98 protein-coding genes and 1 riboswitch (1 of these 99 only partly in view) are annotated in these 113,301 nt (G+C 74.0%); of the genes, 49 read left to right on the top strand and 49 right to left on the bottom strand.

The genetic code is table 11. The features are described from left to right. Positions 1 to 184: 184 nt before the first annotated feature. From gcvP to gcvT, 3 genes are read right to left on the bottom strand one after another with little or no spacing between them, the layout of a single operon-like run. Positions 185 to 3,178, bottom strand: coding sequence for an aminomethyl-transferring glycine dehydrogenase (gene gcvP, locus ABD234_RS06695; protein ID WP_344354680.1), 2,994 nt, complete (start codon positions 3,176 to 3,178; stop codon positions 185 to 187). 10 nt (positions 3,179 to 3,188) lie between these two features. Next, a complete protein-coding gene (gcvH, locus tag ABD234_RS06690; protein WP_038374131.1) occupies positions 3,189 to 3,560 on the bottom strand; it encodes a glycine cleavage system protein GcvH in 372 nt (123 codons plus the stop codon). 33 nt (positions 3,561 to 3,593) lie between these two features. After that, on the bottom strand, positions 3,594 to 4,721 hold the full coding sequence (gcvT, locus tag ABD234_RS06685) for a glycine cleavage system aminomethyltransferase GcvT (protein WP_038374133.1): 1,128 nt from the start codon (positions 4,719 to 4,721) through the stop codon (positions 3,594 to 3,596). Positions 4,722 to 4,867: 146 nt separating this feature from the next. Between gcvT and ABD234_RS06680 the strand changes: the two genes are divergently transcribed. After that, positions 4,868 to 5,437, top strand: coding sequence for a GNAT family N-acetyltransferase (locus tag ABD234_RS06680; RefSeq protein WP_084148646.1), 570 nt, complete (start codon positions 4,868 to 4,870; stop codon positions 5,435 to 5,437). A 17-nt stretch (positions 5,438 to 5,454) separates the two neighbouring features. Here ABD234_RS06680 and ABD234_RS06675 read toward each other — a convergent pair whose 3' ends face one another. Beyond that, a complete protein-coding gene (locus ABD234_RS06675; RefSeq protein ID WP_084148647.1) occupies positions 5,455 to 6,756 on the bottom strand; it encodes an arginine deiminase in 1,302 nt (433 codons plus the stop codon). A gap of 210 nt (positions 6,757 to 6,966) precedes the next feature. Here ABD234_RS06675 and ABD234_RS06670 point away from each other — a divergent pair, with 210 nt between their 5' ends. Together ABD234_RS06670 and ABD234_RS06665 are read left to right on the top strand one after the other, a co-directional pair. Further along, on the top strand, positions 6,967 to 7,806 hold the full coding sequence (locus ABD234_RS06670) for an aldo/keto reductase (protein WP_038374134.1): 840 nt from the start codon (positions 6,967 to 6,969) through the stop codon (positions 7,804 to 7,806). Continuing rightward, positions 7,803 to 8,594, top strand: a complete 792-nt coding sequence (locus tag ABD234_RS06665) for an SIR2 family NAD-dependent protein deacylase (RefSeq protein WP_232226474.1) — start codon at positions 7,803 to 7,805, stop codon at positions 8,592 to 8,594. Before ABD234_RS06670 ends, ABD234_RS06665 begins: the two co-directional genes overlap by 4 nt. On the opposite strand, the gene epsC is transcribed toward ABD234_RS06665, so the two are convergent. The 4 genes from epsC to ABD234_RS06645 all read right to left on the bottom strand — a co-directional run bounded on the left by epsC (position 8,585) and on the right by ABD234_RS06645 (position 12,564). Further along, the gene (epsC, locus tag ABD234_RS06660; protein WP_051487107.1) at positions 8,585 to 9,169 is read right to left on the bottom strand and encodes a serine O-acetyltransferase EpsC; all 585 of its coding nucleotides are present in this window, start codon (positions 9,167 to 9,169) and stop codon (positions 8,585 to 8,587) included. The genes ABD234_RS06665 and epsC overlap by 10 nt on opposite strands. Positions 9,170 to 9,180: 11 nt before the next feature. Next, positions 9,181 to 10,110, bottom strand: coding sequence for a cysteine synthase A (gene cysK, locus ABD234_RS06655; RefSeq protein ID WP_038374137.1), 930 nt, complete (start codon positions 10,108 to 10,110; stop codon positions 9,181 to 9,183). A gap of 336 nt (positions 10,111 to 10,446) precedes the next feature. Continuing rightward, entirely contained in the window at positions 10,447 to 11,532 is a 1,086-nt protein-coding gene (gene trpS / locus ABD234_RS06650) for a tryptophan--tRNA ligase (RefSeq protein WP_038374138.1), read from the bottom strand. A gap of 9 nt (positions 11,533 to 11,541) precedes the next feature. After that, complete coding sequence (locus ABD234_RS06645) at positions 11,542 to 12,564, bottom strand: LacI family DNA-binding transcriptional regulator (protein ID WP_051487108.1); 1,023 nt, start codon at positions 12,562 to 12,564, stop codon at positions 11,542 to 11,544. Positions 12,565 to 12,721: 157 nt separating this feature from the next. Here ABD234_RS06645 and ABD234_RS06640 point away from each other — a divergent pair, with 157 nt between their 5' ends. The 7 genes from ABD234_RS06640 (at position 12,722) to ABD234_RS06610 (ending at position 23,397) form a co-directional block, all read left to right on the top strand. Further along, a complete protein-coding gene (locus tag ABD234_RS06640) occupies positions 12,722 to 14,014 on the top strand; it encodes a sugar ABC transporter substrate-binding protein (protein WP_038374141.1) in 1,293 nt (430 codons plus the stop codon). Positions 14,015 to 14,201: 187 nt separating this feature from the next. Beyond that, positions 14,202 to 15,779: an ABC transporter permease subunit gene (locus ABD234_RS06635; RefSeq protein WP_038374142.1), complete on the top strand. Its 1,578-nt coding sequence runs from the start codon at positions 14,202 to 14,204 to the stop codon at positions 15,777 to 15,779. A 20-nt stretch (positions 15,780 to 15,799) separates the two neighbouring features. Continuing rightward, the gene (locus tag ABD234_RS06630) at positions 15,800 to 16,696 is read left to right on the top strand and encodes a sugar ABC transporter permease (protein WP_038374143.1); all 897 of its coding nucleotides are present in this window, start codon (positions 15,800 to 15,802) and stop codon (positions 16,694 to 16,696) included. Continuing rightward, positions 16,693 to 18,720 (top strand): glycoside hydrolase family 13 protein, encoded by a 2,028-nt coding sequence (locus ABD234_RS06625; RefSeq protein ID WP_038374145.1) that lies wholly within the window; start codon positions 16,693 to 16,695, stop codon positions 18,718 to 18,720. Before ABD234_RS06630 ends, ABD234_RS06625 begins: the two co-directional genes overlap by 4 nt. A 155-nt stretch (positions 18,721 to 18,875) precedes the next feature. Next, positions 18,876 to 20,561: a glycoside hydrolase family 13 protein gene (locus ABD234_RS06620; protein WP_038374146.1), complete on the top strand. Its 1,686-nt coding sequence runs from the start codon at positions 18,876 to 18,878 to the stop codon at positions 20,559 to 20,561. Between the two features lie 84 nt (positions 20,562 to 20,645). Further along, positions 20,646 to 21,920: a carboxylate--amine ligase gene (locus ABD234_RS06615; RefSeq protein WP_038374147.1), complete on the top strand. Its 1,275-nt coding sequence runs from the start codon at positions 20,646 to 20,648 to the stop codon at positions 21,918 to 21,920. Between the two features lie 523 nt (positions 21,921 to 22,443). Beyond that, positions 22,444 to 23,397 (top strand): hypothetical protein, encoded by a 954-nt coding sequence (locus tag ABD234_RS06610; RefSeq protein WP_344354669.1) that lies wholly within the window; start codon positions 22,444 to 22,446, stop codon positions 23,395 to 23,397. A gap of 198 nt (positions 23,398 to 23,595) precedes the next feature. On the opposite strand, the gene ABD234_RS06605 is transcribed toward ABD234_RS06610, so the two are convergent. Both ABD234_RS06605 and ABD234_RS06600 read right to left on the bottom strand, forming a co-directional pair. Beyond that, positions 23,596 to 24,405, bottom strand: a complete 810-nt coding sequence (locus ABD234_RS06605) for an aspartate/glutamate racemase family protein (RefSeq protein ID WP_344354668.1) — start codon at positions 24,403 to 24,405, stop codon at positions 23,596 to 23,598. After that, on the bottom strand, positions 24,402 to 25,670 hold the full coding sequence (locus ABD234_RS06600; RefSeq protein ID WP_344354666.1) for a carboxylate--amine ligase: 1,269 nt from the start codon (positions 25,668 to 25,670) through the stop codon (positions 24,402 to 24,404). The genes ABD234_RS06605 and ABD234_RS06600 overlap by 4 nt, the downstream gene beginning before the upstream one ends. 60 nt (positions 25,671 to 25,730) lie before the next feature. Between ABD234_RS06600 and ABD234_RS06595 the strand changes: the two genes are divergently transcribed. The 4 genes from ABD234_RS06595 to ABD234_RS06580 all read left to right on the top strand — a co-directional run bounded on the left by ABD234_RS06595 (position 25,731) and on the right by ABD234_RS06580 (position 29,592). Continuing rightward, the gene (locus ABD234_RS06595) at positions 25,731 to 26,228 is read left to right on the top strand and encodes a YbhB/YbcL family Raf kinase inhibitor-like protein (protein ID WP_051487111.1); all 498 of its coding nucleotides are present in this window, start codon (positions 25,731 to 25,733) and stop codon (positions 26,226 to 26,228) included. A gap of 231 nt (positions 26,229 to 26,459) precedes the next feature. Continuing rightward, complete coding sequence (locus ABD234_RS06590; RefSeq protein WP_344354664.1) at positions 26,460 to 27,725, top strand: glycosyltransferase family 4 protein; 1,266 nt, start codon at positions 26,460 to 26,462, stop codon at positions 27,723 to 27,725. Continuing rightward, positions 27,722 to 28,492 (top strand): TVP38/TMEM64 family protein, encoded by a 771-nt coding sequence (locus ABD234_RS06585; RefSeq protein ID WP_344354662.1) that lies wholly within the window; start codon positions 27,722 to 27,724, stop codon positions 28,490 to 28,492. The genes ABD234_RS06590 and ABD234_RS06585 overlap by 4 nt, the downstream gene beginning before the upstream one ends. Then, complete coding sequence (locus ABD234_RS06580) at positions 28,486 to 29,592, top strand: glycosyltransferase family 4 protein (protein WP_344354660.1); 1,107 nt, start codon at positions 28,486 to 28,488, stop codon at positions 29,590 to 29,592. Before ABD234_RS06585 ends, ABD234_RS06580 begins: the two co-directional genes overlap by 7 nt. A 28-nt stretch (positions 29,593 to 29,620) precedes the next feature. On the opposite strand, the gene ABD234_RS06575 is transcribed toward ABD234_RS06580, so the two are convergent. From ABD234_RS06575 to dnaK, 4 genes are all read right to left on the bottom strand, one after another. Continuing rightward, on the bottom strand, positions 29,621 to 30,055 hold the full coding sequence (locus ABD234_RS06575) for a heat shock protein transcriptional repressor HspR (RefSeq protein WP_344354658.1): 435 nt from the start codon (positions 30,053 to 30,055) through the stop codon (positions 29,621 to 29,623). Between the two features lie 64 nt (positions 30,056 to 30,119). Then, the gene (locus tag ABD234_RS06570) at positions 30,120 to 31,133 is read right to left on the bottom strand and encodes a DnaJ C-terminal domain-containing protein (RefSeq protein WP_344354656.1); all 1,014 of its coding nucleotides are present in this window, start codon (positions 31,131 to 31,133) and stop codon (positions 30,120 to 30,122) included. Positions 31,134 to 31,217: 84 nt separating this feature from the next. Next, positions 31,218 to 31,856 (bottom strand): nucleotide exchange factor GrpE, encoded by a 639-nt coding sequence (locus ABD234_RS06565; RefSeq protein WP_038374155.1) that lies wholly within the window; start codon positions 31,854 to 31,856, stop codon positions 31,218 to 31,220. Further along, positions 31,856 to 33,715, bottom strand: a complete 1,860-nt coding sequence (dnaK, locus tag ABD234_RS06560) for a molecular chaperone DnaK (RefSeq protein ID WP_038374156.1) — start codon at positions 33,713 to 33,715, stop codon at positions 31,856 to 31,858. The genes ABD234_RS06565 and dnaK overlap by 1 nt, the downstream gene beginning before the upstream one ends. Before the next feature lie 214 nt (positions 33,716 to 33,929). Here dnaK and ilvD point away from each other — a divergent pair, with 214 nt between their 5' ends. Together ilvD and ABD234_RS06550 are read left to right on the top strand one after the other, a co-directional pair. Continuing rightward, on the top strand, positions 33,930 to 35,654 hold the full coding sequence (ilvD, locus tag ABD234_RS06555) for a dihydroxy-acid dehydratase (protein ID WP_038374157.1): 1,725 nt from the start codon (positions 33,930 to 33,932) through the stop codon (positions 35,652 to 35,654). Between the two features lie 100 nt (positions 35,655 to 35,754). Then, positions 35,755 to 36,525, top strand: a complete 771-nt coding sequence (locus ABD234_RS06550) for a phosphotransferase (protein ID WP_038374158.1) — start codon at positions 35,755 to 35,757, stop codon at positions 36,523 to 36,525. A 37-nt stretch (positions 36,526 to 36,562) separates the two neighbouring features. Here ABD234_RS06550 and fmdA read toward each other — a convergent pair whose 3' ends face one another. The 3 genes from fmdA to ABD234_RS06535 form a co-directional block, all read right to left on the bottom strand. Further along, entirely contained in the window at positions 36,563 to 37,819 is a 1,257-nt protein-coding gene (gene fmdA / locus ABD234_RS06545) for a formamidase (RefSeq protein WP_038374159.1), read from the bottom strand. 66 nt (positions 37,820 to 37,885) lie between these two features. Next, complete coding sequence (locus ABD234_RS06540) at positions 37,886 to 38,173, bottom strand: FmdB family zinc ribbon protein (protein WP_038374160.1); 288 nt, start codon at positions 38,171 to 38,173, stop codon at positions 37,886 to 37,888. A 91-nt stretch (positions 38,174 to 38,264) separates the two neighbouring features. Continuing rightward, a complete protein-coding gene (locus ABD234_RS06535) occupies positions 38,265 to 39,125 on the bottom strand; it encodes an alpha/beta hydrolase (protein WP_038374162.1) in 861 nt (286 codons plus the stop codon). Between the two features lie 170 nt (positions 39,126 to 39,295). Here ABD234_RS06535 and helR point away from each other — a divergent pair, with 170 nt between their 5' ends. Next, on the top strand, positions 39,296 to 41,491 hold the full coding sequence (helR, locus tag ABD234_RS06530; protein ID WP_038374163.1) for an RNA polymerase recycling motor ATPase HelR: 2,196 nt from the start codon (positions 39,296 to 39,298) through the stop codon (positions 41,489 to 41,491). Here the strand turns inward: helR and ABD234_RS06525 are convergent. Then, positions 41,478 to 42,443, bottom strand: coding sequence for a helix-turn-helix transcriptional regulator (locus ABD234_RS06525; RefSeq protein WP_038374165.1), 966 nt, complete (start codon positions 42,441 to 42,443; stop codon positions 41,478 to 41,480). The genes helR and ABD234_RS06525 overlap by 14 nt on opposite strands. Before the next feature lie 100 nt (positions 42,444 to 42,543). Between ABD234_RS06525 and ABD234_RS06520 the strand changes: the two genes are divergently transcribed. Next, positions 42,544 to 42,924 (top strand): VOC family protein, encoded by a 381-nt coding sequence (locus ABD234_RS06520; protein ID WP_038374166.1) that lies wholly within the window; start codon positions 42,544 to 42,546, stop codon positions 42,922 to 42,924. Between the two features lie 118 nt (positions 42,925 to 43,042). Here ABD234_RS06520 and ABD234_RS06515 read toward each other — a convergent pair whose 3' ends face one another. Continuing rightward, the gene (locus ABD234_RS06515; protein WP_038374168.1) at positions 43,043 to 43,885 is read right to left on the bottom strand and encodes a MerR family transcriptional regulator; all 843 of its coding nucleotides are present in this window, start codon (positions 43,883 to 43,885) and stop codon (positions 43,043 to 43,045) included. Between the two features lie 33 nt (positions 43,886 to 43,918). Beyond that, complete coding sequence (locus ABD234_RS06510; RefSeq protein WP_038374169.1) at positions 43,919 to 44,533, bottom strand: TetR/AcrR family transcriptional regulator; 615 nt, start codon at positions 44,531 to 44,533, stop codon at positions 43,919 to 43,921. Positions 44,534 to 44,570: 37 nt separating this feature from the next. On the opposite strand from ABD234_RS06510, the gene ABD234_RS06505 reads away from it, so the two are divergent. Then, entirely contained in the window at positions 44,571 to 45,821 is a 1,251-nt protein-coding gene (locus ABD234_RS06505; protein WP_038374170.1) for an FAD-dependent oxidoreductase, read from the top strand. Between the two features lie 4 nt (positions 45,822 to 45,825). After that, on the top strand, positions 45,826 to 46,392 hold the full coding sequence (locus ABD234_RS06500) for a P-loop nucleotide/nucleoside kinase family protein (protein ID WP_051487115.1): 567 nt from the start codon (positions 45,826 to 45,828) through the stop codon (positions 46,390 to 46,392). Between the two features lie 37 nt (positions 46,393 to 46,429). On the opposite strand, the gene ABD234_RS06495 is transcribed toward ABD234_RS06500, so the two are convergent. Beyond that, on the bottom strand, positions 46,430 to 48,487 hold the full coding sequence (locus ABD234_RS06495; RefSeq protein WP_344354646.1) for an HNH endonuclease: 2,058 nt from the start codon (positions 48,485 to 48,487) through the stop codon (positions 46,430 to 46,432). A 416-nt stretch (positions 48,488 to 48,903) separates the two neighbouring features. On the opposite strand from ABD234_RS06495, the gene ABD234_RS06490 reads away from it, so the two are divergent. Continuing rightward, entirely contained in the window at positions 48,904 to 49,299 is a 396-nt protein-coding gene (locus tag ABD234_RS06490; protein ID WP_344354644.1) for a hypothetical protein, read from the top strand. Here the strand turns inward: ABD234_RS06490 and ABD234_RS06485 are convergent. After that, a complete protein-coding gene (locus tag ABD234_RS06485) occupies positions 49,232 to 49,759 on the bottom strand; it encodes a DUF2087 domain-containing protein (protein WP_051486905.1) in 528 nt (175 codons plus the stop codon). The two genes, ABD234_RS06490 and ABD234_RS06485, sit on opposite strands and share 68 nt — an antisense overlap. Positions 49,760 to 49,971: 212 nt before the next feature. Between ABD234_RS06485 and ABD234_RS06480 the strand changes: the two genes are divergently transcribed. Next, entirely contained in the window at positions 49,972 to 50,988 is a 1,017-nt protein-coding gene (locus ABD234_RS06480) for an FAD-dependent monooxygenase (RefSeq protein ID WP_038373012.1), read from the top strand. A 45-nt stretch (positions 50,989 to 51,033) separates the two neighbouring features. Here the strand turns inward: ABD234_RS06480 and ABD234_RS06475 are convergent, their stop codons facing one another. Both ABD234_RS06475 and ABD234_RS06470 read right to left on the bottom strand, forming a co-directional pair. Continuing rightward, a complete protein-coding gene (locus ABD234_RS06475; protein WP_038373014.1) occupies positions 51,034 to 51,456 on the bottom strand; it encodes a VOC family protein in 423 nt (140 codons plus the stop codon). Positions 51,457 to 51,472: 16 nt separating this feature from the next. Continuing rightward, positions 51,473 to 52,072, bottom strand: a complete 600-nt coding sequence (locus ABD234_RS06470) for a class I SAM-dependent methyltransferase (protein WP_038373015.1) — start codon at positions 52,070 to 52,072, stop codon at positions 51,473 to 51,475. Positions 52,073 to 52,198: 126 nt separating this feature from the next. On the opposite strand from ABD234_RS06470, the gene ABD234_RS06465 reads away from it, so the two are divergent. Continuing rightward, positions 52,199 to 53,404: a glycosyltransferase gene (locus ABD234_RS06465; protein WP_038373016.1), complete on the top strand. Its 1,206-nt coding sequence runs from the start codon at positions 52,199 to 52,201 to the stop codon at positions 53,402 to 53,404. Continuing rightward, entirely contained in the window at positions 53,401 to 54,225 is an 825-nt protein-coding gene (locus ABD234_RS06460) for a PIG-L family deacetylase (protein WP_038373017.1), read from the top strand. The genes ABD234_RS06465 and ABD234_RS06460 overlap by 4 nt, the downstream gene beginning before the upstream one ends. Here the strand turns inward: ABD234_RS06460 and ABD234_RS06455 are convergent. Together ABD234_RS06455 and ABD234_RS06450 are read right to left on the bottom strand one after the other, a co-directional pair. Further along, on the bottom strand, positions 54,179 to 54,925 hold the full coding sequence (locus ABD234_RS06455; RefSeq protein ID WP_232226383.1) for an endonuclease/exonuclease/phosphatase family protein: 747 nt from the start codon (positions 54,923 to 54,925) through the stop codon (positions 54,179 to 54,181). The two genes, ABD234_RS06460 and ABD234_RS06455, sit on opposite strands and share 47 nt — an antisense overlap. Further along, the gene (locus ABD234_RS06450) at positions 54,922 to 55,983 is read right to left on the bottom strand and encodes an ADP-ribosylglycohydrolase family protein (RefSeq protein WP_051486907.1); all 1,062 of its coding nucleotides are present in this window, start codon (positions 55,981 to 55,983) and stop codon (positions 54,922 to 54,924) included. The genes ABD234_RS06455 and ABD234_RS06450 overlap by 4 nt, the downstream gene beginning before the upstream one ends. 107 nt (positions 55,984 to 56,090) lie before the next feature. Here ABD234_RS06450 and ABD234_RS06445 point away from each other — a divergent pair, with 107 nt between their 5' ends. From ABD234_RS06445 to ABD234_RS06420, 6 genes are all read left to right on the top strand, one after another. Then, positions 56,091 to 56,909, top strand: a complete 819-nt coding sequence (locus ABD234_RS06445; protein ID WP_344354640.1) for a hypothetical protein — start codon at positions 56,091 to 56,093, stop codon at positions 56,907 to 56,909. 4 nt (positions 56,910 to 56,913) lie between these two features. Continuing rightward, a complete protein-coding gene (locus tag ABD234_RS06440; RefSeq protein WP_038373019.1) occupies positions 56,914 to 58,881 on the top strand; it encodes a M13 family metallopeptidase in 1,968 nt (655 codons plus the stop codon). Next, complete coding sequence (locus tag ABD234_RS06435; protein WP_038373021.1) at positions 58,878 to 59,456, top strand: hypothetical protein; 579 nt, start codon at positions 58,878 to 58,880, stop codon at positions 59,454 to 59,456. The genes ABD234_RS06440 and ABD234_RS06435 overlap by 4 nt, the downstream gene beginning before the upstream one ends. Positions 59,457 to 59,475: 19 nt before the next feature. Next, a riboswitch (TPP riboswitch) is annotated at positions 59,476 to 59,579 on the top strand. Positions 59,580 to 59,623: 44 nt separating this feature from the next. Next, a complete protein-coding gene (locus ABD234_RS06430) occupies positions 59,624 to 60,229 on the top strand; it encodes an ECF transporter S component (RefSeq protein WP_038373022.1) in 606 nt (201 codons plus the stop codon). Next, positions 60,226 to 62,295 carry an ATP-binding cassette domain-containing protein gene (locus ABD234_RS06425; RefSeq protein WP_232226389.1) on the top strand — a complete coding sequence of 690 codons (2,070 nt, stop codon included), beginning with the start codon at positions 60,226 to 60,228 and terminating at the stop codon, positions 62,293 to 62,295. The genes ABD234_RS06430 and ABD234_RS06425 overlap by 4 nt, the downstream gene beginning before the upstream one ends. Positions 62,296 to 62,320: 25 nt before the next feature. Beyond that, on the top strand, positions 62,321 to 62,761 hold the full coding sequence (locus tag ABD234_RS06420) for an ankyrin repeat domain-containing protein (protein ID WP_038373024.1): 441 nt from the start codon (positions 62,321 to 62,323) through the stop codon (positions 62,759 to 62,761). 12 nt (positions 62,762 to 62,773) lie between these two features. Here the strand turns inward: ABD234_RS06420 and ABD234_RS06415 are convergent, their stop codons facing one another. After that, positions 62,774 to 63,295, bottom strand: a complete 522-nt coding sequence (locus ABD234_RS06415; protein WP_051486908.1) for a GNAT family N-acetyltransferase — start codon at positions 63,293 to 63,295, stop codon at positions 62,774 to 62,776. 80 nt (positions 63,296 to 63,375) lie between these two features. Between ABD234_RS06415 and ABD234_RS06410 the strand changes: the two genes are divergently transcribed. Both ABD234_RS06410 and codB read left to right on the top strand, forming a co-directional pair. Then, positions 63,376 to 63,861: a nucleoside deaminase gene (locus tag ABD234_RS06410; RefSeq protein ID WP_038373026.1), complete on the top strand. Its 486-nt coding sequence runs from the start codon at positions 63,376 to 63,378 to the stop codon at positions 63,859 to 63,861. Next, on the top strand, positions 63,858 to 65,162 hold the full coding sequence (gene codB / locus ABD234_RS06405; RefSeq protein ID WP_038373027.1) for a cytosine permease: 1,305 nt from the start codon (positions 63,858 to 63,860) through the stop codon (positions 65,160 to 65,162). The genes ABD234_RS06410 and codB overlap by 4 nt, the downstream gene beginning before the upstream one ends. A 30-nt stretch (positions 65,163 to 65,192) precedes the next feature. On the opposite strand, the gene ABD234_RS06400 is transcribed toward codB, so the two are convergent. Genes ABD234_RS06400 through ABD234_RS06385 form a run of 4 tightly spaced genes read right to left on the bottom strand, consistent with a single transcriptional unit; the run spans position 65,193 to position 68,381 of the window. Further along, complete coding sequence (locus tag ABD234_RS06400) at positions 65,193 to 66,206, bottom strand: alpha/beta fold hydrolase (RefSeq protein WP_038373028.1); 1,014 nt, start codon at positions 66,204 to 66,206, stop codon at positions 65,193 to 65,195. After that, positions 66,203 to 67,246 carry an Fpg/Nei family DNA glycosylase gene (locus tag ABD234_RS06395; protein WP_051486909.1) on the bottom strand — a complete coding sequence of 348 codons (1,044 nt, stop codon included), beginning with the start codon at positions 67,244 to 67,246 and terminating at the stop codon, positions 66,203 to 66,205. Before ABD234_RS06395 ends, ABD234_RS06400 begins: the two co-directional genes overlap by 4 nt. Then, the gene (locus ABD234_RS06390; protein ID WP_038373029.1) at positions 67,246 to 67,719 is read right to left on the bottom strand and encodes a ribose-5-phosphate isomerase; all 474 of its coding nucleotides are present in this window, start codon (positions 67,717 to 67,719) and stop codon (positions 67,246 to 67,248) included. Before ABD234_RS06390 ends, ABD234_RS06395 begins: the two co-directional genes overlap by 1 nt. A gap of 44 nt (positions 67,720 to 67,763) precedes the next feature. Further along, a complete protein-coding gene (locus tag ABD234_RS06385) occupies positions 67,764 to 68,381 on the bottom strand; it encodes a mycothiol-dependent nitroreductase Rv2466c family protein (protein WP_038373030.1) in 618 nt (205 codons plus the stop codon). Between the two features lie 122 nt (positions 68,382 to 68,503). Between ABD234_RS06385 and ABD234_RS06380 the strand changes: the two genes are divergently transcribed. Together ABD234_RS06380 and ABD234_RS06375 are read left to right on the top strand one after the other, a co-directional pair. Beyond that, a complete protein-coding gene (locus ABD234_RS06380) occupies positions 68,504 to 70,300 on the top strand; it encodes an ABC transporter transmembrane domain-containing protein (RefSeq protein WP_232226391.1) in 1,797 nt (598 codons plus the stop codon). Then, positions 70,297 to 72,150, top strand: a complete 1,854-nt coding sequence (locus tag ABD234_RS06375; RefSeq protein ID WP_084148519.1) for an ABC transporter ATP-binding protein — start codon at positions 70,297 to 70,299, stop codon at positions 72,148 to 72,150. The genes ABD234_RS06380 and ABD234_RS06375 overlap by 4 nt, the downstream gene beginning before the upstream one ends. 4 nt (positions 72,151 to 72,154) lie before the next feature. On the opposite strand, the gene ABD234_RS06370 is transcribed toward ABD234_RS06375, so the two are convergent. Beyond that, positions 72,155 to 73,387 carry a hypothetical protein gene (locus ABD234_RS06370; RefSeq protein WP_084148520.1) on the bottom strand — a complete coding sequence of 411 codons (1,233 nt, stop codon included), beginning with the start codon at positions 73,385 to 73,387 and terminating at the stop codon, positions 72,155 to 72,157. Between the two features lie 25 nt (positions 73,388 to 73,412). Here ABD234_RS06370 and ABD234_RS06365 point away from each other — a divergent pair, with 25 nt between their 5' ends. The 6 genes from ABD234_RS06365 to ABD234_RS06340 all read left to right on the top strand — a co-directional run bounded on the left by ABD234_RS06365 (position 73,413) and on the right by ABD234_RS06340 (position 80,675). Continuing rightward, on the top strand, positions 73,413 to 74,747 hold the full coding sequence (locus ABD234_RS06365) for a serine/threonine protein kinase (RefSeq protein ID WP_051486910.1): 1,335 nt from the start codon (positions 73,413 to 73,415) through the stop codon (positions 74,745 to 74,747). Between the two features lie 146 nt (positions 74,748 to 74,893). After that, positions 74,894 to 75,547, top strand: coding sequence for a ribonuclease FAU-1 family protein (locus ABD234_RS06360; RefSeq protein ID WP_038373033.1), 654 nt, complete (start codon positions 74,894 to 74,896; stop codon positions 75,545 to 75,547). 30 nt (positions 75,548 to 75,577) lie between these two features. After that, positions 75,578 to 78,127, top strand: a complete 2,550-nt coding sequence (gene pepN, locus ABD234_RS06355; protein ID WP_038373035.1) for an aminopeptidase N — start codon at positions 75,578 to 75,580, stop codon at positions 78,125 to 78,127. Between the two features lie 123 nt (positions 78,128 to 78,250). Further along, on the top strand, positions 78,251 to 79,198 hold the full coding sequence (locus ABD234_RS06350; protein WP_038373036.1) for a mechanosensitive ion channel family protein: 948 nt from the start codon (positions 78,251 to 78,253) through the stop codon (positions 79,196 to 79,198). Further along, positions 79,195 to 79,659 (top strand): globin, encoded by a 465-nt coding sequence (locus ABD234_RS06345; RefSeq protein ID WP_051486911.1) that lies wholly within the window; start codon positions 79,195 to 79,197, stop codon positions 79,657 to 79,659. Before ABD234_RS06350 ends, ABD234_RS06345 begins: the two co-directional genes overlap by 4 nt. Before the next feature lie 23 nt (positions 79,660 to 79,682). Next, positions 79,683 to 80,675 carry an aldo/keto reductase gene (locus ABD234_RS06340; RefSeq protein ID WP_038373037.1) on the top strand — a complete coding sequence of 331 codons (993 nt, stop codon included), beginning with the start codon at positions 79,683 to 79,685 and terminating at the stop codon, positions 80,673 to 80,675. Positions 80,676 to 80,691: 16 nt separating this feature from the next. Here ABD234_RS06340 and ABD234_RS06335 read toward each other — a convergent pair whose 3' ends face one another. Next, entirely contained in the window at positions 80,692 to 81,174 is a 483-nt protein-coding gene (locus tag ABD234_RS06335) for an acyl-CoA thioesterase (protein WP_038373038.1), read from the bottom strand. A 60-nt stretch (positions 81,175 to 81,234) separates the two neighbouring features. Here ABD234_RS06335 and ABD234_RS06330 point away from each other — a divergent pair, with 60 nt between their 5' ends. Further along, on the top strand, positions 81,235 to 82,173 hold the full coding sequence (locus ABD234_RS06330) for an acyl-CoA thioesterase (RefSeq protein WP_038373039.1): 939 nt from the start codon (positions 81,235 to 81,237) through the stop codon (positions 82,171 to 82,173). Between the two features lie 22 nt (positions 82,174 to 82,195). On the opposite strand, the gene ABD234_RS06325 is transcribed toward ABD234_RS06330, so the two are convergent. After that, complete coding sequence (locus ABD234_RS06325; RefSeq protein WP_038373040.1) at positions 82,196 to 83,503, bottom strand: ABC transporter substrate-binding protein; 1,308 nt, start codon at positions 83,501 to 83,503, stop codon at positions 82,196 to 82,198. A 64-nt stretch (positions 83,504 to 83,567) separates the two neighbouring features. After that, positions 83,568 to 86,135: an alpha-glucan family phosphorylase gene (glgP, locus tag ABD234_RS06320; RefSeq protein WP_038373041.1), complete on the bottom strand. Its 2,568-nt coding sequence runs from the start codon at positions 86,133 to 86,135 to the stop codon at positions 83,568 to 83,570. Between the two features lie 79 nt (positions 86,136 to 86,214). On the opposite strand from glgP, the gene ABD234_RS06315 reads away from it, so the two are divergent. After that, positions 86,215 to 87,882, top strand: coding sequence for an RNA polymerase sigma factor (locus tag ABD234_RS06315; protein WP_038373042.1), 1,668 nt, complete (start codon positions 86,215 to 86,217; stop codon positions 87,880 to 87,882). 75 nt (positions 87,883 to 87,957) lie between these two features. On the opposite strand, the gene ABD234_RS06310 is transcribed toward ABD234_RS06315, so the two are convergent. The 6 genes from ABD234_RS06310 to ABD234_RS06285 form a co-directional block, all read right to left on the bottom strand. Then, positions 87,958 to 89,292, bottom strand: a complete 1,335-nt coding sequence (locus tag ABD234_RS06310; protein ID WP_038373043.1) for an ABC transporter substrate-binding protein — start codon at positions 89,290 to 89,292, stop codon at positions 87,958 to 87,960. 97 nt (positions 89,293 to 89,389) lie between these two features. Further along, a complete protein-coding gene (locus ABD234_RS06305) occupies positions 89,390 to 90,232 on the bottom strand; it encodes a carbohydrate ABC transporter permease (RefSeq protein ID WP_038373045.1) in 843 nt (280 codons plus the stop codon). 11 nt (positions 90,233 to 90,243) lie between these two features. Further along, positions 90,244 to 91,101, bottom strand: coding sequence for a carbohydrate ABC transporter permease (locus ABD234_RS06300; RefSeq protein WP_038373046.1), 858 nt, complete (start codon positions 91,099 to 91,101; stop codon positions 90,244 to 90,246). A 4-nt stretch (positions 91,102 to 91,105) separates the two neighbouring features. Beyond that, positions 91,106 to 92,788, bottom strand: a complete 1,683-nt coding sequence (ettA, locus tag ABD234_RS06295) for an energy-dependent translational throttle protein EttA (RefSeq protein WP_038373048.1) — start codon at positions 92,786 to 92,788, stop codon at positions 91,106 to 91,108. Between the two features lie 95 nt (positions 92,789 to 92,883). After that, entirely contained in the window at positions 92,884 to 93,570 is a 687-nt protein-coding gene (locus ABD234_RS06290) for an HAD family hydrolase (RefSeq protein ID WP_038373049.1), read from the bottom strand. Next, the gene (locus ABD234_RS06285) at positions 93,567 to 94,724 is read right to left on the bottom strand and encodes a YlbL family protein (RefSeq protein WP_232226392.1); all 1,158 of its coding nucleotides are present in this window, start codon (positions 94,722 to 94,724) and stop codon (positions 93,567 to 93,569) included. Before ABD234_RS06285 ends, ABD234_RS06290 begins: the two co-directional genes overlap by 4 nt. Before the next feature lie 126 nt (positions 94,725 to 94,850). Here ABD234_RS06285 and ABD234_RS06280 point away from each other — a divergent pair, with 126 nt between their 5' ends. Both ABD234_RS06280 and ABD234_RS06275 read left to right on the top strand, forming a co-directional pair. Then, on the top strand, positions 94,851 to 96,464 hold the full coding sequence (locus tag ABD234_RS06280) for a zinc-dependent metalloprotease (protein ID WP_038373050.1): 1,614 nt from the start codon (positions 94,851 to 94,853) through the stop codon (positions 96,462 to 96,464). Next, positions 96,451 to 97,038 carry an NUDIX hydrolase gene (locus tag ABD234_RS06275; protein WP_232226393.1) on the top strand — a complete coding sequence of 196 codons (588 nt, stop codon included), beginning with the start codon at positions 96,451 to 96,453 and terminating at the stop codon, positions 97,036 to 97,038. Before ABD234_RS06280 ends, ABD234_RS06275 begins: the two co-directional genes overlap by 14 nt. 12 nt (positions 97,039 to 97,050) lie before the next feature. Here the strand turns inward: ABD234_RS06275 and ABD234_RS06270 are convergent, their stop codons facing one another. Next, a complete protein-coding gene (locus ABD234_RS06270) occupies positions 97,051 to 97,707 on the bottom strand; it encodes a M48 family metallopeptidase (RefSeq protein WP_198025428.1) in 657 nt (218 codons plus the stop codon). 520 nt (positions 97,708 to 98,227) lie between these two features. Between ABD234_RS06270 and ABD234_RS06265 the strand changes: the two genes are divergently transcribed. Then, positions 98,228 to 98,386 (top strand): DUF5679 domain-containing protein, encoded by a 159-nt coding sequence (locus ABD234_RS06265; protein WP_198025429.1) that lies wholly within the window; start codon positions 98,228 to 98,230, stop codon positions 98,384 to 98,386. Between the two features lie 167 nt (positions 98,387 to 98,553). On the opposite strand, the gene ABD234_RS06260 is transcribed toward ABD234_RS06265, so the two are convergent. From ABD234_RS06260 to nudC, 4 genes are all read right to left on the bottom strand, one after another. Further along, entirely contained in the window at positions 98,554 to 98,835 is a 282-nt protein-coding gene (locus tag ABD234_RS06260; protein ID WP_038373051.1) for a WhiB family transcriptional regulator, read from the bottom strand. Positions 98,836 to 98,920: 85 nt separating this feature from the next. Beyond that, positions 98,921 to 99,109, bottom strand: a complete 189-nt coding sequence (locus ABD234_RS06255) for a hypothetical protein (RefSeq protein ID WP_156954143.1) — start codon at positions 99,107 to 99,109, stop codon at positions 98,921 to 98,923. Positions 99,110 to 99,145: 36 nt separating this feature from the next. Next, complete coding sequence (locus ABD234_RS06250) at positions 99,146 to 101,254, bottom strand: ATP-dependent DNA helicase UvrD2 (protein ID WP_038373052.1); 2,109 nt, start codon at positions 101,252 to 101,254, stop codon at positions 99,146 to 99,148. A 142-nt stretch (positions 101,255 to 101,396) separates the two neighbouring features. Next, complete coding sequence (gene nudC, locus ABD234_RS06245; RefSeq protein WP_038373053.1) at positions 101,397 to 102,323, bottom strand: NAD(+) diphosphatase; 927 nt, start codon at positions 102,321 to 102,323, stop codon at positions 101,397 to 101,399. A gap of 49 nt (positions 102,324 to 102,372) precedes the next feature. Between nudC and ABD234_RS06240 the strand changes: the two genes are divergently transcribed. Next, positions 102,373 to 103,320: a phosphotransferase gene (locus tag ABD234_RS06240; protein WP_038373054.1), complete on the top strand. Its 948-nt coding sequence runs from the start codon at positions 102,373 to 102,375 to the stop codon at positions 103,318 to 103,320. Here the strand turns inward: ABD234_RS06240 and ABD234_RS06235 are convergent. Then, positions 103,299 to 106,586 (bottom strand): ATP-dependent helicase, encoded by a 3,288-nt coding sequence (locus ABD234_RS06235; RefSeq protein ID WP_344354620.1) that lies wholly within the window; start codon positions 106,584 to 106,586, stop codon positions 103,299 to 103,301. The genes ABD234_RS06240 and ABD234_RS06235 overlap by 22 nt on opposite strands. Then, a complete protein-coding gene (locus ABD234_RS06230) occupies positions 106,583 to 109,843 on the bottom strand; it encodes a PD-(D/E)XK nuclease family protein (protein WP_344354618.1) in 3,261 nt (1,086 codons plus the stop codon). The genes ABD234_RS06235 and ABD234_RS06230 overlap by 4 nt, the downstream gene beginning before the upstream one ends. Before the next feature lie 59 nt (positions 109,844 to 109,902). On the opposite strand from ABD234_RS06230, the gene ABD234_RS06225 reads away from it, so the two are divergent. The 3 genes from ABD234_RS06225 to ABD234_RS06215 all read left to right on the top strand — a co-directional run bounded on the left by ABD234_RS06225 (position 109,903) and on the right by ABD234_RS06215 (position 112,811). Continuing rightward, a complete protein-coding gene (locus ABD234_RS06225) occupies positions 109,903 to 110,535 on the top strand; it encodes a TetR/AcrR family transcriptional regulator (RefSeq protein WP_038373058.1) in 633 nt (210 codons plus the stop codon). Between the two features lie 157 nt (positions 110,536 to 110,692). Beyond that, complete coding sequence (locus ABD234_RS06220; RefSeq protein WP_038373059.1) at positions 110,693 to 110,914, top strand: DUF3107 domain-containing protein; 222 nt, start codon at positions 110,693 to 110,695, stop codon at positions 110,912 to 110,914. A 130-nt stretch (positions 110,915 to 111,044) separates the two neighbouring features. Further along, on the top strand, positions 111,045 to 112,811 hold the full coding sequence (locus tag ABD234_RS06215; protein WP_038373060.1) for a DEAD/DEAH box helicase: 1,767 nt from the start codon (positions 111,045 to 111,047) through the stop codon (positions 112,809 to 112,811). A gap of 160 nt (positions 112,812 to 112,971) precedes the next feature. On the opposite strand, the gene ABD234_RS06210 is transcribed toward ABD234_RS06215, so the two are convergent. After that, positions 112,972 to 113,301: the 3' portion of a MarC family protein gene (locus ABD234_RS06210; RefSeq protein ID WP_084148522.1), read on the bottom strand. 300 nt of this gene lie beyond the right edge of the window; only the last 330 of its 630 coding nucleotides appear in the window; the start codon falls outside the window, past its right edge; its stop codon occupies positions 112,972 to 112,974.

Genomic DNA, 113,301 nt, shown 5'->3' with positions numbered 1-113,301 from the left:
GCGGGGCCCGGGGTGCGGACTCCGGGCGTCATCCCCGTTCATCGACCCGTCCGGCCCTCGTCCGGTCCTCGCCGGGCCTCCGGCCGCCGCCGGCCGCCGCCCTGCCGGCTCCCGGATCCCGTCACCGGGAGCCGGGAGCCGGCAGGGCGGAGCCGCGGTGCGCCTTGGGCCGCGGGGCCGCCGGTCAGCCCTGGTCGTAGGCGTCCGGGGGCGGGCAGGTGCACACGAGGTTGCGGTCGCCGTAGGCCTGGTCGATGCGTCGCACGGGCGGCCAGTACTTCGCCTGGATCCGCATCTGCTCGGTCATGTGGTACGTGCCGAGGTCCAGGGACCGCGCGGCGTGGACGCCGGGATAGACGGCGACCTCCCGCGAGTACGGATGGTCCCAGGTGCCGGAGACGACGGCCTCGGCCGTGTGCGGGGCGCCGACCAGGGGGTTGTCGTCCTTCGGCCAGGTGCCCGCGACGACCTCCTCGGCCTCCTGGGCGATCATCAGCATCGCGGAGACGAACCGCTCGAGCTCGGCGAGGTCCTCCGACTCCGTGGGCTCGACCATGAGCGTCCCCGCGACGGGGAAGGACATGGTCGGGGCGTGGAAGCCGTAGTCGATCAGCCGCTTGGCGACGTCGTCGACGGTGATCCCGGTGCGGGCGGTGAAGGGACGCAGATCGAGGATGCACTCGTGGGCGACGAAGCCGCTGCGCCCGCGGTAGAGGGTCTCGAAGGTCCCCTCGAGCCGCTTCGCGATGTAGTTCGCCGCGAGGACCGCGGAGGCCGTCGCGTGGCGCAGGCCCTGCGCGCCCATCAGGCGGATGTACGCCCAGGGGATCGGCAGGATCGACGGGGAGCCGTAGGGCGCCTGCGAGACGGTCGCCCCGCCGTGGACCACCGGGGCGTGGGCCAGCACCGCGTGCTCGGCCCGCTGGGCCAGCGGGTGCCCCGGCAGGAACGGCGCCAGGTGCGCCTTGGCCGCCACCGGGCCCACGCCCGGGCCGCCGCCGCCGTGCGGGATGCAGAAGGTCTTGTGCAGGTTCAGGTGGGAGACGTCGCCGCCGAACTCGCCGGGCCGCGCGACCTCGAGCAGGGCGTTGAGGTTCGCCCCGTCGACGTAGACCTGCCCGCCCGCGTCGTGCACCAGCTGGCACACGGTGCGGATCTCCTCCTCGTACACGCCGTGCGTGGACGGGTAGGTGATCATGATCGCCGCGAGGTCCTCGGCGTGGTCCTTGATCTTCTGCTTGAGGTCGTCGAGGTCGACGTTGCCCTCCGCATCGGAAGCCACCACGACCACCCGCATGCCCGCCAGCACGGCCGAGGCCGCGTTGGTGCCGTGGGCGCTGCTGGGCACCAGGCACACGGTCCGGTCGGCCTCGCCGCGGGAGCGGTGGTAGGCGGTGATCGCGAGCAGCCCCGCGAGCTCGCCCTGGCTGCCGGCGTTGGGCTGCAGGGAGACGGTGTCGTAGCCGGTGACCGCGGCGAGCCAGCGCTCGAGCTGGTCGATGAGCTCGAGATACCCCTCGACGTCCTCCTCCGGGGCGAAGGGGTGCGGGCCGGAGAACTCCGGCCAGGTGACGGCGCTCATCTCGACGGCGGCGTTGAGCTTCATGGTGCACGAGCCCAGCGGGATCATGCCGCGGTCCAGGGCGTAGTCCTTGTCGGCGAGGCGGCGCAGGTAGCGCATCATCGCCGTCTCGCTGTGGAAGGAGGTGAAGACCGGGTCCTGGAGGAAGGTGCTGGTGCGGCGCAGGGCCTGCGGCCACGCCCCGCCGACCTCGCCGCCCGCGGGCGACTCGTCGGCGGTGTCGGGCACGTCCACGCGCTCGCGCGGGGAGTGCTGCTCGAACAGGGCCGCGATCGCGTCGAGCGCCGCGGCGTCGACCGTCTCGTCCAGGCTCACCCGCACGTGGTCCTCGTCCAGGACGCGCAGCAGGTACCCCGCCTCGTGGAAGGTCTCCTCGAGGGCGCGGGCCGCGCCGGGGACGGAGACCACCAAGGTGTCGAAGAAAGCCTCGTGCGCGAGCGCGAACCCCTCGGCGCGCAGGTGCGCGGCGAGGTCCGCGGTGCGGGCGGCGACCTGCCGGGCGATCGCGGTGACGCCCTCCGGGCCGTGGTACACCGCGTACATCGAGGCCATCACCGCCAGCAGCACCTGCGCGGTGCAGATGTTGCTGGTGGCCTTCTCGCGGCGGATGTGCTGCTCGCGGGTCTGCAGGGCCAGCCGGTACGCGGGCGCCCCGGCGGCATCGCGGGAGACGCCCACCAGGCGGCCCGGGAGCTGGCGTTCGAGGCCGCTGTGCACGCTCATGAACCCGGCGTGGGGGCCGCCGAAGCCCAGCGGCACGCCGAAGCGCTGCGAGGAGCCGACGGCCACGTCCGCGCCCAGCTCCCCGGGGGAGGTCAGCAGCGTCAGGGCCAGCAGGTCGGTGGCCGCGATCGCGAGGCCGCCGGCGCCGTGCACCTTCTCGAACAGCGCGCGCGGATCCCAGATCCGGCCGGAGGCGGAGGGGTACTGGACCAGGGCGCCGAAGGCGCCGTCGGCCAGCGCCGCATCGGCCGTCTCCGGGTCCGAGAGGTCCGCGACGACGAGCTCGATGCCCACCGCCTCGGCGCGGCCGCGCACCACGGCGAGGGTCGCGGTGAAGACGTCCTGGTCCACGAGGAAGCGGGCGGACTTCGCGCGGGTCTTCCGGCGCGCCAGGAGCATGGCCTCCGCGGCGGAGGTCGCCTCGTCGAGCATGGACGAGTTGGCGATCGGCAGGCCGGTGAGGTCGGCGACCATCGTCTGGAAGTTCAGCAGCGCCTCGAGGCGGCCCTGGGAGATCTCCGGCTGGTACGGGGTGTAGGCGGTGTACCAGGCGGGGTTCTCCAGCACGTTGCGCTGGATGACCGGCGGGGTGTGGGTGCCGTAGTACCCCTCCCCCAGCAGCGGGGTGCGCACCGTGTTGCGGGCGGCGAGCTCCCGCAGCTCGGCGAGGACCTCCGCCTCGCTCGCCCCCTCGCCGAGGGCGTCGTCGGTGCGCCGGTCCAGGAGGATCGTCCCGGGGACCGCGGCCTCGAGCAGGGCGTCGAGGGAGTCCAGCCCGAGGACGTCGAGCATGCGCCGCTGGGCGGCGTCGTCGGTGCCGACGTGCCGGGAGACGAAGGGGCCGAGGTCGGTGTTCTGGGATGCGGTGGTCATCGGGCCCGGGTCACTCGCCGACGAGCTCGGTGTACTGCTCGCGGGTCAGGAGATCCTCGGGGAGCTCCTCGAAGCTCGCACGGATCAGCCAGCCGTCCTCGAAGGGGGAGGCGTTCACGAGCTCGGGGGCGTCGACGACCGCCTGGTTGACCTCGGTGACGGTGCCGGTGATCGGGGAGAACAGGTCCGAGACGGACTTGGTGGACTCGATCTCGCCCATCTCGGTGCCGGCGGTGATGGTGTCGCCCTCCTCGGGCAGGTCGACGTAGACGACGTCGCCGAGCTGGCCGGCGGCGAAGTCGGTGACGCCGATGACGGCGACGCCGTCGCTCTCGACGCGCACCCACTCGTGGTCCTTGCTGAAACGGAGTTCGGTGGTCATGGGGAGTCCTTCCTCAGGGGCGGGATGCGGGCTTCAGTCTCGCGTGTAGAACGGCAGGGGCACGACGCGGGCGGGAAGGTCCTTGCCGCGCACGTCGATGACCAGATCGGTGCCGGGTTCGGCATGATCGGGGTCGATGAAGGCCATCGCGACGGGATGGCCGAGGGTCGGGGAGAGCGCGCCGGAGGTGACCTCGCCGATCACGGCGCCGGCGGCGTCCTTCACGGCGGAGCCGGCGCGGCCGGCGCGACGGCCCTCCGCGGCCAGGCCCACCAGCACCCGGGCGCCCTCGAGGTCCGCGGCCTCGATCGCCGCGCGGCCCACGAAGTCCCCCTTGGCGGCCAGCGCCACCACCCGGCCGAGGCCCGCCTGCGCGGGGAGGATGTCGCGTCCCAGCTCGTGGCCGTACAGCGGCATGCCCGCCTCCAGGCGCAGGGTGTCGCGGGAGGCGAGGCCGCAGGGGACGAGGTCCTCTCCCCCGGCGGCGGTCAGCAGCTCCCACAGGTCCACGGCCTGCGCGGCGGGGACGTACAGCTCGAAGCCGTCCTCCCCGGTGTATCCGGTGCGGGCCAGCAGCAGCTCCGCCCCCTGGTAGGTGCCCTGCAGGACCCGGTAGTAGCGCAGGGCGGCCACATCCTGCGCGGAGATCCCGGCGACGGCGGCATCGGCCAGGGCGGTCACGACGATGCCCTCGCTCGCGGGGCCCTGCACGGCGATCAGCGCGATCTCGGCGGACTCGTCGCGCACCTGCACGTCGTGGTCGCGGGAGCGCTCGGTCAGCTCGCGCGCGACCTCGGGGGCGTTGCCGGCGTTGGCGACCACCAGGTAGGAATCCTCCGCGAGGCGGTAGACGATGACGTCGTCGACGACGCCGCCGTCCTCGGTGAGCATGAGGGAGTACTTCGCCCGCCCCACGGACAGCCCCGACAGCTTCCCGGCGAGGGCGTGGTCCAGGGCCTGCCCCGCCTCGGGGCCCTGCAGGCGGATCTCGCCCATGTGGCTGAGGTCGAAGATGCCGGCGCTGCGGCGCACGGCGTGGTGCTCGGCCAGGTCGGAGGTGTATCGGACGGGCATCTGCCACCCCGCGAAGTCCGTGAACGCGGCTCCGAGCCCCTCGTGGATCGCGGACAGCGCGGTGGCGTTCAGGGGCTGGTCGGGCATCGTCTCTCCTGGGTCGTGCGAGCGGCGGGGCACGGGCCCGGACGGGCACGGCGCGGTCGCCGCGGGCTGCCGCGAGGGAGCATCGGCGCACCCTCGCGGACACTGTACCGCCCGCCGCGCCGCCCCCGATCCCGTACAGTGAAGGGGTGAATCGGGAAGGTACGACGCAGTGGCCGATCAGGATCCGGGGGGACCGTGTTCTGATCCGCGAGCCTGCGGATCCGGACCGCGAGGCGATGATCCGCCTGCTCACCGATCCGGTGACCCGGGAGTATCTCGGCGGCGCGATCGACTACGCCTCCCGGCAGGCGCTCGAGCTCTCGCCGCTGGGCCTGTCCTGGGGCCGATGGGTCGTCTGCCGCGGCGACGACGACGCGATGCTCGGCTCGATCTCGCTGGACTACGACCGCGGAGAGCTGGAGCTGTCCTACGCCCTGCTGCCCGAGCACACGGGCCAGGGGTTCGCGGCCGAGGCCTGCCATGCCCTGCTGAGCTGGGCGCAGGGCGAGCTCGAGGACGATCTCGTCATCGCCGTCACCCAGACCCGCAACAAGCGCAGCCTGAACCTGCTGCGCAAGCTCGGCTTCACGGTGCGCCGGGGCCTGGAGGAGTTCGGCACCCAGCAGCTGCTGCTGGAGCGCTCGCTGCGCGACCCCCTGCCCTCCCGGGAGGACGTCGCCCTGGCCATGCGCAGCGCCCCGCCGCGCCGGCTCTGACCGGGCGGGCGGGATCCTCAGGCCGCGTCCTCCCCGCGCCGCACCGGGCAGGACATGCACCGCGGCCCGCCGCGCCCCCGGCCCAGCTCGCCGCCGGAGATCTCGAGCACCTCGACGCCCTGGCCGCGCAGGTAGTCGTTGGTCGCGGTCACCCGCTCGTAGGCGACCACGCGACCGGGGGCGAGGGCCAGCACGTTGCAGCCGTCGTCCCACTGCTCGCGGGCGGAGGCGTAGCTGTCCAGCGGCGGGGTGAGCACCCTCAGCGAGGGCACGCCGAGGCCCCGGGCCAGGACCTCGTCCATCTCCGCCGGCCGATGCGCCCGGGTGACCAGCCGTCCGCGCCGGCGCGAGATCTCGTAGGTCTCGAGGCCCCCGAGCGGGCCGTAGCGGAGCATCGACTCGTGGTCGACCATCGTCATCACCGTGTCCAGGTGCATCATCGAGCGTCGGTGGGGCAGCGCCAGGGCGATCACGCGCTCGGCCGCCCCCTGCGCCAGCAGCGCTCCGGCCAGCCGCTCCACGCCCGCGTCGCTGGTCCGCTCGGACAGCCCCACCGCCACCGTCCCCCCGCCGAGGACGAGCACGTCCCCGCCCTCGACCGTGGCCTGCGGCGAGGGCGCCCCGCCCAGGGGGATCACCGGCTGCGGGCCCGCGCCGCCGAACCGCGGGTGGTGACGGTAGATCATCTCCATGTGCAGCGACTCGCGCCGGCGGGCGGTGCGCCGCATCCCGGGCACCACCGCATGCGGGCCGATCCACATCGAGGCGTCGCGCGTGAACAGGTGGTTGGGCAGCGGGTCCAGCAGCAGCGCGTCGCCGGCGGTGCGCCGCACCCGGATGGAGCGGGGCCGCACGCCGAGCGCCTCGAGCTCGGACCGGGTCACGCCCGCCATCAGCACGCGGACCAGCTCCGCCGAGGGCAGGGCGCCGAGGGCGTCGGCGAGGTCCTGGGCGGCGATGTCGCCGAGCGCGGCCGGGTCCAGGGTCCTCCCGAGCAGCTCGGCGCGCACCGGAGGATCCTCCAGCAGGTCCTCGAGCAGCTCGTGGACCAGCAGCACCTCGGCGCCCTCGCCGCGCAGCAGCGCCGCGAAGGCGTCGTGCTCGGCCCGGGCGCGCTCCAGCCACAGCAGCTCGTCGAACAGGAAGCGGTCGCGGTTGTCGGGCGTCAGGCGCTCGAGCTCGGGACCGGGCCGATGCAGGATCACCCGGCGCAGCGGCGAGACCTCGTCGGGGATCCCGGGAGCGGCATCGGCCCCGGCGGCATCGGCCCCGGCGGCGTCCCGGGCGGCGGTGTCGGCGGCGGCATCGGTCGTGGGCATCGGGGTCCTCCTCGCAGCGGCACGTGCCCGCGAGCATAGGCCCCTCCGCGGCAGGATCGGCCGACCCCGCCGTGAACGGGCCGGCCTGCCGTGAACGGTCGGCCCGCCGTGAACGGCCAGCCCGCCGTGAACAAGCCGGCCCGCCATGATCGGACCGGCCCGCCGTGATAGGACAGGGGTGCCCGAGCTCGCCGACCGCAGGAGGTCCGCATGTCGCCCCTGTCCATCCCCACCACGACCCTGCCCGACGGGACCCCCATCCCGCTGATCGGCTTCGGCACCGGCGGGCTGCGCGGCGTCGAGGGCGCCGAGGCGATCACCGCCGCGCTGCGCAGCGGATACCGCCTCCTGGACACGGCCGCGCAGTACGGCAACGAGGCCTGCGTCGGCGAGGCGCTGCGGCGCAGCGGCGTGGACCGCGAGGAGGTCCTGGTGACGACCAAGGTCGCCGGCGGCGACCAGGGGCGCGAGGCGGCCCGCGCCGGGGTCCGCGAATCCCTGCGGCGGCTGGGCGTGGAGCGGGCGGACATCGTCCTCATCCACTGGCCCAACCCCTCGCGCGGCCTGGCCCTGGACACCTGGCGCACCCTGCTGGACCTGCGCGAGGAGGGCCTGATCGGCCACGCGGGCGTCTCGAACTTCCGCCCCGAGCAGCTGCAGGAGCTCTACGACGCGACCGGGCAGTGGCCCGCGATCAACCAGATCCAGCTCTCCCCCGCCCTGCCCCGTCAGGAGGCCGTCGCCTTCCACGCCGAGCACGGCATCGTCACGGAGGCCTGGGGGCCGCTGGGCGGCCGCGAGGGCCTGCCCGAGCAGTTCGCCCTGCAGCGCGTCGCCGCCAAGCACGGCGCGAGCACCGCCCAGATCTCGCTGCGCTGGGCGATCGACCGGGGCATCGTCGTGATCCCGAAGTCCTCGACCCCCGAGCGCCAGCGCTCCAACGCCGAGCTCGACGGCATCGCCCTGGACGATGCGGACCGCGCCCTGCTGACCTCCGTGGATCTGGGCGAGGACGCGGCCTGGGACTCGCGCGTCCACGAGGAGTGGTGAGCTTCCGGCCCGGTCCGCAGCATCGCCGGATCGTGGTGCTGTCGGGGGCGGGGCTCAGCGCCCGCACGGGCCTGGGCACCTTCCGGGGGCCGGACGGCCTGTGGTCCCTGGACCCGCAGCTCGAGGAGGCGATGCACGCCTCCGCCCTGCCCGGATCGATCCCGGCGCTGTGGCGGGTCTGGGGGGACATGGCGCGGGTCGCCGCCGCCCACGGCCCCACCCCCGGGCATTTCGCGATCGCCCGGATGGGCGCGCAGGTGATCACCCAGAACGTGGACGGTCTGCATCAGGCGGCCGGCAGCGAGGACGTCGCGGAGCTGCACGGCAGCGCCCGGCGCGCCGTCTGCCTGGACCCGCGGTGCCCCTGGTCCGCTCCCCTGGTGCCCGGCGAGGGGGACCGAGCCGAGGACCACGGCGCCCCCTCGGCCTGCCCGGTGTGCGGGGCGCCGACCCGGCCGGACGTCGTCCTCTTCGACGAGCAGCTGCCCGCGGCCGCGATCGATCGGGCCCTCGCGCTGACGCGCGCGGCGGATCTGTTCGTCGTGGTCGGCTCCAGCGGGGTGGTGATGCCGGCCGCGCAGCTGGCGCCGCGGGCCCGGGCGGCCGGGGCGACGACCGTCCTGGTGGACATCGATCCTCCGCGCGAGGCCTCCCGCGGCGGCAGCTTCGACCATGTCCTGCGCGGGGACGCGCACGAGGTCCTGCCGGACTGGGAACGGGCCCGCCGCGATGTCGCGGCGAACCCGTTCCTGGATCCCTTCGGCGGGGGCCGCCCGGCTCAGATGTAGATCGCCGGGTCCACGTTGTCCTCGGGGTGCGCGGCGTGGCCGCGGATCCGTGCGGGGACGCCGACGGCGGTGGCCTGCGCGGGGACGTCCCCGACGACGACCGCGTTCGCGCCGATCTGGGCGCGCTCCCCGATGAGGACCGGGCCCAGCACCCTCGCCCCGGCGCCGATGGTGACGCCGTCGCCGACGGTCGGGTGCCGCTTGACGCGCTGCATCGACCGTCCGCCCAGGGTGACCCCGTGGTAGAGCATGACGTCGTCGCCGATCTCCGCCGTCTCCCCGATCACGACGCCCATGCCGTGGTCGATGAAGAAGCGCCGGCCGATCCGGGCGGCAGGATGGATCTCCACGCCGGTGATCGAGCGGACCCCCTGCGCGAGCACGAGCGCGGGCAGGCGCGCCGCGGGCCGCTGCCACAGGGCGTGCGCGGCCCGGTGCGCCCAGATCGCGTGGAGCCCCGGGGAGGTCAGCACGACCTGGAGGTCGCCGGTGGCCGCGGGGTCCCGACGGCGCGCCGCCGCGATGTCCTCGCGGACGGTCGCGGCGGCGTCGAGAGCACGGGCGAGGATGCTCATCCGGTCAGCGCTCAGTCGAGGTACTCGGCGTAGAGCGGGGTGGAGAGGTAGCGCTCGCCGAAGGAGGGGACGACCACGACGATGGTCTTGCCGGCGAACTCGGGGCGCGAGCCGACGCGCACGGCCGCCTCGATCGCCGCGCCGGAGGAGATGCCCACCAGCAGGCCCTCGGTGCGGGCGACCTCGCGGGCGCGCTCCATGGCGGTCTCCGCGTTGATGTCGAAGACCTCGTCGTAGATCTCGCGGTCCAGGATCGAGGGCACGAAGTTCGCGCCGATGCCCTGGATCTTGTGCGGGCCGGGGGCGCCGCCGTTGAGGATCGCGGACTCCTCGGGCTCGACCGCGAAGACCTTCACGTCAGCGTTCTTCTCCCGCAGGTAGGCGCCCGCGCCGGAGATGGTGCCGCCGGTGCCGATGCCGGCGACCAGGGCGTCGACGTGGCCCTCGGTGTCCTCCCAGATCTCCGGGCCGGTGGTGGCGTAGTGGATCTCGCGGTTGGCCTGGTTGTCGAACTGCTTGACCTGGACGGCGCCGGTCTCCGCGGCGATCTCCGCGGCCTTCTCGACGGCGCCCTTCATGCCCTTGGGCGCCTCGGTGAGCACGAGCTCCGCCCCGAAGGCGCGCAGCAGGGCGCGGCGCTCCTTGGACATGGACTCCGGCATGGTGAGGATGACCTTGTAGCCGCGGGAGGTGCCGATCATGGCCAGGGCGATGCCCGTGTTGCCGCTGGTCGCCTCGACGATGGTGCCGCCGGGCTGGAGCTCGCCGGAGGCCTCCGCGGCGTCGATCATGGCCACGCCGATGCGGTCCTTGACCGAGTTGGCGGGGTTGTAGAACTCGAGCTTGGCCAGGATCGTGGCCTGGACGTCGTCGCCCAGCTTGTTGAGCTTGACCAGGGGGGTGCGGCCCACCAGCTCGGAGACGTTGTTGTAGACGGGCATCGAAGCTCCTCGATCGGGGGTATCGGTCGGCACGCGACCGGGCCGGGCCCGTGACCCGTCGCGGCGCAGCCCGCAGGTGGCCGGCCCCGGGGCCGCACACCTCAGACCGCATAGCGCGCCTTTGCTCCAGTATAAGCCGACCTTCTCGTGGGTGGGCCGCGTCTCCGCCGTCCGCCGACGTCGGAGTTCATCCGCGGTCATACGGGGGCGTCGTTCCCGGCGACCCCGCGGCCGCGGACGACGCGTGCCGACCGACGCTCCGCTTGCGCAGCAGCGATGCGTCGGCCGGCACGGGTCCGGCGGCGTGGGCCGCGGCCGCCGGGCCGCGGCGGCTGGTCAGTAGATCATGCCCATGACCTCGCGCACCCGCGCGAGGGTCTGCTCGGCGACCTCGTTGGCGCGGGCGTTGCCCGCCCGGAGGATCTCGAACAGGGCGCCCGGGTCCTTCTCGAGCTCGGCGCGCCGGGCGCGGATCGGGGCGAGGTGCTCGTTGAGGACCTCCGCGGTCATGACCTTGAGGGTCCCGGCGCCCTTGTCGCCGATCTCCTCGGCGATGTCCTCGGGGCTGCGGCCGGTGCACTGCGAGGCGATCGTCAGCAGGTTCGCGACCTCCGGACGGCCCTCCGGGTCGTAGGTGATCTGCCGGTCGGCGTCCGTCTTCGCCTTCTTGATCTTCTTGGCGGTCTCGTCCTCGCTCATGCGGAGCATGACCGTGTTGCCCAGGGACTTGCTCATCTTGGCGGCGCCGTCCAGGCCCAGGATCGTCGGCGCCTCGGAGAGCAGGGCGTCGGGCTCGGCGAAGATCTGCTCGCCGCCCGCGTAGCGCTCGTTGAAGCGGCGCGCGATCACGCGGGTCTGCTCGATGTGGGGCAGCTGGTCCTTGCCCACCGGCACCAGGTTGCCGTGGCAGAAGAGGATGTCCGCCGCCTGGTGGACGGGGTAGGTGAGCAGGAGGCCGCCCATGGCGGACTTGCCGGCCGCGGCGAGCTCCGCCTTCACGGTGGGGTTGCGCTCGAGCTCGGGCTGGGTGACCAGCGAGAGGAACGGCAGCATGAGCTGGTTCAGGGCCGGCACCGCGGAGTGGGTGAAGATGGTCGCCCGCTCGGGGTCGATGCCCACGGCGAGGTAGTCCGTCAGCAGCTCGCGCACCGAGCCGCGGATGTCCCCGAGGACCTCGCGGTCCGTGATGACCTGGTAGTCGGCCACGAGCACCCAGCTCTCGACGCCGGCCTCCTGCAGCCGCACCCGGTTGCGCAGGCTGCCGAAGTAGTGGCCGATGTGCAGCGCGCCCGTGGGGCGGTCCCCCGTGAGCATGCGCAGGCCGGCGGGGTCGTCCTGGATCTTCGCCCAGATCGCGTCGCTGCGCTGGAGCGCGGTGTCGTAGCTGCTGGTGGGGATGGCGGTATCGGCGGTGTCGGTCACCGGTCCATGCTAGGCGATGCCCCCGCGATCGCGTCCCGGCGCCGCGCCCGTCGAGCCGCGGACGATCAGCTGCGGGCGGATGGCGAGCTCGGTGCGGGTCGGGCGGCGGCTGCCCTCCCCCGCGGCGAGGACGGTGCGCACGGCCGAGCGGGCCATCAGCGAGACGCTCTGGCGCACGGTGGTCAGCGGCGGAGTGGTCAGCCCCGCCCAGGAGACGTCGTCGTAGCCGATCACCGAGACGTCCTCGGGCACGCGCACGTCGATCGAGCGCAGCCCCTCGAGGGCGCCGGCGGCCATCACGTCGCTCCCGCAGACGATCGCGGTGACGCCGCCGGCGGCGAGCTCGCGCGCCGCCTCGTAGCCCCCGGCGTAGGAGAAGTCGGTGTAGGCGATCGGCGGGGCGTCCACGCCCGCGGCGCCGCGGGCGGCCTCGAAGGCCTGCACCTTCGTGCGCACGGGCCAGGTGTGCTCGTCGCCCACGGCCAGCCCGATCTCGCGGTGTCCCAGCTCCTCGAGGTGGGTCAGCGACAGCGCGATCGCGTGGGCGTCGTCGGAGGAGATGAAGGCGGCGTCGAGGTCGTGGCGCTCCCCGTTGACCATCACCAGCGGCACCCCCGCCTCGGCCACCTCGCGGTAGTGGTCCACCGGGCTGTCCTGCTGGGCATGGTGCCCGGAGACGATGATCATGCCGGTGGCCCCGGCGCGCAGGAAGCGCTGCAGGTACTCGCGCTCGCGCTCCACGGTGCGGGCCCGGACCCCGACCAGCGAGGAGACCCCGCGCTCGAACAGCTCGGCCTCCAGGCGCTCGATCCAGGCCGCGAAGATCGGGTTCTCCACATCGGGCACCAGCAGGCCGATGGTCCGGGGCAGGTCCTCCTGCTCGAGCGCGACGGGCCGGCCCAGCCGTCGGGCGGCCTCCAGGACGGCACGACGGGTCTCCTCGTTGACACCGGGACGCTCGTTCAGGACGCGCGAGACCGTGGCCTCGCTCACCCCGGACTCGCGGGCGATGTCGATCAGTCGTGCTTTCACCTGGTCCACCTCTCGGCGACGCCATCGCCGCCATGTCACAGTACCGTTGCAAGAACTTTCTCATTCTTGCACGCCGGGCCGCAAGCACTTACAGTCGTCCTTGCAGGGCGAGCACAGCGGCTCCCCGCATCACACGCACGAATCGAAGGAGATCACGGTGCTCATCCGTCGCAAGTCTTTCCTGGCCCTCGGCGCCCTCGGCGCCACCTCCGCGATGCTGTCCGCCTGCGGCGGCGGCACGAGCGAGGATCCCGCCGCCGGCGGGTCCTCCGATGCCGGCGGCGCCTCCGATGCGGGCGGCGCCGAGGGCGCCCCCCAGCGCGCCGACGCCCAGCTCGTCATCTGGGCCGATGAGAAGAAGGCCGAGTCCCTCCAGGCGCCCGCCGCGGCCTGGGGCGAGGCCCAGGGGATCACGGTCGCCGTGCAGTCCGTGGCCAACGACCTCCAGACCAACTTCGTCACCGCCAACCAGGCCGGCAACGGCCCCGACGTCCTCGTCGGCGCGCACGACTGGATCGGCAACCTGGTCCAGAACGCCTCCATCACCCCGGTGCAGCTGCCCGCGGACGCTGCCGACAAGATCGCCCCCATCGGCCTCAGCGCCGTGCAGCTGGACGGCCAGACCTACGGCGTCCCCTACGCCGTCGAGACGCTCGTGCTGTTCGCGAACAACGCCCTCACCGACGCCCCCTCCCCCGCGTCGATCGAGGAGCTCGTCAGCGCCGGGCAGGCCGGCGGGGCCGAGAACGTGCTCTCCCTGCCCGTGGGCGAGGAGGGCGACGCCTACCACATGGAGCCGCTGTACACCTCCGGGGGCGGCTACCTGTTCGGCACGGACGCCGAGGGCGGCCTCGACCCGAGCGACCTGGGCGTGGGCAAGGAGGGCTCGATCGCCGCGGGCGGCAAGATCGGGGAGCTCGGCGCGCAGGGCGTGCTGAAGACCTCCATCACCGGCGACAACGCGATCTCCCTGTTCACCGACGGCAAGGCCGCCTACCTCGTCTCCGGCCCCTGGGCGCTCGCGGACATCAAGGCCGCCGGCATCGACTTCACCATGAGCGCGGTGCCCGGCTTCGAGGGCATGCAGCCGGCCAAGCCCTTCGCCGGCGTGAACGCCTTCTACGTCGCCGCGGCGGCCAAGAACCCCGCCTACGCCCAGCAGTTCCTCTCCGACGTCGCCTCCGCGCCCGATGTGGCCCGCGAGATGTTCGCCGTCAACGAGCTCCCGCCGGTCTCCCTCGAGCTGCAGACCGAGCTCGCCGCCGGCAGCCCGGAGCTGATCCAGATCGCCGAGCTCGCCGAGGGCGCCGACCCGATGCCCTCCATCCCCGAGATGGCCGCGATCTGGAAGCCGCTGGGCCAGGCCCAGGCGAACATCGTCGGCGGCGCCGACCCGGCCGAGGTCATGACCAGCGCCGGCGAGCAGATCGCCGGCGAGATCGGGGCCTGAGCGCCCACCGCCCCGCAGGGACGGACCGGGCGGGACTCCGCATCCCGCCCGGTCCCCATCCCGCCTGCGCTCCCGGGGCGGGTCCGTCCCTCCCGCGCTCCGCCCGATCCCGCCGCCGCTGCCGCCCCGGCCGGCCTGCGGCCCTCCCGCCGTGCAGCCCCGCTGCCCCCGCGAAAGGCACCCCGCCATGACCTCGACGACCGCGCCCGCGCAGCGGGCACGCAGGACGTCCGCCACCACCCTGATCGCCCGGGCGCTGTTCCTGGGCGCCGTCCTCGCCGTGACGATCTGGATCGCGCCCGTGCTCGTGGGGCTGCAGTCCTGGCTGTGGCTGGCGGTCGTGCTGGCCGCGGCGGCCGCGATCTTCGTGCTCTACTCCACCCGGCGCTTCATCCCCGGCAAGTACATCTTCCCCGGCACGTTCTTCCTGGTCGTCTTCCTCATCGCGCCGATCATCCTCACCGTCGGCTACTCCTTCACGAACTTCGGCGACGGCAGCCGGGGCACCAAGGAGCAGGCGATCGCGGCGATCACCGGCAACTCCGTGCAGCAGACCCCGGACTCCCCCCGCTACAACCTCACCATCACCACCGAGGGCACCGCCGAGGAGGGTCCGTACGTCTTCTACCTGGTGGATCCCGCCAGCGGGGAGATCCGCCGCGGCGGCCCGGAGCTCCCCCTCGAGCAGGTCCCGGCCTCGGACGTCACGGTCCGCGACGGCTTCGTCACCGCGGCCGACGACTCCGCGATCCTCACCCCCGACGAGATCAACACGAACTACGCCGCGCTGCAGGAGGTCGCCGTCGAGGTCGACGAGACCACCGCGATCCGCCTGCTGGGCATCGACCAGGCCTTCGAGGGCACCAAGGTGCTCCAGTACGACGAGGCCGCCGATGCCATCACCAACACGCAGACGGGCGCCGTCTACACCCCGCAGAAGATCGGGGACACCGAGTACTTCGTGAGCGAGGACGGCGAGCGCATGCCGCAGTCCTGGCTGCAGGGCGTGGGCCTGTCCAACTACGAGCGCCTGTTCACCGACGGCAAGCTCGCCGGGCAGTTCGCGGACGCCTTCGTGTGGACCCTCGTGTTCGCCGCCGGCAGCGTGCTGCTGACCTTCCTGGTCGGCTTCGCCCTGGCCCTCGTGCTCAACGACGAGCGCCTGCGCGGCCGCCGCCTGTACCGCTCCGTGCTGCTGATGCCGTACGCGGTGCCCGGGTTCATCGCGCTGCTGGTGTGGTCGAACTTCTACAACCGCGACTTCGGGCTGATCAACCAGACCCTCGGCCTCTCGCTGAACTGGTTCGGGGATCCCACCCTCGCCAAGGCCGCCGTGCTGCTGACGAACCTGTGGATGGGCTTCCCGTACATGTTCATCGTGTGCACCGGCGCCCTGCAGTCGGTGCCGAAGGAGCTCACCGAGGCCGCGCGGATCGACGGCGCGAGCCGCCTGCAGACCACCTCCCGGGTGATCGCACCGCTGCTGCTGGTGGCCGTCTCGCCGCTGCTGGTCGCCTCCTTCGCCTTCAACTTCAACAACTTCAACGCCATCGAGCTGCTCACCGGCGGCGGCCCCTTCGCCGCCAACGAGTACACGCGCGGCGCGACCGACATCCTCATCTCGATGGTCTACCGCATCGCCTTCGGCGGCTCCGGAGCGGACTTCGGCTTCGCCTCGGCGGTCTCGGTGGCCCTGTTCATCCTCACCGGCGTCCTCGCCGCGATCCAGTTCCGATTCGCGAACGTCCTCGAGGACGTCAACTGAAGGCCCGGAAGGACTCCGCCATGTCTGTGCAGACTGCTCGCACCGCCCCCGAGGCCCGTCGCCTCCCGTTCAGCCGCTGGATGGGCGAGATCGGCTGGCGCCACGTCGTCGGCATCCTCGCCGTCGCCTTCGCGGTCTTCCCGATCCTCTTCGTCGTCTCGGCCTCGCTGAACCCGCTGGGCACCGTGTCCTCCTCCGGGCTGGTGCCGCGCGAGGTGAGCCTCACGCACTACGAGACCCTGCTCTCCGGAGCCCGCGGCCCCTTCGTGCGCTGGTACCTCAACACGGTCATCGTGTGCGTCGTGGTCTCCTCCGTGCAGGTGTTCCTCTCCGTGCTGGCCTCCTACGCGTTCAGCCGCATGCGCTTCCGCGGCCGCCGCGGCGGCATGCTGGCCCTGCTGCTGATCATGATGTTCCCGGCGATCCTGTCGATGATCGCGATCTACACGATGATCTCGGACCTCGGCCAGGCGATCCCCGTGCTGGGCCTGGACTCCCTGCCGGGCTACATCCTCGTCATGCTGGGCGGCTCCCTGGGGCAGGTCTGGCTGATCAAGGGATTCTTCGACACCGTGCCCAAGGAGCTGGACGAGGCGGCCACCATCGACGGCGCGAGCCACTGGCAGGTCTTCCGCCGGATCCTGCTGCCGGCCCTGGTGCCGATCCTCGCCACCACGCTGCTGCTGAGCCTGGTCGGGGTCATGAGCGACTTCCTGCTCGGATCGATCTTCCTCACCAGCGACGAGAACAAGACGCTCGCGGTGGGCCTGTACGGCATGCTCGCCGGGGACCGCTCCAACAACCTGGGCCTGTTCGCGGCCGGGTCGGTGCTGATCATGATCCCGGTGATCGTGCTGTACCAGTTCCTGCAGCGCTACATCGTCGGCGGCTCCACCGCGGGAGCGGTGAAGGGATGAGCGAGCTCGCCCTGCCGCCCCTGCCCCGGCGGCCCCATCACGACAGCGGGCCGCTGTGCGTGCCCGTGGCCGCGCACGCCCTCGGCGAGGAGGCGGTGCTGCGGGTCTGGGTCCCGGACTCCTACCCGGTGACCGCGGTCGCGCTGCGCGCGGTCGTGGACGGGGAGATCCGCACCCGCGAGGCCCGGCCCCTGCCCGCCGCCGATGCGCCATCGGCCGATGCCGCGCCGGAAGAGCCGACGCCCGCCGAGGCGGGGGCCGGCACCTGGTGGCAGGTGCGCCTGCGCGCCGAGAACCCGGTGGTCCCCTACCGCTTCTGCCTCATCGGCCCCGGCGGCGGGGACGTCCCCGCCTACGCGTGGCTGACCGCCGCCGGGCTGATCCCCTGGGACGTGGCCGATGCGACGGACTTCCGCCTGGTGGTGCACCCGCCCGCTCCGGCGTGGGTCGCCGATGCGGTCGTCTACCAGGTCTTCCCCGATCGCTTCGCCCGCTCGGCGAGCGCCCCCGTCGACGCGGAGGGCCGCCCCGCCCCGCAGGACCTGCCCGCCTGGGCGGTGCCGATGCGCTGGGACGAGGAGCCCGCCGTGCGCGGCGACATCACCGGGCGGCAGCTGTACGGCGGCGACCTGGACGGCGTCATCGAGCGCCTGGACCACATCGCCTCCCTCGGGGCGGACACCGTCTACCTCACCCCCGTGTTCCCCGCCGGCAGCGTGCACCGCTACGACGCCGCGACCTTCGACCGGGTGGACCCGCTGCTGGGCGGGGACGAGGCCCTGGTGCGGCTGTCGCAGGCGCTGCATGCGCGCGGCATGCGGCTGATGCTGGACCTCACCACCAACCACACCGGCGACACCCACGAGTGGTTCCGCGCCGCCCAGGCCGATGCGGACTCCGTCGAGGCCGGCTTCTACCTGTTCACCGAGCACCCCCACGCCTACCGCAGCTGGCTGGACGCGGTGCCGAGCCTGCCCAAGCTCGACCACCGCTCCCCCGCGCTGCGGGCCCGCATGCTCGAGGGGCCCGACAGCGTGGTGGGCCGCTGGCTCGCCCCGCCGGTCTGGGCCGACGGCTGGCGCATCGACGTGGCCAACATGACCGGCCGCCACGACGACGTCGACCTCGCCCATGAGGTGGCCCGCACCCTGCGCGGGACCATGCCCGAGGGGACCTGGCTGCTGGCCGAGCACGGCCACGACGCCACCGGGGACCTGGCCGGGGACGGCTGGCACGGCACCATGAACTACACCGGCTTCACGCGGCCGCTGTGGGCGTGGCTGGCCGAGCCCGGCTCGACCCTGAACTGGCTGGGCCTGCCCACCACCGTCCCGCGCCTGCCCGGCCCGGCGATCGCCCGCACCCTGGTGGACTACAACGCGCACATGCCGTGGCCGTCCCGGCTGCATTCGCAGAACCAGCTCTCCAGCCACGACACGCCCCGCACCCGCACCGTCGTCGGCACCCGGGAGCGGCAGATCGTCGCCGTGGCGGCCCTCGCGGCCCTGCCGGGCGTGCCGACGCTCTTCGCGGGCGACGAGATCGGCGCCGAGGGCAGCACCGGCGAGCATTCCCGCACGCCCATGCCCTGGGCGGCGATCGCGGCCGTCGACGACGCCGCGCCCGCCGACGGCTCCGCGCCCGCCGACGGCTCCGCGCCCGGCGACGGCCCGGCATCGGAGGGCTCCGCGCCCGTGGACGCCGAGGTGCTGCGGGCGACCCGGGCCCTGCTGGGCCTGCGCCGGCGCGAGCCCGCCCTGCGGCGGGGCGGCATCGGCCTCCTGCACGTCGAGGAGGACCTGCTGGTCCTCGCGCGCACCCATCCCGAGGGCGATGTGATCGTCGTCCTCGCCCGTGCCTCCCGGCCCGGGCCGGTGGAGCTCGATCTGCGAGGCTGGACCGGGATCATCGGCCTCGAGGAGATCCACGCCGAGGGGAACGTCGGGGGGAGCGCGGACGGTGCGCTCCTCACGATCCGGGCCGCCGGCCCCGGCGCGGCCTTCTGGCGCGCCCGACGATCCTGACCGTCCCGCATCCCCGGCGCGACCGCCGCTCCCGACCGCCCCGCCGTCCCCGTCGGTCCCGCCCCACCTGACGCGCCCGCCGCGTCCGAGCCCCCGGGCTCCCCGTCCTTCGCCCGCCGGGCGAGCAGCACCCCATCGGAAGGAAGCATCCCCGCATGTCCCCGCAGCACGACCAGTGGTGGCGCGACGCCGTCGTCTACCAGGTGTACCCCCGCTCCTTCGCGGACTCGAACGGTGACGGGATGGGCGACCTGCCCGGCGTCACCGCGGGGCTGCCCTACCTCGCGCAGCTCGGCGTGGACGCGATCTGGCTCTCGCCCTTCTACACCTCGCCACAGCACGACGCCGGCTACGACGTCGCCGACTACACCGACGTCGACCCCCGCTTCGGCACCCTCGCCGACGCCGACGAGCTCATCGCCCGCGCCCACGAGGTGGGGATCAAGGTGATCGCAGACATCGTCCCGAACCACTCCTCGAGCGAGCACGTCCTGTTCCAGCGGGCCCTGGCCGCCGGGCCCGGCTCCCCCGAGCGGGACATGTACATGTTCCGCGACGGCCGGGGCGAGCACGGCGAGCTGCCCCCGAACAACTGGACCTCGATCTTCCACGGCCCCGCCTGGACGCGGATCACCGAGGCCGACGGCAGCCCCGGCCAGTGGTACCTGCACATCTTCGACAGCACCCAGCCCGACTGGAACTGGGACAACCCCGCCGTCCACGAGCTGTTCGCGGACGTGCTGCGGTTCTGGCTGGACCGCGGCGTGGACGGCTTCCGCGTGGACGTCGCCCACGGCATGGTCAAGCCCGACGGCCTGCCCGACGCGACGGTCACCGCCGAGGGTCTGCTCGACATCCCCGAGGGAGAGGTCCCCGTCTACTTCGACAACGACGGCGTCCTGGAGATCTACCGCGAGTGGCGGCCGATCCTGGACTCCTACGAGGGCGACCGCATGATGGTGCTCGAGGCCTGGATCCCCGAGAAGCGCCTGCCGCTGTACATCGGCCCCGAGGAGGCGCACCAGTCCTTCAACTTCGGGTTCCTCCAGGCCCGCTGGGGCGTCGAGACGATGCGCGCCGCCATCGAGAAGCCGCTGGACCTGGCCGATGCGGTGGGCGCGCCCACCACCTGGGTCCTCTCCAACCACGACGTGATCCGCCACGCCAGCCGCTACGGGTTCGCCCCCGACCACCGCTTCGGCTCCGGCCTGGCCCGGGACGAGGTGCCCGATGCCGAGCTCGGGCTGCGCCGCGCCCGCGCCGCGTCGCTGCTCATGCTGTCCCTGCCCGGTTCCGCCTACCTGTACCAGGGCGAGGAGCTGGGCCTGCCCGAGGTCCGCGACATCCCCGACGCCCTGCGCGAGGACCCCGCCCACAAGCGCGGCGGCGTGCCCGGCCGCGACGGCTGCCGGGTGCCGCTGCCCTGGACGGCCGAGGCCCCGGCCTACGGCTTCTCCTCCACCGGGAAGTCCTGGCTCCCCCAGCCCGCCGAGTTCGGACAGCTCGCGGCCGATGTCCAGGACGGCGATCCCGCCTCGACCCTGGAGATGTACCGGGCCGCCCTGCGCCTGCGCAAGGAGCTGCGACTGGGCCTGCCCGGAGAGGGCCTGACCTTCGCCGCGGACGTCCCCGAGGGCGTGCTGGCGATCGACCACGCCGGCATCCGCGTGGTCGTGAACACCACCGGCGCCGACATCCCGGTGGCCGATGTCGCCGGCCGCGGCGCCGGGGACGGCGCGGGCGCGGCGGCGGACGGGGACGCCGAGGTGCTCATCGCCTCGGTCCCCTCCGCCCCGGGAGTCGTGCCCGCCGACGCCGCCGTCTGGCTGCGCCGGGCCTGAGCCCCTGTGTCCTGCACCCCAGACGTCCCACCGGCCCGGGACGTCTGGGAGGCAGGACGCCGAGCAGTCGATAGGATCCCAGCCATGCCCGAGACCGCCCCCGCCGCCGCGCCCGCCCCCGACTTCGACCTCGTCCTGGTCGGCTCGGGACTGGGGATCTACGCCTTCGCCCGCGCCTTCCACGAGCAGTACGGGACCGTGGCGACCATCGTGACGAAGGTGGGCCTGGAGCCCATGCGCCGTTCGGTGGCCTGCGACCTCGTCGAGCTCGGCTCCTCCGCCGGGGACGCGGACATGGTCGGTGCGCTGGTGGACCTCGCCGTCTCCCGCGGCGGCGTGCGCCCGCAGCTGCTGCTGTGCAACGCCGATTCCGTCGTGCAGCTGCTCAGCGACCACCGCGAGGCCCTCGAGCCCCACTACGAGATCCCGATCCTCGACGCGGAGACGCTGGACCGCGTCTCGGACAAGGCGGAGTTCGCTCTGCTGTGCGAGGCGCACGGCGTGCACGCCCCGCACACCGAGATCGTCGACATGCGCGGCATCGAGGACGCCGAGGCCGCCGAGGCCTGGCAGCCGCCGACCTTCGACATCCCCTTCCCCCTGGTCATGAAGGCGGCGAAGACGGCCGACATGGCCTCGGTGCGCTTCGCCGCGAAGAAGAAGGTGTGGTTCGTCCAGAGCCCCGAGGAGCTCGACGAGCTGCTGCGCACCATCGCGCGCGCCGGCTACCGCGGCCGCCTGGTCGTCCAGGAGCTGATCCCCGGGGACGACACCGCCATGTGCTCCATCACCGCCTACGTCGACCAGCAGGGGCGGGTGACCCTGCTGACCTCGGCGAGGGTGCTGCTCGAGGAGCACACCCCCGACGCCCTGGGCCGCCCCGCCGCCATGATCACGACCGAGCTGCCGGAGGCCCTCGAGCAGGCCCGCCGCATGCTCGAGGCGACCGGCTGGCGCGGCTTCGCGAACTTCGACGTCAAGGAGGACCCGCGCGACGGGGTCCTGAAGTTCTTCGAGGTCAACCCGCGGATCGGCCGGAACCTGCACTACAACACCGCCGCCGGGGCGAACGTCTCCCGGGTGGTCGTCGCCGACCGCATCGAGCACCGCGAGATCGAGCCGCTCACCCGCTACGACGAGATCCTGTACTCGCTGGTGCCCCTGCCGCTGCTGCTGCGCTACGTCACCGACCCGGCCCAGCGCCGCTGGGTGCGCACCGTCGCCCGCCGCGGCACCGCGAACCCGTGGGCCTACCCCGCCGAGGGCGCCTGGGCCAAGCGCTACGCCTGGATGGTGGCGCTGAACCACGTGAAGAAGTTCCTGCGCTACTACCCCCGCCCCACCTCCACCGGCTTCTGACGCGCCCCTCCCCTCCGCGCACCCCGCCGGGCCCCGGCGCGCCCGCACGCCCCGCCCGACGGGCCTCGGCGCCCGCACGCCCCGCCCCGCGAGCCCTCCCCGCGAGCCCCTCCAGCCCGCGAGAAGTCATTTTCTGTCGCTTGAAGCCCTGTTCAAGCGACAGAAAACGACTTCTCGCCGCTCCCACCTGTCGGCCACCGCACCGCCTGTCGCCCACCGCACCGCGTGTCGGCCGCCACACCGAATCCCGCCGGAATCCTCGTGCGCTCACCGGCAGCGTCGGCCTTCCGTCGCCGTCCTCGAGGCACGCTCCGCGCGCCGTCACCCGCGCCGTCCTCGCGACACGACGGCGGCCCCTGCGCGGTGCGCCGTCCCCACGGCACGACGGCGGTCCCTGCACGCGCGCCGTCCTCGCGGGCATGTCGACCGAGCACTCTGGGGAGGAGTACCACGTCGGCACTGCGACCAAGGGGATGTGGAGGACGACGCGGATGGTTCGCGCTGCGCTGGCACGGTGGCGCCCATGCCTCATCCGCTTCTCCCTCTGCCCGCTCCGATCGCCGATCGGGTCTTCTCCCTCGCCGAGGCGCGCGACCTGGGCGTGCAGCCCGAGCGTCTGCGACGCCGCGACGTCCGGCGCATCGGCCCAGGGCTCTATGCTCCGGCGGGTGCGGTGCCGAGCGAGCTCGCGATCGCGGCCGCCCTGCAGCACGATCGGCCCGATGCTGTCGTCTCCCGGCTCAGCGCCGCGCGCATCTGGGAGCTTCCGCTGCCGCGATCCGTCCTGCAGAAGCAGGACGCGCCGGTGGATCTGACGCTTCCTCCCGGATCGCGAAGGCTGCGGCGCGCCGGAACCCGGGCGCGCTTCGCTCGCCTGCCTCCGACGAGCATCACGACGGTCGGGCCGGTACGGATCACGACGCGCGTCCAGACGTGGCGTGATCTGGCCGGCGCCGATGCGCACCTCTCCGACCTCGCCCTGACGCAGATCGGAGACCACCTCGTGCGGTCGCCGCGGCCGTGGGCCGAGAACGGGAGGACGGACCCGTGGGCCACTCTCGAGGGTCTGGCGCACCTCGTCGCATCGAGCCGGGGTCGGCCCGGAGCGGTCCGGGCGGCACGTGTCCTGGACCAGGTGCGCGTGGGCGCCGATTCCCCGCGGGAGACCGAGCTGCGCCTGAGGCTCCTCGCCGCCGGCATCCCCGAACCGCTGCTCAACGTCCCGGTGATCGGTCCGCACGGGAGGCCGATGCACGAGCCGGACCTCCAATGGCCGCAGTGGCAGGTCGCGGCGGAGTACGAGGGAGCGGACCATCGCACCGCGGCGCAGGTGCGCCGCGACATCGACCGTGCCGAACGCCTCCGGCGCATCGGATGGACCGAGATCCGCCTCATGAACGACCACATGCACGACCGCGGACGCGAGGCCGTGGACCGCGTCCGGCGCGCGCTGGCCGAGCGGGGATGGCAGCCGTGACCGCGCGAGGTCCGCACCCGTGGCGACCTCGGCATGGTCGCCACGCCTCGTGAGACGCCAGAGGTCGATCTGCGTCGCATGAGCCCCTGTTCACGCGACACAGATCGACATCTCGCGGTGCGGCGGACGGCGCCGAGGTGCGGGCCGAGCCTGCGGCGGACGGCGCCGAGGCAGAGGCCGGGTCGGGCGCGGGCGGGGTCAGGCGGGGCGGAAGGCGGGGCTGACCTGCTTGCCGGCGGCGAGGATGGTCGCGGTGGCCAGCTCGGTGAGGGAGTCGGTCAGGCGCGGGTCGCCGCGCAGGCCCTGCTGGTCGTAGACGACGCTGAGCTCGGTGCAGCCCAGCACCACGGTGCCGGCGCCGCCGTCGATCGCCTCGGCGACGCAGCCCTCGAACATCTCCATGTCCACCGGACGCCCGGCCTTGACCTGGTCGTAGATGATCGCGTTGACGCGGTCCTGGAGGTCGCGCGAGGGGATCCAGGCGCGCGCCCCGGCCTGCTCGAGCGCCTGCTGGTACACCTCGGCGCGCACGTTGCCCTCGGTGGCGAACACGGCCACCGGGGCCGCGGCGCCGCCCCCGGCGGAGGCGCCGGCTCCGGCGGAGGCGGGGGCGCCGACGCGGCGGGCGGCGACCTCGGCGGTGAGCTCCACGATGCTGAGGAACGGCGCGGTGGTGGCGTCCTCGGCCTGGCGCACGAAGTGATGGGCGGTGTTGCAGGGCATCACCAGCAGCGTGGCCCCGGCCCGCTCGAGCATGCGGGCGTCGCGGGCGATGACGATGCCGGGGTCCGGGGCCGCGGGGTCCAGGATCCGCGCGGTGCGATCCGGGGTGGTCGAGTGCTGGGAGACGAGCAGATCCAGGTGGTCCTGATCGCTGGCGGCATCGGTGGCCCGGACGAGGATGTCGAGGAACACGCTCGTCGCCGCCGGGCCCAGCCCGCCGAGCACGCCGACGACCTGCGCGGACCAGTCCTCCGGCGCGATCCGCCCGCCCGGGCCCGCGCTCACCGGAAGTCCTCGGGACGGTAGTAGCGGTGGAACTTGCGCACGTAGTTGAGCATGGCCGCGGCGATGGTCGCCCAACGGCGCGGGTCCTTCTCCACGCCCGGGTACAGCAGGGGGTTGCGCACGCGGCGGGCGGCGACGACGCGGCGCAGCTGCTCCTTGGCATCGGGCAGGGTCGTGTAGCGGCGCACCAGGGCGACGGGGACCACGGTGTACAGCGCCTCCTGCTGCTCCTGGAGGATCTCGCCGGCCGCTCCGAGGCCCTCGCCGAGGTGCTCGCGCACGTACCAGGTCACCGGGTTGTGCCCGCCGGCGGTGACGTAGTAGTTCGAGCGGCCCAGACGCGGGTTCAGCTCGAAGAACTTGGTGCGCCCGTCGCGGTGGTCGTACTTGAGGTCGAAGTTGGCGTAGCCGGTCCAGCCCAGCTCGCGGACCAGCCGCTGGGCCTGGTCGACGACGTCCGGGTCCACGGCGGTGATGATCGCGGCCGGGTTGCCGATGGCTCCCGGGCTGTGCTCCTCCAGCAGGGTGCGCCCGTAGGAGGCGAAGCGCACCCGCGAGTCGGCGTCGCAGTAGCAGGTGAGGATCCGCATGGCCTGGTCGTCGCCGGGGACGCGGTCCTGGACGATGATCGACTCGCGGTACCCGGCCTCGCGGATGCGGCGCAGCAGGTCCAGCAGCTCGGCGCGGGAGGCGACGGTGTGGACCTTCGACTTGCCGGCGAAGTCCGCCTTCTTCCACTCCGAGACCTCGGCCGGCTTGGCGATGACCGGATAGGTGAAGGGGACCTCGAGGTCGGGGTCGACCTCCTGGGCGAGGTCGACGACGCGGGTGGCGGGGTGGTCCACGCCCAGGCGCTCGCACAGGGCCGTGAAGTTCTGCTTCTCGGTGCCGGCGCGGAAGGCGTCCATCCCGACGTACGGCGCGGTCCAGCCCTCGGGCAGGGCGCCCATCGTGTCGCGCACGGCGATGATCGCCTTGACGGTCGCATCGGCCGAGCCGAGCAGCATCACCGGCGCGCCGGAGTGTGCGGCGGCCACCTGCGCGAGGACGGGGGCGAGCTGCGCGGGGTCGAAGGGATCCGGGCAGGAGACGTTCTCGATGATCGCGGAGCGGTCCACGTGCCAGCCGCGCAGCCGGCTGATGACGATCGAGCGCACGCCGTAGGCCTCGTGGAACGCCCGCGCCAGGGAGTAGGCGCCGATGTCGCCGCCCACGATCACGGGCTGGACGGGCGGTGCGGCGGGCACGGGTGCGGCATTCGACATGACGTGCAGTCTAGGTGCGGCACCCTCGACAGAGGATGCGACTCTCCCTACCCTTGCTCCATGACCACCGATGACGTGACGACCGACACCCGGTTCCTCCTCTCCTCGACCGCGACGCCCTCGGGCTCGGTCGTGGCGCCGCAGCAGCTGGTGACGGAGCTGGGCGGGGAGGACCTCTCTCCGGATCTCTCCTGGACCGGGGCCCCGGAGGGCACCGCGTCCTTCGCCGTGACGTGCTACGACCCCGACGCCCCGACGGGGTCGGGGTTCTGGCACTGGATCGCCTGGGACATCCCGGGCGATGCCACCTCCCTCCCGCTCGGCCTGGCCCGCGACGATGCGAGCCTCCAGCAGGCGGTCAACGACTTCGGCCGACGGGGCTACGACGGCCCGCAGCCCCCGGCGGGCCCGCCGCACCGGTACATCTTCACCGTCCATGCGCTGCCGGTGGCCCAGCTCGGCGTGGACGCCGATCAGCCGCATGTCCAGGCGCGCTTCGCGATCTTCACCCAGCAGCTGTCCTCCGCATCCTTCACCGCGACCTATCAGGCTCAGTAGCCCTCTACCAGGTGACGCCCCGGGGCACCAGGGGGAAACACTCACCAACGCTCCGGGCGCATCCCCTGTCAGGGGGTTCCGCTGCCGCCATAGTGTCGTTCCATGCACGCACGAACCTGTGGTCACCGCACCGACGGAGCCCCGGGGCAGGGCCGGAGATCATCCCTCGGGAGGACCCGGTCCCTCCCTGGGGAGGATCCTTCGGCGCCCGAGCGATGGGAGCCTGGCACCATGTCCGAGACGCACCGTCCCTCCTCCCCGACCCTCAAGGTCCTCCTGACGACCGACTGGTGGGAGCCGGTCGTCAACGGCGTGGTCGCCTCGGTGACCACGCTGCGCCGCGAGCTCGAGTCCCTGGGCTGCGAGGTCCGCGTCCTGACGCTCGCCCCCGGCCTGCGCTCGCGGCGACGTGACGGCGTGTACGAGCTCGGTTCCGTCTCCGCGGCGCTGGTCTACGACCAGGCCCGCATCGGGATGCTCTCCAACCGCGGGGTGCTGCGGGAGATCCTCGACTGGGGACCGGACGTCGTCCATTCGCAGTGCGAGTTCTCCACCCATGTGTGGGCGCGGCGGATCGCCCGCGACCTCGACGTCCCCCTGGTGCACACGTACCACACGATCTACGAGGACTACACCCACTACTACTCCCCCAGCCGCACGATGGGCCGCAAGGCCGTGGCGACCTTCTCGCGCAAGCTGCTGCACTCGACCGACGCGGTGATCGCGCCGACGGCGAAGGTGGCCCGCCTGCTGGAGGGCTACCGGGTCGAGCGGCCCGTGCACGTCGTCCCCACGGGGCTGGACCTGGAGCGCTTCCGCCCGGCGCGCACGGCGGCGGAGCGGGCCGATGCCGCCTCCCTGCGCGAGAGCCTGGGCATCGCGCCCCAGGACACGGTGCTGCTGTCGGTGTGCCGCCTGGCCAAGGAGAAGAACCTCGACGAGGTGCTCGACCACGTCGCCGCGGTCGACCGCCCCGACGCCGTGCTGGTGCTGGTGGGCGACGGCCCCTACCGCGCCGAGCTCGAGGAGCGCGCCGCCCGGCTGGGCGTGTCCGATCGGGTCCGCTTCGTCGGTGTCGTCGACCCCGAGGAGGTGGCCCGCTGGTACCGGATCGGCGACGTGTTCGTCAGCGCGTCGCTCTCCGAGACCCAGGGGCTGACCTTCATCGAGGCCCTCGCCTGCGGCCTGCCGCTGCTGTGCCGCCGCGACGAGTCCCTGGAGGCCGTCGTCCTCGAGGGCGAGACCGGGTACTGCTACGAGGACTCCGCCGGCTTCGAGCGCGGGCTGTCCGCGATCGCCGACTCCTCCGCGCAGCGCGAGCGGATGGCCGCCGCGGCGCTGGAGCACGCCCGCACCACCTGCGGGGCGGAGGCCTTCGCCCGCTCCGTCCTGGACGTCTACAGCGGGGTCGTCGCCCGCCGGGCCGATGCCCGGTACATGGGCGCCGCCCTCACCGCGGCGTGCCTGATGGGCGAGGACCTGGGGGTCAGCGCATGAGCACGGTCGCGCCGATGGCCGCAGACGCCCGCCGCACCCTGGCCGAGGGCCTGGAGACGGTGGATCGCCGGGTCAGCACGCTGCGCGCCGCGCAGCGCTCCACGCAGACGCCGGCCCCGTCGGAGGCATCGGCCCCGTCGGGGGCATCGACCGCATCGGCCCCGGCGCACAGCGCCTCGGCCCGCCGCGACCCGCTGCGCATCATCGCCCGCCTCGCGCCGCTGGCCGGGCTGGCGGTGTGCGCCGCCCTGATGGCGTGGGGCATGCAGTCGGGGGTGCTGCGCTCGCTGGAGCACCTGCAGAGCTTCATCGACTCCCTGGGTCTGTGGGGGCCGCTGGTGTTCTTCGGCGCCGCCCTCGCCGCGACGGTGTTCCCCATCGTCCCCGGCGGGCTGCTGGTGATCGCGGCGCCGCTGCTGTTCGGCCCCGTCGAGGGGATCCTGTACAGCTACCTCGCGATCTGCGCCGGGTCCATGCTGAATTTCGCGATAGGCCGGCAGGTGGGCCTGGGGCTCATCGAGCGGATGTTCTCCCCCCGCACGGTCGAGAAGTACCTGGGGTGGACGCGCAGCGGCCACTTCTCGCGCGCCTTCGCCGTGGCGATCGTGCTGCCCGTCGCCCCCGATGACCTGCTGTGCTACCTCGCCGGCACCACCCGGATGCGCTGGCGCACCTACGCCCTGATCATCTTCGCCGGCAAGCCCTGGACGCTGCTGGCCTACGGCCTCGGCGTCTCCGCCCTGCTCACGAGGTTCTGGCCGTGGTGACCGCGACCCGCCCCGGCGGCCCCCGACGCAGCCCGGCCGCCGGCACCGGACGCGTGAGCATCCACGCGTTCTCCAAGGCCGATTCCGTGCAGGGCCAGGGCGTCGGCTCCGCCTACCTCGAGCAGGTCGCGCTGATCACGGCGGAGCTCGGCGACGAGTTCGACGTCGTCGACCGTGCCCGTCGCGCCGGGCACGTGAACCACTTCCACTCCATCAACCCGGAGTTCCTGGCGCGGGTGCCGATGATCCGGCGTCGCGGACGCACCGTCGGGCACGTGCACTTCATCCCCGAGACCGTCCACGACTCGATCACGCTGCCCCGCCCGGCGCGGGCCGTCTTCGACGCGTACATGCTGCGGTTCTACCGCTCGATGGACCAGCTGGTGACGGTGAACCCCTGGTTCATCCGCAAGCTCGCCGAGGACTACGGCTTCGACGCCGAGCGCATCGCGTTCATCCCCAACTTCGTCTCCGAGCAGGACTTCCGCCCGCTGACCGATCCCGAGGGCGCCGCGCAGGTCGCGGCGCTGCGGGAGGAGCTGGGGCTGGACCCGTCACGCCCGGTGGTGCTGTGCGCCGGGCAGCTGCAGGTGCGCAAGGGCTTCTTCGACTTCCTCGACGTGGCCCGGGCGATGCCCGATGTGCAGTTCCTGTGGGCCGGCGGGTTCTCCTTCGGCCGGATCACGGCCGGGCACTCCCGCATCCGGGAGGCCGCCGAGGACCTGCCGGCGAACGTGCGCCTGCTCGGGATGGTCCCGCGGGAGCGGATGAACCTGCACGTCAACCTCGCCGACTGCTTCTTCCTGCCGTCCTTCGAGGAGCTGTTCCCGATGACGATCCTCGAGGCGATGGCGGCGCACACCCCGGTGGTGGTGCGCGAGCTCGTCTACTACGAGGGGGTCCTCGCCGACTACGCGCGGCGCGTGGAGGCGGAGTCCGGGCAGATCGCGCCGTTCGTGGAGGCGCTCGAGGGCGTCCTGGCGCCGGGGCCGGTGCGCGAGCAGGCCCGGGATGCGGCCCGGCGCGGGGCCGCCGCCTACGACCGGGCGAGCGTCGCCCGGCAGTGGCGGGAGTTCTACCGCGGGGTCGCCGCCGGCTGACCCCGCCGCGCGGGGCGAGCCGCGACGGTCAGCGGCGGTCGCCCCACAGGACCAGCGCCCCGCCGGGGCTGGGGCGTCGCGGACGCTGCCCCCGGCGCAGCGCGCTGACCTGCCCGCTGCTGTCGGCGGCGAAGACCCGGCCGTCCGTGCCGGCCAGCTTCTCGACCGCGGCATGGACGGCGGAGAGCTGGTCGCTGAGGTCGCGCACCTGGTCCTGCAGCTCGAGGATCCGCTTGATCCCGGCGAGGTTGATGCCCTCCTCCTGGGAGAGGCGCTGCACCTCGCGCAGGCGCACCACGTCGCGGGGGCTGTAGCGCCGGCCGCGGCCGGCGGCGCGCCGCGGGGAGACCAGCCCCATCCGGTCGTACTGGCGCAGGGTCTGCGGGTGCATGCCCGACAGCTCCGCGGCCACGGAGATCACGAACACGGGGGCGTTCTCGTCCAGCCGATGCGATGCGGCCACTGCTCTCCACCTCCTGGTCCAGCGTGGCGTCCGGCCCGGCCGCGGGCGCGGCCGGGCCGCCGGCTCAGCGCGCCGCGGCCTCCGTGAGGCCTCGACGCGGATCCTCGTCGGCGAGCGCGGCGCGCAGGTCCTCGACCGCTGCGCGGGCCTTGCCCTCGACGTGGCTCGGGACCGCGACCTCGAGCGTGACCAGCAGGTCGCCGGTTCCCTTGGAGGTCTTCAGCCCCTTGCCCTTGGCGCGCAGGGTCCGCCCCGAAGGGGTCCCCGCGGGCACCTTCATGCGCACGCTCCCGCCGTCGAACAGCGGGACCTCGAGGGTGGTGCCGAGCACCGCCTCGTCGAAGGAGACGGGCACGGTGATGCGCAGGTCGGCGCCGTCGGCCGACCACACCGGGTGCGGGGCGACCTCCAGGGTGAGCAGCAGGTCCCCGGCGGGTCCGCCGTGGATGCTGGGCTGTCCCTTGCCGCGCAGACGGATCTTCTGCCCGTCGTGCACCCCTGCGGGGATGCGCGCGGTCACGTTTCGACCGCCCACAGTGACCGTGAGCTCGGTGCCCTCGGCGGCCTGGCGGAAGCTGAGCTTCGCCCTCGCGCTGAGATCGGCCCCGGCCGGCGGGGTGCGCTGCGCGGTCGACGGGCCGGCGCCGGCGAAGCCGCCGCCCCCGCCGAACATCGACAGGATGTCCTCCATGGAGGGGTTGGCGCCCCCCGGGCCTCCGGGCCCGGCCGGGCCGCCGAAGCGGACGTTCCCGCCGCCCGGCGCGCCGCCGAACATGGCCGAGAAGACGTCCTCGAAGCCGCCGGCCCCGCCGCCGGGACCGGAGGCGAAGCGGGCGCCGCCGGAGCCCATGGCACGGATCGCGTCGTACTGCTGGCGCTGCTCCGCGTCGTTGAGCACGGAGTACGCCTCACCGACCGCCTTGAAGCGGTCCTCCGCGGCGGGGTCGCCGGGGTGGCGGTCCGGGTGCAGCTCCTTGGCCTTCTTCCGGTACGCCTTCTTGATCTCCGCCGCGGTCGCGTCCTTCGAGACGCCGAGGACCGCGTAGAAGTCCTTGTCGAGCCAGTCCTGTCCGGACATGCGCGCCTCCTTCCAGGAGCGTGGGACGTGGATGCTGGGGGTGGCGGGGCCGCCGGAGCGATGCTCCGACGGCCCCGCCGGGTGTCACTGCGGGCCGTAGGTGGCCACGCGGGCCGGCCTCAGCACGCGGCCGTTCATCCGGTAGCCGGCCTGCATGACCATCTTGACGGTGTTGACCTCGACCTCGTCGGAGTCCTCGTGCATGAGGGCCTCGTGGATGGTCGGGTCGAACTCGTCCCCCACGGCGCCGAAGCGCTCGAGCCCGTGGGCACCCAGCGCGCTCTCGAGCTTCTGGCTGATCGCGTGGAACGGGGTCCCCTCGACGATGTCGCCGTGCTGGCGGCCCAGGTCGATGTCGTCGAGCACGCCGATCAGCGAAGAGATCACCCGGCCGATGGCCGCCTCCTTGCCCGCCTCCGCGCTCGCCTCGATCCGACGGCGGGAGTTGACGTACTCGGCCTGATCGCGCTTGAGCGTCTCGGAGAGGTCGGCGACCTGCTTCTCGAGCTCGGCGACGCGGGAGTCGTCGGCTCCCGACGCGGCCTGCTCGAACAGCTCCGCGGCCTCGGCGTCGATCGGGTCGACGTCCTCGGCGGCGGGATCCGCCGGAGGACGGACGCTGCCGTCCTCCGGGTTCACCTTGCGCTTGTCCGTGAAGGAGAACCGCGGCTCGCCCTGCTCCGAGCCTTCGGCCGGGTCCGGGGTGCTGTGGTCCTCGCTCATCACTTCTTCTCCTCGTCCTCGTCCACGATCTCGGCGTCGACCACGTCATCGTCCTCGGAGGAGGACGCCCCGGACTCGGCGCCGGCCTCGCCCTCGGGCGCGGCCTGCTGCTGCGCGTAGATCGCGGTGCCGACGGCCTGCAGGGCCTCGTTCAGCGCATCGCGCGCGGACTCGAGGTCGGCGGTCGCCGCGTCCTCCTTGGCCAGGGCCTCCTTGGCGGAGGAGATGGCGTCCTCGGCCTTGGTGCGGTCGCCGTCGGCGACCTTGTCCGCGTTGTCCTTGAGCAGGGTCTCGCCCTGGTAGACGAGCTGCTCGAGGGTGTTGCGGGCGTCGGCGTTCTTGCGGCGCTCCTCGTCCTCGGCGGCGTGGGCCTCGGCGTCCTTGACCATGCGGTCGATCTCCTCATCGGACAGCGCGGAGCCGCCGGTGATCTGGATGGACTGCTCGTTGCCGGTGCCGCGATCCTTCGCGGTCACGTGGACGATGCCGTTGGAGTCGATGTCGAAGGTGACCTCGATCTGCGGGATGCCGCGCGGCGCGGGGGCGATGCCGGTGAGCTCGAAGGTGCCCAGCAGCTTGTTGTCGCGGGTGAACTGACGCTCGCCCTGGAACACCTGGATGGCCACCGAGGGCTGGTTGTCGTCCGCGGTGGAGAACACCTCGGAGGTCTTGGTCGGGATGGCCGCGTTGCGCTCGATGAGCTTGGTCATCACGCCGCCCTTGGTCTCGATGCCGAGGCTCAGCGGGGTGACGTCCATGAGCAGCACGTCCTTGCGGTCGCCCTTGATGACGGCGGCCTGCAGGGCGGCGCCCACGGCGACGACCTCATCGGGGTTGACGCCCTTGTTGGGCTCCTTGCCGGTGAGCTCCTTGACGACCTGCGACACGGCCGGCATACGGGTCGAGCCGCCGACGAGGACCACGTGGTCGATGTCGGAGAGCTTGACGCCCGCGTCCTTGATGACCTGGTGGAAGGGCGCCTTGGTGCGCTCGAGGAGGTCCTTGGTCATGTCCTCGAATTGCGCACGGGTGAGCTTCTCGTCCAGGTGCAGGGGGCCGTTCTCCGTCATGGAGAGGTACTGCAGGGAGATGTTGGTGCTGGACGCCGAGGACAGCTCCTTCTTCGCCTGCTCGGCGGCCTCCTTGAGGCGCTGCAGGGCGATGCGGTCCTTGCCGAGGTCGACGCCGTCCTTGGTCTTGACCTGGGAGATCAGCCAGTCGACGATCTTCTGGTCCCAGTCGTCGCCGCCGAGGCGGTTGTCGCCCGCGGTCGCCTGGACCTGGATGGTCGAGCCGTCCTCGTCCTTGCTCACCTCGAGCAGGGACACGTCGAAGGTGCCGCCGCCGAGGTCGAAGACCAGGATCTGCTCGTCGTCCTTGCCCTTCTCGAGGCCGTAGGCGAGGGCCGCGGCGGTGGGCTCGTTGATGATGCGCAGGACGTTCAGGCCGGCGATCTGCCCGGCGTCCTTGGTGGCCTGGCGCTCGGAGTCGGAGAAGTACGCCGGCACGGTGATGACCGCGTCGGTGACCGTCTCGCCCAGGTAGGACTCGGCGTCGCGCTTGAGCTTGCCCAGGATGCGGGCGGAGATCTCCTGCGGGGTGTAGCTCTTGTCATCGATCTGGGTGGTCCAGTCGGTGCCCATGTGGCGCTTGACCGAGGAGATGGTGCGGTCGACGTTGGTGACCGCCTGGCGCTTGGCGACCTCGCCCACGAGGACCTCGCCCTGCTTGGAGAAGGCCACGACGGAGGGGGTGGTGCGCAGGCCCTCGGCGTTGGCGATGACGGTGGGCTCGCCGCCCTCGAGGACCGCGACGACCGAGTTGGTGGTTCCGAGGTCGATTCCGACGACACGGGACATGGGTGCCTGCCTTTCTGCGGCGCGAGCCGCACTGTGCGCGCGCCCCGACGGGGGCGCAGCTTGAGCTGTACGGACTCAAGTACAGGACCGTGGCGCGGACCTGTCAAACGGGCTGTCACCGAACTTGAGTACATCTGACTCAACTACGCGGTCGGCCCCCGCATTCCCGGGCGGAGAGGGTGTGTCGGGCGTCACTGCGGACTACCCTCGGAGGATGAGCCTCGACGACGACGCCACCGCCTCTGCCCGCCCGGATCTCAAGCCCCGCAGCCGGCAGGTGACCGACGGGCTGTCCGCCACCGGCTCCCGCGGGATGCTGCGCGCGGTGGGGATGGGCGACGCCGACTGGGAGAAGCCGCAGATCGGCATCGCCAGCTCGTGGAACGAGATCACCCCGTGCAACCTGTCCCTGGACCGCCTGGCGCGCGCCGCGAAGGAGGGCGTGCACGCCGGCGGCGGGTACCCGCTGCAGTTCGGGACGATCTCGGTCTCCGACGGGATCTCGATGGGTCACGAGGGCATGCACTACTCGCTGGTCTCCCGGGACGTCATCGCCGACTCGGTGGAGACGGTGATGCAGGCCGAGCGGCTGGACGGGTCCGTGCTGCTGGCGGGATGCGACAAGTCGCTGCCGGGCATGCTGATGGCCGCGGCCCGCCTGGACCTGGCGAGCGTGTTCGTCTACGCCGGGACGATCATGCCGGGGCGCGTGACGCTCTCGGACGGCACCGTCAAGGACGTCACCCTGATCGATGGCTTCGAGGCGGTGGGCGCCTGCGCCCGCGGGCTGATGAGCCGGGAGGACGTCGGCCGCATCGAGCGCTCGATCTGCCCGGGAGAAGGGGCCTGCGGCGGCTACTACACGGCCAACACGATGGCGAGCGTCGCCGAGGCGATGGGCATGTCTATCCCGGGCTCGGCCACGCCGCCGTCGGCCGATCGCCGGCGCGACGCGCATGCCCGCCAGGCCGGCGAGGCGGTGGTGGGGATGCTGCGCCAGGGGATCACCGCCCGGCAGATCATGACCCGCCCCGCCTTCGAGAACGCGATCGCCGTGGTGCAGGCCTTCGGCGGCTCCACCAACGCCGTGCTGCACCTGCTGGCCATCGCGCACGAGGCGGAGGTCGACCTGTCCCTCGAGGACTTCGCCCGCATCGGCGCGAAGGTGCCGCATCTGGCCGATCTCAAGCCCTACGGACGCTTCGTCATGAACGACGTCGACCACGTGGGCGGGATCCAGGTGGTCATGAAGATCCTGCTGGACGAGGGCCTGCTGGACGGGGACTGCCTGACCGTCACCGGCCGCACCGTCGGCGAGAACCTCGAGGCGCTGAAGCCGCTGCCGGCCGATGGCACGGTGCTGCGCCCGGCCTCCGCGCCGATCGCCCCGACCGGCGGGATCACCATCCTGCACGGGAGCCTCGCCCCGGAGGGGGCGGTGGTGAAGTCCGCCGGCTTCGAGGCGGACGTGTTCGAGGGGACGGCGCGGGTCTTCGACCGCGAGCAGCAGGCGCTGGACGCCCTGGCCGATGGCACCATCGACCACGGCGACGTGGTGGTGATCCGCTACGAGGGGCCCAAGGGCGGTCCGGGCATGCGCGAGATGCTCGCCATCACCGGCGCCATCAAGGGCGCGGGCCTGGGCAAGGACGTCCTGCTCATGACCGACGGGCGGTTCTCGGGCGGCACCTCCGGGCTGTGCGTGGGGCACATCGCCCCGGAGGCCGTGGACGGCGGCCCGATCGCCCTGGTGGAGGACGGGGACCGCATCCGCCTGGACGTGGGCGCCGGCGGCCTGGACCTGCTGGTCGATCCGGCCGAGCTCGAGCGGCGCCGCGCCGCCTGGACCCCGCCCGCGCCGGTCGCGCGGCGCGGCGTGCTGGGCAAGTACGTGCGCCTGGTGCAGTCCGCCTCGCGCGGCGCGATCCTCGACGGCTGAGCCGGGGCGCCCACGCGGGCGCGGGCCGGGGTGCGGGTGCGGGTGCGGACGCAGGGAAAATGCGGTGCCGAGCCCGGCACTGCGGGGCTACGGTAACCCGATGCGCGATGAGCTGGAGCCGAGACCCGATGACGAGCAGGCGCTCGGCGGAGGCAATGCCACCGCCGGCGTGGTGCGGGTCGGTGACACGGTGCGCAAGCCCTGGACCCCGTCGGCCGCGGGGGTCCTCGACTTCATGGCGCACGTGCGGGCGCAGGGCGTGGACCTGCCCGAGCCCCGCGGCCGCGACGCGCAGGGACGGATGGTCACCGAGTTCGTCCCCGGCCCGATCGCCCTGGACGGCCCGCCGCTGACCCGCGGGGAGCTGGGACGCGCGGGGGCGATGATCCGCGCGATCCACGATGCGAGCGAGAGCTTCCGGCCCGCCGCTCCCCTGCCCGCGGGGATCCTTCCGGTCGAGGGCGCCGATCTCATCTGCCACAACGACCTCACCCCCTGGAACCTGGTGGTCGGCGAGCGCTGGGTCTTCATCGACTGGGACGGCGCGGGGCCGAGCACGCGGCTGTGGGATCTGGCGTACTCGGCGCAGGCCTTCACCCTGAACGACGCGACCGCGGATCCCGCCGCCGCGGCGGCGGATCTCGCGGCCCTCGTGGACGGCTACGGGGCCGATGCGGCGCTGCGGGACGCCCTGCCCGCGGCGATGGCCCGGCGCACCCGCGCGATGCTCGACCTGCTGGAGTCCTCGCACCGGGCGGGACGCGAGCCCTGGGGGTCGATGTTCGTCTCCGGGCACGGCGAGCACTGGCGGCGCGCCGCCGAGCACGTGGCGCGCCACCAGGAGCTGTGGGCCCGGGCGCTCACGCCCTGACGCCGCAGGGAGCGGGACCCGCCCGGGCCGGGACCGGTCAGCCGACGCTCGCGCGCGGCGCCCCGATCCCCGGGTCGATCCTCGGCACCTCGCCGGAGCCCGGCCGGATGTCGATGTCGAAGATGTCCAGCGGCAAGTACACCGTGGCGCAGGCGTTGGGGATGTCGACCACGCCGGAGAGCCGGCCCTCGATCGGCGCGGCGCCCAGCAGCAGGTAGGCCTGCTCCTTCGACCAGCCGAAGGTGGACAGGTAGTCGATCGCGTGCAGGCAGGCCCGCTGGTAGGCGAGATGGGAGTCGAGGTAGCGCTGCTCGCCGTCGAGCGTCACCGAGGTGCCCGAGAAGGACAGCCACCGGCTGTGCTGCGGCGCGGTGTTGCCCGGCATGAAGATCGCGTTCTCGGTGACGCCGTACTTCTCCATCCCGCCCTCGATGACGTCGACGTGCAGATCGATGAACCCGCCCATCTCGATGCCGCCGCAGAAGGTGATCTCGCCGTCGCCCTGGGAGAAGTGCAGGTCGCCGAGGGACAGGTTCGCCCCGTCCACGAAGACCGGGTAGAACACGCGGGTGCCCTTGGTGAGGTTCTTGATGTCCTGGTTGCCGCCGTTCTCGCGCGGCGGGGCGGTGCGGGCGGCCTCTCCCGCGACCCGGTCCCGATCGGCCTCGGGGACGCCGCCGAGGATCGCCCCGTCGGGCTCGGGCGGCAGCGCCAGCGGCGGCACCCGCTCGGGATCGGTCGCGATGAGGGCGCCCTCGCGCTGGTTCCACCGCGCGAGCAGCTCCGGCGACGGGGCGGTGCCCATCAGGCCGGGATGGATGATGCCGGTGAACTCGACGCCGGGGACGTGGCGGGAGGTGGCCCGGTCGCCGCGGAAGTCCCAGATCGCCTTGTACGCGTCGGGGAACTGGTCGGTGAGGAAGCTGCCGCCGTTGCGCTTGGCGAAGATGCCCGTGTAGCCCCAGCCCTGCCCGGCCAGCGGCCCGGAGTCCTCCTGCGGGATGGGGCCGACGTCGACGATGTCGACGATCAGCAGGTCCCCCGGCTTCGCGCCCTCGATGCGGAACGGCCCGGACAGGGCATGGACCGTGTTCAGCGGCGCGGCGGCGATGTCCTCGGCGGAGTCGTCGTTGTGGATCGCGCCGTCGAACCATTCCCGGCAGTCGACACGGAAGGTGTCGCCGGGCCGGACGCTCACGGCCGGCGGGATGTCGGGGTGCCAGCGGTTGTGGCCGAGGTGCTCCTGCTCGGTGAAGGGCTTGGCGGAATCCAGCGGGAAGACGTTCGTCGGCATGGCAGTCCTGCTTCCTCTCATCCACGGCGGGCCCGCGGCTCGGACCCGCTCGTTCCGGGCCGCGCCTCAGGGGCGGGGCAGTCTCGCGTGGCGCGGGTCGCGGGTGATGCGGGCCGGGCGGCGGTCCCCCGCCCCGGGCACGCGGTCCACGACCGCCGGGGCATGCGCGCTGTCCTCCGCGGCGGAGATGGCGCGGGCCTGCGCCGTGGCCAGGCGGCTCAGCCCGGGGGCGCTGATCAGCCGCCTCGAGGTGCCGCCGCAGTCGGGGCAGGGGGCCGTGCGCTCCTCGGCCGCGATCGGCAGCACGCGCTCGTGCAGGTGGTCGCTCTCGCAGCGGAACTCGTAGACGGGCACCCGGGCCTCCTTGTGAAACGCGTTACAACTGCGGCCAGCATAGGTCCGGGCACCGGTGCGCGTCCTGCGAACGGGCGACGCGGACGGCAGGTCACGGTCCGGTCACGACGCCCAGCGCCCAGCGCAGCGCATCGGGCAGCACGACGCCCGCGTGATTCGGGCTGTGCCCTCCGTCGCCGAGCACCAGTCGCAGGTCGTAGCCCGCCTCGGCGAGCGCGGCACCGGTGCGGAGGTTCTCCGCGAGCCAGTTCCCCTGCGGCCGGTCGTGGCCGAGGTCCCGATGCCCGATCTGCAGCAGGTACCGCACCGGCCTCGGCGGCACGGCGGGGATCAGGGCGGGATACGGGTTCCCGCCCGGCATCTGCGCGAAGCTGGACAAGAAGCAGATCGCCGCGCCGAACAGGTCCGGACGATGCCAGGCGACGGTGAAGGCGGCATTGCCGCCGCTGCTGCCGCCGCAGACGACGCGGCGCGTCGGATCCTCGCAGATCCGGTGCCTCGCCCGGACCTCGGGCAGCACCTCCTGCTCGAGGAAGCGGGCCAGGGCGTCGTCCTCGCGGTCGTACTCGACGTTGCGCTGGCGCGGCGCCTCCGGGCCCGGTTCCGCGTCGCGAGTCCCCGGATCCACGAAGACGCCGATGGTCGGGGGGATCACCCCGTCGTGGGTGAGGTTGTCCAGCACGATCCCGCCGCGCACTTCGCCCTCCGGGTCGAGATACCAGGTGCCGTCGAGGAAGACGACCAGTGCCGCGTCCTCGCCCGCGCGCACGCCGTCCGGGACATGGATCACGACCTGGCGGCGGGTGCCCGGGAAGATCCGGCTGCCGGTGAGCTCGAGGGTCTCGGCGGCCCCCGCGGGGACCTCGGGGCGGCGATGCGAGTCCGGGCCGTGCGCGTACTCGACGCCGTCGAGATCCGCGGGGAGGGGACGGTACGGGACGCGGGGGCTCATGCCTGCACGCTATGCCCGGGCGCCGCCCCGGGCCAGAGGATTCCCCGGTGCCGTGCTCCGGACCCTGGTCCGGCCCGTGCTGTCCGGCCCGGGCTCCCCTGCCGTGATCAGGATATCCCCTGGTGGGGGGCTTGCGGCAAGGGCCCCCGGATCGACCAGAATCCCGTCCCATGCCTGCGCCCTCCCGCTCCGCCCTGTCCTCCGCCGCCCTGCCCCCCGCCGCCTCAGCCCGCAGCGCCGATGCCGCTCAGTTCGCCCGGATCGACCGGGCTCTCGCCCGGACCCTCGCCGATCTCGAGGACCGCACCGCCCGCGCTCTGCGCTCCCCCGCCCGCGACGGCCAGGAGCGCCTGGAGCGGGACGCCGAGGTGCACCGCCTGGAGTCCCGGCGACGCCTGCTGTCTCGCGCGTCCCGGGACGTGTGCCTGGGGCGCATCGTCCCCGCCGACGGCTCCGCGCCGCGGTACATCGGCCGCATCGGCCTGTCCGACGAGGACGGGCGCCCCCTGCTGGTGGACTGGCGCTCCCCTGCCGCGGAGCCCTTCTTCGCCGCCACCCGTGCCCGCCCCCTGGGGCTCGCGGCGCGGCGCCGCTACCGCTGGCGCGACGGGGAGCTGCTCGCCTCGTGGGACGAGTCCTTCCTCGAGGACGGGTCCCCGGGCGGCGCCGACCCCGGGGACGAGGAGGCCGCGGTGCTCGACGAGGACTCCGCCTTCCTCGCCTCGCTCGCCGAGGCGCGCACCCCGCGCATGCGCGACGTGCTCGCGACCATCGCGGCGGATCAGGACGCGATCATCCGCGCCGATGCGAGGCATCCGCTGGTGGTCGACGGCGGCCCGGGGACGGGCAAGACGGTGGTGGCCCTGCACCGGGCCGCCTACCTCTCCTACGCCGATGTGCGGCTGCGCGAGCGCGGCGGAGGGATCCTGGTGCTCGGTCCGCACCGGCCCTATCTCGACTACATCGCGGACGTCCTGCCGGGACTGGGCGAGGACGAGGTGCGCGCCGCCGTCCTCCGGGACCTGGTGCCCGAGTCCGCCGTCGCCGTGCCGGAGCCCGATCCCGAGGTCGCCGCGCTGAAGGCCGATGCCCGCATGGTCGCCGCGATCGAGCCTGCCGTCGCCCTGTACGAGGAGCCGCCGCAGGAGGAGGTGCGCCTCGAGATCGGCGGCACGGAGGTCGTGGTGGACGCCGCGGACTGGGCCGATGCCTTCGCGGCCGTCGAGCCGGGCACCCCGCACAACGCCGCCCGGCCGCAGATCCTGGAGGAGCTCGCCGAGGTCGTCGGCGCCCGGCTCGAGGACGCGGCCTCCTACGATGCGGACGGCCGGGCGATCGACCTGCTCGGGAGCACGCAGGTCCTCGCCGCCCTGCGACGCAGCGCGGAGCTGACCCGTGCGCTCCATCGGGCCTGGCCGCTGCTGGAGGCGACGGACCTCGTCGGCGACCTCTGGGAGGTCCCCGCCTACCTGCGCCGCTGCGCGCCCTGGCTCACCGCCGCGCAGCGCGCCTCGCTGCGGCGGCCGGAGCCGACGGCCTGGACGGACGCGGACCTGCCGCTGCTGGATGCCGCCCGCCACCGTCTGGGGGATGCCCGCATCGAGCGGGGCCGCGCCCGCCGCGAGGCCGCCCGGGCCACCGCGCGGGAGCAGATGGCCCCCGTCATCGACGACCTGGTGGCCGCGGACGGCACGGAGATGCGCCAGATGTCCATGCTGCGCGGCGAGGACATGGCCGAGGCGCTGCTCGGCGAAGGGCCTGCGGTCCGGGAGGCGGATCTCTCCGGGCCGTACGCCCATGTGATCGTCGACGAGGCGCAGGAGCTCACCGACGCCCAGTGGGCGATGGTGCTGCGCCGCTGCCCCTCCCGGAGCCTGACCATCGTCGGCGATCGGGCGCAGGCCGGCGGCGGCTTCGCGGGGACGTGGGCGGAGCGTCTGGACCGCGTCGGCATCGGCCGGGTGCGGCAAGAGGTGCTGCGCGTGAACTATCGGACGCCGCATGAGGTGATGGACGTGGCCGCCCCCGTGATCCGCGCCGCCGTCCCCGATGCGAACGTCCCGCTGTCGATCCGGGAGGCGGGCGTCCCGGTGCGCCACGGCACCCCGGACGAGCTCGCGGGGATCCTGGCGGAGTGGACGGGCGCGCATCCCGCGGGGACGGCCTGCGTGATCGGCGCCGACCTGCCGGCGGGCACGGACCCGCGGGTGCGGGCGCTCTCCCCGCTGCAGGCCAAGGGCCTCGAGTTCGACCTGGTGGTCCTGGTGGAGCCGGAGGCCCTCGGCGAGGGCCGGGCGGGGGCATCGGCCCGCTATGTGGCCATGACCCGCAGCACCCGGGAGCTGGTGATCCTCAGCCGGGGGTGAGCGGTCGCGGGGCGTGGCGGGCGGCGAGATCCTCGGCCGCCTCGCGGATCAGGGCCCGGGCCCGCGGGGGCCCGAGCACCTCGATGTGCTCGGCGAACTGCAGGAGCTGGCGGACGCCGCGCACATCGGCGAATCGGACGGTCATGGCGCACCAGCCGTCCTCCTCCTCGCCGATCGCGGCGATGCGGGATCCGAGGACCCGCCGGGCGAAGTCCCGCCAGGTGCTGCGCAGACGGGTGGTGACCAGGACCTCCGGGGCATCGGTCGTGCGCAGCTGCTGCCAGGTGCTGGCCAGGGTCGCGCCGGGGCGGTGGCGCACGGCCTCCGCGAGCGGCCGGTGCCCGCTCAGCCGCTCGAGGGCGAACAGGCGCGGCTCCCCGCGCGTCGGGCCGGGGGCATCGGCCACCAGGTACCAGCGTCCGGCCTTGGAGACCAGGCCGTAGGGGTCCACGACGAGGCGGGCCGGTCGCTCCTGGCCGCTGCGTCGGTAGTCGATCTCCCATCGGGTGCGGGCGCGCAGGTCGAGCACGAGATCGGCGGGCTCGACCCCCTCCTGCGGCGGCGCGAGCCAGGGGCTGTTCTCGATGATCACCAGCTCGGACAGGGAGGCCGGCTGGTGCACGGCGCGGGTGGCGAGCTTGCGGGCGGCCGTCTCGTGCACCTCGCCCAGGCCCAGCCGTTCGCGCTGCGCGGCGTCGAGGCCGGCGAGCTCGAGCGCCTCGATCTCGCGCGGCTCGAGACGGGAGAGGTCCAGGCGGGAGCCGGGCAGCAGGACGATCCCGCCGCCGTGCCCGCGCTCGGTGTACACCGGCACGCCCATGGCGGAGAGGGCCTCCACGTCGCGCAGCACGGTGCGGCGGGAGACCTCCAGACGCTCGGCGAACTCGGCCGCGGTCATGCGGCCGCGGGTCTGCAGCAGAAGGATCATCGAGAGCAGCCGGGAGGATCGCACGGAAGAAGTCTCGAGGGACATGACATGCCCTGTCACCTTCGGTGCGAAGAGTGGACCGCGCACGGCCGTCCGGCCGCGCGCCCCCGACCGAGGAGTCACCATGACCGCCCCGAACCTGTTCCTGCTCTACGTCTCCGATGCCGAGGCCTCCACCGCGTTCTACGCGGAGCTGTTCGCGATCGAACCGGTCTTCGTCACCCCGCGCTACGTGGCCTTCGAGGTGGCGCCGGGGGTGCTGTTCTCCCTGTGGTCAGGGCTGGACGGCCGGGACGCCGCGGCGAGCACCGACCCGGCCACGCCGCGCACCTCCGAGGTCGGGCTCATGCTCGAGGGCGGGCCGGAGCGGATCGACGAGGTCTTCGCGCAGTGGCGCGGCATGGGCGCGCGCGTGGTCGAGGCGCCGCACGACGCGGTCTTCGGGCGGACCTTCGTCATCGCCGATCCCGACGGGAACCTGGTGCGCGTCTGCCCGCGGGACTGATCCGGCCCCGTGCCCGGGCGCGATGCGTCCGGGCACGGGAGCGGCCCCTGCCCGGGGTCGGGCAGGGGCCGCAGCTGTGCCGGATGCGGATGCTCCGCGCCGTCCGCCGGGGGCGGGATCACTCCCAGGTCGCCGTGTCGGGGTCGACGCCGTGGCGGCGCGCGTTCTCCTCGACCGCGGAGCGCAGCCAGAGCGCCAGTCCCGGTGCGGAGGCGTCGTAGTGCGCGGTGAAGCGCGGATCGTCCGTGTACATCCGGGCCAGGATCACCTGGCGGCCATGGTCGCAGTCGTAGCTGCGGCCGATCCAGGCGCGGTGGCGCTCCACGAGCTCCGCGGCCTCTGCGGAGCCGGGATCGACGCCGCGGCCGAGAGCATCGGCCATATCTGCCTCGAGCGCGCGCATCTCCTCGGTGAAGCGCTCCCAGTCCTGGGCGGTGTATGCGGCGGTGCGCTGCGCGGACTGCGCGAAGGCATCGGTGCCGCCCCAGCGCTCGCGCGCCTCCTCCTGCCAGGCGGGATCCCAGTCGGTGCCGAAGATGCGCGCCTGCTCCTGGACGCTCAGCGTGATGGTGGGGTCGTTCTCGGTCATGGTGGTCCTCTCGATCATCTGGTCGACGGCCTGGGCCGTCCGGGTGAGCCGGCGGATCCTCTCGGCGAGGAGCTCCCGCTGGCGGATGAGGTGCTCGCGGGGGTCGACATCCGGGTCGTCGAGGATCCGGCCGATCTCCGCGAGCGGCAGACCGAGCTCGCGGTAGACGAGCACCCGGTGGATCCGGGCGACGTCCGCCGCGCTGTACAGGCGGTAGTCCGACCAGGTGCGGCCGCTCGCGACCACCAGGCCGATCTGCTCCCAGTGGTGGAGGGTCCGCACGCTCACCCCGACCAGCGCTGCCACGCGGCCGACGGTCAGCGTGCTCTCCTCCGGGCTCCGGCTCGTCGCCGTCCTGTTCGTCTCGGTCATGGCTCCACCCCACTGCCTCACGTCGCGTCAGGGTCAAGCATCCCGCGGCCGAGGCCGCGGCCGGGAGCCCTCGAGGGCGATCCGCAAGGACGGGGCGCAGGCCCGCACCACCTCGTCGCCGCTCAGGCGGGCGATCGGCTCGATGCGCAGCACGTAGCGGGTCAGCAGCAGCCCCGACATGATCGCCGCGGCGGCCGCGGCGCGGGCGGCGGCGTCCCGGCCGCCGATGACCTCCTCCAGCCGGGCGACCAGCCGGCGGCCGATGTACTCCTGCACCAGCCGGTGGCCGGGACCCTCGTCGATCCCCTCGCGCAGCAGGGCGCGGAAGCCTGCGGCGACCTCGGGACGGTCCCAGAGGCTCACCGCGGCGGTGAGCAGCGCGGTCGCGAGATCGGCCGGACGCCGGGCGAGGACGCGGTCGATGACCTCGCCGGGTGTGATGAGCACGTCCATCACCGCGCGCAGGAGCCCTTCCTTGGATCCGAACCAGTAATTCACCATCGCATGGTCGACCCCGGCCTCCTGGGCGATGGAGCGCACCGTCGCCCGGTCGTAGCCGCGCTCCATGAACTGCCGGGTGCCTGCGGCGATCAGCCGATCACGCACCTGGGAGGGTCCGGGCGGACGGCCCGCTCGAGAATTCACCATGGTGGCATTGTGGCCCCGGTCGGCGGAGCATGGCGGCATGGACGCCATCGACCCCGCTGACACCCACGACCGCGAGCTCGAGCTCGAGACCCAGGCCCTCGTCGCCGGCGGCGGGCCCGCCGGACTGGTCACGGGCCTGCTGCTGGCCCGCCAGGGCGTGGACGTCATCGTCCTGGAGAAGCACGCGGACTTCCTGCGCGACTTCCGCGGGGACACGATCCATCCCTCGACCCTGGCACTGCTGGAGGAGATCGGGCTGCTCGAGGAGTTCCTCGCCCTCCCCCACGACCGGATGACCCGGGTGTCCGCCGGCATCGGCGGGCGCGTCTACCCGCTGGCGGACATGCGCCGCCTGCCGGTGCGCTGCCGCTTCGTGGCGCTCGCACCGCAGTGGGATTTCCTCGAGATGCTCGCGCGGGCCGCGGGCGAGCTGCCGAGCTTCCGTCTGCTGCGCTCGAGCGAGCTCACCGATCTGATCGTCGAGGACGACACCGTCGTCGGCGCCCGGGTCCGGAGCCCGCAGGGCGAGCGGCGGATCCGCGCGCGAGCGGTGATCGGCGCCGATGGCCGCAGCTCGCGGGTTCGGGAGGCCGCCGGCCTGCGGTCGGTGGTCACGGGCGCGCCGATGGACGTGCTGTGGCTGCGCCTGCCCCGCCGACCCGACGAGAGCCTTCCGCTGTTCTCCGCCGGGGCCGGGGCGCTGATCTGCCTGGACCGCGGCGAGTACTGGCAGGTGGCGCTGGTGGTGCCGAAGGGCGCGGTCGCGCAGCTGCGCGGGCGGCGGCGCCCGATGGAGGAGGTCCGCGCGCGCATCGCGGCGACCCGTCCGGAGCTCGCGGACCGGGCGCAGGACCTGGAATGGGCCGATGTGCACGAGCTGCGGGTCCGCGTCGACCACCTTCCGGTGTGGCATCGGCCGGGCCTGCTGTGCATCGGCGATGCCGCGCATGCGATGAGCCCCGCGGGCGGGGTGGGGATCAACCTGGCGGTGCAGGACGCGGTGGCGACCGCGCGGATGCTCGGCCCGGTGCTCGCCGAGCGGCCCGCGACCGCGGCCGAGCTCGACGCGGTGCGGCGCCGTCGGCTGCCCGCGGCGCGCATCACCCAGCGCATCCAGGCCGTCGGCTTCAGGCGGCTGCTGAGGCCGACGCTGGAGGGCCGGCTCCAGGAGGCGCCCCTGCCGGTGCGGGTGATCTCGAGGCTGCCCGTGCTGCAGCACCTGCTGGGACGCGTGATCGGTCTGGGGGTGCGGCCGGAGCGGTTCCTGCGACGCACCGTGCGAAGCTGACGCCATGACCTCTGCGCGCTCACGCCCCGCCCCCGGGGACGCGCCCCGCACCGAGCCGGCCGCGGACCGTCCTGACCCGGTCGCGGCCGGTCCGGCGGCGCCGGTGCTGACGCTGTTCTGCGGACCGCCCGGGGCGGGCAAGACGACCCTGGCCCGCCGTCTCGAGGCCGAGGGGGCCGGGCTGCGGATCTGCACCGACGACTGGCAGGACGAGATCGGGATCCCGCCGACCGATGCCGAGGCGCACGAACGGCTGCAGGCCCGGCTGTACCGGCTGGCGATGCAGCTGCTCGAGCGCGGCGTGGACGTGATCCTCGAGGACGGTCTGTGGATGCGTGCGGAGCGCACCCGGGTGTTCGCCGATGCCCGCTCCCGCGGCGCCCGCGTGCGGTGGCACGTGTTCGACGTCGCGCCGGAGGAGCTGGAGCGCCGCCTCGCATCCCGCGCCGCCCGGGGCGAGCCGGGCACGGTCCCGGTCTCCCCGGCCGAGCTGGCCCGGATCCTGACGCTCTTCGAACCTCCTCGCGCCAAGGAGCTGGCAGCGGTCGACGAGGTCACCCTGCACCGGTGACGCGCTCGCGGCCACGCCGCAGCGGCCTGCGAAGTCCTCAGATCGCGCCGCCGCGGCGCTGCCCGGCGGTGCTGCGTCGCGCATCGCGCCGGGGCCGGCCGCGCCCGCCGCGCCCGCCGCGACCGCGATCGGCGGTGCCCGGCGTCGCGGCCCCGCGGCGTCGGGCGCCGTCCGCGCGGTCCTTGGCACGGGCGGCCAGGCGCTCCTCCCGGCGCACGGACCGGCGACCGGCCCGGTTCAGGTCCGGGGGCCGCTGCGAGGGCGGGGTCGGCGAGGATCCGACGACGCCGTAGGGGCTGACCCACGTCACGAGGGTCCCGCCGGGCCGGTGCGGATCCGCGACCAGGCGGACGTCCCACTGCGCGGCGTCCTTGTCGTAGTTGCTGCCCGCGCACAGGCCCTGCCCGTTGGACAGGGACGTCTTCCCGCCCTGCGCGTGGGGATGGATGTGGTCCGCGTGCCGGGAGGCGGCATTGCAGTTCGGGCTGCGGCAGATCCCATCCCGGCTCAGGACCATCCTCCGCAGGTTCACCGGGAACGCGCGCGAGACCGAATCCATCGCGACCAGCTCGCCGCTCGCGGGATGGGTGTACAGGCGCCGATAGAACATGCGGAGGCGGTGCGCCTCGGCCCGGGCGTCCTCGTCCCCGTCCGCGAGGTCCCCCAGGGGCTGCCCCATCAGCACCGGCGTGAGCGCCCGCCCAGGGACCAGCCCGTATCCGGACAGCGACGCATGCTCCGTCCCGTCGTCGAGCTGCAGGAGGGCTCGATCGGTGATGGTGATCAGCAGCTCGATCCGCGGCCCCTTCGGCGTCGCGGCCGGCCGGTCCATGCGCGGCCGCCCTGAGGACGATGCGGCCCCCAGCAGATCAGGACCTCGCGCGGATCCCACCGGGCCGGGCGGATATGCCGGACGTCCCGGTGGTCGTGCGTCGGCTTCCCCGCCGAGATCGGAGCCTCCGCCGACATCGGCTCCCCCGCCGGAATCGGCTGCCTCAGCAGGATCGGAGTCCTCGCCGGTCTCTGCCTCGCCCTCGGCCGGGGCCGGAGGGTTCTCTGCGGGGCGGATCATCTCGCCGGTCCGCAGGTCGTACATCGGCTTCAGGTCCTCCTCGAAGAGCATGGTCCTCGCCGCGTACGGGGTCGGGTCGACCTCGACCGGGGGCTCTCGGGTCAGCGCGTCGCTGTAGTAGTTGGTGGCCTCGACGAGCATGTCCGGGCGCAGGGCGCCGAGCGGCACCCGGCTGCCTGCCGCGCGCGCGGACTCGGCCGCCGCCTGGACGACCGCCTCGATCTGTGCCGCGCCGAACGCCGGCAGCATCGCGACCAGCCGCGCCATCCCGTGCCGCTGCGGCGTGATCTTCAGGTACCGCCGCTTCGCGGCCCGCACCTCGCGGTCCCGCGAACGGGCCGGGTCCGTCCGCTTCTCCACGAGGTCGGCCACGACCTCGCGGACGGCCTTCTCCCCCAGCCCGTCGAGCCGAGCCACGTTCCGGGAGATCTCCGCGTCCACCGCCTCGCAGACCTCGCGCGGTTCATCACGCAGCTCCTGCGTGATCGCGAGGACCGTCGCCTCCGGCACCCGCGCGACGGCCTTCGCGGCGCGGAGCGAGGGCATCGACCGGGCGAGCCTCCGGGCACTGGACAGCGCGGCGGAGGCGATATGGCTGCTGCACCGCCGTGCTCCCGCGATGTTCGAGGTCACGCCGTCGTCGAGCCGCCGCCCCGCCTTGCCGGCGGCGGCGTTGACCGCACGGATCCGGGCCGCCGCCTCGAGCATCCAGGAGTCCTCGACCGATCCCAGGCGCGTGCGGGCCTGCGCGAGCATGGCCACCACCGCCAGCGCCTCGTCGGGCGTCCCGGCGGGAGCCTCGATCGCTGGATGCACGGTCGAGCGGGAGACCTCGGCGGAGGCCGCCGCCGCCTCGATGATCGACACCACCGCCCCCATCGCAGGGGTGCCCTCCAGCGGCGCGAGCGCCCTGCGGACCGCGTCGAGGGCGTCCTCCAGGCCCTGCGGAGCGTCAGCCCCCGCAGGCCCGCAGGAGACGGTCAGCCCGTCCCCGTCGATGTGCCCCCGTGCACCCTGTCCCATGCCGACTATTTTACGCCTCAGCTCGACCGAGAGGAAGCCTCCAGAGCGATTCTCGAGAAATTGTGGAAAAGACTGCGATGGGGAGGAGCAGCGGTGCTCGACATGGGGATACCGGGCAGTTGTGGGCGGCGCACCTCGTCTGTCGGCCCGCTGTGATAGGCGCTGACGACCAGTTCACGCCGCCTTCCTGCCTCGCGCGCCGCGCCCGCCTTTCCCGAGGACGCGCAGGTTCGGGAAACCGGGAGATGGACTCGCAAAACGTGCCTCCACCCCCCCATTTCCTGAATTCGCAGCACGCACGGACGAAGCGGACGGATTCCCGTGTCCGGCGATCCGACGCATTCTTCCTCCCTGCCTCGCCCTCCGGCTGTCGGTCCCCCTGTCTAGCCTCCCGAGCACAGACCGAAGGAGGGCACATGCATCACCGCACGCGCAGCACTCCCGCCCGCACGACCCTGCCCGCGTCCCCGCCGATCACGTCCCGCGCCTCGAGCCCGGGCCTGCTCGAGCGCGAGGAGATCCGCCGGGCGCTCCTGCGCTCCCGCCCTGAGCTGTCCGGGCGCATCTCGACCGGACCGAGCGGCTCGCTGACGATCCCGCGCCCCGGAGGTGCCTGCGTCGAGATCGGCCGCATGCGCCGGGCCGGGCGCGTGCGCTGGGTGGTGGTCGCCTCCGACGGGGACAGGCCCAGCGTCCTCGAGGCCGAGTCCGCCGCGCATGCGGCGGGCCTCGCGATCGCCGCGCTCAGCGCTCCGCGGGAGCGCCCGGCCCCTCCGGAGAGCCGGGCGCGACCGATGCGCCGGAGGCGATGAACCGGGGCAGCCACAGGCGCTCCCACTGCGTGATCTCCTGGACCATGTTCCCCTCGCGCCGCGGGACCCGGGCCGCGACCCGGTAGGCGGCGCCGTCGGCCTCCCGCTCCAGGTATCCGAGGTCGACCAGCTCGCGCCGCAGGAAGGCCACGTCCTCATGCACGGCCTCGAGCACCTCGCCGACCTGCGTCTCGTCGTAGACCTCGCCGGGGGCGAAGCGCGCGAGGATCTCGAGCATCACGGCGGTGCGGGCACGCCGACGTGCGGGCATGCCCAGCAGGCGGCCGTCGCGCAGGAACGGTCGGATCAGTCGGGCGTGCTCAGCGCGGGCGGCCGCCTCGCGGTCCGCGGGCCGCACCGCCTGCTCGGCGAGGAGCGCGGCGCGGGCGCTGGTGTAGTTCTCGCCGGTGCGGGCCATGCGGGCGCGCACGTGCTTCTTCAGGTCGCTGTCGCGGGTCATGTCGTTCCACCTCGGGCCACGAGCATCCCCAGCATGCGACGGCGGCCCGGCGCGGTCGGATCAGGACAACCTGCGATGCCGGGACCCGAGGATCCGCTCCCCTTCGCGCGGCCGTCAGGGCTGGGGCCTGCGGTGCGCTGGGCGGTGGGTCGCCGCCAGGGGCGAGACTCCCATGGCGGACGCAGGCCGGTCAAGCTCGATACGCTCCGGCCATGCCTCTCACGATCCGTGTCCTCGGGGCGGGCGTCGCCGGCCTCGCCGCGGCGGGCCTCCTCGCCCGCGACGGGGCGCATGTCACCCTCATCGACCGGGAGCCCCGCCGGACGGCGCTGGGCACCTCGCTCGGCCTGTTCGGTCCCGCCCAGCGCGCGCTCGCGCGGCTCGGGGTGCTCGAGGAGGTGCGGGCCGCATCGGCCGCTCCGCGCGAGGGCCATCTGCGCGCTCGCGACGGGACGGTGCTGGCCCGGGTCCCGGCCGGCGGTGCGCTGCTCGTGCCGCGGACGGACCTCACCCGGATCCTGCGCGCCGCACTGCCCGGCTCGGTGCGCCAGGAGACGCGCGAGGTCCGCGATGTGCGGCCCGAGCTCGCGGCCGCGGACCTTCTGGTGGGGGCCGACGGCGTCCATTCGCTGGTGCGGCGGTCGGGCTGGCCCGGCTCTGCGGCCCGCCGGCACGGCCAGACGGTGCTGCGCGGCACCACGGATGCCCCGCCGCCGGACATCTCGGAGACCTGGGGCGGGCCGTGGCTGTTCGGGATCACCCCGCTGGCCAGCGGCGGGACGAACTGGTTCGCCTCCGTGCCGGAGCATCGGTCGGCATCGGTCGCAGAATCCCTCGACCACCTGCGCGGCGTGGTCGGCGGGGCCCATGCGGCGATCGATGCCGTGCTCGAGGCGGCCTCGCCGGAGCGCACGGTGGTGCACGGCATCCTCACCAGCCCCGTGCTGCTGCCGATCCGCGACCACTCCGTGCTGATCGGGGACGCCGGCCACGCCATGGCGCCGAACCTCGGCCACGGCGCGAACACGGCGCTGGAGGACGCCGCCGCCCTCGCCGCCGCAGTCGCGCGGGCGGGGAGCGTCCGCGGGGCCCTGCGCATCTACGCGGCACGGCGCACGGTGCCCGATGCCGCGTGGCAGCTCGGATCGACCGCGATGATGCGCCTGGCCACGCTCGAGCGGGGTGCCCGCCTGCGCGACGGCCTGCTCAGGGCGCTGGCGCCGCGCTGAGGCCGGGCCCCGCTCTGCAAGGGCCCGCTCTGCCGGGGCCCGCGCTCAGAGGTCCCGCGAGGAGAGCACGCAGAACTCGTTGCCCTCCGGGTCCCGCAGCACGGTCCAGCTGACCTCATCCTCGGCGTCGTCCTGCCCGACGTCCGCGAGGGTCGCCCCGCGCTCGAGCAGCCGCCGGATCTGCGCGTCGCGGTCGTCCTCGAGGTGCGGGGCGAGGTCGATGTGCAGGCGGTTCTTGACCTGCTTCTCCTCGCGGACGGGGACGAACACCATGCCCGGGCCGATGCGGTGCCAGGAGGCGGCGGGGATCGGCTTCCCGGTGTACTCCTCCGGCAGGTCGCGGGGGATGATCACGGCCTCGTCGGGGGTGTCGAACAGCACCTGCCAGTCCAGGACATCGGCCCACCAGCGGGCCTGGGCGGAGACGTCATGGGCGTCGACGACGACGGAGTACCAGCGCAGCCTCATGCGCCGGAGCCTACGCTCAGGCGCGCTTGCGGGCCAGGGTGGTGATCACGTGCCAGTGCTTCTTGCCGTCGAAGAACCGCCCGTCCTCGTCGCGGACCTCCCGCTCGAGGATCTGGAACCGCGAGAACATCGAGCTGATCTGGGCGGTGGAGAGCGTGGCGACATCGGGCCGCTCGGCCCAGGTGTCCTGCTCGCCGAACAGGTCCACGGCCATGATCCCGCCGGGGCGCAGCGCGTCGACCAGGCGGGGCCAGGCCCGCTCGAGGCCCTCCGGGCCCAGCATCGGCAGCGCGTCCGAGGAGTAGATGACGTCCGCCCGGGGGAAGGAGTCCTCGAGGGAGGCGTCGGCGTGGTGGAAGACGACTTCGCCGCTCATGCGGCGGTTCTCGATCAGCCGGTGGGAGAGGGTCTCGTCGATGTCGTAGGCGTGGACGGTCCAGCCGCGGCGGGCGAACTCGAGGGAGTCCGCGCCGGCGCCGGCGCCGATGTCGAGCGCGACCTTCCCCGACCCCTCGCCGCCGGCGGCGAGGATGGCACGGGTGACGATCCGGCGGGCAGGGCGACCCGCGGCGGAGGCGTTGTACGCGGCCCAGTCGATCGTCGCTAGCGAGTTCATGGTCAGAAGGCTAGTCAAGATCGTCCCATATTCAACGGTCAGGGGGTCTGCGGGGCCGGATTTTCGTCACCAGCGAACGGCAGGGTGACCAGCGCCGCATCCGCGGCGCGACCTAGGATGTCCTCCATGTCCCCGTCGCTCCGCATCGCCGTCGTGTCACTGCACACCTCCCCCCTGGAATCCCCGGGCGGCGCGGATGCGGGCGGCATGAACGTCGTCGTCCTCGAGCAGTCCCTCGCCCTGGCCCGTGCCGGGCACCAGGTGGAGATGTTCACGCGCCGGTCCGACGCCCAGGCCCCGGCGACCGTGGAGGTCGCCCCGGGGGTGCGCCTGCACCATCTGGCCGGGGGCCCGCCCGCTCCGCTGGCGAAGAGCCTCATGGAGCAGGCCATCGCGCCGTTCGCGGAGGATCTGCGCGCGCATCTGCAGGCGCTGCCGGCGGGCGACCGGCCCGACGTGATCCACTCCCACCACTGGTTCAGCGGCGTGGCCGCCCTCCCCGTGGCCCGCGACCTCGGCGTGCCGCACGTGCAGTCCTTCCACTCCGTGGCGGCCCCGCAGGAGGCGACCGGGCTCGACGCGGGCGAGCCCGCGGAGTCCTCGGGGCGGATCCCCGGGGAGCGGCAGGTCGCCCAGGAGTCCGATCTGGTGGTCGCGGTCTCCGCTGCGGAGGCCCGCACCATCGCCGAGCGCTACGGCGTCCCGCGCGAGGAGGTGCGCATCGTGCGGCCCGGGGTGGACGTCGAGCGGTTCCGTCCGGCCGATGAGCCCGCGGACCGCCTGGCGCGGCCCACGCTGCTGTTCGCGGCGCGCCTGCAGCCGCTGAAGGCGCCGGAGCTGGCCCTCGACGTGCTGGCCCGGCTGGCGCCCCAGATCGACGCCCGCCTGGTGCTGACCGGCGGCGTCTCCGAGGACTTCCAGGACTACCGGCGCGAGCTGGAGGAGCACGCCGCGCAGCTCGGCGTCGCCGACCGGGTCGAGCTGGCGGGGTCCCAGGACCGCGCCGGGCTCGCGGCGCGCATGCAGCAGGCCAGCGTGCTGCTGCTGACCAGCTGGTCGGAGACCTTCGGCCTGGTGGCCCTCGAAGCGCAGGCCAGCGGCACGCCCGTGGTGGCCTGGCGCTGCGCCGGCGGCGTCCAGGAGGCGATCGGCGCCGGCGGCCTGGTGCTGGGCAGCCGCGACCCCGACGTATGGGCCGAGGCCGTCGCCTCCCTGCTCTCGGACCCCCAGCGCTACGCCCGCGCCTGCACGCAGTCGCGGGACTTCGCCCTGGAGCGCACCTGGACCGCGAGCGCGCAGGCGCTGGCGGAGATCTACGGAGGACTGCGATGACCCCGCTCCCCCACGACGGCCGGGATCCCTGGGACCTGCTCGCGGGCGCCCGCACGGTGCTGGCCGTGCACGCGCATCCCGATGACGAGTCCCTCGCCACCGGCGCCCTGCTGGCCGAGCTCTCCGCCCGCGGCGTCCGGGTGGTGCTGGTGACCGCCACCCGCGGCGAGGAGGGCGAGATCGTCCCGGGCTCCGTGCCGGCGCACGGCTCGCGCGCCCTCGAGGAGATCCGCGCCGGGGAGATCGACGCCGCGGCCCGCACCCTCGGCGTCGCCGAGCGCCACATGCTCGGCGAGCCCCCGGCCCTCGCGCCCGATGCCGCTGCGCGCAGCTACCGCGACTCGGGCATGACCTGGGTGCGCGAGGGGCTCGCCGGCCCCTCGCCCGATGCCGGGCCGGACAGCTTCTCCCTGCGGCCGATGGACGAGGCGACGGCGGATCTCGCGGCGCTGATCGAGGCCGTCCGCCCCGAGGCGGTGATCGGCTACGACGACGCGGGCACCTACGGCCACCCGGACCATGTGCGGGCCCATCACGTGAGCGCGGCGGCGAGCGCCCGCGCCGGGGTGCCGATGCTGGAGGTCGCGAGCACGCAGGATGCCGAGGGGTTCTCCTGGCGGGAGCAGCCGGCCTCCCTCGAGGCCGTGGCCGCGGCGCTGGCGTGCTACCGCACCCAGCTGACCGTCCTCGGGACCCGGCCCGCGGTCGCCGGCGCCGCCGGGGCCGATGCGGTCCCCGCCGTGCTGGTGCGGCACGTGGGCGGGCAGGACGAGGTCATCGCGATGCGGACGGGGCTGCGGCTCTCCGGCCCGGCACGGTGACCTGGGCGAGCACCGGCAGGTGATCGGTGGCCCCGGCGAGCCGCTCGCGGCTGACCGAGGGCGTGCTCCGGACCACCCGGACGGAGGCGTGCAGCTCCTCGCTGGTGAGGACCGCGTCGATGCGGGCGCTGGGACGCCGGGCGGGGAAGGTCGGCTCGCCGGCCGCGGCCCCCGGGTCGTGCAGCACCGTGGCCAGCTCGCTCCAGGCCGCCGCCTCCGGGCGCTCGTTGAGGTCCCCGGCCACGATCACGGCGGCGCCCGAGCCGGCGATCAGGCCCATCAGGCGATGCACGTGGACGAGGCGGTGCGCCTCGTCGAGCGCGAGGTGGACATCGGCGACCACGAGGTCGCCGCCGCCGGGCACGGACAGCCGCACCGCGGCGATCCCGCGCGGGAAGACGGAGTTGGCATCGGTGATCCGCTGCGGCACGGGGACGATGCCGCGGCGCAGCAGCTGGCCGGCGGCCTCCGGCGAGGCGAGGATCGCCAGCCCGCGGGCCAGTCGCCCTCCGAGCAGCACGCGCAGGCCCATCCGCCGGGCGAGCCAGCGCAGGCGCGCCGTGGGCAGCAGCACCTGCGGGGACTCCTGCAGCAGCAGGAGGTCCGGGGCGAGGTCGCGCACCGCATCCGCCAGCGCCGCCGGGTCGTCGCGCAGCCCGCGCACGTTCCAGGTCATCACCCGCAGGTCCCAGGCGGTCACAGGAGCCTCCGCTCGAGTCCGGCCCCGCGCGGGGCGATGGCCGCCTCGGCGAGCTCCACGAGGTCGTCGACCTCGTAGACGGGCCACCCGAACAGCGCCCGGCGCCACTCCGGCGGGACGGCCCGGTGCCCCAGGGCCCCGCCGATCAGCGCCCCGGCGATGCAGGCGATGGTGTCGGTGTCGTACCCGGCGCGCACCGCCGCCTCCAGCACGGCCACCAGGTGGTCGCGCTGGGCGAAACGGCCCTCCGGGATCGGCCCGGCGTGGTGGATGGCCGACCAGGCCGCCTGGAAGGCGTGCACCACCCAGCCGTTGCGGCCGAAGACGGCGGGCTCGGCGGCCTCCGCCGCCTCGATGCGCTCCTCCCACAGGGGGGCGCGCTCCGGCGCGAGCTGGCCCAGCCCGGTGCGGACGTCGACCTCGCCCGTGAGGACGGCGCGGCGCACCGCGAATCCCCACAGCAGGCAGGCGTCCACGACGTCGGGGTGGACATGGGTGAGCAGGCACACGGCCTCGATGGCCGCCCGGACCTCGGCGTCGGAGCCGTGCAGGTGCGGCAGCACCGAGACGTGGATGCGCATCAGGGCGCCGTTGCCGGCGATCTGGGGCAGGTCCTCGTGGGCGTGCAGCGCCGCGGTGCGGAAGTCCGCGGCGGCGGGAACGGTCCGCCCCTCGGTGATCGCGATCTCGCTGGCCCGGCGGATCACGGTGGAGGTCAGCGCGCCGATGTCCGGGGTGCTCATGGACCAGGAGAACCAGCCGCGGGCCACGCGGTCCAGGGTCTCCTCGTCCAGGAAGCCGGTGCTCCCGCCCACGGCGGACAGCGCCTCGAGCAGGACGACGGCCATGGAGGTGTCGTCCGTCCACTCGCCGGGCTCCCAGCCGAGGATCCCGCCGCCGGTCATCTCCACGTCGTCGGACGCGGGGATGGGGGCCTGGAACTCGTAGGGGGCGCCCAGGGCGTCCCCGGCCGCGGCCGCGACGACGACGCCGAGCGCGCGCTCTCGCTGCTGCGCGTCGAGCGCGGGGCGTGGGGGCACCGCATCGTCCGTTCTCACGTGCCCATCGTTCCATATCCCGCCCGAAGCACTACTGGATGGTAGCCAACCTGTCGTGCAGGACACGCCCGCACGCCGGTACGCTGAAGCGACACCGAAGGAGCTCCATGTCGACCCCCATCCCCGACTCGCCCGCGCCCGCCCCCGAGACCTCGGGAGGCTGCGGCTGCGGCGACCCGCATGACCATGCCGGCCACGACCACCCGCCCACCGGGGCGGACGTGGTCCGTGCCCTGGTCCCGGCGCTCTCGATCGTCTCCCTGGCGATCCCGGCGCTGGGCGTGATCATGATCCTGTCGATCCTCGCCTACGCGCCCTCGACGCCCTGGCCGATCCTCGTCGGCCTCTCGCTCGGCGCCCTGCAGCTGCTCTCCCTCGTGGCGACCAGCCTGTACGTGGCGCGCACCCGGGTGCAGCTCGCCGTGAACCCCGGCCTGCTCGCGGTGCGCAGCGTCGTGGACGAGCTGCTGCGCCTGGCGGCCGTGTGGTCCGCGACGCTGCTGTGGCCGGCCGATGTGCGCGGTCCGCTCGCGGTGTGGGTCGGCGCGGGCACCGCGCTGGTCTGGGTCGTCCTGGCGACCGCGCAGTCCCTGCGCACCCGCTCCCGGATCGCCAAGCCCTCGCAGTGGTCGACGGAGGCCGTGGCGACCCTGCTGAACGAGGGGGTCGGCGTGCGGCGCAGCATGGTGCTGCGCGTGCTCGACGTCGCCGGCACCATCACCTTCCAGCTCGGCGCCACCATCCTGGTGATGCTCTCCCCCGCCATGGTCGTGGCGACCGTGGTGCTGTCGATCGCCACCGGGCTGTCGACCCTCGTCCTCCAGCGCCGCTCGCCCTCGCAGCGGGCCCGCTCGCCCTGGGCCCTCGCCCCGGTGGGCATCGGCCTGCTCGTGCTCGTCCTCGCCGTCCTCGCCCTAGGAGCCTGACCCGATGGAATCTTCCGCACCCCTGCCCTCCGGCCTCGATCTGCGCTGGAGGGACGAGGCGATCCGCCCGCAGGACGACCTGTTCGGGCACGTCAACGGCCGCTGGCTGCGCGAGCACGTGATGCCCGCGGACCGCTCGAGCGACGGCGAGTTCCGCCGGCTGCGCGACCTCTCCGAGGAGCGCGTGCGGGAGATCGTCGAGGAGGCCCCCGCGGACAGCCGCATCGGCGCGCTCTACCGGGCGTTCATGGACGAGGACGCGATCGAGGCCAAGGGCTCCGCGCCCCTCGAGCCGCTGCTGCAGGAGATCACGGCGACCGCGGATCGGGGCGAGCTGACCGAGCTGATGGCCTCCCCCGGGTCCGGCACCTCGCTGCTGCTGGCCTACGTGTGGACCGACGACCGCGACTCCACCCGCTACCAGGTGAAGATCCACCAGGGCGGGCTGGGCCTGCCCGACGAGTCCTACTACCGCGAGGACGCCTACGCCGAGATCCGCACGGCCTACGTCGAGCATCTCTCCCGCCTCGCCGCCCTGGCCGACCTGCCCGGCCGTGCGGGCCTCGTGATCGGCGACGCGGCCGCGCAGGCGCGCGCCGTCATGGACTTCGAGACCCGCCTGGCCGGCGCGCACGTGGACGTGGTCCGGGTGCGCGACCGCGAGAAGTCGGACAACCCGATGGACGCCGCGGCCCGCGCCGAGACCGCCCCGCGGCTGGACTGGGCGGCGTTCGTGCGCGGCACGGGCGCCCCCGAGGCGGCCTTCGACGTCGTCTCCGTCGGCCAGCCCGAGTTCCTCGCCGAGGCCGATGCCGTGTTCGCCGAGACCGACCTCGCCGTCCTGCGGACCTGGCTCGCCCTGCACACCATCGCCTCCTACGCCCCCTACCTCTCCTCCGCCTTCGTCGAGGAGGACTTCGACTTCAACGGCCGGGTCCTCTCCGGGGCCGAGGAGCTGCGCGAGCGCTGGAAGCGCGGCGTGGCCCTGGTCGAGAGCATCGCCGGCTTCGACGTGGGCCGGGAGTACGTGGCCCGCCACTTCCCGCCCGCCCACAAGGAGCGGATGGACGAGCTGGTCGCCGCGCTGCTGGAGGCCTACCGCGCCTCCATCGAGCAGCTGGACTGGATGACCCCGGAGACCCGCGGCCGCGCCCTGGAGAAGCTCTCCCGCTTCACCCCGAAGGTCGGCTACCCCGAGCAGTGGCGCAGCTACGACGGCCTGGAGATCGACCCGCAGGACCTGGTCGCCTCCGTGCGGGCCAGCCGCCGCTTCGACGCGGACTACGAGTACGCCAAGGTCGGCGGGCCGATCGACGAGCACGAGTGGCACATGACCCCGCAGACGGTCAACGCCTACTACAACCCCGGCCGCAACGAGATCGTCTTCCCCGCCGCGATCCTGCAGCCGCCCTTCTTCGACGCCGAGGCGGACCCGGCCGTGAACTTCGGCGGGATCGGCGCGGTGATCGGCCACGAGATCGGGCACGGCTTCGACGACCAGGGCTCGAAGTACGACGGCGACGGCAACCTGCGCTCCTGGTGGACCGCGCAGGACCGCGCCGCCTTCGAGGAGCGCACCTCGCGGCTGATCGACCAGTTCTCGGCGCTGTCCCCCCGGGACCTCGAGGAGAGCCACCGCGTCAACGGCGCGCTGACCATCGGCGAGAACATCGGCGACCTCGGCGGCCTGTCCATCGCGGTCAAGGCGTACCTGCAGGTCGCCGGCTCCGACGCGCCGGAGATCGACGGCTTCACCGGCCTCCAGCGGGTGTTCCTGTCCTGGGCCACCGTGTGGCGCGGCAAGAACCGCGAGCAGGAGGCGATCCGTCGCCTGGCCACGGACCCGCACGCCCCCGCGGAGTTCCGCTGCAACACGGCCGCCAGCCACGTCGACGCCTTCCACGAGGCGTTCTCGGTGACCGCGGGCGACGCCCTCTACCTCGAGCCCGCGGACCGCGTGAGGATCTGGTGAGCCGGCCGGATCCGCCCTTCTACGTCGGGGCGACCCGGCCCGGGGCGGTGGGCTGGACGCGCATCGGCATGACCGCGGCGATGGCGCTGGTGCTGCTGGTGCTGGGCCTGACCGTGCGCTCCGCCGTCCCGCCGCTGCTGGTGGTGCTCCTGGCGGCCGTCGCCCTCGGCATGGCCCTGTGGTCCTGGATGCGGCTGTGGACGCGGTTCATCGTCGACGAGCACGGGGTGACCGTCTCCTACGGCGGGTTCTGGCCGCAGCGCCCCTGGGACGTCGCCGCCTTCCGCACCGTGCAGCTGCGGGAGATCCCCGGGGAGACGCTCGGCGTGAGCGTCGGCCCCCTGGGGCGGCCCCGCGGCCGCATCATGACCGGGGCCGCGCACGAGCGGCGCCCCGTCGCCGGCCGCCCCGTCCACCCGCCGGAGGCACCGCAGGAGACCTACCGCATGCAGGTCACCCGCGCCGGCACCATGGTCGAGATCATCGGCCGCGACGGCACGCACTTCCTGCTCTCCCCCACCGATCCCGAGGCCACGGCGCTCGCGGTGGACCAGGCGATCCGGGCACGGCGCTGAGACGGTAGGATCGGTCCGTCATCCACGACAGGGGAGCACCGCACGGTGCTGAGAGTGCGCACGGCGCAGACCCTCGAACCTGATCCGGCTCGCACCGGCGGAGGGAGTCGGGACTTCTCGGCGGCATCACTGCCGCATCCCCTTTCCATCTCGGGAAGGAGATCATGATGACGACCACGACGGGCACCGCCCGCACCCGCTACCGCACCATCGACCTGGTGGTGGTCGCCGGGATCGGCGCCGCCTTCGGCGTCGCGTTCCTGGGCTACGGGGCGCTGTACAGCCTCATCGGCCCTCTCACCGCCGCCTTCAAGCCCGCCGAGGGCCTGCTGGCGGGCATCTGGTTCCTGCCCGCGGTCATCGCCGGCCTCGTCGTGCGCAAGCCCGGCGCCGCGATCGGCGCGGAGCTGATCGCCGCGACGCTCGAGATGATGCTCGGCGGGCAGTGGGGCTGGGGCACGGTGGTCTCGGGGCTGCTGCAGGGCGGCGGCGTCGAGCTCGCCTTCGCCCTGACCGCCTACCGCCGCTCCACGGTGCCCGTCGCCGTGCTCGGCGGCGTGCTCGCCGCGTCCCTGGAGTGGGTGTGGGAGCGCTTCGCCTACTACCCGGAGATGAGCTGGGGCTTCGCGATCATCATGCTCGGCTTCTTCCTCGTCTCGGGGGCGCTGCTGTGCGGAGCGCTCGGCTGGGCGGCGACCCGGGCCCTCGCGGCCACGGGGGCGCTGGATCCCTTCCCGGCCGGTCGCGAGCTGGCGGGCGCCGACCGGGCGTGAGCACCGCGACCGCCGCCGCCGTGCTCGGGGTCGAGGACCTCGGCTGGCGGCCCGCCTCCCGCCGGGAGCCCACCCTCTCGGGCGTGACGCTGCACGTCCCGGCCGGACAGCGGGTGCTGCTGGCCGGGGCCAGCGGCGCCGGGAAGTCGACGCTGCTGCGGGCGCTGGCCGGGCTGCTGGATCCGGAGGCCGGAGAGATCACCGGCGCCCTGAGCACCCCCGACCGTCCCGGCGAGCGGGGCCTGCTGCTCCAGCAGAGCGTGCACGCCCTGGTCGCGGCGACGGTCGCCCGCGATGCGGCCTTCGGACCGGAGAACGCCGCGCGCTCCCGGGCGCAGATCGCCGACACCGTCCGCGGCGCCCTGTCCGCGGCGGCGGTCGACGTCGACGGGGAGGCCTCCCCCTTCGACCTCAGCGGCGGCCAGCAGCAGCGGGTCGCCCTGGCCGGCTCCCTCGCCCTCGCCCCGGACGCCCTGCTCCTGGACGAGCCCCTGAGCATGCTCGACCCGTCGGCGGCCGATGCCGTCCACGCGGCGATCCTCGAGGCCGCCGAAGGGCGCACCCTGGTGGTCGCCGACCACCGCACCGCCCGCTGGCTGCCGCACGTGGACCGGGTGATCCTGCTCGGGCCCGGCGGGAGGATCCTCGCCGACGGCCCGCCCGGCACGGTGGCGCTGCCCGCCGCCGAGCTCCCGCCGCCCCCGCGCCCCGCGCCCGGGGCGGAGGTCGCCGCCCTCGAGGCCGTCGCGATCCGCCGCCGCGGAGGCCGCGAGATCCTGCACCGCGACCTCGACCTGGCGCTGCGCGCCGGGGAGCTCGCCGCGCTCACCGGCCCGAGCGGCAGCGGGAAGACGACGCTGCTGCGGGTCCTGCTGGGGCTGGAGGCGCCCGCCGCGGGGAGGATCCGCCGGCCCGAGCGGGAGCGGACGGCCTTCGTCCCGCAGGAGCCCGAGCACTCCTTCGTCGCCCGGACGGTGCGCGAGGAGGTCACCGCCTCGCCCTGGGCGCAGGACGAGGCCGCGGCGGAGGAGCTGCTGGAGCGCGCCGGGCTCACCCACCTGGCCGCCGCGAACCCCTTCACGCTCTCGGGCGGGGAGCAGCGGCGCCTCGCGATCGTCGCCGCCCTCGCCCAGCGCCCGCGGCTGCTGGTGCTGGACGAGCCGACCGTCGGCCTCGACGACGCCCGGCTGGCCGACGTGGTCGCCCTGCTGGACCGCGCCCGCGAGGACGGCTGCGCGATCATCGCGGCGACCCACGACGAGCGCCTCGCCTCCCGCGCGGACCGCACCCTCGCGCTGCCGGCGCGCCCCGCACCGGACCGGCCCGTCTCCCGGGAGATCACCCCGGTGCCGCACCCCCGCCGCACGGCGGCGCGCGCCTGCAACCCCCTCACGCTGTGCGCCGTCGGCCTGCTCGCGGCCATCGGCTCCTTCGGCGTGTCGACATGGCAGATCGGCGTGCTGGGCCTGCTCCCCGTGCTGCTCCTGGCCCCGCTGGCCGTTCCCGGCTGGCGATCGGCGGTGCTGCGCCTGGCGCCGGTCCTGCTCTCCGCGGCGACCCTGGCATGGACCACCGCCCTGCTCTCCCCGCTCGCCCCGCTGTCCGCCTCGGCCTGGCTGCTGGGCGCGAAGGAGGCCTCCCGGATCACCCTGTTCGTCGCGCCGGGCGTGCTCGCCCTCGCCTCCGTGGACGTGACCGCCCTGGGCGATGCCCTGCGCACCCGGCTGCGCCTGCCCGGCCGGCCGCTCGCCGCCGGGGTCGCCGCCCTGGTCCGGATCGGGCACCTGCGCGGGCAGTGGGAGCGGATCCTCGCCGCGCGGACGCTGCGCGGGCTGGGCTCGGCCCGCTCGCCCCGCGTGCTGGCCTCGGCGACCCTCGCCCTGCTGGTGGACACGCTGCGCGGGGCGGAGCAGCAGGCCCTGGCCATGGACGCCCGCGGATTCGCCGAGGCGGACGCGCGCACCGTCGCGCTGCCCAGCCCGCTGGGGCGGGCCGACGTGATCGGCGCGCTGGTGGGCATCGCGCTGCTGCTGTGGCCCTGGGCGCTGCGGCTGATGATCGGCTGAGGGCCCCGGCGCCTACCCTGGTGCCATGACGCCGACGGACGAGACCCCCGCCCCCGCCCCCGCCCCCGCTGCCCCGGATGATGACGCCGCCGCGCTGGCCGCGAGCATGATGGACGCCGCCCGCCAGGGCCGCGCCGACGTCCTGCGGCCGCTGCTCGCCCAGGGAGCACCGGTCGACATGCAGGACGCCTCCGGCAGCACCATGCTCATGCTGGCCGCGTACCACGGGCACGCCGCGCTGGTCACCGTGCTGCTCGAGCACGGCGCGGATCCCGAGCTGATGAACGACCGCGGGCAGTCCCCGCTGGCGGGCGCAGCGTTCAAGGGCTACGAGGACGTCGTGCGGGCCCTGCTGGCCGGCGGCGCCGATCCCGACGCCGGCGCGCCGAGCGCCCGGGAGACGGCCGCCTACTTCCGGCGCGCAGAGATCACGGCCCTCCTCGACGGGGACGGCGACGGCGCCTGATCCGCGCCCGGCTCAGTGCCGGTACTCCATCGGCACGTGCTCGATGCCGGCCTCGAGGAACATCTCGCCGACGGTCACGTAACCCATGCCGCGGTACCAGTCCTCGAGGTAGGCCTGCGCGTCGATCCGCACCACCTGATCGGGGGCGAGCTCGCGGGTGAGGTCCAGGGCCGCGCGCATGATCCGGCCGCCGAACCCGTCCCGGCGGTTCTGCGCCCGCACCGCGAGCCGGCCGATCCGCATCGACCCGTCCGGCTCGGTGAGCACGCGGATGTGCGCGGCGGGCTCCCCCGCGAGCCCGGCGGCCTCCGCCTCCGGGCCGGGCACCTCGATCCACAGCAGCGTCGTCCCGGCCTCGAGGTCCCGGCCGTCCAGGTCGGGGTCCGTGGCCCCCTGCTCGATCGAGAACACGTCCTGGCGCAGCTTCGCCAGCAGGTAGAGGGTGCGGGGGTCCACCTCGCGCACCGGAGCGCGGTGCAGCGTCGCCCCGGAGGGGATCGGCGAGGAGGGGGTCAGCGCGGAGAGGTCGTCCATGGTCTCCACGCTACGCCGTAGTATGCCTCTGGCCTGCGCGTCCCCTGTGCGAGCCGTGCCACCACGAAGGAGCGTGAACCATGACCTGGACCCCCACCGCCGAGGAGGACCGGCACTTCCTGTCCCTCGCCATCGAGCAGGCCAGGACCAGCTGGGACGAGGGCGGGGTGCCCATCGGCGCCGTGCTCGTGCACGAGGGCGAGGTCCTCGCCGCCGGACACAACCAGCGGGTCCAGAAGAACTCGGCGATCCTCCACGGAGAGACCGACGCCATCGAGAAGGCCGGTCGGCTCCCCGCGAGCGTCTACCGTCACAGCGTGCTGTACACCACCCTCTCGCCGTGCATCATGTGCACCGGCACGGCGCTGCTGTACGAGATCCCCCGCATTGTCGTCGGCGAGAACCGCACCTTCGAGATGTCCGAGGCGCTGCTGCGCGAGCGCGGCGTCACCGTCGACGTCCTCGACGACCCGGAGTGCGTGGCCCTCATGGAGCGCATGATCGCCGAGCGGCCGGAGATCTGGAGCGAGGACATCGGCGTGGAGACCTCGGAGCTGGGCCGATGACGAGCGCCCCCTCCGAGACCGCGCCGCAGGAGTCCGTCGAGCCGGTGGACCCCGACTACCCCGTCACCCCGGTCCCCCGCTCGGCGCGCCGCAGCGCGCTGTCCATCAGCGTCGTCCTGATCGGCTTCACCGTCTTCGCGCCGACGCTCATGGCCGGCGCGAGCGTCGGCGCCGCCTTCGGCTTCTCCGAGTTCCTCGCCGTGCTCGCCGTCGGCTCTCTGGTGCTGGGCGCCTACGTCGCCGCGATCGGCTTCCTCGGCGCCCGCACCGGCCTGACCACCGTGGTCATGTCCCGGTACACCTTCGGCACGGCCGGGTCCAAGGTCGTCTCCCTGCTGCTGGGCGGGACGCAGGTGGGCTGGTACGGGGTGGCCGTCGGGTCCATCGGCCAGATGACGGCCCTCGCCTTCGGCTGGGAGGGCGGCTGGCGGCCGGCGCTGGTGATGATCGCCGTCTCCGCGCTGATGATGCTCACCGCCCTGTACGGCTATGAGGGCATGTACTGGGTCTCGCTGATCTCGACCCCGCTGATCCTGATCCTCGCCTTCTGGATCACCGGCCGCGCGCTGGTGGAGGTCGGCGGGATCGGCGGGCTGTTCTCCCTGGCCCCCACCGCCTCGATGAGCTGGGCGGTGGCCGTGACGACGGTGGTGGGCACCTTCGCCTCGGCCGGGACCCAGGCCGCCAACTGGACGCGCTTCGCACGCCGCGGCCGCGACGCCGTGCTCGCCTGCGCGATGGGCTTCGTGATCGGCAACGGCCTCATGGTGTTCTTCGGCGCGGTCGCCGCGCTCGCCTTCGGCGAGGGCGACTTCACGACCCTGCTGCTGGGCATGGGCATGATCGGCTGGGGCCTGTTCTTCCTGTTCGGCAACCTGTGGAAGTCCAATGCCGATGCCGCCTACGCCTTCGGCGTCGCCGGCGCCGAGATCGCCAGCTCCCCGCGCAAGGGACCGTTCATCATCGGCGGCGTCGCGATCGCGACGGTGCTGGCGCTGACCGGGGTGCAGGAGCACATCGTGGGCTACCTCAGCTGGATCGGGATCCTCATCCCGCCGCTGGGCGGGGTGCTGATCGGCGACTGGATCGCCCGCTGGCGCGGCGGGCAGCCACCGCTGTCCTCCCTCACCGAGACGGTGCGCTGGCAGGCGCTGGTCCCGTACCTGCTGGGCGCCGTGGCGGCCTGGGCCTCGAACGCCCTGGCCCTCGGCATCGCCCCGCTGAACGGCATCGTCATCGCGCTGGGGCTGGCCTGGCTGCTCAGCTCCCGCACCCGCGCGAAGGACGCCGCGGCGGCATAGCCCGGAGGCGGCCGCGGGCGCGGCCGGGGCTCAGCCGCGCGGATCGGGCGTGGCGGTGAGGCGATCCATCGCCTCCCGCCACGCCCGCACCATCTGCGGCCCGCCGTGGCCCTCGTCCTCGACGACGACGAGCTCGCTCGCCGGCCAGGCGCGGTGCAGCTCCCAGGCGGTGAGCACCGGCCCGGAGACGTCCCGGCGCCCGTGGATCAGCACCGCGGGGATGCGGCCGATGCGGTCCATGCCGCCCAGCAGCCCGCTGCCGGGCGCCGCGCCCCACGGCACGGCCCAGTCCCCGACGAAGCCGTCATGGGCCCAGTAGTGGGTGACCAGCCGCGCGAAGGCGCGCTGCTGGTCGGTGACCTGCTGCGGCAGCGGGGCGATCTCGAGAACGCCGCCGCCGATGCGCACGTGCTCGTCCTCCCAGGCGCACCAGTGCGCGGCCGCGGCCTCGGCCAGCTCCGCGTCCTCGGAGGCGAGCAGCCGCCGGTACGCCTCGACGATCCGCACCCGGTCCGGGCCGTGGTCGCGGCGGTCGAAGTCCCCGTGCTGCTCGGCGAAGGCCGCGAAGCGGTCCCAGGCCTCGGGGAACACCGCCCCGATCCCCTCGGTGATCCAGTCGACCTCGCGCCGCGAGGTGGCGGTGACCGCCATCAGCACGATCCCGCGCACCCGCGCGGGGTGCGCCTGGGCGTAGGCGAGGGCGAGGGTCGATCCCCAGGAGACGCCCTGCACGATCCAGGAGCCGATCCCGAGATGCTCGCGCAGCAGCTCGAGGTCGGCGACCAGCCGCGGCGTGCTCTGGGCGGAGAGATCCACGCAGCCCGCGGCGCCCGCGGAGGGCGTCGAGGCCCCCGCGCCGCGCTGGGACAGGCCCACCAGATGCGTGCGATCGGCGGGGACCTTGTCGCGGTAGCCGGGGCTCAGCCGCCCGCCGGGGCCGCCGTGGAGGTACAGCGCCGGGACGCCGTCGGCGCTGCCGCTGGTCTCCCAGAAGATCTCGTGCCCGTCGCCGACGGGCAGCATGCCGCTGCGCAGGGTGCTCATCCGTCGCTCTCCTCGGAGGTCGCTGCTGCCGGCTCCCGGTGCTCCCCGCTCTCCGCCCAGGCGGCGGCGGGATGCTCCAGCGTCCAGCGGGCGCGGCGGGAGCGGACGCTCTGGCACCGCGGGCACCAGAAGACGGTGCGCGCGGCCATGTCGCCGCTGCGGATCGCGGTGCCGCACAGCCGGCACGGCAGCGTCTGGCGGTGGTAGACGTAGAAGGACTCCTCCCGCGGGACCGCCGCGGGATCGCCGTCGCCGTTCTGGAGCGTCCCGCGGGAGCGCTCGAGGATCCGGGCCTCGAGGCGGCGGTGCTCCGGCTGGGTGGTGACGATCCGCCCGGTGCGCGCCCCGTACCGCATCAGGGGGACGAGGTCCTCCCAGATCCCCCGGACCATGCCGGCGGTGAGGTCGCGCCCGGGGACGGCGGGGTCCAGACGAGCCCGGAACAGGATCTCCGCGCGGTAGATGTTGCCCACCCCGGCGATGACGTCCTGGTTCATCAGCAGCACGCCGATCGCGGTGCGGGAGGCCCGCACGCGCTCCACGAAGCGCTCGGGGTCCGCGTCGGCGCGCAGCGGGTCCGGCCCCAGCCGGTCCAGCACGCGGCGGCGCCCGGCGCCGTCGAGGACCTCGCAGGCGGTGGGGCCGGTGAGGTCGGCCAGGCCCTGCGATCCCTGGATCCGCAGCCGGGTCGTGGGGCGCGGCACGAGCCGGCGCCAGTCGCCCTCCGGACCCTGCACCCGCGGCGCCCCGATGGCATGGGCGGGGGCGAAGCCCTCCTCCCCCGCGAAGGTCCACGAGCCGTACAGCCCCAGATGCACCCGCACGTAGCGGGTGACCGGGTCGCCGGGGGCGACGGAGGCGTCCGGGGTGAAGGCGATCAGCAGCTGCTTGCCCACGGCCTCCGCATCGGCCAGCACCCAGCCGTCCAGCTCCGCCGCGTCGGAGAAGCGGCCCTGGGGGCTGGAGGTGCGCACGGCCTGGGAACCGAAGCCGGCCCGCAGCGCCGCTGCGAGCCGGTGGACGGTATGCCCCTCGGGCATCAGTCGGCGGCAGGGGCGTCGTAGCCGCCCGTCTCCTCGTAGCGGGCCACGAGGTCGATGCGCCGCTGGTGGCGCTCCTGCCCGCTGAAGGGCTCGGCGAGGAAGATGTCGATGAGCTGCTCGAGCTCCTCCTCGGTGTGCTGGCGGGCCCCCACGGAGATGACGTTGGCGTCGTTGTGCTCGCGGGCCAGCTGGGCGGTCTCCTCGTTCCACACGAGCGCCGCACGGACGCCGCGCACCTTGTTGGCGGCGATCTGCTCGCCGTTGCCGGAGCCGCCGATCACCACGCCGAGCGATCCGGGCTGGGCGACGACGGCCTCGCCGACGTCCGTGCAGAACGGCGGGTAGTCGTCCAGGGCGTCGTAGGTGTGGGCGCCGTGGTCCATGACCTCGTGGCCCTTGGCCGTGAGGTTGGCGACGAGGCGGTTCTTGAGCTCGAATCCGGCGTGGTCGGTGCCGATGTGGACGCGCATGGATCTCTTTCTTCGGGGGACGGGAGCAGACGGGGCAGGACGGATCAGGACAGGTCGACGCCGCCGGTGCGGGAGCGCTTGACCTCGTAGAAGCCGGGGACGCTCGCGAGGGCCTGCATGCCGTCCAGCAGACGGCCGGCGTCCTCGCCGCGCGGGGCCGGGGAGATCACCGGGCCGAAGTAGGCGGTGCCCTCGCCGAAGGAGATCACGGGCGTGCCCACGTCCGTGCCGACCATGTCGACCGCGCGCTGGTGCGAGGCGCGCAGCGCCGTGTCCAGCGCGTCGCCGGGGACGTTCTCGTAGGCGTCGATGAGCTCGGCGGGCAGCTCGGCGACCTCGAGGGCGTGGACGGCCGCGGCCCGGCGGTCGTCCTTGTTCCCGCCCACGTGGTAGTGCTCGCCCCAGGCGGTGTACCAGCGGGAGAAGGCCTCCGGGCCCTGCTGCTGCGTGATCGCGATCGCCACCCGGGCGGCCCCCCAGGCCTGGTCGATCGAGGCGCGGTAGCCCGGTTCGAGCTCGCGTCCCTCGTTGAGCACTGCGAGGGACATCACGGAGAAGGTGGGGCTCACGTCGCGGACCTCGGTCGCGTGATGGAGCCACCGGCTGGTCATCCAGGCGTACGGGCAGGCGGGATCGACGAACAGTTCGACAGGTCGGGACATCGGCTCTCTCCTCGGGGGTCCGGGCAGGCGGATGCGTCCATCCTCTCACCTGCGGGCCCGCCGGGCCGAGGACGTCCCGAAAAGCGATTGCCACCGGGGGTCCGGGGCAGTTGGATGGACCGGTGCCCCTTCCTCGCAAGGCCCGAGCGGCCTCCCCCGACCCCGCGTCCCGCCGTCCCGGCGTGATGCGCTCCATCGTGCGCCAGCACCGGCGCGAGCTGCCCTGGATCATGGCCCTGTCCTTCGTGGTCGAGGCCACCGAGATGGCGGTGCCCGTCCTGGTGGGCTTCGTCATCGACGCCGGCATCGTGCAGGGGAACCTGACCCTGACCCTGGGCGGTGCGGCGGGCATCGTCGTGATGCGGCTGCTGAGCACCTGGGCCTGGATCGTCATGTTCGCGGCCGCGCAGCGGGCGCGGATGTTCGAGCGCCACCGCCTGCGCGTGGCCGTGACCGGCGCGGTGCTCGACCCGCGCTCCACCCCCGTGGACCGTCCCGCGGGCGAGGTGCTGTCCATCGCCACCTCCGACGCCGACAAGGCCTCGGACGTGATGGACATGATCCCGTGGGCCTTCCCCGCCGCGACCGTGGTGCTGGGCGCCGGGGTGTGGCTCGCGATCCTCGACCCGATGCTGGGCCTGGTCACCCTGATCGGCATCCTCGTGATGGTCGTGGTCATCCGCGTGATCAGCCCGGTGCTGTCGGCCCGGTACGACGCCCAGCAGTCCAAGGCGGCCGATGCCGCCGCGACCGCCACCGACCTCGTCCACGGCCTGCGCATCCTGCAGGGTCTGGGCGTGCAGGCCCGCGCCCGCTCCCACTACCGCCGCCGCTCCCGCATCGCGCTGGACGCGGCGCTGGTCAACGCCCGCTTCTCGGGCATCTCCGGGGGCCTGACCACCCTGGTGACCGCCGGCATGATGGCCGCCGTGGTGATCATCGCCGCGCAGCGCACCATCGCCGGGGCGCTGACGGTGGGCACGCTCATCGCCGTGGTCGGCGTGGCCCGCAACAACATGGGCATGCTGCAGGGACTGTCCGGGCTGCCGGTGTGGTGGGCTTCCATGTCCACCTCGGCGCGGCGCGTGCGGGACCTGCTGGCGGACTTCGGCCGCACGATCGACGATCCCGAGCTCTCCCTCGGCCACCTGCGCCGGGCGCGCGACGACCGCGGCGAGTCCCGCCCCGGCGAGCGCCGCCCCGGCACCGGCGGCCTGCGCCTGGCGCAGGTGCGCGCCGGCACCCTGGACGGCCTGGACCTCGAGGTCCCCGACGGCCGGGTGGTGGCCGTGGCCTGCACCGACGCGCGGGACGCCGACGCGGTGATCGCCGCGGTCTCCGGCCGCGCCGAGGCCGGCAGCGTGCAGCTGGGCGATCACGCCGTGACCGCCGAGAACCGCTTCGCGACCCGTGCCGACCTGCTGGTGGAGCCGCACGTCGTCGACCTGTTCGACGGCACCCTGCGCGAGCAGCTCGCCACCCGGGCGCCGTCCTCGGTCGCGACCGACGGTACGGACGACTCCTGGGCCGATGCGGCCCTGCACGCCGCCGGCGCGGAGGACATGCTGCGGATCCTCCCCGAGGGGTACGACACCCGCATCCTGGACCGCGGGGCGAACCTGTCCGGCGGCCAGCGCCAGCGGATCGCGCTGGCCCGCGCGGTGGCCTCCGACGCCCCCGTGCTGGTCCTGCACGACCCGACCACCGCCGTGGACGCGGTGACCGAGCAGCACATCGCCGAGGCCCTGGTGGCGGACCGCCGCCGCGAGGACCGGGCGACGCTGCTGGTGACCCGCGCCCCGGCCCTGCTGCGGGAGGCCGACGAGGTCCACCTCGTCCGTGCCGGCCGCGTGACCGCCCACGGCTCCCACACGGAGCTGATGGACCTCGAGGAGTACCGGGAGATGGTGCAGCGATGACCGCGACCACCGAGAAGCCGTCGGCGCTGAACTGGGATGCGCAGCCCGAGGAGCTGCTGGCCACCGACGCGACCGCGCGGCGCCAGCTCGACGAGCATGCCCAGATCCTGCCGATCGCGACCGTCCGCGACGCCGCCGCCCACCTCGGCGGGAGGCTGCGCCGCTTCTGGTTCTCGACGCTGCTGACCGTGCTCGTGGTCACCGGCGGCGCGGTCGCCGCGGCCTGGATGCCGCGGCTGATCGGCGACGCCGTGGACCTCGTGCAGGCCGGGGCGACCCCCGGGCAGCTGTGGCGCCAGGGCGGTCTGATCATGCTCTCCGGCGTGCTGCAGGCCGTGCTGGCGGCGCTGGGCTGGACCCTCGTCTCCAGCCTCGGCCAGCGGGTGCTGGCCGGGATGCGCGAGGACGTCATCGACCGCGCGCTGGACCTGCCGGCGCAGACCATGGAGGTCACCGGCATCGGCGACGCGCTCTCCCGCGTGGCCGACGACGTCGACGTCACCGCGCGCGCCGTGAACAACGTGGTGCCCAACCTGATCCAGGTCGGCTTCTACGTCGTGGTGACGCTGATCGGCATGGTCGCGCTGTCCCCGTGGCTGCTGATCCTCGTCGCGGTGATCCTGCCGATGTACGCCGCCGGCACCGTCTGGTACCTGCGGCGCACCGCGCCGATCTACCGCCGCGAGCGGGTGGCGATGGGCGCCCGCGCCCAGGGCCTGCTCTCGGCGATCCACGGCATCCCCACGGTGCACGCCTACGGCATCGAGCGCCGCGAGACCCGCCACGTGGCCGTGCTGTCCGAGACCGCCGCCGTGCTCGGCATGCGGGTGATGACGCTGGTGACGCGCCTGGTGAAGTACATCGTGTGGCCCGAGAGCATCGCGATCGCCCTGGTGCTGGTGCTGGGCTACGTCATGGTCCACGTCAGCGGCGCGCCGATCGGCGTGGTCACGGCCGCCGGGCTGTACGTGGTCAGCCTCATGTGGCCGATGACCAACCTCATCTTCAGCCTCGACGACGTGCAGTCCGCGGCGGCGAGCCTGACCCGGATGGTGGGGGTCATCGAGTCCTTCGACCCGGCGACCTCCCCCGGCCCCCAGCGCCCGCAGGACGCCTCGATCCGCCTCGAGGGCGTCTCCCACGCCTACGGCTCCGATGCCGACGGCGAGGAGAACATCGTCCTGCATCCGCTGGACCTGGAGATCCGACCCGGCGAGCGGATCGCGCTGGTGGGCGCCTCGGGCGCCGGCAAGTCGACCCTCGCGGCGATCATCGCCGGGACCCTGGTGCCCCGGCACGGGCGGGTGCTGCACGGCGGGGCGGACCTCGCCGCGGCGGACCTCGAGGCGATCCGGGCGCACTCCAGCATCGTCAGCCAGGACGTGCACGTCTTCCGCGGCACCGTCGCGGAGGATCTGCGGCTGGTCCGCGAGGACGCCACCGAGGAGGAGCTGCGCCGCGCCCTCGAGCTCGTCGAGGCGTGGTCCTGGGTGCAGGCGCTGCCCCGCGGCCTGGACACGGAGGTCGGCGAGAAGGGCGAGCGGCTCACGGCCGAGCAGTCCCAGCAGCTGGCCCTGGCCCGGATCGTGCTGCGGGATCCCGCCGTGCTGGTGCTGGACGAGGCCACGGCCGACGAGGGCTCCTCCGGCGCCCGGGTGCTGGAGCGGGCTGCGCTGCGGGTCGCCGAGGGGCGCACCACCGTGATCGTCGCCCACCGCCTCTCGCAGGCGCGGGCGGCGGACCGGATCCTGGTGATGGCCGACGGCCGGCCCGTCGAGCAGGGCACCCACGACGCCCTGGTCGCGGCGGGCGGCGCCTATGCGCGGCTGTGGGAGGCCTGGGCCGGCTGAGCCCTCAGCCGCGGCGGCGGGAGCGGATCGCCCCGAGGAGCAGGCCGATGCCCAGCAGGGCGGTCACGAGCGCTCCCGCCGCCGCGAGGATCCGCCCCCACGGGAGGGCGCTGATCGCCCCCGCGAGGGTGCGGTCGGCGCTCGTCCCGACGGCCTCCCCCTCGACCTCGATCGTGAGGATCACGTCCACGTCCCCGACCGGCTCGATCTGCGCGCCGGTGTCCTCGTCGACCTCGAGCGGGGCGTGCTGGGTGAGGGAGAGGACCTGACGGCCGGGCATCCAGACCCCGGCGACATCGGAGTCCTCGCTCTCGCGGTTGGCGATGCTCACAGTGCTCGCGTACCCGGCCCCGAGCACCGAGCCCGGGGAGGCGCCGGTGCGCGCGTCGGACTCCTCCGCGAGCGGCACGGGCATGCGCACCGGGTTCCACGCGAGGACCTCGAGGCTGCGGGAGGTGTCGGCGTGCTCGGCGCTGACCACCTCGGCGCGCCAGCGCAGCCGCTGGCCCTCGGCGACGTCGACGGAGACGTAGCGGGGCTCGTCGGGCGAGAGGCGCACCCGGTAGCTGCCGGGCGCCAGCGGGGTCGCCAGACCGTACGAGCTGCCGGTGCTGCTCAGCCCCTCGGCCTCGGGCGCCCCGGGCTGCGGGCCGGTGTCGGTCAGGGGGCTCGCGGCGGCCGGCGGGTGCTCCGCGCCGTCCGCGGCCGGCTCCACGGCGATCCGCACCTCGACGGGGATCGCCGTGTCGCGGTGCAGGGCCCCGCCGCGCGCGGCCTCGACGAACATCGGCCCGGCGGCGCAGCCGTCCTCCGTGCCGGTCGGCGTCGAGGAGGCGTAGGCGAGGATCGGGGTGCGGCCGGAGGACTTCTCCCCGATGCTGCCCTCGTCCTCGGCCACGCAGCTCTCGCCGTCGGCGTCGAGCAGGCGGACGTCCAGGTCCAGGTAGGCGTAGTCCTCCCCGTCGAGGTCCGGTCCGGGCGGGACGGCGGTGGCGCTCGCGTGCAGGCGCGCCCCCTCGGGCACGTCGACGCGGTAGATCCGCGCGACCTCCCCGTCGGTGCTCCCGGGCAGCGCGTCACGGATCAGCCCGGGCTCCACCACGGGCGCCTCGGCGAGGGAGGCGGCGCCGGCCACCTCCCGGCCGGTGAGGCCGTAGTCCTCGGCGAGGGCCGGCGTCGGGGCCGCCAGGGCGAGGACCAGAGCGAGCGCCGCGGTGCGCGGGTGGGCTGCTCTCATGGTGTCCTCTACGATCGTGTCCATCATGGGTGACGTCATCGCCGGTCGGTACGAGCTCCTGGACCCGATCGCGAGCGGGGCCTCGGGGTCGGTGTGGCGCGCCGTGGATCATCGTAGCGGGATGCTGTGCGCGGCCAAGGTGATGCGCCAGCGGGACTCCTCGGACATGCTGCGCTTCGTGCGGGAGAAGTCGATCCGCGTCGAGCACCGCAACCTGCTGACGCCGAACGGCTTCGGCGCGGAGGACGACCATGTCGTCATCGGCATGCCGCTGGCCAGCGGCGGGACCCTGCAGGAGATCGTCCGGGCCCACGGCGCGCTGTCGGATCCGCTGGTCGCGCTGGTCCTCGCGCAGCTGCTCGCGGGCCTGGGGCGCCTGCACCAGGAGGACTGGATCCACCGGGACGTCAAGCCCGGGAACATGCTCTTCGAACCGGTGGGGCGCGGCGTCCCGATCATGCGCCTGGCCGACTTCGGGATCGCCGTGCACGCGCGCGACGTGCGCCTGACGGCCACGGGGTTCGTCAACGGCACGCCCGGCTACGTCGCCCCGGAGATCATGTCCAGCGGGCGGATCTCCCCGCAGCAGGACCTGTGGGCGGCCGGCGTGGTGGGCCTGGTGATGCTCTCCCCCGAGACCCGCGTCGACCGTGAGGGCAGCGGCTCCGAGGCGGTGCGCGCCGTGCTCGCCACGACCGCGCCGCCGATCGCCGCGGTGATCGGCTCCCTGCTCTCCGTCGTGCCCGAGCAGCGCTGCCCCGACCTGCCGGGGGCGGTCGCGGCGCTCGAGGCCCTCGCCCGCACCGTCGCCCCGCCCTTCACGGACCGTGCGGGGGCTCCCGTCGAGTTCCCGGACCGCCTGCCGCCGCTGCCGGAGGGCTCCCCCTACCGGGGCACGGACGTGCTGCGGGCCGACACCGCCGGCCGCGGCCGGGGGACGACGCCGCTGCTGCCCGGTCCTCCGCGGCTGCGCACCGCGCCGGCCTCCCCCGCCCTGCCCGCCGCCCCGGGCCCGGCCCCGGTCCCCGGGCGCTCGGCGGACGCGGGGAGCTGGGCGAGCACCGCCCCGAGCGTCCCCGCCCCGGCGGCCCCGCCCCGCCCGCGGCGGCGTGCGCGGGTGATGGCGGGCCTGGCGGTGCTCGCCCTCGCGGGCTCCGCCGTGCTCGGCACGATCGCCGTGCGCGGCGGGATCCTGCTGCCCGACGAGCAGCAGATCGCCCAGCGGGATCCCTCGGTGCGCATCGGCGCCTCCTGCGACTGGACCGAGGCGGGCACCGAGGCCACGACCGCCGGCGGCATCGCGGCGGTCTGCGCCGAGCGCGGCCCGGACGAGCATCGCTGGGAGCGCGCAGGCCGCTGACCTCCCCGGGCGCGCCTCGCCGCGCCCGGCGGGCGACGCGGTATGGTCGGCCCATACGCCTTCCCCCTCGCGGGCGGAGCAGCGTCCGGGTCGGTGGGCCGGCCGGTCCGGGCAGCCCGTGGGGGCCGACTCGGCCAGGAACCGCCATGCCTCCCACACCACACTGGTCGCCCGGCGACCAGGTGACCTGGACCTACTACACCCATCAGCACCCCACCCGCACCGTCCGCCCCGGCACGGTCGTCCTGGACGACGATCGCGGCGTCGTCATCTGGATCGCCCCGGGGACGGAGGTGCTGCTGCCCGTGCTCGAGACCGGCGCGGCGCTGCGCCGCGCCGGCGACGAGGGGATGTTCACCCAGCCGCGCCGGCAGTCCAAGCAGCTGTGGACCGGCAACGGGATCCTCATGATCGGCCTGCCCGACACGCCGTACTCCGTGTGGCTGTTCTACAAGGACGACGGCTCGCTGGGCTGCTACTACGTCAACCTCGAGACGCCCTACGAGCGCACCGAGGAGGGCGTGCGCACCCGCGACCTGGTGCTGGACCTGGTGGTGCTGCCGCGACGCGACTGGCACTACAAGGACGAGGACGAGCTCGAGGGCGCCGAGCGCGTGGGCTACTTCAGCGCCGAGGAGGTCGCGGAGATCCGCGCCGCGGGCCGCCGTGCGGAGAAGGACATCGAGGCCTGGCGCTATCCGTTCTCGGCCGGTTTCGAGCACTTCTTCCCCGACCCCTCGTGGCCGATCCCGGCGCTGCCCTCCCATTACACCTGGGATCTGGACCTGACCAGGCGCTGATCCTGCCCGTGCAGTGGCAGGATGGGAAGCATGTCCACAGAGAACCTGACGCGCGACGAGGCCCAGGACCGGGCCTCCTTCCTCGCCACCGACACCTACGACATCCGCCTCGACCTGACCCAGGGCGAGCGGACGTTCCGCACCGAGTCCACGATCCGCTTCACCTCCACCGAGGCCCGGGCGACGTTCGTGGACCTCATCGCCCCGGCCGTCCACGAGATCGAGCTCAACGGCGTCCTGCTCGAGGACCCGGCCTCCCGCTTCGACGGCGCCCGCGTGCAGCTGCCCGAGCTGGCCGTCGGCGAGAACACCGTGCGCATCCTCGCCGACGGCGCCTACATGAACACCGGCGAGGGGCTGCACCGCTTCGTCGACCCGGTCGACGACGAGGTGTACCTGTACACCCAGTTCGAGGTCTCCGACGCCCGGCGCATGTTCGCATGCTTCGAGCAGCCGGACCTCAAGGCCGCCTTCACCCTCACCGTCACGGCGCCGGCGCACTGGCGGGTCATCTCCATCGCCCCGACCTCGGAGCCGGTCCCCGCCGGGGACGGCATCGCGACCTGGTCCTTCGAGGCGACGCCGCGGATCTCCACCTACCTCACCGCGCTCATCGCCGGGAAGTACGAGGGCACCGAGGGCACCCTGCGCTCCCGCAGCGGCCGGGAGATCCCCGCCGGCGTGTACGCCCGCGCCTCGCTGGCCGAGCACCTGGACGCCGACCACATCCTCGCCATCACCCAGCAGGGCTTCGACTTCTACGAGGAGAAGTTCGACGCGGACTTCCCCTTCCCCACCTACGACCAGATCTTCGTGCCGGAGTACAACATGGGCGCGATGGAGAACCCGGGCGCGGTGACCTTCGTGGAGTCCTACGTGTTCCGCTCCGAGGTCTCCGACGCGATCCGCGAGCGCCGCGACCTCACCATCCTCCACGAGCTCGCCCACATGTGGTTCGGGGACCTCGTCACCATGCGCTGGTGGGACGACCTGTGGCTGAACGAGTCCTTCGCCGAGTTCGCCTCGACCCTGTGCTCGGCCGAGGCCACCGCGTGGACCGATTCCTGGACCACCTTCGCCGGGTCCGAGAAGGCCTGGGCCTACCGCCAGGACCAGCTGCCCTCGACCCACCCGATCGTCGCCGACATGGTCGACTTCGACGCGGTGGAGACGAACTTCGACGGGATCACCTACGCCAAGGGCGCCTCGGTGCTGCGCCAGCTGGTCGCCTATGTCGGCGAGGAGGCGTTCTTCGAGGGCCTGCGCGCCTACTTCGCGAAGCACGCCTGGTCCAACACCGAGCTGAGCGACCTGCTCGTCGAGCTCGAGGCCACCAGCGGACGCGACCTGCGCTCCTGGAGCGCGCTCTGGCTCGAGACGGCGGGCGTGAACCTGCTGCGCCCCGTCATCGAGCGCGCCGAGGACGGCTCCGTGACCCGGTTCGCGATCTCCCAGGAGGCGGTCGCCGAGCACCCCACGCTGCGCCCCCACCGCCTGGGAGTGGCCGGCTTCTCCGTGCAGGGCGACCGGCTCGTGCGCACCACGACCGTCGAGGTCGACATCGACGGCGCGCTGACAGAGGTCCCCGAGCTCGTCGGCCGGACGGCGGACCTGTGGCTGCTCAACGACGGGGACCTCGCCTACGCGAAGATCCGCCTGGACGAGGCCTCGCTCGAGGTGGCCCTGGAGAGCCTGCGCACCCTCGAGGACCCGCTGGCCCGCACCCTCATCTGGTCCGCCGCCTGGGACATGGTGCGCGATGCCGAGCTGCCCTCGCGCCGCTTCGCCGACCTGGTGCTCGCGCACATCACCGGTGAGGACTCCTCCAGCGTGCTGCGGACCCTGCTGGGCCAGCTGCAGAGCGTCGCGACCGCGTACGCCGCCCCGGAGGACCGGGCCGCACGCACCGCCCGCATCGGCGACGCCCTCGCGGAGCTGACCCGCTCCGCGGCCGCCGGCTCCGATGCGCAGCTGCAGTTCCTCGAGGCCTTCGCGCGCCTGTCCTCCACCGCGCAGCACCGGGAGCTGCTGTCGGGCCTGCTCGAGGGCACGACCGTCCTCGAGGGGCGCACGATCGACACGGACCTGCGCTGGAAGCTCGTGATCGCCCTCGCGGCGCTCGGCGGCATCGACGAGGCCGGGATCGACGCGGTCCTCGCGCAGGACGACACGCAGTCCGGCCGCAAGAGCGCCCTGACCGCCCGGGCCGCCCTGCCCACCGCGGAGGCCAAGGCCCAGGCCTGGGCCCGCACGGTCGAGAGCGACGAGCTGGCCAACGAGTCGCTCACCGCCGTGGTCCTCGGCTTCGGCCGCGTCGTGGACGGGTCGCTGATCGCCCCGTACGTCGAGAAGTACTTCGCGATGCTCGACGACGTCTGGGCGCAGCGCTCCAACGAGATCGCCAACCGGCTCATCCAGGGCTACTTCCCGGCGGACTTCGGCGGGCAGGACGTCGTGGACGCCGCCGACGCCTGGCTCGCGGAGCATGCCGATGCGCCGCTGGGCCTGCGCCGCCCGGTGCTCGAGGGCCGCGACACCGTCGCCCGTCAGCTGCGGGTGCGCGCGGCCGACGTCGCCTGATCGACGAGGGCGCCCCTCCGGCGCCCGGGGATCGACCAGGGACTCCCTCACGGGGACGCCCTGGTCGATCCCCCGCCCGGTCCGTCCAGCCGGCACGGACCGACGGACGCTAGGGTCGGCGCCATGGCTCCGACGTATCTTCCCGAGCTCGTCACCCCGACCACCGACGAGACGCTGTCCCTCCTGGACCAGGCGCTGCGCTGGCTGCTCAGCAGCGGCCTGCTCATCGTGCTGGTCCTGGTCGGTGCGGCCGTGGCGACCGCCATCGCCCGATGGCTGATCCACCGGTTCTTCCGCACCATGATCGCCTCGTCCAGCAAGCTGACCGGCGTCGCCGGCTCCGTGGTGCGCCGCGACCGCCGGGACCAGGCCGCGAGCCTCAAGCGCATCGAGCAGCGCGCCTCGACCCTGTCCAACGTCGCGGTGAACGTGGCGACGCTGATCATCTGGATGATCGCGGCGATCATGATCCTCGACCAGATCGGCGTGAACATCGCCCCCGTGATCGCCTCCCTCGGCGTGGTCGGGCTGGCCGCGGGCATCGGCGCGCAGACGATCATCAAGGACATCGTCGCCGGCGTCGTCATGCTCTTCGAGGACATCGTCGCCGTGGGCGACGTCGTCGACCTCGAGTACGCCACCGGGACCGTCGAGAACATCAACCTGCGCGTGACCCAGGTGCGGTCCCTGGACGGCGTGCTGTGGACCGTCCGCAACGGCGAGATCATCCGGGTGGGCAACATGTCCCGCGGCTTCTCCAAGGCCGTCGTCCTGCTGGACCTGGACGCCAAGTCCGACGACCGGGTCGTCGACGAGGTGCTCGCCCGGGTCGCCGAGGAGCTCGGCGCCGACCCGGAGTGGGCGGACGTCCTGCAGAGCGAGGTCGAGGTCAGCGGTATCCTCAGCGAGGACGCCGCGCGCTTCCAGCGGCGCATGGTCGCCACCGTCTCCCCCGGCTCCCAGTGGAAGGTCGAGATGGAGCTGCGGCGGCGCATCCGAGCCCAGTTCGCCGCGTCGGGCATCGAGTTCGCCCTTCCGCGGTTCGCCGAGACGACAGGAAAGTCCGCATGACCATCCCGCTGCGACCCGGCGGCCCCGGCCACGAGCCCGAGCAGACCTTCTACGAGGCCGTCGGCGGCCACGAGACCTTCGTGCGCCTGGTGCGCCGGTTCTACGAGGGCGTCGCCGAGGATCCGCTGCTGCGCCCGATGTACCCCGAGGAGGACCTGGGCCCCGCCGAGGAGCGCCTGCTGCTGTTCCTCGAGCAGTACTGGGGCGGGCCCAAGACCTACGGCGAGCGCCGCGGCCACCCGCGCCTGCGGATCCGCCACGCCCCCTTCGCCGTCTCCCCCGCCGCCCGGGACGCCTGGCTCGCGCACATGCGCGGCGCCGTCGACTCCCTCGAGCTCCCGCCGCTGCTCGCGGAGACCCTGTGGGACTACCTCGAGCGCGCCGCCCACTCGATGGTCAACACCGTCGACGGCGGCGAGGCGCCCCGTCCCGGCGGCATCGTGCCCGACCGCCTGTCCTGACCCCCTCGGACCTGGAGGAGACCATGCAACCCCGACCCCTCGGCCGCACCGGCCGCAGCGTCGCCCCCATCGGCCTGGGCACCTGGCAGCTCGGCGCGGACTGGGGCGACGTCCGCGAGGAGGACGCCCTGGACGTCCTGGCCGCCTCCGCCGAGGCCGGCGTCACCCTGCTGGACACGGCGGACGTCTACGGCGACGGCCGCAGCGAGCGGCTCATCGGCCGCTTCCTCGCCCAGCGCCTCGGACACGGCATCACCGTGGCCACCAAGATGGGCCGGCGCCTGCCGCAGGAGCCGGAGAACTACACGCCGGAGAACTTCCGCGCCTGGACGGAGCGCTCCCGCGCGAACCTCGGGGTCGACACCCTCGACCTCGTGCAGCTGCACTGCCCGCCCTCGGCCGTGATCGAGGACGAGGCGACCTTCGAGGCCCTGGACGCCCTCGTGGCCGAGGGCGCGATCGCCGCCTACGGCGTCTCGGTGGAGACCTGCGCGCAGGCGCTCCGTGCGATCTCCCGTCCCGGTGTGACGAACGTGCAGATCATCCTCAACCCCTTCCGGCTGAAGCCGCTGGACGAGGTGCTGCCGGCGGCGCAGGCGGCGGGGGTGGCGGTCCTCGCCCGCGTGCCGCTGGCCTCCGGCCTGCTCTCGGGCAGGTACACGACGTCGACCACCTTCGCCGCCGATGACCATCGCACGTACAACCGGCAGGGCGAGGCCTTCGACCGGGGCGAGACCTTCTCCGGCGTCGACTTCGCCGAGGGGGTCGCGGCCGCGCAGGAGCTCGCGGACGCCCTGCCCGAGGGCGTCAGCCTGCCCGCGGCGTCCCTCGCATGGATCGCCGCGCAGCCCGGGGTCACCGCCGTCATCCCCGGGGCGCGCACGGCGGAGCAGGCCCGGGCGAACGCCGCGGCGGGCTCCCTGCTGGAGCAGGGCTTCGCCCTGGACGCCTTCGACGCGGCGGTGCGCCGGGTCTACGACGCCCGCCTGCGCGCGGCGGTGCACCCGCACTGGTGACCGCCCGGCCCGTGCCTCAGGAGCGGAAGGCCACCGGCTCGCCGGTGTACTCCTGGAGCGCCTCGCGCGTGGCGGCGTCCAGCCGCGCGGTCCGCTGGGTCTCGCGGTCGACCACGACCACCACGGTGCGGGCCGAGACGTAGGGCTGCTGCGCCGCGACGTCGTCCTGGCGCAGCACCTGGTAGTCCACGTCCAGGCTGGCCCCGCCCAGCCGCGAGACCCACAGGCGCACCAGGGCGCCCTCGCGCAGGTACGGGATGGGCCGGTGGTACTCCAGGCGCTGGGAGGCGATCAGCGTCAGCAGCGGGGCGTGCGCGTCGAACACGCCCATCGCGGTGGGCAGCCTCACCGCGCCGCGGGCGATCTGCTCCTCGTCGGGAGCCCAGAAGGCGGCGATGCGCGCCTCCTCGAGCAGCCGCACGACGGCCGCATTGTTGACGTGCCCGTAGGCGTCCAGGTCGGTCCAGCGCACGGGGACCGTGATGTCGAGATGAGCCATGCGCCCCATCGTACGGATCAGCGGCCGCACCAGGGGCGATGCGGGTCGTAGCATCGGGGCATGACCGCAGCCGGCCCCGCCCCCGATCCGACCCCGCCCGCGCACCCGGCCCCCCGCCCGGATCCGCACCCGCGGGAGGTCTCCTCCGCCCTGCTGGACCTGCTGGACCTGCGCGCGGCCGATGCCTCCGGGCAGGCCGCGGCCTTCGAGGGCGACACCCGGGCGCACCCGGGCGGGCACGTCTTCGGCGGACAGGTGATGGGCCAGGCCGTCGTCGCCGTGGGCCGCACGGTGCCCGAGGGGAGGCGCATCCACTCGATGTACTCCTACTTCCTGGCCCCGGGCGCGCCGGACGTGCCGATCCGCTTCGAGGTCGACGACCTCCGCGACGGCGGCTCCTTCTCCGTGCGCCGCGTCCTGGCCTCCCAGGAGGGGCGGACGATCCTGGCGATGACGGCGTCCTTCCAGGAGCAGCAGGACGGGCTCGAGCATCAGACCCGCGCCCCCGCCGCTCCGTCCCCCGAGGACCTCCCGACGACCGCCGAGGTCCTGGCCGGCATCGACCATCCCGTGGCCCGCTACTGGGCCACCCAGCGTCCGATCGACATCCGCCACGTCACGGACCCGATCTACCTGCGCCCGGACGGCTCCGGCTCCGAGTCGCAGATGCTGTGGATGCGCATGGTCTCCCCCGTCGAGGCCGATCCCCTGGTGCACGATGCGATCCTGGCCTTCGCCAGCGACTACACGCCCTTCGAGCCGATCCTGCGCCGCCAGGGCCTGAGCTGGGTGACGCCGGGGCTGCGCATGGCCACCATCAACCACGCCATCTGGTGGCACCGCCACGTGGAGATGAACGAATGGCTGCTGTACGTGCAGCGCTCCCCCTCGGCCGCGGGCGGGCGCGGGCTCACCGAGGGCAACGTCTTCGACCGTGCCGGCGACCTCGTCGCGACCATCGTGCAGGAGGGCATGATCCGGGTGAAGCCCACCGCCTGAGCGCCGGAGCGGGAGCCGTGCCTCAGGCGACGGCCTCGAGGGCCGCGGCCTGGGCGCGCGGCAGGGCCTCGGAGGCGGTGGTCGTGCCGGCGAAGACCTCCTGGATGATCGGCATGGCCGCGGCGGTCCCGGCGGCGGCCCGCGGGCCGGTCTCCGGCAGGGACACCTCGGCGAGGTCCGCGACCAGCGGAGCCACGTCCACGCCCTGGCCGCTCCAATGCTCCTGCCAGGACTGGCGCAGGTCCCGGTGGCCGGGGATGCCGATGCCCGCGGCGACCAGCGGGCGCTGCCCCTCGACGCCGCCCAGCCAGGTCAGCAGCGACGCGATGTCCGCGGTGCGGTCGTCGTCCTTGCTCACGATGCCCACCGCCGCGACCGCATGCACCAGCGGGCGCCGCCCCTGGGGCCCGGCGACCACCGGATGCAGGTCCCAGGCGAAGGCGTCCCCGATCCCGTCGACCAGGCGCGGGAGGTCGTAGCTGCCGGTCTGCAGCAGGGCGAGCTGCCCGCCGACGAACAGATCGCGGCACAGCTCGGGGTCGGCGTTGGTCTCGGCGCCGGTGGGGGCCACCAGGTCCAGGTTCGCGAGGTCGGCGAGGTACTGGACGGCGGCCATGCCCTGCTCGGAGGCGAAGGCGAAGACGTCCTCCTGCTGCCAGGCGCCGCCTGCGGCGGCGATGAACGGCCCCAGCAGGGCGGCCCGGTCCGCCTGCGCGGAGAAGCCGTAGGAGGGGCGATCGGACACCGCGTCGGAGCCGGACCCCGCCGCCGCGGCGGAGAGCGCCCGGGCGGCGTCGCGCAGCGTGTCGGAGCCGCCGGAGGGGTCGAAGACGAGCCCCTGCGGGTCGACCTGGACAGGGTCGACGAGCGCCCGGTTGGCGGCGAGCATGCTCACGTCCCAGAACTGGGGCACGCCCCACAGGACGTCGTCGCGGCGGTAGAGATCGGTGGCCGCGGCCTCCCAGCCGCTCGCGGCCTGCCCGGTGGCCTCGCCCGCGTCCACCAGCTTCCCGGCCTGCTGGAACTGCACCAGGTTGGCGGTGTTCATCCAGTAGACGTCGGCCGCGGACCGGGTGGCGAGGTCCTGCGGCAGCGCCGTCCAGTACTCGTCCCATTCCTGCACCTCGACGACGGCGGCGATGCCGGTCTGCTTCGTGAACGCGGCCAGGGACTCCTCGTAGGGCGCGAGCGCGCGGTCGTCCCACACCCGCAGCACCAGGGTGTCCTCGTCGGGCTCGACGGGCTCCTCGTCCGAGCCCCCGCAGGAGCTCGCCCCGCCCACCGCGCCCAGAGCGAGGAGGGATGCGAGCAGCTGGCGACGCGTGGGCATGGAGGTCCTTCCGACGGCGAGAGGGGCGGGGCACCATTGTGCCCCGCCCCGGCCCGCGCCCGGTTCAGGCGGAGGCGACCAGACCCAGCTCGGCGCGGGAGGCGAGCGCGGGGTGCTGCGGCACGACCCGCACGCCGGCGCCGATCTGCCCGGGCACGCTCACCGTCAGCCGCGTCGCCCACCGGCCGTCGTCCTGCCGCTGCAGCGGGACGATCTGGGGGTCCACCAGCTCCCCGTCCTCGCCGACGGGCCCCAGCAGCGCCTCGACGGCGACCGAGGACTCCTCCAGCGCGCCCAGGCGGACCTCGGCGGACAGGGTGATCTCCGCGCCCGTGGGGACGGTGCCGCCGGCGGCGGCCCCGGCGCCCTCCAGGCGCACATCGTGCACGGAGACCTGCGGCCAGGCATCGGCCACCTGCGCCTTCCACGCGGTGAAGGCGGCCGCGAGGGTGGTGTCCTGGCCGAAGGCCGCGGCCGAGCGCGCCGCCGGCAGGTACAGCTCGGTGACGTAGTCCCGGACCATCCGGGCGGCGGTGATCCGCGGGGCGATCTGCACCAGGGAGGCGCGGACCTTCTTCAGCCACCCCGTGCGCATGCCGCGGTCGTCGCGCTCGTAGAACAGCGGGGCGATGCGGTGCTCGAGGATGTCGTACAGCGCGGCGGCCTCGAGCTCGTCGCGGCGGTCCTGGTCCTCGACGCTCGCCGTCGGGATCGTCCAGCCGGCCTCGTCGGTGGCCATCTCGTCCCACCATCCGTCGGAGATCGAGAAGGTGAGGCCGCCGTTGAGCACGGCCTTCATGCCGGAGGTCCCGGAGGCCTCCTCCGGGCGGATCGGGTTGTTCAGCCACACGTCGGAGCCGGCGATGAGCACGGAGGCCATGCGGATGTCGTAGTCCGGGAGGAAGACGATGCGGTGGCGGACACCCGCCTCGTCGGCGAAGCGGACCAGCTCCTGCATGAACTCCTTGCCGGGACGGTCCGCCGGGTGGGCCTTGCCGGCGATCACCAGCTGCACGGGACGGTCCGGATCCAGCAGGATGCGGCGCAGCCGCTCGGGGTCGCGCAGCATGAGGGTCAGGCGCTTGTACGTCGAGACGCGACGGGCGAAGCCGACGGTGAGGACCTCGGGATCCAGGATCTCGCGGGTCCAGGCCAGCTCGGTCTCATCGGCCCCGCGGCGCAGCCATGCGTCGTGCACGTGCTCGCGGGCCATGTCCACCAGGTCGGCGCGCAGGTGGTCGCGGGCCTCGTCGAGGTCGGCGTCGGTGAGCGTGGCCAGCGGGCTCCAGTCGGTCAGGGCGGAGATGTCCACATCGCCCAGCGCCTTCTTGAACAGGTCGTCCATCACCCGCGAGGTCCAGGTGCGCCGGTGCACGCCGTTGGTCACCGAGGTGATGGGCACCTCCGGCACCTCGAAGCCCGGGTAGAGGTCCTCGAACATGCGCCGGGAGACGGCGCCGTGCAGGGCGGAGACGCCGTTCGCGCGCTGCGCGAGGCGGAAGCCCATGTGCGCCATGTTGAACACCTGGCCGCCGTTCTCCAGGCCCAGGGCCAGGGCCGCCTCGACGGGCAGCCCCTCGACCAGGCGGGAGATCCCCTCCCCGTCGGCGTCGAGGTAGCGGCGCAGCTCGGTCACGTCGAAGCGGTCGATGCCCGCCGGCACCGGGGTATGGGTCGTGAAGACGGTGCCGGCGCGCACCTCGGACAGCGCCTCGTCGAAGCCGGCGCCCTCCCGGATCAGACGGCCGATGCGCTCCAGCCCCGAGAACCCGGCGTGGCCCTCGTTGAGGTGGAACACCTGCGGCTGCGGGAAGGACGTCGCGGCGGTGTACGCCTCGACCGCGCGCACGCCGCCGATGCCCAGCACGATCTCCTGGACGATGCGGTGCTCATGGTCGCCGCCGTAGAGACGGTCGGTGATCGCCCGCGCCTCCTCGTCGTTGACCTCGAGGTTGGTGTCCAGCAGCAGCAGGGGGACGCGCCCGACCTGCGCGACCCACAGCCCGATGGCGACCTCGCGGCCCCCGGGGAAGGTCACCGAGACGGTCAGCTGCACGCCGTCGGCCCCGCGGACGGGCTCGACCGGCAGCGCGGCCGGATCGTTGAGGCGGTAGGTCTCCTGCTGCCAGCCCGAGCGGTCCAGGCTCTGGGAGAAGTAGCCGTACTGGTAGAGCAGGCCCACGGCCACCAGCGGCACGCCGAGGTCGGAGGCGGACTTGAGGTGGTCCCCGGCGAGGATCCCGAGACCCCCGGAGTAGATGGGAAGGGTCGGGGTGATGCCGAACTCCATGGAGAAGTACGCGACGGCCGGCACGGGCGCCCCGGTCTCGGGGACGGTGCGCTGGAACCAGCGCCCGGACTCGCGGTAGGTGCTGAGGTCCCCGACCTCGGAGCGCATGCGCGCGAGGAACGACTCGTCCCGCGCGGCCTCGGCCAGCCGGGCGGCGGGCACCAGCGGCAGCATCGCCACGGGATTCTCGCCGCTGCGGGCGAAGGCATCCGGATCGAGGCTGCGGAACAGGTCGAGGCTCTGGCGGCGCCAGGCCCACCGGAGGTTCATCGCCAGGACGCGCAGCGGCTCCAGGGCGGTGGGGAGCTGGGAGGCGACCTGGACGGTCGTGATCGGCTTCATGGCGCACACCGTACCGGGTCCCGGGGGACAATACAGTGAGGACCGGAGGACGTGGACACGAGCGCTGCGGGAGGGCTTCATGCACGCAGGACCGCAGGCCGATGCGCAGGCCGGCGACCTCGACGGGACCGTCGAGGACACGGTCGACCTCGGGGCCGGGCTGGACCCCGTGCGCTCGCTCCTGCACCGCTGCGCCCGCGGGGACCGCGACGCCGCCGCGAGCCTGGTCGAGCTGCTCTCCCCCCGCGTCCACGGCCTGGCCATCGAGGTCTCCGGCTCCTCCGCGACGGCGGAGCGGCTGAGCATCGCCGTGCTGCGCGGCGCCCTGCGGGACGCCCACGACCTGGCCTCCGGGGCGATGCCCGGGGAGACCGCCGTGCTGGACCGGGCCCGCCGGGCCATCATCGCCGACACCTCGGGCCGCGGCACCGTCCGCTCCCTGGCGGCCGCCGCCTCCGCGGCCCGGCGCGCACCCCATCGGCGCGAGCAGGAGATCGTGCGGGCCCTGCTGAGCATGCCGCCGTCGCGGCGCGCCCTGCTCGAGCTGGCGGCCCTGGGCCGCTTCCCCTACAGCGGCTCCGCGCGGCGCGGAGCGGCCGCCGAGCTGTCCGCGGGGCTCGCCGCGATCCGGCCCGGCGCCGCGACGGCGACGACCGGCAGCGGCCCCCAGGAGGCGGGACCGGGAGCACCGGGGGGACCTCGCGCGGCCGGTCCGCAGACCGCCGGTCCGCAGGCTGCCGGTCCGCCGACGGCCGGGCCCGGCGAGCTGGCGGCCCTCGCCGCGCTGGACGCCCTGGCCCTGGCCGATGCCGGCGAGCGCGAGCGCCTGCATGCCCTCACCCGCACCGCCGAGGAGGCCTCCGTGCGCCGGGCGGCGATCGAGGCCGCCGCCGAGCTGACCCTGCTCACCGCCCGGGCGCCCACCCGGGACCTGGGGCCCCGGGTGCTCGAGGGCTTCGCCCCGCGCCCGCTGCCCTCCCTCGGTCCGGGAGCGTCGCGGGAGTACTCCGGCACCTACGAGACGCCCGTGCTGGGCACCGACACGCACCGCCGGCTGGTCGGCCCGCCCGCGCGCGGGGGCGGGCCCGGCTCGGCGAGACCCGCGGCCGGGACGGGCGGGGCGCAGCCCTCCGTGCAGGTCCCCGCCCCGGCGTCCGCGGCCTCCGCCCCCTCGGCCGATCCGGCGCCCGCCTTCGCCTTCCGTCCCGCTGCGCGCGGGGCTGCCGCGGGCCCGGCCGGTCGCCGCGGCGCCGGAGCCCGGGCCGGCGCGGGCCGCACCGACGCCCGCCGGACGGGCCGCCGCCGCTGGGTCGGGGGTCTGCTGGCCGTGCTCGCGGTGCTCGCCCTCGGGGCCACGACCACCGGCTGGGTCCTCGCCGACCGGGCGCAGGACCGGGCGCTGCAGGCGCAGCGCGACTGGGCCCAGGTGGCCACGATGCCCGGCGCCCGCGGCGTCGAGGGGCGCAGCGACAACGGGTCGTGGCGCGCGGTCCTCGCCCCCGAGGGCACGGTGCTGCTGGCCCAGGACGTGCGGCCCTACGAGGACGACGAGGTGCTGCAGCTGTGGGCCCAGCGCGACGGCGCCCTGGTGGACCTGGGCGTGCTGGACCTGCGCCGCGACGGCACGGTCACCTTCCATGCCGACGCCGGCGGCGAGCGCCTGGTGGTCACCCGCGAGCGGGCCCCCGGCAACCAGTCGGGCACGCCGTCCGAGCTCGTCGTCGCCGAGCTGACGCCCGATCCCTGAGCGGCGCCGCGTCCCTGAGCGGCGCCGCGTCCCTGAGCGGCGCCGGGCTCGTGAGCGGCGCCGGCTCCCGGCGGGTCACGCCATGGCGGCGTTGCCCTCCTTCTGCGCCTGCGGGACGCCCTCGGCCGCGCTGAGCCGGCCGATGAAGATCTCCTGGAAGATCGGCATGACGGCGGTGAGCCCGGCGTTCGCCCGGGTGCCGGTGTCCGCGGGCGCCGGGTCCTTCGCCGCCTCGACGAAGATCTCGACATCCACGCCCTTGGCGCTCCAATGGTCGATGAAGGCCCCCTGCGCCTGCGTGTTACCGGGGAATGCCACGCCCTGCTCGCCCAGCGGCATCTGCCCCTCGGCGGACCCCAGCCAGGTCAGCAGGGCCGCGATGCCCTCCTGGCGCGAGTCGTCGGCCTTGGCGTTGCCGACCGCGACCACGCCGTGGACCAGGGACTTCGCGCCGGCCGGGCCGGCGACCATCGGCGCCAGGGCCCACTCGAAGGATCCCGCCACGCCGGAGTCGATGTTGGCGAGGTTGTAGGGCCCGGACTGGAACAGGGCCAGCTTCCCCTGCGTGAAGAGATCCCGGGTGAAGTCGCCGTTCTCGTTGGTGTCGGCCGCGCTGGGGGCGACCTGCTCGGTGTTCACGAGCCCGGCCATGTACTCGAAGGCGGCGATGCCCTCCGGGGAGGCGAAGGCGTAGCGGTCCTCGACCTGCCACTGGGCGCCGTTGGAGGCGAGGAAGGGGCCGATGATCGCCTGGCGGTCCGCCTGCGAGTTGAATCCGAACTGGGTGCGCGTGTCCGGGTCGAAGCCGTCCGTGCCGGGCGTGCGGCCCTCGCCGTCCAGGGTGAGGGCGCGGGCCGCCTCGCGCAGCGGATCGCTGGCGGCCGCCGGGTCGAAGGACAGGGCGGAGACGTCCACCCCGGCCGCCTCGACCAGGCCCACGTTGTAGAACAGGGCGATGGAGTCCCACAGCTGCGGCACGCCCCACAGGGTGCCCTCGCGGGTGTAGAGATCCACCACCGACTGCTCCCACTGATCGGCGCCCTCGGTGACGACCTCGTCGATCGCCAGCAGGTCCCCGGAGTCGGCGTACTGCACGAAGCTGGCGGAGTTCATCCAGTAGACATCGGCCGCGTCGCCGCTGGCCACGTCCAGGGGAAGCTTCGTCCAGTAGTCCGCCCACGGCACCAGGTCGATGTTCACGGACCAGCCCGACTGCTCGGTGAACGCGGCGAAGGAGGCCTCGTAGGCGGGCACCGCGGCCTCGTCCCAGAGCCGGAACGTCAGGGACTTGTCCCCGTCGCCGCCGCTGCCGCCGCCCTGGCGGGAGGGGGCGGAGGGAGAGCAGGCGGCCAGGGCTCCGGCCGTGCCGGTGGCGGCGAAGGAGGCGAGCAGCGTGCGGCGGTCCATCATCAGGTGTCCTTCCGGGGCGGGCGGGGATGGCCCCCATTATGGTCCGCGCCCCTCGCCCCCGGGCGGATCGACCCGGGGGCGGGACGGCTGCGCATGCTCAGCGCAGCTGCGTCGCCGCGATGGAGCTGGTGATCTGCCGCTGGAAGATCACCATGAGCAGCACCAGCGGCAGCATCGCCAGGGTGGTCCCGGCCATCACCAGGGTCCAGTTGTTGTTGTACTGCGACTGCAGGGAGCTGGTCGCGACGGTGATGGTGCGCCAGGCGGGCCCGGAGGTGATCACCAGCGGCCACATGAAGCTGTTCCAGTGGGTGACCACGGTGATGAGCATCAGCGTGGCCAGGATGGGCCGGTTCAGCGGGACCACCAGGTGCCACAGCAGGCCCAGCGTGCCCGCGCCGTCGATCCGCATGGCGTCCACCAGCTCCCCCGGGACGGCGCGGAAGTTCTCGCGCAGCAGGAAGATCGCGTACGGGGAGCCCAGCACGAACGGCAGCACGAGGGCCCAGAAGGTGTTGCGCAGGCCGGCCTCGCTGAGCATGAGGTACAGCGGCACCACGACCACCACCTGCGGCACCATCAGCGTCGCGACGTACACCCAGAACAGCAGGTCCCGGCCGGGGAAGCGGAGCATGGCGAAGGCGTAGGCGGCGAGCACGGAGAAGACCATCTGCCCCGCGAGGATCACCGCGACCATCTGGAGGGTCACCACCACCGGGGTGAGGAAGCCGTCGGTCGAGGTGAGCAGGGCCAGGAGGTTCTCGGCCGTCGGCGGGGACGGCCAGGACAGCGGTCCCTGCCGCGCGAACTGCCCGGCCGAGGTGAGGGCCGTGAGCACGGAGACGCCGAAGGGTGCGAGGGTGAGCAGGGCCGCGGCCAGCAGCAGGGCGTAGGTCCCCGCGTACCCGGCGAGTCGGCTGCGGGCGGCGGTGGTGCGCATCGGCTCCCCTCTCAGCTCATGTCGTACGTGATGCGCCGGGCGAACCAGCGCTGCTGGACCAGGGTGATCGCCACGAGCAGCACGAACAGGATCACCGCGACGGCGCTCGCCCGGCCCAGGCGGGCGGCGTCGAAGGCCTCGTGGTAGACGAGGGAGGCGATCACCTCGGTGCGGTGCTGGGGGCCGCCGCCGGTGAGGGCGTAGACCATGTCGAACACCTGGAAGCTCGCGACCACCTGCGTGACCGCGAGGAAGAAGGTCGTCGGCCGCAGCAGCGGCACGGTCATGTGGATCAGCGTGCGCCACGGTCCCGCCCCGTCCAGCCGGGCCGCCTCGTAGATCGAGCCGGGGATCCGCGAGAGGCCGGCCTGGAAGAACAGGGAGATGTACCCGACGTTCTGCCACACGGCCACGAAGGCGACGGCGGGCAGGGCCAGGGACGGGGAGGTCAGCCACTCCACGCGCATCCCGAGGATCGCGTTCATCGCCCCGGTGGAGGGCTGGAGGATCCACTTCCACACCACGCCCAGCGCCAGCGGCGCGCACACCCACGGGATCACCACGATCACCCGCACGATCGAGGAGCCGGGAAGCGCCCGGTGCAGCTGCGTGGCCAGCCCCAGCCCCAGGGCCAGGGAGACGGGCACCGAGATCAGCGTGAACAGCGCCGTCACGGCGAGGGAGTTCAGCAGAGCTCCCCCGCCGATCAGGGCCGCATAGTTCTCCAGGCCCACGAACTCGCGCGTGCCCAGCAGGTCCCAGTCGAACAGGGAGACGACGAAGGCCAGCACCACCGGGAGCACCAGGAAGCAGGTGACGCCGATCAGGCTCGGCGCCACCAGCAGCCAGGCGACCAGCCCCCGCCGCACGAGGTCAGTCGCGGGTCAGGCGGCGGTGCGTGACGCGGTGGGGCCGCGCCGCGTCCTCGCCGAGGCGCTCGATCTTGTTCTTCTCGTAGGCCTCGAAGTTGCCCTCGAACCAGTGCCAGTTCGCCGGGTCCTCCTCGGTGCCCTCGTAGGCGAGGATGTGGGTCGCCACGCGGTCCAGGAACCAGCGGTCGTGGGAGACGACCACGGCGCAGCCCGGGAACTCCAGCAGGGCGTTCTCGAGGGAGCCGAGCGTCTGCACGTCCAGGTCGTTGGTGGGCTCGTCCAGCAGCAGCACGTTGCCGCCCTGCTTGAGGGTCAGCGCCAGGTTGAGCCGGTTGCGCTCGCCGCCGGAGAGGACGCCGGCCTTCTTCTGCTGGTCCGGGCCCTTGAAGCCGAACTGGGAGACGTAGGCGCGCGAGGGGATCTCGACCTTGCCGACCTGGATGAAGTCGAGTCCGTCGGAGACGACCTCCCACAGGTTCTTCTCCGGGTCGAGGTTCTCGCGGTTCTGGTCGACGTAGCTGATCTTCACGGTCTCGCCGACCTTGAGCTCGCCGCCGTCCAGCGGCTCCAGGCCCACGATCGTCTTGAACAGGGTCGACTTGCCGACGCCGTTGGGGCCGATCACGCCGATGATGCCGTTGGGCGGCAGGGAGAAGCTGAGGCCGTCGATGAGGACGCGATCCCCGAAGCCCTTCTTCAGGTCCTTCGCGTCGATGACGATGTTGCCCAGGCGCGGGCCCGGGGGGATCGTGATCTCCTCGAAGTCGAGCTTGCGGGTGCGCTCGGCCTCCGCGGCCATCTCCTCGTAGCGGGCCAGACGCGCCTTGGACTTCGCCTGGCGGCCCTTGGCGTTGGAGCGCACCCACTCCAGCTCCTCCTTGAGGCGCTTGGCGAGCTTGGCGTCCTTCTTGCCCTGGACGTTCAGGCGCTCCTCCTTCTTCTCCAGGTAGGTGGAGTAGTTGCCCTCGTAGGGGTAGAGGTGGCCGCGGTCGACCTCGGCGATCCACTGGGCGACGTGGTCCAGGAAGTACCGGTCGTGGGTGACGGCGATGACGGCGCCCTCGTACTGCTGCAGGTGCTGCTCGAGCCAGAGCACGCTCTCGGCGTCGAGGTGGTTGGTGGGCTCGTCCAGCAGCAGCAGGTCCGGCTTCTCCAGCAGCAGCTTGCACAGCGCCACGCGGCGGCGCTCGCCCCCGGAGAGGTGGGTGACGCTCTCGTCGCCGGGCGGGCAGCGCAGGGCGTCCATCGCCTGCTCGAGCTGGGAGTCGAGGTCCCAGCCGTTCGCGGCGTCGATGTCGGACTGGAGCTTGCCCATCTCCTCCATCAGCGCGTCGAAGTCGGCGTCGGGCTCGGCCATCTCCTCGCCGATGGCGTTGAAGCGCTGCACCTTGCGGTACAGGTCCCCCATGCCCTCCTGGACGTTCTCCAGGACGGTCTTGGTCTCGTCCAGCGGCGGCTCCTGCAGCAGGATCCCGACGCTGTAGCCGGGGCTGAGGCGCGCCTCGCCGTTGGAGGGCTGGTCCAGGCCCGCCATGATCTTCAGGATGGTCGACTTGCCGGCGCCGTTGGGGCCGACCATGCCGATCTTCGCGCCCGGGTAGAAGCTCATGGTGACGTCGTCGAGGATCACCTTCTCGCCGACGGCCTTGCGGGCCTTGTACATGGTGTAGATGAACTCTGCCACTGCGATGCTCTCCTGGTGGAAGACGGGGTCTGTCAGGTCTGGTGGTGCGCGGCGCGCGCGAGGGGCCGCGGCACCCGGTCAAGACTACCCGGGGCTCACTCGAGGACGACGCCGCGCGCGGCCAGGACCTCGCGGGCGATCTCGCTGCCGTGGCGGGTGCCCTCGGGGTGCTGGTCGCCGTTGCGGGGCCACAGGTGCGCATCGATGCCCAGGGCGCGGGCGGCCTCGACGTTGTCGGCCCGGTCGTCGAAGAAGACGACCGAGCGCGGCACGGCGACGCCCCCGGACTCGTGGGCGAGCACCTCCAGCAGGATCCGGAAGATCTCCGGATCGGGCTTCACGACCTTCTCCTCGCCGGAGATGATCGCGAAGCTCATCGCCTCGAACCAGTCGGCGCGGCGCACGGCCTCCCCGAACGCCTCGGAGGCGTTGGACAGCAGCACCAGGCGCACGCCGGAGCGCGCCATGTCGTGCAGCAGGGCGCGGGAGTCGGGATCCAGACGCAGGAAGTACCGGTCGTCGGCCTTCTGCAGGTCCTCGACCTCCTCCTCGGTGAGGTCGCCGATGCCCGCGGCGGCGGCCACCGCGCGCCAGTACTCCTCGCGGCTGGTGCGCCCGGCGTCGTAGTCCGGCCGATGCGACCAGACGGCCTCCCGCAGGGCGTCCTGGTCCCCGCCGAGCAGGGCATAGAGGTCGGGCACCGGGTCGTGCCCGGCGCTGAGGACCCCGCCGTGGTCGAGGACGACGGTGGGACGGCTGGGGGTGCGGCGCTTGCGGCTCATGATCCCTCGCAGGTGGGAAGGCCGTCCACGGTGCCCGTGGCGGCGATGGACTCGGTGGCCTCGAGGGCCTGGTCGAAGGTGTCGACGCGGACGACCTGCAGCCCGGAGGGCACGTTCCCGGCGACCTCGTCGCAGTTCTGCCCCGGGGCCAGGAAGTAGTCGGCGCCCGCGTCCCGGGCCCCGATCATCTTCTGCCGGATCCCGCCGATGGGGCCGACGGCGCCGTCCTCGGCGATGGTGCCCGTCCCGGCGATCTCGCGGCCGCCGGGCAGCGCGCCCTCGGTGAGCTCGTCGTAGACGCTCAGGGAGAACATCAGCCCGGCGCTGGGGCCGCCGATGTCCCCCACCGAGATCCCCACGTCGAAGGGGAACTCGTAGCCGTCGGCGAGGACGACGCCCATCCTCGCCGTCCCGTCCACCTCGCGGGTGGGGACGGACAGCTCGAGGTCCTCGCCTCCGCGGCGCACCGTCAGCGCGATCTCCTCGCCGGGGACGGACCGGGCCACCAGCTGCTGGGTGGCGGCGGCGTCCGCGGTGCGCTCGCCCCGGACCGCGAGGATCTCGTCGCCCGCCTCGAGGACGTCCGCGGAGGCGGCGCCGTCCTCGATCCCGGCGACCACGACGGTGCGCTCGTAGGGGATGCCCAGCTCGTCCAGGGCCACGGCCACGGCGCCCTGCTGCGAGGTCGACATCTGCACGGTGTTCTCGAGGGTCACGTCCTCGCGGGTGCGGCCCTCGGGGAACAGCAGCTCGCGCGGGAACACGGCGCGGGAGCGGTCGAACCAGGCCAGGACCACCTCGGCGGCGGTGACCGTGTAGCCGGGGCCGCCGTCGACGGAGACCGTGGTCATCATCAGCTTCCCGTCGCTGGGGTAGGTCTCGTGGCCCTCGATCGAGATGATGTCCTCGTCCTGGTACTGCCCCAGCACGTCGATCGCGGGGCCGGGCTGCTCGATCACGTACGGCACCGGCACGGCGGAGCAGCCGACCATCAGTCCCAGCAGGACCGTGCCGCTGATCAGCGCGGTGCGGGGATGGGCGAAGGCGGAGCGCTCCAGGATGCGTCCCAGGGTCCGCCGCACGGGGCCCGGCTGCTGCGGCGCGCCGTCGCCGGCGGGAGGCGGACTGGTGGTGGGGGCGGGAGCATCGGGCACCAGGACATTGTGCCCCAGCGGCCTGGACGCGCTCGCGCCCACAGCGAACACCGAGCCGGCGGACAGCCGCGGCGGGGGTCCCCTGGATAGGCTGATCGCATCCGCGCACCACCCCAGGAGGTCACGATGGAGTCCGAGGACAGGTCCCCCGATCCGCAGGAGGAGGCGCTGCGCCGCCTGCTCGAGGAGGCGTTCGGCGGGGCTCTCCCGCCCGGCGCCCTGGAGGGGATGGATCTGGGCGAGCTCGCCCGGCAGGCCAACCTCCCCACCGACCCGAACCAGCTGCGGGCCGCCGCCGCCCAGATGCAGCACCTCTTCTCCACCCCGGGCGAGGGGCCGGTGAACTGGAAGCTCGCGGGCGACCTGGCCCGCCAGACGGCCCTGGGACAGCAGCGCCTGCCCGGCCAGCCGGAGCCGACCGGCTCCCCCGGCGATCCTGCGCCGACGCCCCAGCAGACCCGGGACCTGCGCGAGGCCGCCCAGATCGCCGCGCTGTGGCTGGGCGAGGCGATGGACTTCGACGTCCCCGCGCAGGAGCTGGACGTGTGGGGGCGCGGCACCTGGGTGCATCGGACCCTGCCGCGCTGGGAGTCCACCGTCGAACCGGTCGCGAAGTACATGGCCGGAGCGATCGGCGACGCCATCACCGCGCAGATGCAGGGCTCCGGCATGGCCCTTCCCGGCGACCCGGCGCAGATGATGGAGCGCATGGGCGGCACCCTGTTCGGTATCCAGTTCGGCCAGGCGATCGGCACCCTGGCCCGGGAGGTCGCCGGCACCACGGACCTCTCGCTCCCGCTCGGCCCCGAGGGCACCCCGGCGCTGGTCGCCGCCAACGTCGAGGACTTCATCGCCCAGCAGTCGCTGGACCCCTCGGCCGCGCGGATCTTCCTGGCCGCCCGCGAGCTCGCGCACACGGCGCTGTTCACCGCGGCCCCGTGGCTGGGGCGGACCCTGTTCGCCGCGATCGAGGACTACGCCCGCGGGATCACCCTGGATCTGGACGCCCTGGACGAGATGGTCCGCGGGCTGGATCTCTCCGACCCGGAGTCGCTGCAGCAGCACCGTCCGGAGGACATGTTCGTCTTCACCCGGCGGGAGGCGCAGGAGCGCGCCCTCGAGGAGCTCGCCACCACCCTCGCCCTGGTCGAGGCCTGGGTCGACCATGTGACCACCCATGCCCTGACCGGCAAGCTCCCCCAGGTCGACGCCATGCGCGAGGTCCTGCGCCGGCGCCGCGCGACCGGCAGCCCGGCCGAGGGGATGCTCGCGCAGACCGTCGGCATCGAGCTGCGGCCCCGCCGCGTGCGCGAGGCCCTGGCCTGGTGGGACAGCGTGCTGGCGACGGAGGGCACGAGCGGCCGCGAGGCCCACTGGGCCCACCCGGATCTCCTGCCCACGGTCGACGTGCTCGCCGGCTCCCCGCAGCCGCCGCAGCCGGCCGATGCCTCCGAGGAGGAGCTCGCGGCCGTCGGGCTGCCCGAGGACTTCGACGCGGAGCTCGCCAAGCTGCTCTCGGGCGACGGCGGGGAGGATGCCCCGCGCGAGGACGACCGCGGCGGTCTGCGCGACCGCTCCGACGCCGCCGAGGACTCCGCGGACGCGGCGGAGGGCCCCGACGGCGAGGGCACTGGCGGCGGCGACGCGAGCGGGCCGTCCGGCTCGGACGGCCCCGCCGACGAGGACGGCCCCTCGGGCACCGCAGGACCGGCCGACGGCGACGGACGTGACCGCCCCTGACCTGGCCGGCGAGGGCGCGAGCGCTCGCGCCCTCGCCGAGCTGGCCGCGGGCCGCTCCCCCGCGATCGACGAGACCCTCCGCGACCGGTTCGCCGCACTGCTGAGGGGGCGCCCGGAGGCGATGCATCGGGCAGGCGGCCCGGTGCACCTCACCGCCAGCGCCTTCGTCGTGGATGCGCCGGGCGAGCACGTCGCCCTGGTCTGGCACCGCAAGGGCGGCTTCTGGGTGCAGCCCGGCGGCCACATCGATCCCGACGAGACGAGCTTCGAGCAGGCGGCGCGCCGCGAGGTCGGCGAGGAGACCGGGCTGGAGGGCCTGGAGCGGCTCGGGCCGGGGCCGGCGATGCTGCACCGGCACGACCTCTCGGCCGCCTTCGGCGCCTGCCAGGAGCACTGGGACGTCCAGTACCTGCTGCGCGCACCGGCCGCCGCGGAGGACGTCCCGCTGCGCCCCAGCGCGGAGAGCCCCCGGGTGATCTGGTCGCGCTGGGACGTCCTGCCCGAGGGCACCGTCGCCGACATCCCCGGGACGCTGCGCACGCTGCGGCCCGTGATGGAGTCCCTGCTCCCCTGACGGGGACGGGGCTCAGCTCCGATCGGAGCCCGCCCGCGGCGCTCCGGGCAGGTCGCCTTCCTCGCCCACGTCGCCCTCACCGCCCTCGTCGCCCTCGTCGCCCTCGAGGTCGAGCTTCCAGTCCTGCGCGTGGGCGACGCCCTCGAGGAAGCCGCGGGCACGCTCGGTGCGGGGGTAGCGGTTCACGAGCTCCTGGAAGGCGGGGCCGTGACCGGGGACGAACAGGTGCGCGAGCTCGTGGACGAGCACCGCCTCGAGGACCCAGGTGGGCATGCCCTGCAGGCGATGCGAGAGCCGGATCGTCCGCTCGGAGGGGGTGCACGAGCCCCAGCGCCGGTTCTGCCGGGACGACCAGGTCACCGAGAGCGGTCTCGCCTGCCCGGAGAAGTGCTCCTCGGACAGACGGCGGGCCAGCCGCATCAGATCGCGGTCGCTGCGGTCCCGGGGAGCGCGCACCGCCTCCTTGCGGGAGAGCTGCTCGATCATGCGGGTCACCCACTCGCGCTCCTCGCGCGCCCCGAAGGACGCGGGCATCGCCACCACCAGGTCGCCGTCGCGCCGGGTGATCGAGATGCTGCGGGTGCGCCGCGCCGAGCGACGCACCAGGACGCGCTCGCCGCGGGGCCCGGTCTGCTCGGCGACGGTCGTACGGCTCGTGGTGCGGGGCATGGGGGAAGCCTCGCAGAAAAAAGTCGGCGCTGTCGGTCGTCCACAGCTGTGCACCCTGTCACTGCACGTCACAGCGCCTCTCGCCGTGCAGCGCCCCCGTCATCCACACGCGTGCCCACCAGCGTCCCCGGTCTTTCCACAGCATTCGACCGCTTGTCCACAGCGGCGGCGGGCCAGGCCTTTGACCAGCATCCCCTCCAGGCACTAGGTTCGCTGGGAAGTGAGGCCCCGGGATAACTAGCAGATCGCACACGGGGAAGGTGCGCGTGGTGCTGAGCGCCCCCGGGGCCTCACCCAGACCCCCGCCCGTGCGGCGGGCCGGTATCGACGGTCGTGGTCCGTCGCACGCACTTCCCCGCTCCCCGCGGAGCACCTCAGATCCCGAAGCGTGCGACGGGCCCCGGACCCGCCCTCTCCCTGATTCGTGGCTTTGACCTGCGCCCCGTTAGAGTGGGCCGACCCCGCTCGGAGCAGGCTGTGCAGCCGCGCAGCCCGCGTGAGCCGTTTGAAGGAGATATGCATGGCTGACGAGAAGTACGCAGGGGAGTTCTACTGCGTGAAGTGCCGCGAGAAGCGCGAGGCCGAGGGCGACGTGGTCGTCTCGAACGGTCGGCGCATGGCCAAGGCCGTGTGCCCCGAGTGCGGCACGAAGCTCAACCGCATCCTCGGCAAGGCCTGATCGACGAGGGCTCGGCCCGGAGCCGACGGTGAGGAACGAGCCGGCGGCGGAGGACCGTGCCCAGGAGATCAGGCCTCATCACGCGGCCTGGTCGACGCACGACAGCGGGAAGGGGCGGGGCACCATCGGTGCCCCGCCCCTTCTGTGCTCGGACGGGCCGCGCCTGCTCATGCCGCCGCGTTCTTGCGGGGACGGCCACGACCGCGCTTGACGGCGATCACGCGGCCGTCGGCGAAGATCTCTCCGCCCCAGACGCCCCAGGGCTCAGCGCGCTGGACGGCGCCCTGGAGGCACTCCTGGCGCAGCGGGCAGTCGGCGCACAGCCGCTTGGCCTGCTCGAGCTCGGCAGGCTTCTCGGAGAAGTACAGGTCCGCGGAATCGCGGCGCTGGCAGGGCAGGCCGTCGAAGACGGAAACGGGTGCAGAGGTATGGGTGAGGACGTTCGTCATCGTCTCGCTGCTTCAAAGTCGTCATGGTGGAGGGGTCGGCTGCGGTGCCACCCACTCCGGCTGAGGCCGAGGGCCTCAGATCACATCAGTGGGTGCACCCGAGGGGCGCAATGCCCCGGTGGCGCGTCAGCAGATCAGCGCGGAGCTTCGCGCCGAGGGTGTCGCTGGAGAGACCTGTTGCGGCCTCGAGATTGTTGTCGATCACAGCGACACCTCCTTTCTTGCTGCGCGCCCCGGTTTCCCGGACCACGATGCGGACGATGAACGAGAGCAACTCTACATGCTCCCGCCCGACCCGACAATCTTTTTTCTACCTGCGGTTTCGTTCCAGGATCGCGAGGATCTCGGACCCGTGGCGCTCGCTGGCGACACCCCCGGCGCCGGGGATCCGCACCAGCTCGCCGGCATCGCGCGGGTCCCGCTCCGCGATCGCCTCGAGCGTCGCGTCGGTCAGCACGGAGTGCGGGGGCACCCGCAGCGCCTTCGCAGCCCGGCGCCGCCAGGTGCGCAGCTCGTCCACGAGCGCCTCGTCATGGCTGGGCGGGCAGGTGTCGTGCCGGCCGATGCGCTTCTCGTGGGGGGTGCCGAGCCCGGCGCCGCACACGCGGCAGTCGGCGTGGACGGTGGCCGTGCGCCGGCCCGTGCGGCGGGCCCCGGCGCCTCCGCCCGCGGAGCCCGTCGGCCCCGGCAGGTCGGACAGCCCGTCCAGGAAGCGCGACGGCTTGCGCGAGCCGCGCGCCCCGGGCGTCCGCGCGGCCGCCCAGGAGATCGTCAGCAGGTCCCGCGCGCGGGTGAGCGCGACGTACATCAGCCGTCGCTCCTCCTCGATCTCCGCGGCGGTGCTCGCCATCGAGATCGGCATCAGCCCGTCGCTCGCGCCGATCAGCCACACCGCCGGCCATTCCAGGCCCTTGGCGGCGTGGACGGAGGCCAGCGTGACGCCGTCGACCTCGGGGGCGCTCTGCGCCTCGGCGCGCTCGTCCAGCTCCCGCACGAGCGCGGGCAGGTCCGCCCCGGGGCGGGCCAGGACCGTGTCGGCCAGGCCCACCAGGGCGTGCAGGGAGTCCCAGCGCTCCCGCACCGCACCGGAGGCCGCGGGCGGCTCGGGGGCCCACCCCTGCTGGCCGAGCACGTCCCGGACCATGCGGGCGGGATCCTCCGCCTCGAGCCGGGCCGCGGCGCGCAGCGCCATCACGGCGCGCCGCACCTCCTGCCGCTCGAAGAAGCGGTCCCCGCCGCGCACCAGGTAGCCGATCCCCCGAGCGGTCAGGGCCTGCTCCACCGCCTCGGACTGGCCGTTGGTGCGGAACAGCACGGCGGCCTCGCGCGCGGGATGCCCCTCGGCGATGCGGGCCGCGATCCGCTCGGCGACGCCCTCGGCCTCGGCCACGTCGTCGGCGTAGGACTCGATCACCGGCGGCGGTCCGGCCTCCCGCTGGGAGACGAGCGTGAGGCGGTGGTCGCGGGTGCGGCCGCGGGCGCCGTCGAGCACCGCGTTGGCCACCCGCACCACCTGCGGGGTCGAGCGGTAGTTGCGCTCGAGCCGGATGGTCCGGGCGCCCCGGAACTCGCGCCCGAAGTCCAGCAGGAAGGACGCCTTGGCCCCGGCGAAGGTGTAGATGGTCTGGGCGGCGTCCCCGACCACGCACACGTCGGTGCCGGTGCCCAGCCACAGGCGCAGCAGCGCGTGCTGGAGGGTGGAGACGTCCTGGTACTCGTCCACGACGAAGTGCCGGTACTGGGAGCGGACCTCGCGGGCGACATCGGCGCGCTCGCTGAGGAAGCCCACCATGTGCAGCAGCACGTCCTCGAAGTCGAGGACGCCGCGCTCCTTCTTGACCTCCTCGTACTGCACGAGGATGCGCGAGATGGAGCGCGCCCCGAACCCGGCGACGCCGGGGCGGCGGGTGCGCTCGGCCGCCTCGGGATAGCTCTCCGGGGTGAGCATGGACACCCGCGACCATTCGACCTCGGAGACGATGTCGCGCAGCGCCGCCCGGTCCACGCTCATGTGCAGGCGGCTGCAGGCCTCCGCGACGCCCGGGAACTTGTTGGCCATGATGTCCGGCATGGCCCCTCCCACGACCCGAGGCCAGAAGTGGCGCAGCTGTCGCAGGGCGGCGGCGTGGAAGGTGCGGGCCTGCACGGCGGGGACGCCCAGGTCGCGAAGGCGCGAGCGCATCTCCGCGGCGGCCTTGGCGGTGAAGGTCACGGCGAGCACATGGCGCGGGTTCAGCTGCCCGGTCGCCACCCCGTAGGCGATCCGATGGGTGATGGCCCGGGTCTTGCCGGTGCCGGCGCCGGCCAGCACGCACAGGGGCCCGCCGAAGCTGCGCGCCACCTCGCGCTGCTCGGGGTCCAGGCCCTCGAGGATCGCCTCGGCGGTGGGGACGCTGCTGCTCGTGCTGGTCTCGCTCATCGCGATCCAGTGTGCCAGCGACGGCGGACGCACGGCGCACCGCTGTGGACGCGCGGAGGCCTCGGGAGCAGCGGCGGGCGGGGCCCGCGGGCGGCCCGGGACGGGGACCGGCGCCCGTCCGGCGCGCGGAGGGAGGGCCGGCTCACTCCCCGTCGGTCGGGATCGGCGCCCCGTACCAGTCCTCGATGAGGGCCCGGCCGATGGAGGATCCCGCCGGGATCTCGACCTCGCCGGCGGCGAGCGCGGCGGCGAGCTCCTCGCGGCGGAACCAGCGCGCCTCGGCGAGCTCGCCGTCGGTCAGGGCGAGGGACTCGGGGTCCTCCACCCAGGCGCGGTAGCCGACCATCAGCGAGCGCGGGAAGGGCCACGGCTGCGACCCGACGTACTCGAGCTCCTGGACCGCGCAGGAGACCTCCTCGAACACCTCGCGCACCACGGCGTTCTCGAGCGTCTCCCCGGGCTCGACGAAGCCGGCGAGCACGGAATGGAAGCGGCCGCGGAATCCGGCGTTGCGGGCCAGCAGCAGGCGGTCCGAGCCGTCGCGCACGGCCATGATCACCGCGGCGTCGGTGCGGGGGAAGTGCTCGCTGCCGTCCTCGGTGCAGCGCAGCACCCATCCGGCGACGGCCGGCTCCAGCAGCGCCCCGCACTGCGGGCAGTGGCGGTGGGTGCGGTGCCAGGTCCCCATGGCGCTCGCGGCGAGGGCGAAGCTCGCGGTGGCGGGATCCAGCCGCGGGGCGACCTGCCGGATGTCCCGCAGGTCACGGCCCGGGTCGTCGAGCTCGGGCCCCGGCTCGGGATCCTCGGCGGCGATGATCCGCAGCCCGTCCCGGCGCCCGAGGTACACCAGGGGCGTGCGCAGCCCGCGCCGGGGATCGGAGGTCTCCAGGGCCAGCACCAGGGCGCCCTCCTCCCCCTCGGCCAGGCTCACGGTCCCGGCACGGGTGACCAGGTAGCGGACGTCCTCCCCGGGGTCCAGGACCCCCTCGGCGAGGCGCCCGATCGCGTCCCGATCCGGGCCGATGGCGGTCAGGGGCGTCATCAGCTGGGGTCCACGCATCGTCACCATGACGGCAAGCCTACGCGGCGCACAGGACCGGTGACGGTACGGTGACGGGGTGCGACGCAATCCTTACGCCCTCGCCGCCGTGGCGGCAGCAGCAGTCCCCGGCATGGTGCCCGTGACGACGGTCTCCATCGCCACGCCTGCCGAGGATCTCGAGGTCGCGGGCATCACCGGGGAGGACGGCCGTCGCGTGGTCGTCTCCTGCCCCGCCACCACCGCCGCCGGGGCGGAGCTCGAGAAGTCCGTGCGTGTGGCCGATTCCCTCTCCGGGACCGATGTGCGCGACCTGGTGCCGGCCGTGCTCGGCTTCGTGACGCTGCCCGGGGGCGGCCGCGCGGCCGTCACCGAGGCGCCTCGGGGCCGCCCGCTGATGTTCGACCAGGTGACGGAGGATCCCTCCGTCGCCGTCTCCCTCGGGGCGACGATCGCCCGCATCCATACCCTTCCGGGCTACGCCGCCGAGGCGACGGGCGCGGAGTCCTTCACCGCCGCCGCGCTGCGGGAGATGCACCGCTCCCAGGTGGCGCGCGTGCGCGAGGCGGAGCACCTTCCCGCGGCCGTCTCCCAGCGCTGGGAGCGTCTGCTGGGCGATGACGAGCTGTGGGACTTCTCCCCCGTGTTCACCCATGCGGACCTCTCCGAGGAGTGCCTGTTCGTGCACGAGGGCCGCATCTCGGCCGTCCAGGGCTGGGCCTCGGCCCGCATCGGCGACCCGGCCGCGGATCTCGCCTGGCTGGTCGCGGCGCTGGACGCGGAGGTCTTCGACCGGCTCTACGCCGCCTACTGCGAGCATCTTCCCTCGAGCCCGCATCCGCGACTGCTCGAGCGGGCGCAGGCGGTGGGCGAGTTCGCCGTGGCGGACTGGCTCCTGCACGGGCTGGACTCCGGGGACGAGGACATCGTCTCGGACGCCCGCGGCATGCTCGCCGACCTCGAGGCCGACCTGGCCCAGCTCGCCCGCGACGAGGCCGAGCGGACCTACGACGACCTGGAGTCCTGACCGGTCCTCGACGACCCGCCCGGGTCCAGCATGTCCCGCAGCTCCTCCCGCCCGGGGTGCTCGGTGACCCACAGGGTGCGTCGCGCCGCCACGTAGTGGAAGGCCGTGCGGATCCGTGACAGCGGCATGCCGGTGGCCTCGTGCCAGGCCAGGCGGTACACGGACAGCTGCAGCGCCCGCGCCCGCCGCCGCGAGGCCGGCGGCACGGCGCCCGTCTTCCAGTCCACGATCACCGCGCCCGGCCCCTCCTCGGTCTCCTCGGGGTAGACGGCGTCGATCACGCCGCGCACGCTGAGCGAGCCGATCCGGGTGGTCACGGGGTGCTCGACGGCGATGGGCGTGCGTCCGGCCCAGGCGGAGGACTCGAAGGCCTCCCGCAGCGCGGCCAGGTCGTCCGGCCCGGCGGCCTCGTCCTCGGCGGCCTCACCCAGGTCCACCAGATCCTCGAGGTCCAGCAGGGTGCCGCCCGCGAAGCGCCCCTCGAGCCAGGCGTGGAAGGCGGTGCCGCGCCGGGCGGAGGCCGCCGGCGGCCTCGGCACCGGGCGCAGCAGGTCCAGAGCCGCGGCATCGGGATCCTGGGCGCGCTGGACCACCTGGCTGGCCGACAGCCTCACCGGGGAGTGCACGGCGGTGCGCTCGCGGCGCGCGGCGAGGTCCTCGAGCACCCGCCGGGTGGCCTCGGCCAGGGGATCCTCCGGCGGGACCTCCGGCAGCTCCCCGGCCCGGGCCCGCGCGAGCAGCGCGGCCGCGCGGTCGCGGCGGTGCTCGGCCTCGCCGGGCTCGGGCGGCCACGGCGCGACGGTGGCGATCGCCTCCAGGGGGTTGGCCTCGGGGACCTCCTCGGCGCGCCGGAACGCCGCAGGGACCTGCGGGAGGATCTCGCCGAGGTAGCGCGAGCGCGGCCGCGGGCGGGACAGGCCCGTGCGCCAGGCCGCGGAGGTCAGCAGCAAGCGGCTGCGGGCGCGGGTGACGGCGACGTACATCAGGCGCCGGTCCTCGCCCAGGGAGGCCTCTCCCTCGTCCTCGAAGTACTCCTGGATGATCGCCTCGGCGTCGACCTGCGTGTCGGCCTCGGCCCAGCGCAGCTGCGGCAGGATCTCGGCGTCCCCGCGCAGGGAGGAGGGCACGGCGGCATCGGCCAGCTTCCCCAGCCAGCCGCTGTCGGCGACGCGGACCCGGCCGTCCTCCCCCGTCCGCGCGCGGCGCAGGTCGTAGGAGGGGACGGTGCCCTCGACCAGTCCCGCGACGGCCACCAGGTCCCATTCCAGGCCCTTGGCCGAGTGCATGGTGATCAGGGTGACGGCCTCCGGGTCCGGCTCGACCTCGGCCGCGGTGACGGCCAGGCCCGCCTCCTTGTCCTCGCTGATGTCCAGCAGGGCCAGGAAGGGGCCCAGGCCCGGATGGCGGGCGCTGCGCTCGAACTGGACGGCGTAGCCGCGGAACGCCTCCAGATCGGCGAGCGACCGCCCGGTGGCCATCTGCTCGAGGTCGATGCCGAGCGCGCGCACCGCCGCGGTGACGAGGTCCGGCAGCGGGACGGACACGCGCCGCCGCAGCGCGCGCAGCAGCTCCTGGAGGTCCTCGAGGCGGGCACGGGCCGCGGGGCTGAGGGCGCGGCCGTCGGGGTCGGTCCATCCCTGCGGCGGGAGGTCGTCGACCGCGTCGACCAGGCCCACGGCATCGGCGTCGTCGCGGCGGGCGAGCTCGGTGCGGCGGCGCGCTCCCTGGTGGTCGCGCCATCGGCCCAGCACCGCGAGGTCGCGGGCGCCCAGCCGGAAGCGCGGCCCGGCCAGCAAGCGCATCAGGGAGTCGCCGCGACCGGGGTCGTGGACGCATTCGAGCAGGGCGCGCACGTCCGCGACCTCGGGCCGATGCAGCAGCCCGCCCAGGCCCACGATCTCCACGCGGAGCCCCGCGGCCTCGAGCTCCTCGGCCAGCACGGGGATCTGGCGGCGGGCGCGCACCAGCACCGCCGCGGTCGGGGGCTCCTCCTCCCGGTGCTCGGCGCGTCGGTCCAGGATCCAGGCGGCGATGGCCCGCGCCTCGGCGCGCTCGTCGGCCGCCTCGTGCACCTCGACGGCGCCCTCCCCCGCGCCGGGCCGCGCCTGCAGCTCGGGGATGTCGATGCCGGCCGAGCTCTCCCGCAGGGGTGCCGCGATCCGGTTGGCGACGGCCAGGGGCGCCTGGTCGTTGCGCCAGGAGGTCGACAGGGTGCGCTGCAGGACGGGGGCATCGGCCGCGGAGAAGGCCTGGGCGAAGCCGGACAGGGAGGCGGCCGATGCTCCGCGCCAGCCGTAGATCGCCTGCTGGGGGTCGCCGACGGCGCACGCCGGGTGCCCGGGCCCGAACAGCCCGGAGAGCATCTCCAGCTGGGCCACCGAGGTGTCCTGGAACTCGTCCAGCAGCACGACGCGGTGCAGATCGCGCGCCAGGCGGCCGGCCGCCGGGACGGTGCGGGCGATCCGCGCGGCAAGGGTCACCTGGTCGGCGAAGTCCAGGGCGCCCTGCGCGTGGCGGATCTGCGCGAAGCGCTCCAGCAGCGGGACCAGCGCGCGGCGGGCGTCCAGGGCGGCGATGGCCGAGGCGACCGCTTTCGGGGTGGTGCGGCGCCGGCCCTCGACCTGCAGGGGGATCTGCGCCAGGTGCTCCCGGATCTCCTCGAGCTCCGCCCCGAGCGCGGCCGGGTCCACCAGGTGGTCGGCGAGGGAGCTGGTGAGGGAGACCAGCGCCGCGGTGATCGAGGCCGGCGAGGCGTCCAGGTCCAGGGAGTCGTCCCAGCCCTCGACGATCTCGTGGGCGAGCTGGAAGGAGGCCGAGGGCGACATCATCGTGAAGTCGGGCGTGAGCCCGGCGGCGAGGGCATGCTCGGTCACCTGGTCCAGCGCGAAGCCGTTGTAGGTGTGCACCAGCGGGCGCTGTCCCACCAGCTCGTCCTGGCCCCGCACCAGTCCCGGCGGCAGCGGCAGCCCCTCGGCCTCGAGCGCGGCGGCGAGCGCGGCCAGGCGCCGCCCGATCCGTTCGGACAGCTCATGGGCGGCCTTGCGGGTGAAGGTCAGCCCCAGCACCTGGCGGGGCTGGACCAGTCCGTTGGCGATCAGCCACACCACCCGCGAGGCCATCGTCTCCGTCTTGCCGCTGCCGGCCCCGGCCACCACGAGCATCGGCGCGAGCGGCGCCTCGATGACGGCCTGCTGCTCCTCCGTGGGCGCGGGCAGCTCCATCATCGCGGCGAGCTCCCGGGCCCCCAGACGGATCGACGCGCTCACAGCTCGGCTCCTTCCGGCCACAGCGGGCAGCTGCGGCGCACGGTGCACCGGTTGCAGTGGCTGCAGCGGCGCGCCTGCACCCGCGCTCCGCGCAGCTCGGCGGAGACCGCGGCGACGGTCTCGTCGAACCAGGCCGGGTCCTCCGCCTCGGACAGGGCGCGCTGGTCGCGCACGGCCGGCTTCGCCGAGGGGGTCCCGATGTAGACCAGCGACGCCCCGGCCACCTGCGGGCGGCCGCCGAGCGTCTCGTCGAGGGCGCCGTCGCGCAGGGCCGCCTGGTAGGCGGCCAGCTGCAGGTCCTGCTCGGCCTTGGCGGCGGTCTTCGCCTGGCGGCCGGTCTTGAGGTCGACCACGCGGGCGGCCCGCGGCGTCCCCTCGATGCGGTCGATGGCGCCGCGCAGCACCACGTCGCCCAGGCGGACGGTGAACGGCGCCTCGGTGGCCAGGGGCTCCCCGGCGGCGGCGAGGTAGGAGCGCAGGGTGGCCACGGCGTCGTCGGCCTGCCGCAGGCGCCGCCGTCCCGACCAGGTCTCCTCCAGGCGCATCGGGGCGAGCATCCGGTGCAGCCGGGCGAGCAGGTCCGGGACGTCCTCCTCCGGCACCCCGGCCGGGTGCTGCTGCGCCAGCGCGTGCACGCCGGTGCCGATGGCCTGGGCGGGGCCGGCCTCGGGGGTGCCGCCGGAGCGTTCGAGCAGCCATGCCCGCGGGCAGTCGGCGGCCCTCTCCAGGGCCGAGGGGCTCAGCAGCAGCGGTGCCCCCGGGTCGACGAGGGCCTCCTGCGTGCTGGGCGCCTGGTGGTACCACCGTCCCGGGTCGACGCCGTCGACCCGGTGCTCGGCGAGCCGGGCCAGCAGCGCGGCGGCGCGCTGCGCAGCGGCCGGGTCCTCGCCCAGGAGGTCGCCGCGCAGGGCCGCGACCAGGCGGCGGGCGTCCGGGGCCGGCCCGGGATCGGCGGCCAGGCGCTCCGGGTCCGCCCAGCCGGGGCCGGCAGCCCGCTCGATGGCGTCCACCAGCGGGGACGCCGAGGAGTCCCCGCCGTCGATCGCGGTGACCAGCACCTTCTCGCGGGCGCGGGTGAGGGCGGCGACGGCCAGGCGGATCTCGTCGGCGATGACGATCTCGCGCTGGAGGGCGCGCAGGGCCGCGGGCTCGAGCCGCTCCTCGCGGCCGATCTCGAGGGCGAGCTCGGAGGCGCCCAGCAGCGTCGAGCGCAGCCGGGTGTTGGGCCAGGTGCCCTCCTGCACCCGCGCCAGGACGACCACGTCCCGCTCGTGGCCGACCAGCTGCGCCGGGGTGAGCACCGCGACGCGCCCGCGCGGCTCGGCCCGGGGGGCGAGGGTGTCCTCCGCGATCGCCTGGTCGCGCACGTGGTCGAGGAAGACGAGGGCGTCCGCCTGGGGCCGGCGGTCGGTGAAGCGGTCCACCGCGGCGAACAGGGCCGTCACGGCGTCCAGACGGTGGGCGGTCAGGCGCGACCGGGCCTCGTCGGCGTCGCCGTCCGCCCCGAGGGCCGCGGTGCGCCAGCCCTCGGCGACCCCGGCGGCGGACCAGGCCGCCCAGAGGGCGTCGGTCGCCGCCGCCTCGGGGCCCAGCGCCCGGACCGCGGCGATCATCCGGCGCAGCCGGTGCACCGGGGCGGCGGCGCGGTCCCGGGCATCGGGGGCCGGCAGGCCGGGCACGTCCTCCCCCATGACCGCGTCGGCGAGGAGGTCGATGCTGGCGACCGGATCGCCCGCGCCCTCGTCCGGGGCCCCGTCGGCGGGGCCCGCCGGAGGAGCATCGGCCCGGGCGCGGTGGGCGTCCAGCAGCAGGCGGCGGATCCGCCGCAGCCGCAGGGCGTCGGCGTCGCCGAAGGGCCCGCGCAGCAGCGCCATGGCCTCGCGCCCGTCGACCCGGCGCCCCGAGGCGCCCACCTCCACGATGCGCAGCAGGTCCATCACGACGCTCTCCTCGCGCAGCGGCCGCAGCCGCGTGGCGGTGGAGACGGGCAGGTCCTGGCGCTGCAGCAGTTCGGCGACCTCGTCGACCAGCCCGCCGGAGCGGCAGACGACCGCCATCTCGTCGTAGGGCGTGCCCGCCTCGTGGTGGAGGTCGCGCAGCACCCCGGCGATCATGCGCGCCTCCTCGAGCGCGTCGGCCGCGCGCAGCACGGACACCGAGCGGTCCTCGATCCCCGTCCCGGCGGCCGCCTCGATGCCGTCGGCGCCGCGTCCCGCGAGGACGGCTCGGCGGCGCAGCTCGACCGGTGCCCCGGCGAGCGGGAGCCGCGCGCGCAGGTCATCGGCGGCGCGGAGGGCGGAGCGCGGTCCCCGGCGCCGCGCCGTGAGCACGAGCGCCTGCTCGAGCCCGAGGCGGGAGGCGGCATCGGGCACGGACCCGCGGAAGGTGTCCACGGCGAGATCCGGGCAGGCGGTGGCCAGGACGGGCACGCCGAGCTCGTGGAGCCGGCGGACGAGGGCGACGCCCGCCGCCGTGAGGTCCTGCGCGTCGTCGACCACCAGCGCCGAGGCCGGCGCCTCGTGCAGGATCTGCGCCGCGCTGCGGACGATGTCCCCGGAGTCCAGCCGCGGCCCGGCGTCCAGCGCCATCGCCGCCTCCAGCGACAGCACCTCGCGGTAGGCCCGCAGCAGCGCCGCCGCGTCGCGCCAGGCAGGGCGGTCCCGGCGCACGCCCAGGTCCTCCAGCTCGGACGGTCCCAGTCCCAGCTCGCCGGCCCGGGTGATCAGCTCGCGCAGCTCGGTGCGGAACCCCGGCAGAGCGCGCGTGGCCGCATCCAGCTCGAGGTGCCACGGCTCGTGGACGGCGATCAGCTCGCCGAGGAGCGCGTCCTGCTCGGCACCGGTGACCAGGCTCGGCTCCCCGCGCCCGCGGGAGAGCGCATCGGCCCGCACCAGGGAGAAGGCGAGCGCCGCGGGGGTCGAGACACGGACGCGGCCGGCCGCTCCGGCCAGCGCCACCGCATCGCGCAGGGGCGCCGCGGTGCCCCGGCGCGGCGAGAGCAGCAGCACCGGCGGGGCGTCCGCCCGGGTGGACGCCGCGCGCTCCCCGGCCTCGAGCGCCGCGCTGAGGGCGAGGGCGGTGCGGCCGCTGCCGGGAGCGCCGTGCACGGCCGCGGAGCCGCCGGAGCGGAGGATCCCGAGGGCCTCGGCCTGGACCGGGTCGGCCTGGCCCGGCTCCAGCGGACGCGGCAGGTGGGACAGGTCGGGGTCCAGCAGCTGCACCCGGCGCTCGGCCCGCGAATCCGCTCCTCGTCCCATGCGTCCATCAAACCGCAGGACGGGGACATCTCACGACCGGCCCCACCTAGACTAGGAGCATGACCACCCGCCGACTGCCGAAGCACGAACGCCGGGCGCAGCTGCTCGCGATCGCCACCGAGCAGTTCTCCGCGAACGGGTTCCAGGGGACCTCGATGGACGAGATCGCCCGCACCGCGGGCGCCACCAAGCCCGTCGTGTATCAGCACTTCGCCTCGAAGGAGGCCCTCTACATCGCGGTGCTCGAGGCCCGGGCGGACGTCGTCCACGCCGCCATCGACGCCCTGCGCGAGCACACCGGCTCCCCGCTCGAGCGGGCCGAGACCGGGCTGCGGGCCTTCCACCGGCTGACCACGGCCGGCACGCCCCTGCGCCTGTTCCTCGGCGAGGAGATGGTCTCCCCCGCCGCCGCCGAGCGCGTCGCCGAGCTGCTGGACGCGATGGCCCAGCGCCTGGCCGGCGTGCTCCTGGAGTACCGCAGGATGGAGCCCTCCGAGGCCGTCATCCTGGGCCGCTCCCTGATCGCGATCGCCCAGAACTGCGCCCGGCTGATCGGCCCCGACGGGGGCCCGGAGCGCGAGGACGAGGTCGTCGCGATCGTCGCCCGCATGATCACCTCGGGCCTGACCGGCTTCGCCCCGCAGGACGAGAGCGCCGACGAGAGCCCGGACGAGAGCCCCGACGAGGCCTGAGCCTCCCGCGCGGCGCCGCGCCCGCCCGCCCCCTCGCGTTCCACCCTGCGCGAACGCGCCCCGCAGCGGCGGCCCCTGCGCCCGCGGCGGGCTAGACTCGCGGGGTACCCGACGAACCACGGGGTACCTGTCACCACCATCTGGAGGTCCGCCCATCATGGAGATCCGCATCGGCATCCAGCATTCCGCGCGCGAGCTCGTCCTCGAATCCGACGAGCCGATCGAGCAGACGCTGAGCGCCCTCTCCGACGCCATGTCCGAGGGCACCGCCGTCACGCTGCGCGATGCGAAGGGCCGCACGCTGCTCGTGCCGGGCCCGAAGGTCGCCTATGTGGAGGTCTCCGCCGACGAGCCCCGTCGCGTCGGCTTCCTCGGCTGACTCCTGCGGCGTCGGCGCCTGCCGACGCCGCGGGGCACGCCGGCGGCGTGATCCTGGCCCCCGGGTCCGAGCCCTGCTCGGCCCCGGGGGATACGATGTGTGGCGCAGACCCTTATCAGAGAGATGAACTGTGCCTGACACCACCCCGCACACCCCTGAGGCCGAGTCGGCCTCCCCCGCCGTCGAGCTGAGCTCCGGCACCCCGGCCCCCACCTTCGCGGACTTCGACGTCCGGGCCGACATCATCGAGTCCCTCGCGAAGAAGGGCATCGTCACCCCGTTCCCGATCCAGGCGATGACCCTCCCGGTCGCGCTGCGCGGCCGGGACATCATCGGGCAGGCCAAGACCGGGACGGGCAAGACGCTCGGCTTCGGCATCCCGATGCTGCAGAGCGTCGTGGCCCCCGGCGAGGACAATCCCCAGGACCGGCCGGTCGGCAAGCCGCAGGGCCTGGTGGTCCTGCCCACGCGCGAGCTGGCCGTGCAGGTCGCCCAGGATCTCCAGGACGCCTCGCTGACCCGCCCGGTGCGGATCCTCACCGTGTACGGCGGCCGCGCCTACGAGCCGCAGATCGAGGCCCTCGAGAAGGGCGTCGAGATCGTCGTGGGCACCCCGGGGCGCCTGATCGACCTCATGCGCCAGAAGTACCTGGACCTCTCGCAGGTGCGCACCGCCGTGCTCGACGAGGCCGACGAGATGCTCGACCTGGGCTTCCTCGAGGACATCGAGAAGCTGCTCAGCGCCGTGCCCACGGCCCGCCAGACGATGCTGTTCTCCGCCACCATGCCCGGCCCGATCATGGCCCTGGCCCGGCGGTTCATGTCCCAGCCCACGCACATCCGCGCCCACGACCCCGGCGACGAGGCCCGCACCAAGGCCGACATCACGCAGGTGGTCTACCGCGCGCACCAGCTGGACAAGATCGAGGTGCTCGCCCGCATCCTGCAGGCCCGCGGGCGCGGCCTGACCATCGTGTTCATGCGCACCAAGCGGGAGGCGGACCGGGTGGCCGGCGACCTGCAGGGCCGCGGCTTCGCCGCCGCGCCGCTGCACGGCGACCTCGGCCAGGGCGCCCGTGAGCAGGCGCTGCGCGCCTTCCGCCACGGCAAGGTCGACGTGCTCATCGCGACCGACGTCGCCGCCCGCGGCATCGACGTCACCGACGTCACCCACGTCATCAACTGGAACTGCCCGGACGACGACAAGACCTACCTGCACCGCACCGGCCGCACCGGCCGCGCGGGCAAGAAGGGCACCGCTGTCACCTTCGTGGACTGGGAGGATCTGGCGCGCTGGTCGCTCATCGCGCGCCAGCTGGGCCTGGAGTCCACCGAGGCGGTCGAGACCTACTCGACCTCCCCGCACCTGTACGCCGACCTCGACATCCCCGAGGGCACCAAGGGCACGCTGCCGAAGGAGCTGCGCACCCGCGAGGGCCTCGAGGCCGAGGAGATCGAGGACCTCGGCGGTCCCGACTCCGGCGGTCGCGAGAGCCGCGGGGGCCGCGACGGCGCCCGCGGGCGCGGCGGCCGGGGCGGCGAGCGCGGTGGACGCGGCGAGCGCAGCGGCCGCGGAGGCCGGGACGGCGAGCGCGGCGGTCGCGGGAACCGCGGGGGCGAGCGTCCGGGGCGCGGCTCCGGCGAGCCCGCGGAGGCGCCGGAGGCATCGGCCGCGGGCGGCCGCGAGGAGCGTCCCCGCCGCAGCCGTCAGCGCACCCGCACCCGTCGGGTGCACGGCGAGGTCGTGGACGCCCAGGGCGGCGAGGGCTCGGGGCCGGAGAGCTCCGGCGAGAAGCGCTCCGGCGGCAGCACCCGTCGACGTCGCTCGCGCGGCGGCCGCGGGCGCAGCGGCTCCTCCGAGTCCGCCGCGGCCGAGGGCGGGTCCTCCGAGAGCTGACAGCATCGGCGGCGCCGCGGAGCACCCTGCGCGGCGCCGCCCGATCACCGGAGGCCGGTGCCCTGGATCCCCTGCGGATCCGGGGCGCCGGCCTCCTGTGCTGCGTCGGCGATCCTGTACTGCGCGGGCGATCCTGTGCTGCGTCGGCGGCGGGGTCCGCTCAGGCGGGGAGGATGCCCCAGGACTCGAGGAAGGCCCGGATCGCGTCGAAGATCATCTGCGTCGAGATCGCGGCGAGCAGCACTCCGGAGATGCGGGTGACCAGGGTGACCCCGCCCTTGCCGAGCACCTTGGCGATCACGCCGGAGAAGCGCATGAAGACGTACATCATCGCGGCGATGCCCAGCATCGCGAGGACGATCGCGCTCACGCGGGTGGCCTGGCCGCCGGTCTGCTGGACGAACAGCATCATCGCCACGATCGCGCCGGGACCGCCCAGCAGCGGGGTGCCCAGCGGCACCAGGGCGACGTTCACGCCCTCGGAGGCGGA

Source organism: Brachybacterium phenoliresistens, from assembly GCF_039530785.1.
Classification (GTDB): Bacteria; Actinomycetota; Actinomycetes; order Actinomycetales; family Dermabacteraceae; genus Brachybacterium; species Brachybacterium phenoliresistens.
The sequence above is the reverse complement of the archived record's forward strand: the minus strand, read 5'-3'. Positions and strand labels throughout refer to the sequence as shown.

Coding starts and splice junctions, on each gene's coding strand:
- pepN (WP_038373035.1), top strand. CDS start 75,578: ATGTCCACAGAGAACCTGACGCGCGACGAGGCCCAGGACCGGGCCTCC.
- gcvT (WP_038374133.1), bottom strand. CDS start 4,721: ATGCCCGACCAGCCCCTGAACGCCACCGCGCTGTCCGCGATCCACGAG.
- ABD234_RS06460 (WP_038373017.1), top strand. CDS start 53,401: ATGACCCCGCTCCCCCACGACGGCCGGGATCCCTGGGACCTGCTCGCG.
- ABD234_RS06400 (WP_038373028.1), bottom strand. CDS start 66,206: ATGAGCACCCTGCGCAGCGGCATGCTGCCCGTCGGCGACGGGCACGAG.
- ABD234_RS06385 (WP_038373030.1), bottom strand. CDS start 68,381: ATGTCCCGACCTGTCGAACTGTTCGTCGATCCCGCCTGCCCGTACGCC.
- ABD234_RS06470 (WP_038373015.1), bottom strand. CDS start 52,072: ATGAACTCGCTAGCGACGATCGACTGGGCCGCGTACAACGCCTCCGCC.
- ABD234_RS06550 (WP_038374158.1), top strand. CDS start 35,755: ATGCGCGATGAGCTGGAGCCGAGACCCGATGACGAGCAGGCGCTCGGC.
- gcvH (WP_038374131.1), bottom strand. CDS start 3,560: ATGACCACCGAACTCCGTTTCAGCAAGGACCACGAGTGGGTGCGCGTC.
- ABD234_RS06325 (WP_038373040.1), bottom strand. CDS start 83,503: ATGCCCACGCGTCGCCAGCTGCTCGCATCCCTCCTCGCTCTGGGCGCG.
- ABD234_RS06620 (WP_038374146.1), top strand. CDS start 18,876: ATGTCCCCGCAGCACGACCAGTGGTGGCGCGACGCCGTCGTCTACCAG.
- ABD234_RS06565 (WP_038374155.1), bottom strand. CDS start 31,856: ATGAGCGAGGACCACAGCACCCCGGACCCGGCCGAAGGCTCGGAGCAG.
- ABD234_RS06615 (WP_038374147.1), top strand. CDS start 20,646: ATGCCCGAGACCGCCCCCGCCGCCGCGCCCGCCCCCGACTTCGACCTC.
- glgP (WP_038373041.1), bottom strand. CDS start 86,135: ATGAAGCCGATCACGACCGTCCAGGTCGCCTCCCAGCTCCCCACCGCC.
- ABD234_RS06335 (WP_038373038.1), bottom strand. CDS start 81,174: ATGGCTCATCTCGACATCACGGTCCCCGTGCGCTGGACCGACCTGGAC.
- ABD234_RS06420 (WP_038373024.1), top strand. CDS start 62,321: ATGACGCCGACGGACGAGACCCCCGCCCCCGCCCCCGCCCCCGCTGCC.
- ABD234_RS06625 (WP_038374145.1), top strand. CDS start 16,693: ATGAGCGAGCTCGCCCTGCCGCCCCTGCCCCGGCGGCCCCATCACGAC.
- ABD234_RS06480 (WP_038373012.1), top strand. CDS start 49,972: ATGCCTCTCACGATCCGTGTCCTCGGGGCGGGCGTCGCCGGCCTCGCC.
- ABD234_RS06485 (WP_051486905.1), bottom strand. CDS start 49,759: ATGACCCGCGACAGCGACCTGAAGAAGCACGTGCGCGCCCGCATGGCC.
- ABD234_RS06410 (WP_038373026.1), top strand. CDS start 63,376: ATGACCTGGACCCCCACCGCCGAGGAGGACCGGCACTTCCTGTCCCTC.
- ABD234_RS06330 (WP_038373039.1), top strand. CDS start 81,235: ATGACCGCAGCCGGCCCCGCCCCCGATCCGACCCCGCCCGCGCACCCG.
- ABD234_RS06250 (WP_038373052.1), bottom strand. CDS start 101,254: ATGAGCGAGACCAGCACGAGCAGCAGCGTCCCCACCGCCGAGGCGATC.
- ABD234_RS06440 (WP_038373019.1), top strand. CDS start 56,914: ATGGAATCTTCCGCACCCCTGCCCTCCGGCCTCGATCTGCGCTGGAGG.
- ABD234_RS06225 (WP_038373058.1), top strand. CDS start 109,903: ATGACCACCCGCCGACTGCCGAAGCACGAACGCCGGGCGCAGCTGCTC.
- ABD234_RS06465 (WP_038373016.1), top strand. CDS start 52,199: ATGTCCCCGTCGCTCCGCATCGCCGTCGTGTCACTGCACACCTCCCCC.
- ABD234_RS06510 (WP_038374169.1), bottom strand. CDS start 44,533: ATGGTGAATTCTCGAGCGGGCCGTCCGCCCGGACCCTCCCAGGTGCGT.
- ABD234_RS06535 (WP_038374162.1), bottom strand. CDS start 39,125: ATGAGCCCCCGCGTCCCGTACCGTCCCCTCCCCGCGGATCTCGACGGC.
- ABD234_RS06490 (WP_344354644.1), top strand. CDS start 48,904: ATGCATCACCGCACGCGCAGCACTCCCGCCCGCACGACCCTGCCCGCG.
- ABD234_RS06350 (WP_038373036.1), top strand. CDS start 78,251: ATGGCTCCGACGTATCTTCCCGAGCTCGTCACCCCGACCACCGACGAG.
- ABD234_RS06370 (WP_084148520.1), bottom strand. CDS start 73,387: ATGAGAGCAGCCCACCCGCGCACCGCGGCGCTCGCTCTGGTCCTCGCC.
- ABD234_RS06305 (WP_038373045.1), bottom strand. CDS start 90,232: ATGCGCACCACCGCCGCCCGCAGCCGACTCGCCGGGTACGCGGGGACC.
- ABD234_RS06630 (WP_038374143.1), top strand. CDS start 15,800: ATGTCTGTGCAGACTGCTCGCACCGCCCCCGAGGCCCGTCGCCTCCCG.
- ABD234_RS06220 (WP_038373059.1), top strand. CDS start 110,693: ATGGAGATCCGCATCGGCATCCAGCATTCCGCGCGCGAGCTCGTCCTC.
- ABD234_RS06260 (WP_038373051.1), bottom strand. CDS start 98,835: ATGACGAACGTCCTCACCCATACCTCTGCACCCGTTTCCGTCTTCGAC.
- ABD234_RS06375 (WP_084148519.1), top strand. CDS start 70,297: ATGACCGCGACCACCGAGAAGCCGTCGGCGCTGAACTGGGATGCGCAG.
- ABD234_RS06390 (WP_038373029.1), bottom strand. CDS start 67,719: ATGCGCGTCCACATCGGCACCGACCACGCCGGATTCGAGCTCAAGAAC.
- ABD234_RS06365 (WP_051486910.1), top strand. CDS start 73,413: ATGGGTGACGTCATCGCCGGTCGGTACGAGCTCCTGGACCCGATCGCG.
- ABD234_RS06635 (WP_038374142.1), top strand. CDS start 14,202: ATGACCTCGACGACCGCGCCCGCGCAGCGGGCACGCAGGACGTCCGCC.
- ABD234_RS06610 (WP_344354669.1), top strand. CDS start 22,444: ATGCCTCATCCGCTTCTCCCTCTGCCCGCTCCGATCGCCGATCGGGTC.
- ABD234_RS06315 (WP_038373042.1), top strand. CDS start 86,215: ATGCACGCAGGACCGCAGGCCGATGCGCAGGCCGGCGACCTCGACGGG.
- ABD234_RS06445 (WP_344354640.1), top strand. CDS start 56,091: ATGTCGACCCCCATCCCCGACTCGCCCGCGCCCGCCCCCGAGACCTCG.
- ABD234_RS06475 (WP_038373014.1), bottom strand. CDS start 51,456: ATGAGGCTGCGCTGGTACTCCGTCGTCGTCGACGCCCATGACGTCTCC.
- ABD234_RS06280 (WP_038373050.1), top strand. CDS start 94,851: ATGGAGTCCGAGGACAGGTCCCCCGATCCGCAGGAGGAGGCGCTGCGC.
- ABD234_RS06515 (WP_038374168.1), bottom strand. CDS start 43,885: ATGACCGAGACGAACAGGACGGCGACGAGCCGGAGCCCGGAGGAGAGC.
- ABD234_RS06290 (WP_038373049.1), bottom strand. CDS start 93,570: ATGAGCCGCAAGCGCCGCACCCCCAGCCGTCCCACCGTCGTCCTCGAC.
- ABD234_RS06505 (WP_038374170.1), top strand. CDS start 44,571: ATGGACGCCATCGACCCCGCTGACACCCACGACCGCGAGCTCGAGCTC.
- ABD234_RS06600 (WP_344354666.1), bottom strand. CDS start 25,670: ATGTCGAATGCCGCACCCGTGCCCGCCGCACCGCCCGTCCAGCCCGTG.
- codB (WP_038373027.1), top strand. CDS start 63,858: ATGACGAGCGCCCCCTCCGAGACCGCGCCGCAGGAGTCCGTCGAGCCG.
- dnaK (WP_038374156.1), bottom strand. CDS start 33,715: ATGTCCCGTGTCGTCGGAATCGACCTCGGAACCACCAACTCGGTCGTC.
- ABD234_RS06520 (WP_038374166.1), top strand. CDS start 42,544: ATGACCGCCCCGAACCTGTTCCTGCTCTACGTCTCCGATGCCGAGGCC.
- ABD234_RS06310 (WP_038373043.1), bottom strand. CDS start 89,292: ATGATGGACCGCCGCACGCTGCTCGCCTCCTTCGCCGCCACCGGCACG.
- ABD234_RS06430 (WP_038373022.1), top strand. CDS start 59,624: ATGACGACCACGACGGGCACCGCCCGCACCCGCTACCGCACCATCGAC.
- ABD234_RS06340 (WP_038373037.1), top strand. CDS start 79,683: ATGCAACCCCGACCCCTCGGCCGCACCGGCCGCAGCGTCGCCCCCATC.
- gcvP (WP_344354680.1), bottom strand. CDS start 3,178: ATGACCACCGCATCCCAGAACACCGACCTCGGCCCCTTCGTCTCCCGG.
- ABD234_RS06360 (WP_038373033.1), top strand. CDS start 74,894: ATGCCTCCCACACCACACTGGTCGCCCGGCGACCAGGTGACCTGGACC.
- ABD234_RS06270 (WP_198025428.1), bottom strand. CDS start 97,707: ATGCCCCGCACCACGAGCCGTACGACCGTCGCCGAGCAGACCGGGCCC.
- ABD234_RS06570 (WP_344354656.1), bottom strand. CDS start 31,133: ATGTCCGGACAGGACTGGCTCGACAAGGACTTCTACGCGGTCCTCGGC.
- ABD234_RS06495 (WP_344354646.1), bottom strand. CDS start 48,487: ATGGGACAGGGTGCACGGGGGCACATCGACGGGGACGGGCTGACCGTC.
- ABD234_RS06345 (WP_051486911.1), top strand. CDS start 79,195: ATGACCATCCCGCTGCGACCCGGCGGCCCCGGCCACGAGCCCGAGCAG.
- helR (WP_038374163.1), top strand. CDS start 39,296: ATGCCTGCGCCCTCCCGCTCCGCCCTGTCCTCCGCCGCCCTGCCCCCC.
- ilvD (WP_038374157.1), top strand. CDS start 33,930: ATGAGCCTCGACGACGACGCCACCGCCTCTGCCCGCCCGGATCTCAAG.
- ABD234_RS06230 (WP_344354618.1), bottom strand. CDS start 109,843: ATGGGACGAGGAGCGGATTCGCGGGCCGAGCGCCGGGTGCAGCTGCTG.
- ABD234_RS06415 (WP_051486908.1), bottom strand. CDS start 63,295: ATGGACGACCTCTCCGCGCTGACCCCCTCCTCGCCGATCCCCTCCGGG.
- ABD234_RS06395 (WP_051486909.1), bottom strand. CDS start 67,246: ATGCCCGAGGGGCATACCGTCCACCGGCTCGCAGCGGCGCTGCGGGCC.
- epsC (WP_051487107.1), bottom strand. CDS start 9,169: ATGAGCATCCTCGCCCGTGCTCTCGACGCCGCCGCGACCGTCCGCGAG.
- ABD234_RS06590 (WP_344354664.1), top strand. CDS start 26,460: ATGTCCGAGACGCACCGTCCCTCCTCCCCGACCCTCAAGGTCCTCCTG.
- ABD234_RS06500 (WP_051487115.1), top strand. CDS start 45,826: ATGACCTCTGCGCGCTCACGCCCCGCCCCCGGGGACGCGCCCCGCACC.
- ABD234_RS06265 (WP_198025429.1), top strand. CDS start 98,228: ATGGCTGACGAGAAGTACGCAGGGGAGTTCTACTGCGTGAAGTGCCGC.
- ABD234_RS06675 (WP_084148647.1), bottom strand. CDS start 6,756: ATGCCCACGACCGATGCCGCCGCCGACACCGCCGCCCGGGACGCCGCC.
- ABD234_RS06595 (WP_051487111.1), top strand. CDS start 25,731: ATGACCACCGATGACGTGACGACCGACACCCGGTTCCTCCTCTCCTCG.
- nudC (WP_038373053.1), bottom strand. CDS start 102,323: ATGGTGACGATGCGTGGACCCCAGCTGATGACGCCCCTGACCGCCATC.
- ABD234_RS06585 (WP_344354662.1), top strand. CDS start 27,722: ATGAGCACGGTCGCGCCGATGGCCGCAGACGCCCGCCGCACCCTGGCC.
- fmdA (WP_038374159.1), bottom strand. CDS start 37,819: ATGCCGACGAACGTCTTCCCGCTGGATTCCGCCAAGCCCTTCACCGAG.
- cysK (WP_038374137.1), bottom strand. CDS start 10,110: ATGCCCGTCTACAACAACGTCTCCGAGCTGGTGGGCCGCACCCCCCTG.
- ABD234_RS06670 (WP_038374134.1), top strand. CDS start 6,967: ATGTCGCCCCTGTCCATCCCCACCACGACCCTGCCCGACGGGACCCCC.